Annotated in this window: 109 protein-coding genes and 2 tRNA genes (2 of these 111 running past the window's edge); 57 read left to right on the top strand and 54 right to left on the bottom strand. The window is 67.2% G+C overall.

The window, feature by feature from the left end:
• A protein-coding gene (gene pknB, locus HDC31_RS16925; protein WP_058630932.1) for a Stk1 family PASTA domain-containing Ser/Thr kinase crosses the window boundary here: on the top strand, positions 1-885 show its 3' portion. The gene continues 804 nt to the left of window position 1, outside the view; only the last 885 of its 1,689 coding nucleotides appear in the window; its start codon lies beyond the left edge, outside the window; the stop codon is at positions 883-885.
• Between the two features lie 31 nt (positions 886-916).
• Here the strand turns inward: pknB and HDC31_RS16920 are convergent, their stop codons facing one another.
• The 3 genes from HDC31_RS16920 to HDC31_RS16910 are packed head-to-tail and all read right to left on the bottom strand — an operon-like array spanning position 917 to position 2,524.
• Positions 917-1,549: an aminodeoxychorismate/anthranilate synthase component II gene (locus HDC31_RS16920; protein WP_061016328.1), complete on the bottom strand. Its 633-nt coding sequence runs from the start codon at positions 1,547-1,549 to the stop codon at positions 917-919.
• The gene (locus HDC31_RS16915; protein ID WP_046747986.1) at positions 1,546-1,701 is read right to left on the bottom strand and encodes a membrane protein; all 156 of its coding nucleotides are present in this window, start codon (positions 1,699-1,701) and stop codon (positions 1,546-1,548) included. Before HDC31_RS16915 ends, HDC31_RS16920 begins: the two co-directional genes overlap by 4 nt.
• Before the next feature lie 28 nt (positions 1,702-1,729).
• Complete coding sequence (locus tag HDC31_RS16910; RefSeq protein ID WP_058630934.1) at positions 1,730-2,524, bottom strand: class E sortase; 795 nt, start codon at positions 2,522-2,524, stop codon at positions 1,730-1,732.
• A gap of 103 nt (positions 2,525-2,627) precedes the next feature.
• On the opposite strand from HDC31_RS16910, the gene HDC31_RS16905 reads away from it, so the two are divergent.
• A complete protein-coding gene (locus tag HDC31_RS16905; RefSeq protein WP_045263578.1) occupies positions 2,628-2,867 on the top strand; it encodes a cell division protein CrgA in 240 nt (79 codons plus the stop codon).
• A gap of 323 nt (positions 2,868-3,190) precedes the next feature.
• On the opposite strand, the gene HDC31_RS16900 is transcribed toward HDC31_RS16905, so the two are convergent.
• Both HDC31_RS16900 and HDC31_RS16895 read right to left on the bottom strand, forming a co-directional pair.
• Positions 3,191-4,087, bottom strand: coding sequence for a rhomboid family intramembrane serine protease (locus tag HDC31_RS16900; protein ID WP_113680677.1), 897 nt, complete (start codon positions 4,085-4,087; stop codon positions 3,191-3,193).
• A gap of 21 nt (positions 4,088-4,108) precedes the next feature.
• The gene (locus HDC31_RS16895; RefSeq protein WP_046747983.1) at positions 4,109-4,666 is read right to left on the bottom strand and encodes a peptidylprolyl isomerase; all 558 of its coding nucleotides are present in this window, start codon (positions 4,664-4,666) and stop codon (positions 4,109-4,111) included.
• Between the two features lie 147 nt (positions 4,667-4,813).
• Here HDC31_RS16895 and HDC31_RS16890 point away from each other — a divergent pair, with 147 nt between their 5' ends.
• Both HDC31_RS16890 and HDC31_RS16885 read left to right on the top strand, forming a co-directional pair.
• Positions 4,814-5,320 (top strand): hypothetical protein, encoded by a 507-nt coding sequence (locus tag HDC31_RS16890; protein WP_046747982.1) that lies wholly within the window; start codon positions 4,814-4,816, stop codon positions 5,318-5,320.
• Positions 5,321-5,376: 56 nt separating this feature from the next.
• Positions 5,377-5,832: an aminoacyl-tRNA deacylase gene (locus tag HDC31_RS16885; RefSeq protein WP_171011004.1), complete on the top strand. Its 456-nt coding sequence runs from the start codon at positions 5,377-5,379 to the stop codon at positions 5,830-5,832.
• 22 nt (positions 5,833-5,854) lie between these two features.
• On the opposite strand, the gene HDC31_RS16880 is transcribed toward HDC31_RS16885, so the two are convergent.
• On the bottom strand, positions 5,855-6,277 hold the full coding sequence (locus HDC31_RS16880; protein ID WP_113680676.1) for an NUDIX hydrolase: 423 nt from the start codon (positions 6,275-6,277) through the stop codon (positions 5,855-5,857).
• A gap of 157 nt (positions 6,278-6,434) precedes the next feature.
• On the opposite strand from HDC31_RS16880, the gene HDC31_RS16875 reads away from it, so the two are divergent.
• The 8 genes from HDC31_RS16875 (at position 6,435) to HDC31_RS16840 (ending at position 12,791) form a co-directional block, all read left to right on the top strand.
• Positions 6,435-6,881 (top strand): DUF1801 domain-containing protein, encoded by a 447-nt coding sequence (locus HDC31_RS16875; protein ID WP_113680675.1) that lies wholly within the window; start codon positions 6,435-6,437, stop codon positions 6,879-6,881.
• A 45-nt stretch (positions 6,882-6,926) separates the two neighbouring features.
• The gene (locus tag HDC31_RS16870) at positions 6,927-8,051 is read left to right on the top strand and encodes a Xaa-Pro peptidase family protein (RefSeq protein WP_179516372.1); all 1,125 of its coding nucleotides are present in this window, start codon (positions 6,927-6,929) and stop codon (positions 8,049-8,051) included.
• A gap of 103 nt (positions 8,052-8,154) precedes the next feature.
• Positions 8,155-8,439 (top strand): HNH endonuclease, encoded by a 285-nt coding sequence (locus tag HDC31_RS16865; protein WP_307723489.1) that lies wholly within the window; start codon positions 8,155-8,157, stop codon positions 8,437-8,439.
• A gap of 31 nt (positions 8,440-8,470) precedes the next feature.
• The gene (locus HDC31_RS16860) at positions 8,471-8,917 is read left to right on the top strand and encodes a GNAT family N-acetyltransferase (RefSeq protein WP_061016339.1); all 447 of its coding nucleotides are present in this window, start codon (positions 8,471-8,473) and stop codon (positions 8,915-8,917) included.
• 331 nt (positions 8,918-9,248) lie between these two features.
• Entirely contained in the window at positions 9,249-9,611 is a 363-nt protein-coding gene (locus HDC31_RS16855) for a hypothetical protein (RefSeq protein ID WP_113680673.1), read from the top strand.
• Positions 9,612-9,977: 366 nt separating this feature from the next.
• Positions 9,978-10,319 carry a hypothetical protein gene (locus HDC31_RS16850; protein ID WP_113680672.1) on the top strand — a complete coding sequence of 114 codons (342 nt, stop codon included), beginning with the start codon at positions 9,978-9,980 and terminating at the stop codon, positions 10,317-10,319.
• A 175-nt stretch (positions 10,320-10,494) separates the two neighbouring features.
• Positions 10,495-11,706: a UvrD-helicase domain-containing protein gene (locus HDC31_RS16845; protein ID WP_113680671.1), complete on the top strand. Its 1,212-nt coding sequence runs from the start codon at positions 10,495-10,497 to the stop codon at positions 11,704-11,706.
• Positions 11,703-12,791, top strand: a complete 1,089-nt coding sequence (locus HDC31_RS16840) for a replication initiator (RefSeq protein ID WP_147251221.1) — start codon at positions 11,703-11,705, stop codon at positions 12,789-12,791. Before HDC31_RS16845 ends, HDC31_RS16840 begins: the two co-directional genes overlap by 4 nt.
• A gap of 464 nt (positions 12,792-13,255) precedes the next feature.
• Here HDC31_RS16840 and HDC31_RS16835 read toward each other — a convergent pair whose 3' ends face one another.
• From HDC31_RS16835 to HDC31_RS16810, 6 genes are all read right to left on the bottom strand, one after another.
• Complete coding sequence (locus HDC31_RS16835) at positions 13,256-14,293, bottom strand: site-specific integrase (protein WP_179516370.1); 1,038 nt, start codon at positions 14,291-14,293, stop codon at positions 13,256-13,258.
• A 272-nt stretch (positions 14,294-14,565) separates the two neighbouring features.
• Positions 14,566-14,638 (bottom strand) — tRNA-Ala (locus tag HDC31_RS16830).
• 25 nt (positions 14,639-14,663) lie between these two features.
• Positions 14,664-14,737: transfer RNA gene (locus HDC31_RS16825), tRNA-Ile, on the bottom strand.
• Positions 14,738-14,821: 84 nt separating this feature from the next.
• Positions 14,822-15,739, bottom strand: a complete 918-nt coding sequence (locus HDC31_RS16820; RefSeq protein ID WP_113680668.1) for a hypothetical protein — start codon at positions 15,737-15,739, stop codon at positions 14,822-14,824.
• Positions 15,736-16,425, bottom strand: coding sequence for a response regulator transcription factor (locus HDC31_RS16815; RefSeq protein ID WP_058630950.1), 690 nt, complete (start codon positions 16,423-16,425; stop codon positions 15,736-15,738). The genes HDC31_RS16820 and HDC31_RS16815 overlap by 4 nt, the downstream gene beginning before the upstream one ends.
• Positions 16,413-17,681 (bottom strand): histidine kinase, encoded by a 1,269-nt coding sequence (locus HDC31_RS16810; RefSeq protein ID WP_046747974.1) that lies wholly within the window; start codon positions 17,679-17,681, stop codon positions 16,413-16,415. Before HDC31_RS16810 ends, HDC31_RS16815 begins: the two co-directional genes overlap by 13 nt.
• Positions 17,682-17,807: 126 nt before the next feature.
• On the opposite strand from HDC31_RS16810, the gene HDC31_RS16805 reads away from it, so the two are divergent.
• Positions 17,808-18,518, top strand: coding sequence for a VIT family protein (locus HDC31_RS16805; RefSeq protein ID WP_113680667.1), 711 nt, complete (start codon positions 17,808-17,810; stop codon positions 18,516-18,518).
• 70 nt (positions 18,519-18,588) lie between these two features.
• Here the strand turns inward: HDC31_RS16805 and HDC31_RS16800 are convergent, their stop codons facing one another.
• The 7 genes from HDC31_RS16800 to dnaA all read right to left on the bottom strand — a co-directional run bounded on the left by HDC31_RS16800 (position 18,589) and on the right by dnaA (position 28,626).
• Positions 18,589-18,993, bottom strand: coding sequence for a DUF3566 domain-containing protein (locus HDC31_RS16800; RefSeq protein ID WP_017829919.1), 405 nt, complete (start codon positions 18,991-18,993; stop codon positions 18,589-18,591).
• Positions 18,990-21,545 carry a DNA gyrase subunit A gene (gene gyrA, locus HDC31_RS16795; RefSeq protein WP_046747972.1) on the bottom strand — a complete coding sequence of 852 codons (2,556 nt, stop codon included), beginning with the start codon at positions 21,543-21,545 and terminating at the stop codon, positions 18,990-18,992. The genes HDC31_RS16800 and gyrA overlap by 4 nt, the downstream gene beginning before the upstream one ends.
• Before the next feature lie 43 nt (positions 21,546-21,588).
• Positions 21,589-23,679, bottom strand: coding sequence for a DNA topoisomerase (ATP-hydrolyzing) subunit B (gene gyrB, locus HDC31_RS16790; RefSeq protein WP_082108635.1), 2,091 nt, complete (start codon positions 23,677-23,679; stop codon positions 21,589-21,591).
• 118 nt (positions 23,680-23,797) lie between these two features.
• Positions 23,798-24,316: a DUF721 domain-containing protein gene (locus HDC31_RS16785; RefSeq protein WP_113680666.1), complete on the bottom strand. Its 519-nt coding sequence runs from the start codon at positions 24,314-24,316 to the stop codon at positions 23,798-23,800.
• Positions 24,309-25,499, bottom strand: a complete 1,191-nt coding sequence (recF, locus tag HDC31_RS16780) for a DNA replication/repair protein RecF (protein WP_113680665.1) — start codon at positions 25,497-25,499, stop codon at positions 24,309-24,311. The genes HDC31_RS16785 and recF overlap by 8 nt, the downstream gene beginning before the upstream one ends.
• Before the next feature lie 95 nt (positions 25,500-25,594).
• The gene (dnaN, locus tag HDC31_RS16775) at positions 25,595-26,737 is read right to left on the bottom strand and encodes a DNA polymerase III subunit beta (RefSeq protein ID WP_046747969.1); all 1,143 of its coding nucleotides are present in this window, start codon (positions 26,735-26,737) and stop codon (positions 25,595-25,597) included.
• A 494-nt stretch (positions 26,738-27,231) separates the two neighbouring features.
• A complete protein-coding gene (gene dnaA, locus HDC31_RS16770) occupies positions 27,232-28,626 on the bottom strand; it encodes a chromosomal replication initiator protein DnaA (RefSeq protein WP_046747968.1) in 1,395 nt (464 codons plus the stop codon).
• A gap of 316 nt (positions 28,627-28,942) precedes the next feature.
• On the opposite strand from dnaA, the gene rpmH reads away from it, so the two are divergent.
• The 11 genes from rpmH to HDC31_RS16715 all read left to right on the top strand — a co-directional run bounded on the left by rpmH (position 28,943) and on the right by HDC31_RS16715 (position 38,053).
• Positions 28,943-29,080, top strand: a complete 138-nt coding sequence (gene rpmH / locus HDC31_RS16765) for a 50S ribosomal protein L34 (RefSeq protein WP_013584598.1) — start codon at positions 28,943-28,945, stop codon at positions 29,078-29,080.
• Positions 29,081-29,086: 6 nt separating this feature from the next.
• Positions 29,087-29,443, top strand: a complete 357-nt coding sequence (gene rnpA, locus HDC31_RS16760; RefSeq protein WP_113680664.1) for a ribonuclease P protein component — start codon at positions 29,087-29,089, stop codon at positions 29,441-29,443.
• Entirely contained in the window at positions 29,440-29,790 is a 351-nt protein-coding gene (gene yidD / locus HDC31_RS16755; RefSeq protein WP_046747966.1) for a membrane protein insertion efficiency factor YidD, read from the top strand. The genes rnpA and yidD overlap by 4 nt, the downstream gene beginning before the upstream one ends.
• A 3-nt stretch (positions 29,791-29,793) precedes the next feature.
• On the top strand, positions 29,794-30,864 hold the full coding sequence (gene yidC, locus HDC31_RS16750) for a membrane protein insertase YidC (protein WP_058630955.1): 1,071 nt from the start codon (positions 29,794-29,796) through the stop codon (positions 30,862-30,864).
• Positions 30,861-31,352, top strand: coding sequence for a R3H domain-containing nucleic acid-binding protein (locus HDC31_RS16745; protein WP_113680663.1), 492 nt, complete (start codon positions 30,861-30,863; stop codon positions 31,350-31,352). Before yidC ends, HDC31_RS16745 begins: the two co-directional genes overlap by 4 nt.
• A 36-nt stretch (positions 31,353-31,388) precedes the next feature.
• Positions 31,389-32,012, top strand: coding sequence for a 16S rRNA (guanine(527)-N(7))-methyltransferase RsmG (gene rsmG / locus HDC31_RS16740; protein ID WP_113680662.1), 624 nt, complete (start codon positions 31,389-31,391; stop codon positions 32,010-32,012).
• A gap of 1,808 nt (positions 32,013-33,820) precedes the next feature.
• The gene (locus tag HDC31_RS16735) at positions 33,821-34,696 is read left to right on the top strand and encodes a ParA family protein (RefSeq protein WP_227751222.1); all 876 of its coding nucleotides are present in this window, start codon (positions 33,821-33,823) and stop codon (positions 34,694-34,696) included.
• Positions 34,696-35,667: a ParB/RepB/Spo0J family partition protein gene (locus HDC31_RS16730; protein WP_174799742.1), complete on the top strand. Its 972-nt coding sequence runs from the start codon at positions 34,696-34,698 to the stop codon at positions 35,665-35,667. The genes HDC31_RS16735 and HDC31_RS16730 overlap by 1 nt, the downstream gene beginning before the upstream one ends.
• A gap of 60 nt (positions 35,668-35,727) precedes the next feature.
• Positions 35,728-37,176: a sugar porter family MFS transporter gene (locus HDC31_RS16725; RefSeq protein WP_208644284.1), complete on the top strand. Its 1,449-nt coding sequence runs from the start codon at positions 35,728-35,730 to the stop codon at positions 37,174-37,176.
• 9 nt (positions 37,177-37,185) lie between these two features.
• Positions 37,186-37,521: a hypothetical protein gene (locus HDC31_RS16720; protein WP_046747959.1), complete on the top strand. Its 336-nt coding sequence runs from the start codon at positions 37,186-37,188 to the stop codon at positions 37,519-37,521.
• A gap of 1 nt (position 37,522) precedes the next feature.
• Positions 37,523-38,053 carry a GrpB family protein gene (locus tag HDC31_RS16715; protein ID WP_179516369.1) on the top strand — a complete coding sequence of 177 codons (531 nt, stop codon included), beginning with the start codon at positions 37,523-37,525 and terminating at the stop codon, positions 38,051-38,053.
• Positions 38,054-38,138: 85 nt separating this feature from the next.
• On the opposite strand, the gene trxA is transcribed toward HDC31_RS16715, so the two are convergent.
• The 4 genes from trxA to HDC31_RS16695 form a co-directional block, all read right to left on the bottom strand.
• On the bottom strand, positions 38,139-38,462 hold the full coding sequence (gene trxA, locus HDC31_RS16710) for a thioredoxin (RefSeq protein WP_021201395.1): 324 nt from the start codon (positions 38,460-38,462) through the stop codon (positions 38,139-38,141).
• Positions 38,463-38,527: 65 nt separating this feature from the next.
• Positions 38,528-39,508, bottom strand: coding sequence for a thioredoxin-disulfide reductase (gene trxB / locus HDC31_RS16705; protein ID WP_046747958.1), 981 nt, complete (start codon positions 39,506-39,508; stop codon positions 38,528-38,530).
• 119 nt (positions 39,509-39,627) lie between these two features.
• A complete protein-coding gene (murJ, locus tag HDC31_RS16700) occupies positions 39,628-41,244 on the bottom strand; it encodes a murein biosynthesis integral membrane protein MurJ (protein WP_113680658.1) in 1,617 nt (538 codons plus the stop codon).
• Complete coding sequence (locus tag HDC31_RS16695; protein WP_257022280.1) at positions 41,237-43,459, bottom strand: DUF6049 family protein; 2,223 nt, start codon at positions 43,457-43,459, stop codon at positions 41,237-41,239. Before HDC31_RS16695 ends, murJ begins: the two co-directional genes overlap by 8 nt.
• Before the next feature lie 97 nt (positions 43,460-43,556).
• On the opposite strand from HDC31_RS16695, the gene HDC31_RS16690 reads away from it, so the two are divergent.
• The 5 genes from HDC31_RS16690 to HDC31_RS16670 all read left to right on the top strand — a co-directional run bounded on the left by HDC31_RS16690 (position 43,557) and on the right by HDC31_RS16670 (position 49,369).
• A complete protein-coding gene (locus HDC31_RS16690) occupies positions 43,557-45,068 on the top strand; it encodes a methyltransferase (RefSeq protein WP_174799743.1) in 1,512 nt (503 codons plus the stop codon).
• Between the two features lie 28 nt (positions 45,069-45,096).
• Positions 45,097-46,152: an LLM class flavin-dependent oxidoreductase gene (locus tag HDC31_RS16685; RefSeq protein ID WP_046747955.1), complete on the top strand. Its 1,056-nt coding sequence runs from the start codon at positions 45,097-45,099 to the stop codon at positions 46,150-46,152.
• A gap of 111 nt (positions 46,153-46,263) precedes the next feature.
• Positions 46,264-46,914, top strand: a complete 651-nt coding sequence (locus tag HDC31_RS16680; RefSeq protein ID WP_113680657.1) for a dihydrofolate reductase family protein — start codon at positions 46,264-46,266, stop codon at positions 46,912-46,914.
• 35 nt (positions 46,915-46,949) lie between these two features.
• Positions 46,950-47,372, top strand: a complete 423-nt coding sequence (locus tag HDC31_RS16675; RefSeq protein WP_061015202.1) for a GNAT family acetyltransferase — start codon at positions 46,950-46,952, stop codon at positions 47,370-47,372.
• Positions 47,373-47,422: 50 nt separating this feature from the next.
• Positions 47,423-49,369, top strand: coding sequence for a collagen binding domain-containing protein (locus HDC31_RS16670; protein WP_179516368.1), 1,947 nt, complete (start codon positions 47,423-47,425; stop codon positions 49,367-49,369).
• A 20-nt stretch (positions 49,370-49,389) separates the two neighbouring features.
• Here HDC31_RS16670 and HDC31_RS16665 read toward each other — a convergent pair whose 3' ends face one another.
• From HDC31_RS16665 to HDC31_RS16620, 10 genes are all read right to left on the bottom strand, one after another.
• Complete coding sequence (locus tag HDC31_RS16665) at positions 49,390-51,156, bottom strand: alkaline phosphatase family protein (protein ID WP_113680656.1); 1,767 nt, start codon at positions 51,154-51,156, stop codon at positions 49,390-49,392.
• A 41-nt stretch (positions 51,157-51,197) separates the two neighbouring features.
• Positions 51,198-52,241, bottom strand: a complete 1,044-nt coding sequence (locus tag HDC31_RS16660) for an ABC transporter ATP-binding protein (protein ID WP_141368141.1) — start codon at positions 52,239-52,241, stop codon at positions 51,198-51,200.
• Positions 52,241-53,041 carry an ABC transporter permease gene (locus HDC31_RS16655; RefSeq protein WP_218867878.1) on the bottom strand — a complete coding sequence of 267 codons (801 nt, stop codon included), beginning with the start codon at positions 53,039-53,041 and terminating at the stop codon, positions 52,241-52,243. The genes HDC31_RS16660 and HDC31_RS16655 overlap by 1 nt, the downstream gene beginning before the upstream one ends.
• Positions 53,042-53,043: 2 nt before the next feature.
• On the bottom strand, positions 53,044-53,871 hold the full coding sequence (locus HDC31_RS16650) for an ABC transporter permease (RefSeq protein WP_046748493.1): 828 nt from the start codon (positions 53,869-53,871) through the stop codon (positions 53,044-53,046).
• Positions 53,868-54,950: an ABC transporter substrate-binding protein gene (locus HDC31_RS16645; protein WP_046748494.1), complete on the bottom strand. Its 1,083-nt coding sequence runs from the start codon at positions 54,948-54,950 to the stop codon at positions 53,868-53,870. Before HDC31_RS16645 ends, HDC31_RS16650 begins: the two co-directional genes overlap by 4 nt.
• 41 nt (positions 54,951-54,991) lie before the next feature.
• Positions 54,992-55,462 (bottom strand): DUF3830 family protein, encoded by a 471-nt coding sequence (locus tag HDC31_RS16640; RefSeq protein ID WP_017829890.1) that lies wholly within the window; start codon positions 55,460-55,462, stop codon positions 54,992-54,994.
• Positions 55,459-56,217: a gamma-glutamyl-gamma-aminobutyrate hydrolase family protein gene (locus HDC31_RS16635; RefSeq protein WP_179516367.1), complete on the bottom strand. Its 759-nt coding sequence runs from the start codon at positions 56,215-56,217 to the stop codon at positions 55,459-55,461. The genes HDC31_RS16640 and HDC31_RS16635 overlap by 4 nt, the downstream gene beginning before the upstream one ends.
• Positions 56,214-57,704 (bottom strand): aldehyde dehydrogenase family protein, encoded by a 1,491-nt coding sequence (locus HDC31_RS16630; protein WP_179516366.1) that lies wholly within the window; start codon positions 57,702-57,704, stop codon positions 56,214-56,216. The genes HDC31_RS16635 and HDC31_RS16630 overlap by 4 nt, the downstream gene beginning before the upstream one ends.
• 115 nt (positions 57,705-57,819) lie before the next feature.
• A complete protein-coding gene (locus HDC31_RS16625) occupies positions 57,820-58,845 on the bottom strand; it encodes an Lrp/AsnC family transcriptional regulator (RefSeq protein ID WP_046748496.1) in 1,026 nt (341 codons plus the stop codon).
• A 239-nt stretch (positions 58,846-59,084) separates the two neighbouring features.
• Positions 59,085-61,667: a fibronectin type III domain-containing protein gene (locus HDC31_RS16620; RefSeq protein WP_179516365.1), complete on the bottom strand. Its 2,583-nt coding sequence runs from the start codon at positions 61,665-61,667 to the stop codon at positions 59,085-59,087.
• A gap of 149 nt (positions 61,668-61,816) precedes the next feature.
• On the opposite strand from HDC31_RS16620, the gene HDC31_RS16615 reads away from it, so the two are divergent.
• Together HDC31_RS16615 and HDC31_RS16610 are read left to right on the top strand one after the other, a co-directional pair.
• Positions 61,817-62,152 carry a hypothetical protein gene (locus HDC31_RS16615; protein ID WP_147251226.1) on the top strand — a complete coding sequence of 112 codons (336 nt, stop codon included), beginning with the start codon at positions 61,817-61,819 and terminating at the stop codon, positions 62,150-62,152.
• Positions 62,153-62,354: 202 nt separating this feature from the next.
• The gene (locus HDC31_RS16610; RefSeq protein ID WP_113680724.1) at positions 62,355-63,782 is read left to right on the top strand and encodes a CCA tRNA nucleotidyltransferase; all 1,428 of its coding nucleotides are present in this window, start codon (positions 62,355-62,357) and stop codon (positions 63,780-63,782) included.
• 82 nt (positions 63,783-63,864) lie between these two features.
• Here the strand turns inward: HDC31_RS16610 and treZ are convergent, their stop codons facing one another.
• The 5 genes from treZ to HDC31_RS16585 all read right to left on the bottom strand — a co-directional run bounded on the left by treZ (position 63,865) and on the right by HDC31_RS16585 (position 71,221).
• A complete protein-coding gene (treZ, locus tag HDC31_RS16605; protein WP_179516364.1) occupies positions 63,865-65,616 on the bottom strand; it encodes a malto-oligosyltrehalose trehalohydrolase in 1,752 nt (583 codons plus the stop codon).
• 78 nt (positions 65,617-65,694) lie between these two features.
• Positions 65,695-68,043, bottom strand: a complete 2,349-nt coding sequence (gene treY, locus HDC31_RS16600) for a malto-oligosyltrehalose synthase (protein ID WP_113680726.1) — start codon at positions 68,041-68,043, stop codon at positions 65,695-65,697.
• Positions 68,040-70,214, bottom strand: coding sequence for a glycogen debranching protein GlgX (gene glgX, locus HDC31_RS16595; RefSeq protein WP_113680727.1), 2,175 nt, complete (start codon positions 70,212-70,214; stop codon positions 68,040-68,042). Before glgX ends, treY begins: the two co-directional genes overlap by 4 nt.
• Entirely contained in the window at positions 70,211-70,513 is a 303-nt protein-coding gene (locus HDC31_RS16590) for a hypothetical protein (protein WP_147251227.1), read from the bottom strand. The genes glgX and HDC31_RS16590 overlap by 4 nt, the downstream gene beginning before the upstream one ends.
• Before the next feature lie 135 nt (positions 70,514-70,648).
• Complete coding sequence (locus HDC31_RS16585; RefSeq protein WP_058631916.1) at positions 70,649-71,221, bottom strand: dihydrofolate reductase family protein; 573 nt, start codon at positions 71,219-71,221, stop codon at positions 70,649-70,651.
• A 70-nt stretch (positions 71,222-71,291) separates the two neighbouring features.
• Here HDC31_RS16585 and HDC31_RS16580 point away from each other — a divergent pair, with 70 nt between their 5' ends.
• The 4 genes from HDC31_RS16580 to HDC31_RS16565 all read left to right on the top strand — a co-directional run bounded on the left by HDC31_RS16580 (position 71,292) and on the right by HDC31_RS16565 (position 75,358).
• The gene (locus HDC31_RS16580) at positions 71,292-71,858 is read left to right on the top strand and encodes a TetR/AcrR family transcriptional regulator (protein ID WP_113680729.1); all 567 of its coding nucleotides are present in this window, start codon (positions 71,292-71,294) and stop codon (positions 71,856-71,858) included.
• Between the two features lie 76 nt (positions 71,859-71,934).
• Positions 71,935-73,263: a transcriptional regulator gene (locus HDC31_RS16575; RefSeq protein WP_113680730.1), complete on the top strand. Its 1,329-nt coding sequence runs from the start codon at positions 71,935-71,937 to the stop codon at positions 73,261-73,263.
• A 110-nt stretch (positions 73,264-73,373) separates the two neighbouring features.
• A complete protein-coding gene (locus HDC31_RS16570; RefSeq protein ID WP_046748506.1) occupies positions 73,374-74,939 on the top strand; it encodes an aldehyde dehydrogenase family protein in 1,566 nt (521 codons plus the stop codon).
• A gap of 62 nt (positions 74,940-75,001) precedes the next feature.
• Entirely contained in the window at positions 75,002-75,358 is a 357-nt protein-coding gene (locus HDC31_RS16565; RefSeq protein WP_258546310.1) for a DUF779 domain-containing protein, read from the top strand.
• Between the two features lie 68 nt (positions 75,359-75,426).
• Here HDC31_RS16565 and HDC31_RS16560 read toward each other — a convergent pair whose 3' ends face one another.
• Genes HDC31_RS16560 through HDC31_RS16535 form a run of 6 tightly spaced genes read right to left on the bottom strand, consistent with a single transcriptional unit; the run spans position 75,427 to position 81,065 of the window.
• Positions 75,427-76,182, bottom strand: coding sequence for an ABC transporter ATP-binding protein (locus HDC31_RS16560; RefSeq protein ID WP_113680731.1), 756 nt, complete (start codon positions 76,180-76,182; stop codon positions 75,427-75,429).
• Positions 76,179-76,976, bottom strand: coding sequence for an ABC transporter ATP-binding protein (locus HDC31_RS16555; protein ID WP_113680732.1), 798 nt, complete (start codon positions 76,974-76,976; stop codon positions 76,179-76,181). Before HDC31_RS16555 ends, HDC31_RS16560 begins: the two co-directional genes overlap by 4 nt.
• A complete protein-coding gene (locus HDC31_RS16550) occupies positions 76,973-77,833 on the bottom strand; it encodes an ABC transporter permease (protein WP_179516363.1) in 861 nt (286 codons plus the stop codon). The genes HDC31_RS16555 and HDC31_RS16550 overlap by 4 nt, the downstream gene beginning before the upstream one ends.
• Positions 77,830-78,792, bottom strand: coding sequence for an ABC transporter permease (locus HDC31_RS16545; RefSeq protein WP_061017527.1), 963 nt, complete (start codon positions 78,790-78,792; stop codon positions 77,830-77,832). The genes HDC31_RS16550 and HDC31_RS16545 overlap by 4 nt, the downstream gene beginning before the upstream one ends.
• Positions 78,793-78,844: 52 nt before the next feature.
• Complete coding sequence (locus tag HDC31_RS16540) at positions 78,845-80,341, bottom strand: ABC transporter substrate-binding protein (protein WP_113680733.1); 1,497 nt, start codon at positions 80,339-80,341, stop codon at positions 78,845-78,847.
• A 28-nt stretch (positions 80,342-80,369) separates the two neighbouring features.
• Complete coding sequence (locus HDC31_RS16535) at positions 80,370-81,065, bottom strand: DUF1684 domain-containing protein (protein ID WP_061018294.1); 696 nt, start codon at positions 81,063-81,065, stop codon at positions 80,370-80,372.
• 115 nt (positions 81,066-81,180) lie between these two features.
• Here HDC31_RS16535 and HDC31_RS16530 point away from each other — a divergent pair, with 115 nt between their 5' ends.
• Together HDC31_RS16530 and HDC31_RS16525 are read left to right on the top strand one after the other, a co-directional pair.
• Positions 81,181-81,465 (top strand): DUF1778 domain-containing protein, encoded by a 285-nt coding sequence (locus HDC31_RS16530; protein WP_113680745.1) that lies wholly within the window; start codon positions 81,181-81,183, stop codon positions 81,463-81,465.
• Positions 81,458-81,961 carry a GNAT family N-acetyltransferase gene (locus HDC31_RS16525; RefSeq protein WP_113680734.1) on the top strand — a complete coding sequence of 168 codons (504 nt, stop codon included), beginning with the start codon at positions 81,458-81,460 and terminating at the stop codon, positions 81,959-81,961. Before HDC31_RS16530 ends, HDC31_RS16525 begins: the two co-directional genes overlap by 8 nt.
• A 16-nt stretch (positions 81,962-81,977) precedes the next feature.
• Here the strand turns inward: HDC31_RS16525 and HDC31_RS16520 are convergent, their stop codons facing one another.
• Complete coding sequence (locus tag HDC31_RS16520) at positions 81,978-82,259, bottom strand: DUF1905 domain-containing protein (protein ID WP_046748514.1); 282 nt, start codon at positions 82,257-82,259, stop codon at positions 81,978-81,980.
• A gap of 17 nt (positions 82,260-82,276) precedes the next feature.
• On the bottom strand, positions 82,277-82,657 hold the full coding sequence (locus tag HDC31_RS16515; protein WP_061018298.1) for a DUF1761 family protein: 381 nt from the start codon (positions 82,655-82,657) through the stop codon (positions 82,277-82,279).
• Positions 82,658-82,732: 75 nt separating this feature from the next.
• Here HDC31_RS16515 and HDC31_RS16510 point away from each other — a divergent pair, with 75 nt between their 5' ends.
• On the top strand, positions 82,733-83,350 hold the full coding sequence (locus HDC31_RS16510) for a TetR/AcrR family transcriptional regulator (RefSeq protein ID WP_113680735.1): 618 nt from the start codon (positions 82,733-82,735) through the stop codon (positions 83,348-83,350).
• A 242-nt stretch (positions 83,351-83,592) separates the two neighbouring features.
• On the opposite strand, the gene HDC31_RS16505 is transcribed toward HDC31_RS16510, so the two are convergent.
• Positions 83,593-84,672: a hypothetical protein gene (locus HDC31_RS16505; protein ID WP_179516361.1), complete on the bottom strand. Its 1,080-nt coding sequence runs from the start codon at positions 84,670-84,672 to the stop codon at positions 83,593-83,595.
• A gap of 10 nt (positions 84,673-84,682) precedes the next feature.
• Entirely contained in the window at positions 84,683-85,651 is a 969-nt protein-coding gene (locus tag HDC31_RS16500) for a hypothetical protein (protein WP_113680737.1), read from the bottom strand.
• An 83-nt stretch (positions 85,652-85,734) separates the two neighbouring features.
• Between HDC31_RS16500 and HDC31_RS16495 the strand changes: the two genes are divergently transcribed.
• Genes HDC31_RS16495 through HDC31_RS16485 form a run of 3 tightly spaced genes read left to right on the top strand, consistent with a single transcriptional unit; the run spans position 85,735 to position 87,730 of the window.
• Positions 85,735-86,748 carry a hypothetical protein gene (locus HDC31_RS16495; protein WP_113680738.1) on the top strand — a complete coding sequence of 338 codons (1,014 nt, stop codon included), beginning with the start codon at positions 85,735-85,737 and terminating at the stop codon, positions 86,746-86,748.
• Complete coding sequence (locus HDC31_RS16490; RefSeq protein ID WP_113680739.1) at positions 86,745-87,350, top strand: GNAT family N-acetyltransferase; 606 nt, start codon at positions 86,745-86,747, stop codon at positions 87,348-87,350. Before HDC31_RS16495 ends, HDC31_RS16490 begins: the two co-directional genes overlap by 4 nt.
• Positions 87,351-87,373: 23 nt before the next feature.
• Positions 87,374-87,730, top strand: coding sequence for a hypothetical protein (locus HDC31_RS16485; protein WP_258546311.1), 357 nt, complete (start codon positions 87,374-87,376; stop codon positions 87,728-87,730).
• Between the two features lie 25 nt (positions 87,731-87,755).
• Here the strand turns inward: HDC31_RS16485 and HDC31_RS16480 are convergent, their stop codons facing one another.
• Positions 87,756-88,346, bottom strand: coding sequence for an Lrp/AsnC family transcriptional regulator (locus HDC31_RS16480; RefSeq protein ID WP_257022274.1), 591 nt, complete (start codon positions 88,344-88,346; stop codon positions 87,756-87,758).
• A 150-nt stretch (positions 88,347-88,496) separates the two neighbouring features.
• Between HDC31_RS16480 and HDC31_RS16475 the strand changes: the two genes are divergently transcribed.
• The 5 genes from HDC31_RS16475 to HDC31_RS16455 are packed head-to-tail and all read left to right on the top strand — an operon-like array spanning position 88,497 to position 93,711.
• Positions 88,497-90,080 (top strand): ABC transporter substrate-binding protein, encoded by a 1,584-nt coding sequence (locus tag HDC31_RS16475; RefSeq protein WP_046748521.1) that lies wholly within the window; start codon positions 88,497-88,499, stop codon positions 90,078-90,080.
• An 11-nt stretch (positions 90,081-90,091) separates the two neighbouring features.
• Entirely contained in the window at positions 90,092-91,153 is a 1,062-nt protein-coding gene (locus HDC31_RS16470) for an ABC transporter permease (RefSeq protein WP_058631931.1), read from the top strand.
• Entirely contained in the window at positions 91,150-92,061 is a 912-nt protein-coding gene (locus HDC31_RS16465) for an ABC transporter permease (protein ID WP_017203805.1), read from the top strand. Before HDC31_RS16470 ends, HDC31_RS16465 begins: the two co-directional genes overlap by 4 nt.
• Positions 92,058-92,879 carry an ABC transporter ATP-binding protein gene (locus HDC31_RS16460; RefSeq protein ID WP_046748523.1) on the top strand — a complete coding sequence of 274 codons (822 nt, stop codon included), beginning with the start codon at positions 92,058-92,060 and terminating at the stop codon, positions 92,877-92,879. Before HDC31_RS16465 ends, HDC31_RS16460 begins: the two co-directional genes overlap by 4 nt.
• Positions 92,872-93,711 (top strand): ABC transporter ATP-binding protein, encoded by an 840-nt coding sequence (locus HDC31_RS16455; RefSeq protein ID WP_113680742.1) that lies wholly within the window; start codon positions 92,872-92,874, stop codon positions 93,709-93,711. Before HDC31_RS16460 ends, HDC31_RS16455 begins: the two co-directional genes overlap by 8 nt.
• A 145-nt stretch (positions 93,712-93,856) precedes the next feature.
• Here the strand turns inward: HDC31_RS16455 and HDC31_RS16450 are convergent, their stop codons facing one another.
• Positions 93,857-94,561 (bottom strand): hypothetical protein, encoded by a 705-nt coding sequence (locus HDC31_RS16450; protein ID WP_227751218.1) that lies wholly within the window; start codon positions 94,559-94,561, stop codon positions 93,857-93,859.
• 255 nt (positions 94,562-94,816) lie between these two features.
• Between HDC31_RS16450 and rpsF the strand changes: the two genes are divergently transcribed.
• From rpsF to rplI, 4 genes are all read left to right on the top strand, one after another.
• On the top strand, positions 94,817-95,185 hold the full coding sequence (gene rpsF / locus HDC31_RS16445) for a 30S ribosomal protein S6 (RefSeq protein WP_021201450.1): 369 nt from the start codon (positions 94,817-94,819) through the stop codon (positions 95,183-95,185).
• Positions 95,186-95,190: 5 nt separating this feature from the next.
• Entirely contained in the window at positions 95,191-95,703 is a 513-nt protein-coding gene (locus HDC31_RS16440; RefSeq protein ID WP_045262453.1) for a single-stranded DNA-binding protein, read from the top strand.
• A gap of 77 nt (positions 95,704-95,780) precedes the next feature.
• On the top strand, positions 95,781-96,035 hold the full coding sequence (gene rpsR / locus HDC31_RS16435) for a 30S ribosomal protein S18 (protein WP_017829850.1): 255 nt from the start codon (positions 95,781-95,783) through the stop codon (positions 96,033-96,035).
• A gap of 11 nt (positions 96,036-96,046) precedes the next feature.
• The gene (rplI, locus tag HDC31_RS16430) at positions 96,047-96,499 is read left to right on the top strand and encodes a 50S ribosomal protein L9 (protein WP_045262454.1); all 453 of its coding nucleotides are present in this window, start codon (positions 96,047-96,049) and stop codon (positions 96,497-96,499) included.
• 71 nt (positions 96,500-96,570) lie between these two features.
• Here rplI and HDC31_RS16425 read toward each other — a convergent pair whose 3' ends face one another.
• Positions 96,571-97,269 (bottom strand): YafY family protein, encoded by a 699-nt coding sequence (locus HDC31_RS16425; RefSeq protein ID WP_179516360.1) that lies wholly within the window; start codon positions 97,267-97,269, stop codon positions 96,571-96,573.
• A gap of 73 nt (positions 97,270-97,342) precedes the next feature.
• Between HDC31_RS16425 and HDC31_RS16420 the strand changes: the two genes are divergently transcribed.
• Entirely contained in the window at positions 97,343-98,083 is a 741-nt protein-coding gene (locus HDC31_RS16420; protein ID WP_113681416.1) for an alpha/beta fold hydrolase, read from the top strand.
• A 13-nt stretch (positions 98,084-98,096) separates the two neighbouring features.
• Here the strand turns inward: HDC31_RS16420 and HDC31_RS16415 are convergent, their stop codons facing one another.
• Complete coding sequence (locus HDC31_RS16415) at positions 98,097-101,780, bottom strand: efflux RND transporter permease subunit (RefSeq protein ID WP_113681417.1); 3,684 nt, start codon at positions 101,778-101,780, stop codon at positions 98,097-98,099.
• Between the two features lie 370 nt (positions 101,781-102,150).
• Here HDC31_RS16415 and HDC31_RS16410 point away from each other — a divergent pair, with 370 nt between their 5' ends.
• Both HDC31_RS16410 and HDC31_RS16405 read left to right on the top strand, forming a co-directional pair.
• Positions 102,151-104,286, top strand: a complete 2,136-nt coding sequence (locus HDC31_RS16410) for a CapA family protein (RefSeq protein WP_179516359.1) — start codon at positions 102,151-102,153, stop codon at positions 104,284-104,286.
• A 177-nt stretch (positions 104,287-104,463) separates the two neighbouring features.
• The gene (locus tag HDC31_RS16405) at positions 104,464-104,871 is read left to right on the top strand and encodes a hypothetical protein (protein WP_058631937.1); all 408 of its coding nucleotides are present in this window, start codon (positions 104,464-104,466) and stop codon (positions 104,869-104,871) included.
• Positions 104,872-105,123: 252 nt separating this feature from the next.
• Here the strand turns inward: HDC31_RS16405 and HDC31_RS16400 are convergent, their stop codons facing one another.
• Both HDC31_RS16400 and HDC31_RS16395 read right to left on the bottom strand, forming a co-directional pair.
• Positions 105,124-106,677, bottom strand: a complete 1,554-nt coding sequence (locus HDC31_RS16400; protein ID WP_179516358.1) for a chaplin family protein — start codon at positions 106,675-106,677, stop codon at positions 105,124-105,126.
• 104 nt (positions 106,678-106,781) lie between these two features.
• Positions 106,782-107,798 (bottom strand): hypothetical protein, encoded by a 1,017-nt coding sequence (locus HDC31_RS16395; protein ID WP_061017469.1) that lies wholly within the window; start codon positions 107,796-107,798, stop codon positions 106,782-106,784.
• Between the two features lie 557 nt (positions 107,799-108,355).
• Here HDC31_RS16395 and dnaB point away from each other — a divergent pair.
• The 4 genes from dnaB to HDC31_RS16375 all read left to right on the top strand — a co-directional run.
• Positions 108,356-109,732 (top strand): replicative DNA helicase, encoded by a 1,377-nt coding sequence (dnaB, locus tag HDC31_RS16390; RefSeq protein ID WP_113681421.1) that lies wholly within the window; start codon positions 108,356-108,358, stop codon positions 109,730-109,732.
• A 222-nt stretch (positions 109,733-109,954) separates the two neighbouring features.
• On the top strand, positions 109,955-111,712 hold the full coding sequence (locus HDC31_RS16385; protein ID WP_198553654.1) for a P-loop NTPase fold protein: 1,758 nt from the start codon (positions 109,955-109,957) through the stop codon (positions 111,710-111,712).
• Positions 111,713-112,050: 338 nt separating this feature from the next.
• Positions 112,051-112,479, top strand: coding sequence for a hypothetical protein (locus HDC31_RS16380; RefSeq protein WP_101305222.1), 429 nt, complete (start codon positions 112,051-112,053; stop codon positions 112,477-112,479).
• A protein-coding gene (locus tag HDC31_RS16375; protein WP_101305223.1) for a 7-cyano-7-deazaguanine synthase crosses the window boundary here: on the top strand, positions 112,476-112,737 show its beginning. Its footprint extends 1,028 nt past the window's final position; the window shows 262 of its 1,290 coding nt (coding positions 1-262); the start codon lies at positions 112,476-112,478; its stop codon lies beyond the right edge, outside the window. The genes HDC31_RS16380 and HDC31_RS16375 overlap by 4 nt, the downstream gene beginning before the upstream one ends.

The raw sequence follows: 112,737 nt of genomic DNA, 5'->3' as shown, positions 1-112,737 counted from the left end.
GCCGCTCACTTCCGCGCCGCCCTGGATTCCGCCATGACCGGCAATGCCCCGACGCGCAAGGAACTGGGAGCACTGACCAGCGAGCTGTACGGCGCGAGCCCGCGGCAGGCGCAGGAGACCGCGCGGTCGCTGCGGCAGTTGAGTGCGGACACCACCATGACCCGAACCCAGTCCGGACCACCGGTCGCCTGGATCTGGGCCGGAGTGGCACTGCTCGCGGTGCTGCTGGCATCGGTGCTGTTCTGGGTCGTCACGATCAGCATGCGCCCTCCCGAGGTGTCGAGCACGTCGCGAACGATCCCGAACCTCGTCAACGTGTCATCCGAGCGCGCACAGGACGACCTCGCGAACCTCGACCTCTCGTCGAAGATCGTGATCGAGACGAGCTCCGAGGTCTCCGAGGGAAACGTGATCCGCACCGACCCCGAGGCGGGGGTGTCGGTCGAGGAGGGCTCCACGGTCACGCTGTACGTCTCCAAGGGCGAGGAGACGGTCGTGATGCCCAAGATCGAGGGCATGGCACTCGACGACGCCACGAACGCGCTGAAGGCGGCCGGGCTCGAACTCGGAACGGTCATCCAACGCAACGACAAGGCGTTGGCCGCGAACACGGTCATCTCCGCCAGTGAGAAGGCCGACGCCGAGCTCGATCCGGGTACCGTCGTCAACCTGGTCGTGGCCAGCGGCACGGTGACGCTCACCGACCTCGCCGGCTGGACCGTCGACGCCGCCACGGCCAACCTCACCGATCTCGGCCTGGTGGCCGTGCCGACGGAGACGGCCGAGTGCCCGGCCACGGAGCCGCCGACCGTGCACTCCATGTCGGTCGCACCCGGTGACGTCCCGGTCGGCTCGTCCGTCCAGATCTTCTTCTGCACCGGTTGACGCGCAGGTCCCGGTGAGCCGGACCGTACCTTCAGCGTGACAGGGGGTGCAGCGTCTCGGCGCGCGCGACCGCTCCGTCGTCGCCGCACAGTTCCAGCCAGTTCGCCAGGAGTCGGTAGCCTCCCTCTGTGAGCACGCTCTCCGGGTGGAACTGCACGCCCCACACCGGCAGGTCGCGGTGGGCCAGCGCCATGACCGTCCCCTCCTCTGTCCAGGCCGTCACCATGACCTCGGGTGGCAGGTCGGAGGCCGCGAGCGCGAGCGAGTGATACCGCCCTGCATCGAACGGCGAGGGGATTCCTGCGAACAGGGGAGAAGCGTCGTGCGTGACCGACGAGACCATCCCGTGCATGAGTTCGGGCGCCGCGGTGACGGGAGTCCCGAAGGCCTCTCCGATCGCCTGGTGTCCGAGACACACACCGAGCGTCGGCACCCGCAGCCGCGTGGCGACGCGCACGGCATCGATCGACGCTCCAGCATCGGCAGGTGCACCTGGGCCCGGAGAGAGCATCACCGCGTCGTACGCCGGCACCAGCTTCTCGAGTCGGGCGGCATCCGTCGCATCCGCTTCGATCATGTCGGCGTCTGCGCCGAGCTCCTGCAGGTATCCGACCAGGGTGTGCACGAAGCTGTCGTGGTTGTCGACCACGAGCACTCGCGTCATTCGACGTCGACCTCGCCGGGGGCGATGATCGGGCTCACCCAGGGGAACACGTACCAGAACAGTCCGTAGAGCACGGCGGCGATGACGATCACGAGGATGAGGACCCGCAGCCACCACGGGCCGGGCAGCAGGCGCCAGAGGGCGGCGTACATCAGGCTTCTCCCTTTCGGATGTCCATGATCACACCGAGGGTGCGGCCGGCGGAGGCGGCGGATCGGTCAGAGCGGTCGGCGGACCCTCGGCGCGTGGCTGGAAGCTCTCGAACACCCCGTAGGCGACGATGCGCTCGGCCAAGGAGTACAGCGGAGAGCAGGCCGTGAGCGTGATGTACTGCTCCCCGGTCTGCTGCTCGGGCATCTGCGGCACGTCGGCGAGCACATCGGTCTGGCTGGGCTTCACGTACTCGAGCGTGCGGAACCGGTAGGTGTACCAGCCGTCAGGTGTCTCCACGACGATCGCGTCGTTCAACTGCAGCTTGTCGAGCTGGTTGAACGGCTTTCCCCACGTGGTCCGATGCCCGGCCAGCGAGAAGTTGCCGACCTCGCCCGGCATCTTCGAGTTGGTGTAGACCCCGATCCCCTGCTGGTCGAGCGTGCGGGCACGGCTCGTCCCGCCGAAGATCCCGAAGTTGTAGTCCGCGCCGAAACGCGGGATGTGCATCTGTCCGAACCACTGCGCATCGGCCGGGGCCGCGGGCACGGGGGGCACGTATGCCGTGGTTCCGTCGTCTTCCTCGACGACGGGCGGGAGCGCCGGGGGCTCGGCCTGTGCCAGCGCCTGAGACACGGCTGCACCCTCGTCGTTCTTCTGGGCGCTGATGATGATGTCGCCGATCCACATCTGCCACGCGACGAAGAGCAGGACGATCACGCCGGCGGTGAGGAGCAGCTCTCCGAGCACGCTCGCGAACGTCGCGCGCGAGCGCGGCCGCTGTCGCCGCGGACGCCGCCCCCCAGGCACGACGGATGCAGTCATGCGGTGATCATATCCGGGAACGCTGAGCGCGCGCCGTGGCCTCTCCGTCTGCGGCGGCATCCTGGCCTCGGCGGAGGACAGGTCTCATGGGTACAATGACGGAATGGCACGTGACCGCAAGACTGAAGAACCCGCCGTCGAGCGCGCCGAAGGCGACGCCGCTCCCAACGCCGTGTGGTTCAAGCCGGTGATGATCGGCTTCATGCTCCTGGGGCTCGTGTGGATCCTTGTCTTCTACATCTCCGGCATGCAGTACCCGATCCCGGGGCTGTCGAACTGGAACCTGGCGATCGGCCTCGGCATCGCGCTGATCGGCTTCCTGATGACCACTCGCTGGCGCTGACGCCTCCACTTCTTCCAGAAAGGCCCCCTCGCATCGCGAGGGGGCCTTTCTCATACCCATCCCGGATTCCACTCCGCTCCGGTGTACAGCGGCAACGCCACCGAAGGTCGTAGGCGGGTTCCCGGAGTGAGCATCGGGAGGGACCCGCGAAGCGGGAGGGAGCCCGTTCTGCGAACGAAGGGAATCCGCCTACGACCGTCCCCCGGAGATGCCCGCCCACAAGTCCACCCAGAGCGAAAGTTATCCACAGGTCCATCCACAGCCTGGGGAGAATTACACCGGTGTTATTCACAGGGGTTAACAACCCTGTTAACAACTCGGGATCAGGACAAAAGGATGAGCGGCGGCACGAAGGCGACGACGACGATCAACAGGACGACCAGCGCGGACAGCAGAACGATCTGCAGGGTTCGCTGGTCTCGGCGCTTCGTCTTGACATAGATGAAGGCCACCAGCGCGCCGATGACGACTCCGCCGAGGTGCGCCTGCCAGGAGATCCGTCCACCCCCGAAGACCAGCCCGTAGACGAAGTTGATGCCGAGGATGACGAGAAGCCCGGTGACATTGGCGCCGAGGTGCCGGCCGACGATGAGCAGAGCGGCCATCATGCCGAAGATCGCTCCCGAGGCCCCGACCGTGGAGGTCAGCGGGGCGAGCACCGCCACCATGACCGAGCCGCCAAGACCGCTGATGAGGTAGAGGGCGAGGAACCGGACGCGGCCGAGCATGGGCTCGAGGCTCTGTCCGAGCATCCACAACGCGAGCATGTTGAGGGCGAGGTGGATGAAGCTGCCGTGGGCGAAGACGGCGGTGAGCAGTCGCCAGGGCTCGAATGGCAGCGGCGAGAGGTTCGGGTACAGATACGGGGCCGCGAAGAGCATCTGCCCGGTGATCTGCTCGCCGATGCCGGGGATCAGCTGAACCAGTCCGATGAACGACGTGACGGCGAGGAGAGCGTAGGTGACGACCGGCTTGCCGCTGCGGGCCATCGCCATGGTCGCGCCGCTGCCGCCCCAGCGCCGAGCCGCCTTCTTCTGAGCGGGGGTGCGGTTCTTCTTGTCCGCGTTCATGCACTCGGGACAGATGACGCCGACAGCCGCCTGCGTCTGGCACTCGGGGCAGATGGTGCGCATGCACCGCTGGCAGAGCACGAAGCTCTGCCGATCCGGATGGCGGTAACAGAAGTTGTCGCGATTGCTCGTGAGCTCTGGCGTGGTCATCCGGATCGGCCGCAGCTGTCGTCAGGCCGCGACGATGTCGATCGACTGCAGCACGACAGGCTCGACCGGACGGTCGCCCGGGCCGGTCTGCACGGCGCCGATCGCGTCGACGACTGCGCGGGAAGCGTCATCGGCGACCTCGCCGAAGATCGTGTGCTTGCCCTGCAGCCACGGGGTGGGGTCCGTCGTGATGAAGAACTGCGAACCGTTGGTGCCCTCGGGCTTGCCGGTGATGGCGTTGCGACGCAGGCCGGCGTTGGCCATCGCGAGGATGTACGGCTTGTTGAAGTCGAGCTCCATGTTGATCTCATCGTCGAAGTTGTAGCCGGGGCCGCCGACGCCCTGTCCGAGCGGGTCGCCGCCCTGGATCATGAAGTTCGGGATGATGCGGTGGAAGATGACGTCCTTGTAGAGGGGTCCGTCGCCGGGCTTGCCGGTGGCGGGGTCGGTCCACTCCTGGGTGCCGTCGGCGAGGCCGACGAAGTTCTTGACCGTCTTCGGTGCGTGATCGCCGAAGAGGTTGATGACGATGTCACCGTGGTTGGTGTGCAGGGTTGCGACATGAGAAGCGTGAGCCATGCCTTCATTCTCGCAGAGCTTCCGGTGAGTTGGCCGAGGCCTGTACCCCTGATCAGGCGAAGAAGCAAGGGTCGGGCGATTCCCTCCCGGCTTCCAGCCTGTCGTGGCAAGATGGGGAACCCGTACTCCAATGGACAGGAGAGCATCGTGAGCCTCAGCCGCAAGCGGAAGAAGGAACTGCGTCGTCTTCAGAAGGAAGCGAACCAGCTCTGGGAGAACCAGCAGGTGCTCGTCGGTCACGCCGCCGATGTCGCCCGGGAGGCCGGACGTCAGCTCGGCAGCCTCAATCGTGAGCAGGTCGTCCCGGTCATCCAGGACACGTACAACCGTCGCGTCGCCCCGGTCGTCGACCGTGGCGTCAAGATCGGCAAGCACGTCGTCGACGACAAGGTCGTCCCGATCGTGGGCGGAGTCGTCGGTTCCGCCCTCACCGCGTGGGATGTCGCCAACGCGAAGCGTCACGGTGTGGCCGTCCCGGCACCCCGCGGTGCTTTCGGGAAGAAGCAGAAGTCGGGCCCGGGTCTCGGCTCCGTCATCGCTATCGTCCTCGGCGCGGCCGCGGCCGTCGGCGTTCTCTACGCCGCTTGGCAGGCACTGCGCGCCGACGACGAGCTCTGGGTCGCGGACGACCCGCTCGCCGCACCCGACGCGTGACCCCGTCCGATATCGCCTCCGTCGCCCCGGGTGACGGAGGCGATCGGCATGCGCGGGTGCGTGAAGCGGCCGCAGCCCGCGGTCTCGAGATCGAGATCCGTGAGCGCCCGGCGGCAGGCAGCCTGTTCGAGGCAGCCGAGCTCCTCGGCATCCCGCCGTCGGGCATCGTCAAGACACTCGTCGTGAAGCGCTCCGACGACACGTTCCTGTTCGCGCTGATACCGGGCGGACGCTCGATCTCCTGGCCGAAGCTCCGCGCCCTGGTCGGAGTGAACAAGCTTCGGCTTCCGGAAGCGGAGTTGGCTCTCGCGGCGACAGGCTACGAGCGCGGCACCATCGTCCCGATCGGCAGCACCACCGACTGGCCGATCTACGCCGACGAGTCCATCGTCGGTCAGCGCATCGCCATGGGTGCGGGGGCCCACGGATACAGTCTGTTCGTCGACGCAGACGACCTGATCGCCGCCTACGGGGCGACCGTCGCAGACATCTCCGTTCCCGAAGAGCGTTGACCCCGGCCGGGACTCGGTCGGTTCAGAGGATCCCGGCCATCCGCATGGCGATGTCGACCAGCCGCACCCGCTGCAGCTCGGCCACCGCCTTCATCGGAAACCACTCGGCCATGTCGGTCGAACCGCCGGTCTCGAATCGCAGCTTGCCACCGGTGACCTCGGCTCGGTAGACGATGCGCAGCGTGTGCAGCGGTTCTGCTGCCTTCTGCACTCGACGACCCGCGGGAATCACACGGGAATGGATGCCGAGGAGCTCGCCGACCTTGACCGTGTAGCCGGTCTCCTCGCGGAGCTCTCGACGTACGGCGTCTTCCGGAGATTCACCCGGCTCGAGCCCACCCCCGGGCATCGTCCACGCGACGCGACGACCCTCCGTCCAGCGCGCCAACAGCAGCCGTCCGTCGTCATCGGTGACGACCGCGTACGCCGCGACACGCAGGTCCATGGACACACCCTATCCGTCAGCGAAGGGGGTCGATGACCGTGCGTCACTCTCCGGAAACCGACGGTCCGCTCCGATCGATCAGGAATCGAGAAGCGCTCTGTCCTCCGGCCTCCGTAATGTGATCTCCACAACGGACAGCACCAGGAGAGGACCGATCATGGCCGAGAAAGAGAAGAACTTCAGCGCCGAGGAACGCGAGGCCATGCAGGCTACCGCGAAGGAAGCGCGCACGCGCCGCTCCAGGGCGAAGAAGTCCCCGGAGGAGCTCCGCGCCGCGGGGGAGGCCGACATCAAGGAGGCGATCGAGAAGCTCACACCCGAAGACCAGGCCCTGGCGAAGAAGCTGCATGACCTGGTCTCCGAGGTCGCCCCCGACCTGGTCCCCCGCACCTACTACGGGATGCCGGCGTGGGGTCGCGACGGCAAGGTGCTCTGCTTCTTCCAGCCGGCCAGCAAGTTCAAGGTCCGCTACGGAACGTTCGGGTTCGAACCGATCTCGAACCTCGACGACGGAACCGTGTGGCCGACCGCCTATGCCGTGACCGACCTCACGAAGGCCGACCTCGAGTTCCTGGGCGAACGCATCCGACTGGCGATCAGCTGACGACACCCTGCTGCCCCGAGGCCGCTCGGGCAGTACCGTTGAGCCGTGAGCACTCTGCCCTTCCCCGCATCCGTGTACGCTGCCCGCCTCGCCGACGCCGCAACGCTCGCGGCTGAAGCGGGAATCGATGCCGTCATCGTGGGTCCCGGACCCGACCTGCAGTACCTGCTGGGCGTGGAGGGCGACACCATCGAGCGGCTCACCGCACTCGTTCTCGGTCCCGGAGTCACGCCCACGGTGGTGGTGCCGCGGATGGAACTCGCCAAGCTGCGAACCACGGCCGCCGGTGAGCTCGGCCTCCGCGTCGCGGACTGGGTGGACGGAGAGGATCCCTACGCGCTGGTCGGCGAGGCAGCGGGTGCGGTGGCACGCGTCGGTGTGTCCGACGCCCTCCCCGCCCTGCACGTCATCCCGATCGGTGAGCGCCTGGGTGTGCGCCTCGAGCTCGCCACACCGGTGCTGCGCGAGAGCCGCATGATCAAGGATGCCGAGGAGATCAGAGAGCTGCGCCATGCCGGAGACGCCATCGACGCGGTGCACCGGCGCGTGCCTGAGTGGCTTCGTGCCGGACGCACCGAACGCGAGGTGGCTGCCGACATCGCCGAGGCGATCGTCGCCGAAGGGCACCGCACGGTGGAGTTCGTGATCGTCGGATCGGGCCCGAATGGTGCGGACCCTCACCACGAGGTCTCGGACCGCGTGATCGAAGAAGGCGACGTGGTCGTGGTCGACATCGGTGGGGCTGTCCCGAGCGGCTACAACTCCGATAGCACCAGGACATACGTGGTCGGAACCCCCGACCCCGCCGCAGCTGAGCGCATCGGAGTGCTGGTGCGCGCGCAGCAGGCTGCGGTCGATGCCGTGCGCCCCGGAGCCACCGCCTCCGAAGTGGATGCCGCAGCGCGAACCGTTCTCGACGAGGCGGGCCTCGGGGAGGCGTTCCTGCACCGCACCGGCCACGGAATCGGAGTCTCGGTGCACGAAGAGCCGTACATCGCCCCTGGCAACGGTCTGGTGCTCCGCGAGGGCATGGCCTTCAGCATCGAACCTGGTATCTACTTCGCCGGCGAATGGGGTGCCCGCATCGAGGACATCGTCGTCGTGACGGCCGAGGGTGGCCAGCGACTGAACGTCGCACCGCACGGACTGACTTCGGTCGGCTCCGACTGAGACGCACCCGGATATGCAGCGCCGTCGCAAGGTATCGTCCGCCAATGCGTCGCCGGCGACCCGCGCGCGCTACGCCCGACGTCGACAGAATCGCCTCGCGCGCGTGGACAACGACCTCACCGATGAGCAGTGGTACGCCCTGATGGACGCCTGGGGCGGGTGCGCGTACTGCGGGGGAGACGGCGCCGCTCTGCAGCGCGACTGCATCCAACCCGTGTCCCGCGGCGGCCGCTACACGCTCGAGAACGTGGTTCCGGCGTGCGCCTCCTGCAATGCGAGCAAGCACAATGACGAGGTCACGGGCTGGCTGCGCCGCAAGAAGCTCGACGAAAGGACATTCCTCGTGCGGCACGCCACGATCCTCCGGGGGCTTCGACCCGCCGAATGAAGCCGGTGTGCGCACTCGCTACTCTCGACTCATGACGACGATCGCTGCGATCACTGCCGAGGACCGCCCCGAATGGGAGGTGCTCTGGAAGGGGTACCTGTCCTTCTATGAGACCGACCTCGATGACGCGACCACGGCGGCGACCTTCAGGAGACTCGTCGACCGCGGATCGGGGATCCGTGGTGCGATCGCCCGCGATGACAACGGCGTCGCGGTCGGCATCGTCCACTGGCTGACGCACGCCGGCACCTGGACGATCACGGACTACTGCTATCTGGAAGATCTCTTCGTCGCGCCAGACGTGCGCGGCGGTGGTGTCGGCAGGGCGCTGATCACTCACGTGCGCGCATGGGCGGAGCAGCACGGGTCGTCCAAGCTCTACTGGCTCACGGCGGAGTCGAACACCACGGCGCGGGGCCTCTACGATCGTGTCGCGTCGCGGTCGGGCATGATCCACTACGAGATCGATCTCGACTGAAACGGTGACCGAAGGAAAGAAGCCCCCGGCAGGTGCCAGGGGCTTCTTCATCCTGTGGAGCCTAGGAGCATCGTATCCCTCGTCATTCTCCCGCGTAATCTCGCGGTTTGAGGGGTACAGGACCGTGAAAGTGTAACGAAAAGTGTAACGAGTTCGTCGGTTCACAGAGTCGCGATGTCGTCTGGAGCGATGTCGTCGTCATCGCCCCCCGCGTGCGTTCTATCGACAAAAATGGGTCGATCACCGGTTCGTGACAAAGTCGTTACATTCAATGTTGATATTCCCTGTGTTCCCGTAAATCGCGGGACGAAATACACAGGGAGTAGTCATCATGGCAACTTTTATCGTCAGTTCGGACTCATTCAGCGGTCACGTTTTCGCATCGCAGGTCGGCGTCAAGGCGGAGGATTTGCGCGCACGCACGGACGGTGACGGCGCAAACAAGTTGACGGACGGCAAGGCACAGTGGCGTACCGGTCTGTCGGGGTTGATTCTCGACGAGCAGGGCAACGTCATTCGTGAGGATCAGGGCATCACGGTCGCGATTCTCAGCAAGGTCGACATTCTCCGCAACGTCGATTACAAGCTCGTGGGCACTATTCGCGTCACTCCGTACGTGACGAACAACAACCGTCAGGGTCTTTCGATCATCGCGGATTCCGTCGTGCCGGTGAAGGGCAACGAACAGAAGTAATCGTCATGGGCGGGGGTGGTTGCGTTTCTCGAGGCGTAGTCATCCCCGTTCGCGGTTTCACGGACACAGGGAGCATGAAATGAGATTCATTGACGCAGTGGCGTTGGTATTCAGTCGATCACGTCGCATCGCACACGGTGCATGGGAGTCATGGGCGCGGGAGCAGGTGCAGCGTCACGGCGAAGCACAGCACGGCGATCAGCAGGACGCAGCGCACAAGGGTTTGGGGTTACAAGCAAGCGACGAAGTCGCAACGGCGCAGGGTCACGGCGAAGCACAGCAGGCGCGGACCAGCGCAGAAGCATCGCCATGGGATTTGAACGCGGACTGGCGGGCATTCAAGGACGCGGGGGGAGGTGAACGAGCATGAGACGTTGGTTCGGTTTGGGGTTCATCGCGGTCGCGGTGGCATTGGTCATCGGTGGCACAGTCGTCACGGACGAAGCGCAGGCATCGCCGCCAGCGGCAACGGATGCAATCGATGTCGTGTACCAGTACGCATGGTTGCCACGCGTTCCGGCATGGCAGGAAGCGAAGACCAACGCAGCGGCGTCACACGCGAAGATCGTGGGCGAGTGCAAGGCGTACGTTCCGTACAGTCATCGCAACGACCGTGACGGCTGGATGCGCTTCTGTGATTCATTGCCGGCTCCGGTCATCGGTGAATACGTCGTATTCGATCAAGCAACGGGCGAGGTCGTGCGATGAGAACGCGAGGCACACAGTACGTTCCGCAGGAGCGTGATTGGCCGGTCGTCGGATATTGCGGCGTATGTGGCGTAGCGATCAACGAAGCGTGTTTCCGCGGTGGCGAGCATGATGCACGCGGGATCGTCGCAGGCGATTGGTACAGGTGCGGCGTGTGTGGCGAGCGGTGGCAAGCATGAGAGTCACGGACGAACAGCAGGCAGTCATCGCAGCGAACGAGTCACGCATGTTGGTGAACGCGTACGCAGGCACGGGCAAGACGGAGACGACGGCGCACAGGGTTGCACGGTTACGCAAGGACGGTAAGCGGGTGTTGTTGCTGTGTTTCACACGTGCAGCGCAGCAGCAGTTGTCATCGCGATTGGAGGCGATGGGCGTCAGGGCGACGGTGAAGACGTTGCATTCCTTCGCACACGAGTTCGTTGCACGGTGGCACGAGAAGAACGGCGCAGTCATGCCGTCCTTGGCAACGGATTTCCTGGTGCGTCGGGTCATCATGCGTCACGGGTTCACGCCGACGAGCGCGAACGTCAACGCGATCAGACAGGCATCGACGTTCATCGCAAACGGCATGGGTGGTTTCCCGCAGAGCAGCGAGTTCGACGGCAAAGCAGCGCGAACGATGGTCGAGGCATACGCGGTCGAGAAAGAGCGCACGAACACGGTCGATTTCGATGACCTGATCTCGATGGCAACGGAGATCGTGAGGCCGTGGCAAGGCGAGATTGTGGTTGACGAGGCACAGGATCTCTCAAACCTGCAGTTGCGATTGCTGGACGCGTTGACGAGCGACGACACGAGCATGACATGGGTCGGTGATCGGTGGCAGTCGATCTACGGATTCACGGGTGTGGACGCGGATTTGTTCAGGAAGCGCAGCGAGTGGGCGCAGTACACGTTGAGCAGGTCGTTTCGTTCGACGGTGGACGTTCTGAGGATCGCGAATCAGTTGGTGCCGGATCGGATCGCATCGGATTTCGTCGGCGGTCGCGTAGACGTACGCACACGGGACGAGTTGGAGACGGTCGGGGATTTGCTGCTGTGGAGCCACGGAAACGATGCGATTCTGGCGCGCACGCACGCGGAGTTGGAGGGGATCGGTCGAGCGTTCACACGGGAGGGCAAGGCGTTCTCATGGACAGCATTTGACACGCACGGCGCGATGCCGACGCAGAAGGCACGGCCGACGGTGTTGAGCACGATTCACGCGGCGAAGGGATTGGAGTGGGAAGCGGTCGCGGTCATCGGTCTCAACGGACGTTCATTCGGCACGTTCGATCCATCGCCGGAGGAAGCACGGTTGTTCTACGTCGCGGCGACACGGGCAAAGCAGGAGTTGATGCTGTTCACGCAGGACGGTGATCTGCCGTTCGAGGTTGAATCATGAGCGTTGTCGATATTTCACGCAAGGGCGTTCACGGTGCTCTGGATGTTCGCTCCCTGGCATTCATCGAGAAACACTGTGAACGCCCCTATTTCGTGCGCAGGATCAATCGCTACGTTCGATGCGGGAGCGGCGATCCGTCGGTGTGTCGCAAGTGCGCGTCGATTCGTTCCCTCGACAAGAAACGCATCATCGGGTCAGGATGCAACGCGAGCGAGCTCGACGGGATCACATGGGAGACGTTGCAGGCGTATCGATTCTTCTTCGTGACGTTCACCGCGCCGTCGTTCGGCAGAATCAGGGACGGTGTGCCGGTCGATGCGAAACGGTACGAGTATCGGCAGCAGGTCGCATGGAATCAACGGAGCAGAGACCTGTTTCACGCGACAACGGATGCGCTGGCACGTCGTTTGCCGGATGCGGAGTGGGTGTTCGTACGGGAGTGGCAGAGACGGGGGGCGATTCACTTCCACGGGATCGTTCGTGTGCCGCAGTGGGTGAGTTCATCGGACGCGTGGGGCGAGTTGAAGGCGTTACGGGCGGTGCAGTCGCAGGGGATCGCATGGGGTCGGCAGATGAACATTCAGAGCGTCGGCGGGGATGATCGCGGGAGCGTCGTTCGGTACATGAGCAAGGTCGTCGCATACACAGCGAAGCATCAGAGCGGTGATCGCGGGGCATTGTCGGAGCAGGTCGCAGCGTTCTATGAACGGTTGGACAAACACGCGCAGAATCTCGTGTGCAATCGCAGAGGATGCGCGGGCAAGCGAGTGTGCGACGGACGGATGCACAGGACGCACGGTTACGCAGGGCAGATGCTGACGAAGAGCAAGGGATGGTCGTTCGCGGCGTTGACGTTCGGAGAGTTGCGGGCACAGCGGTCACGGTTCGCGGGCACGGGGTCGAGCACGGTGCAGCAGGCGGAGTTGGAGGAGGCGGCACGGTTGGCACGCATCGGATACGAAGCGGCGTTCGAGGGCATGGAGGCGTCGGCGGTGGTCGCGGGAGCAGATCGGTTGCGGCGAACGCTGAAACGCGCCAGACAGCGGCACGGAGCAGAACACGACGGACATACGTCGGACAGATGAAACGACGCCAGATCGCGAGCAGTGACGATCCACGGGGGTATGGACACGAAGGCGCACGGGCACGAAAGCAGGGCGGCGCGGCGGCGCGGTTTGTGTGACACGTCGCAAGGTTGTGCGTCACGTCGGTGCGCGGACGCGAGCACGTCACGGCAGCGCGGGAGCGTCAGCGGGAGCGCGTCGGGGCGGAGCACAGCGAGACGCGGGAGATGTGACGGCACATTCCGCAGCTATGTGTCAGCGCAATAACGCAAAGGCGCGGAGCGCGAGCGCAGCGAGCGGGTCGCGACTTCTTGACAATATATATGAAGATGGATTGGGAAAAGGGAAAGTCAGATCAGGCGGGGACGGAGAGGTGAAAGTCGGATCGGGCAAAAGGTGCGGTAGAAGCGCATGTTTTCGATCAGCAGAGCGTCAGGAGCGAAACGCGACTTTCGCGGAGACGAAACACGACTTTTTGACGACGATCATTCGCTGACGGGATTTGCCTCGTTGATCTTCGCGAGTCGTCCCCAATCGCCCTTTTCGAGCGCGTCGCCGTACGCGGTGATCGCATCCTTCTTCGCCTGTGCGGAGAAATGCGTGTAGTAGAGCGTCATCGTCGCATCGGAATGGCCGAGGAGTTCCTGCACGTATTGCAAGTTCTGGCCGGCACGGAACATCATCGACGCAGTCAAATGACGGTTGTAGTGCAGACGCCATTTTTCGGGTTTCGTCTCGCGGGCAGCGAAGTACGCATCGAGCACGTCGTCCCAGATTTTCTGCACGTCGGTGTAGTTGATGTGCATGCCATCGTCGCGGCGGAACACAAGGTCATCGCGCCAGTCCCCGATGTCGGGGTACGTGGTCATCTTGTGCCACGTCAAGTCGACCCACCATTCGTGTGGCATGTACACGATGCGGGACTTGTTGTTCTTCGTGCGGGGATCGATGAACCACCCCTGCCCCTTCGCACGCGACAACTGCTGACGCACATGAATACGCGCCCCCACGTCGGTGTCGTCATCATCGATGCAGTTCCACGTCAGGCCCAACAGTTCGGATCGACGCAGGCCGAGGAACATGAACAGGATCAACACGTAGTGCTTGTGCTGTTCGTCCTTCAGCCAACGGAGCAGATCGAGCGCGATGGTCGTTCGTTTGTCGATCAGCTGGATGTCGTCGTCATGCACGGCGGCCTTGTACGTGCGTTGCTTCACGCCGGTGATCGGATTGCGTGCGATGAGGTCGTTGTTCGTCGCCCACGTGAGCATCGTCTTCACGACCTTGTACGTGTTGCGCCACGCGCCGTCCGGCAGCGCAGCGATGTCATGCGACAGGAAGCGTTGCACACGTTCGCGGTCAAGGTCAGCGATCGGCACGTCAGCGAGGAACGGCAGGATGTGCAACTCCCCCTGACGGCGGTGTTTGCGTCGCACTTCGGTGGAAATGTCGTTCGGGCCGTACGAGTCGATCCAGCGGGTGAACACGTCACGCACGGTCAGCGCGGGAGCGGAGTCGCGCACGGGCGGGGAGGCGAGACGTTTGGCGATGTTCTGCTGGCGTCGTCGGATCGCATCACGTTCGGTCATGCCCACGCCACGGATGAATCGACGGCGGCCGTCATCGTCGGTGTACGACACTTGCGCGACGTATCGAGGTTCGCCGTTGTGGGTCGTGAACGAGACAGAGCCGCCGGTCAGATCACGCATGGCGGCAAGTGTAACGGGAAGTGTAACGAGATGTACCGCTCCAGCGAGGTCAGATCGTTGATTTCTCGCGGTTCTTGGTTACTTTGTGGAGCCTAGGAGATTCGAACTCCTGACATCCTGCTTGCAAAGCAGGCGCTCTACCAACTGAGCTAAGGCCCCGTGAGGGATTTCTTGAGTTAAGGAGTGGGGCTACCAGGACTTGAACCTGGGACCTCTTCATTATCAGTGAAGCGCTCTAACCGCCTGAGCTATAGCCCCGTCAACCTCCAAGACTTTACCGGAGAAAGACGGAAAATCCGAATCGAGGGGGAGCGCCCGGGAGTGTCTCCCCCTCGATCGTCTTCAGCGACCCGGTCGGATGGTCGCGGTGCCGGCCGAGAGGGAGACGTCGATCGTCCTCCGCGAGCTCGACGCCTCATCCACTTCGGCGTTCAGCGTGCCCGCGCTGATCTCCTGGGAGATCGCGTACTCGACGTCGGGAACGGTCAGATCGAGGGTGCCGGCACTGACGTCGATGGATGTCAGCGCGGGAGGCGTTCCCGTCAGCTCCACGGTGAGATCACCCGCGGAGACACCGAGGTCGGCCTGGGCGATGCCGTCGAGCAGGATGTCGGCACGACCGGCGCTCATCTGCACGTCGAGCTCTTTCGCGGCTCCTTGGATGTCGAGAGCACCCGCGTTCACACTGACATCGAGGATCCCGAAGTCTCCGGCCACATCGAGGCTGCCCGCATTGAGGTTCAGGTCGGCATCGAGTCCCGCGTCGCGAAGGCTCTCCGGGAGCGTGAGCACAGCGACCTCCTCCTCACCGAACCAGCCGCCGATCCACCATCCGAAGACCCCCTGCGGGCTCCGCACGACCAGCTCGTCGCCGTCACGTTCGAATCTCCACGGGGTACCGCGTCCGTTCGTGATGGCGAGTGTGGCCTCGTCGACGTCGCCGAACTCGACCCGCATGCTGCTGGCGTCGGCGGAGAGGTCGATGCTCTCCAGCCCGGCGACACCCACGCTCTGCACGGAGTCGGCACGGTTCGAAGTGGCGATGGTGCCGACGGCTGCCGCGGCTGCTGTTCCGCCGGCGCCGAGAAGTGCGAGCCCACCGACCACCGCCGTCACGACCATGACCGCGGTCGCACCGGACGAGCGGCCGGCGGGAGGAGGGGTCGGAGCCGCGTGCGGAGCGTCAGACTGCGGAACGGAGGCGGGTGGCGGGGTGAGCGGGGTGTGTCCGCCCTGGTCCCCGTTGTTGTCGGTGGTCATCGTGCCACTCCTGTCTGGCCGGTCGGCGGCGTCGTGCCACCGGTGTTCTCGATGTGGGCGAGGGCGGCGAGCACACGGCGGTTGCCCGACTCGTCCTGTTCGAAGCCCAGTTTCTGGAAGATGGAGGTGATGTGCTTCTCGACGCTGGCTTCGGAGAGGAACAGCAGTCCGGCGATCGCCTGATTCGACTTGCCCTCGGCGATCAGTGCGAGCACGGTGCGCTCGCGCTCGGTGAGCCGCAGCATCCGATCATCACGGTTACGCCGTGTCAGCAGCTGGGCGACGACCTCGGGGTCGAGCACGGTGGCTCCCTCGGATATCCGCTGCACGGAGGCGAGGAACTCCGAGACGTCGGCGACCCGATCCTTCAACAGGTAGCCGAGAGGGCCACCCTGCGCCGCGATCAGGTCGGAGGCGTAACGCTCCTCGACGTACTGGGAGAGCACGAGGATCGCGAGCGACGGGTGGGTCGACCGCAGACCGAGAGCGGCCCGGATCCCCTCGTCTGTGAAGGTCGGAGGGAGACGCACATCCAGGATGCACAGATCGGGTGCCTCCGTGACGACGGCCTGGTCGAGACCCTCGATGTCGGGAAGAGCGGCGACCACCTGGTGACCGGCGTCTTCGAGCAGACGGACCAGGCCCTCGCGCAGCAGGACCGAGTCCTCGCAGATCAGGATGCGCACGGGACGCTCACCTCCAGGCTGGTCGGGCCGCCCTGCGGACTGTCGAGGCGGAAGGTTCCGCCGGCGGCGAGGATGCGGTTCGCGATGCCGTCGAGGCCGCCGCCCGGCTGCACCTGCGCTCCTCCGATGCCGTTGTCCTCGACCCGCGCCCACAGCGTGTTGCCGTCACGCAGCCGCACGACCACACGGGCCTCGCTGGCTCGGGAGTGCTTCGCCGCGTTGGTCAGGGACTCGGCGATCGAGAAGTACACGGCGGCCTCGGCCTCGCGACTGCACCGACCGTCCATCCGCACGTCGAGGTGCACGGGGATGTGGGAGCGTCCCGCGAGTGCCGACAGTGCGGCGTCGAGCCCCCGGTCGTCCAGCACGGAGGCATGTATGCCGCGTGCGAGCTGACGCAGCTCGGTGATGGCCGCCTTCGTCGAGGTGTGAGCCTCGTTGATGAGTTCCTTCGCCGCACCGGGATCGCTGTCGATCTTCTGCTGAGCGAGCCCGAGCGTCATCCCCACGGAGACGAGACGGGGCTGGACTCCGTCGTGCAGATCGCGCTCGATGCGGGTGCGCTCGACATCGGCGGCGCGCACGGCCCCCTCGCGCTGGGCCGTCGAGGTGCGGACACGCTCGGTGAGCTCCGTCTCCCTGCTGCGGATGACGATCGCGAGCGACAGGGTGCGATGCAGCAGTGCGAGGCCGATGATCCCGACGACGCAGGCTGCGATGCCCAGGATCCCGATGAGCGGGGCCCACTCGGCAGGAATGCCCCCGCCGCCGAACGGTCCCATCACGGAGTCGACTCCGGTGAGCGGTGCGAACGAGACGACGATCGACCAGATCAGGCCCCAGAACAGCCGAAGCACGACCCACCCGAGCACGGCGGAGATGGCGAAGTTGGCGACAGCGCGCCACATGCGTCCATCGATCGCCTGCCGGCCCAATGCGCGCAGCCATCCGACGAAGCCGGGGCGGTCGCGTGGCTGCAGCCGCAGGGGGCCGACCGGAGTCCGGTACAGCGACCCGACCCGAGCGATCTCGAACCAGCCGAGACCGTAGAGGGCATAGACCAAGCCGACGAGCAGGACCAGACCGATACCGGCGACGAAGAGGAGTCCGAGTCCGGTACCGAGGAGGCCTCCGAGCGTGCCGAAGATGGCGCCGCCCAGGACGCCGACGCCTGCCAGATGCAGGATCGTGAGGAAGATGCGCAACGGCGGCTTCACCGCTGTTGCGGAAGCCGGGGTCGCAGTCTGAGTGGTCATGGTTCCAAGGTACGGCGGTGGGGGAGGCCACGACAGCGAGCCAACCGGACACTCCGATTCGGGTTTTCCGTAAGAGTTCCCGTGATCGTCGCGGTTCGACCACGACGGTTCTGCTTCACTGGGGGCATGAGTACGCATGAGAGGGAACCGCACGGCACCGGTCTCGGTCAGCGGCTGAACTGGCTGCGCGCAGGAGTGCTCGGCGCGAACGACGGCATCGTCTCGGTCGCCTCACTCGTCGTCGGGGTGGCCGGCGCCACGACCGACAACGCCGCACTTCTCACAGCGGGAATCGCCGGCCTCGTCGGAGGCGCGATCTCGATGGCCCTCGGCGAGTACGTGTCGGTGAGCAGTCAGCGTGACAGTGAGAGGGCACTGATCGCGAAGGAGCGCGAGGAGCTCCGTACGATGCCGGCCGTGGAGCTCGACGAACTCACCCAGCTCTATCGCGACCGCGGGCTCTCGCCGGAGACAGCGCGCCAGGTGGCCGAGGAGCTCACCGCGCACGACGCCCTCTCCGCCCATCTGGAAGTGGAACTGGGCATCGATCAGGATGACCTCGTGAACCCGTGGCACGCGGCGCTCTCCTCCGCGGTGGCGTTCACTCTCGGAGCACTGCTGCCGTTGCTGGCCATCCTCCTTCCCCCTCCGGAATGGCGCGTGCCCGTGACGTTCGTCGCAGTGCTTCTCGCGCTCGCGGTGACGGGAACCCTGTCGGCGAAGATCGGCGGCTCCGCTCCGATGCGCGCATCCATACGGCTGGTCGTCGGCGGCGGACTCGCACTGGCGGCGACCTGGCTCATCGGCACCCTCCTCGGTACGACCGGCGTGGTCTAGCGATCCCGCGCCGAGCAACGACGAAGGGCGGGTGCCGCAGCACCCGCCCTTCGTGGATCCGTACCGAGGATCAGTTCGACATGAAGCCGACCAGCAGTCCGCCGGTCACCTTCACCGCGAGGTTGTAGATTCCGGCGACCACGGCGCCGAGCACCGTGAAGACGATCAGGTTCAGGATCGCCACCACGGCGGCGAAGGCCATCACCTGCGGCAGTCCCACGACCTCGGACAGCACGAACGTGTTGTCGGTGATGCCGAGCAGGAAGCTCTCCGCCGTCGTCATGATCCCCGTCGCCTGGAACACGAGGAAGATGAGGAAGAACGAGACCATCGTGACGACCGCGAGGGCCACGGCTCCGAGGAACGAGAGCTTCACGGCCGACCAGAAGTCCACGTAGACCAGTCGGAGGCGTACCTGCTTTCCGCTGGTCTTGCGGGTCGACTTCTTCGCCAGCTTGTCGGCCACTGTGCTCATGCGTCTGTATCCTCAGGGGTCTGGGTCGTCTCGGGGGCCTGGGTCTCTGCGTCCTCCGCATCGGCCTCTTCTTCGGCGAGGCCGCGCTCACCGTTACGGGCGATGGCGAGGATGCGGTCGGCCTCCGTCGTACGGGCGAACACCACTCCCATGGTGTCTCGACCCTTGGCGGGGACCTCGGCCACGGCAGAGCGTACCACCTTGCCGCTGGACAGAACCACCAAGACCTCGTCGTCCTCGGAGACGATCAGACCACCCGCGAGAGTGCCCCGATCATCGTTGAGTTTGGCGACCTTGATGCCCGTTCCGCCGCGACCCTGAACCCGGTACTCCTCCACCGCGGTGCGCTTCGCATAGCCGCCGTCGGTGACCACGAAGACGAACTTCCCCGGCGCGGCGACGGATGCCGAGAGCAGGCAGTCCTCATCGATCTTGAACTTCATTCCGCGGACACCGGCCGTCGCCCGGCCCATCGGGCGCAGGGCTTCATCTGTCGCCTCGAAGCGCACCGACATGCCTCGACGGCTGATGAGGAGGATGTCGTCCTCGGCGTTCACGAGCAGCGCGCTGACGAGCTCGTCCTCCTCGTTCAGACGGATCGCGATGACACCGCCCTGACGGTTGGTGTCGTAGTTGTCGAGACGGGTCTTCTTGACCAGTCCGTCACGCGTCGCGAGCACCAGATAGTCCGCCACCTGGTAGTCGCGAATGTCGAGCACCTGGGCGATGTTCTCGTCGGGCTGCAGGGCGAGCAGGTTCGCCACGTGCATGCCCTTGGCGTCGCGACCGGCCTCCGGCACCTCGTACGTCTTCGCGCGATAGACGCGACCCTTGTCGGTGAAGAACAGCAGCCAGTGGTGCGTGGTCGTCACGAAGAAGTGCTCGACGATGTCGTTCGCCCGCAGCTGGGCACCCTTGACGCCCTTGCCGCCGCGGTGCTGCGAACGGTAGTTGTCGCTGCGCGTGCGCTTGATGTAGCCCTCGCGCGTGACGGTGACCACCATCTCCTCTTCGGCGATGAGGTCCTCCATCGAGACGTCGCCGTCGAAGCCGTGCAGGATGTGGGTGCGGCGCTCGTCGCCGAAACGCTCGACGATGCCGGTCAGCTCTTCCCGGATGATGGTCCGCTGACGGCCCTCGTCGGCCAGGATCGCCTTGTAGTCGGTGATCTGCGCCTCGAGCTCGTTCGCCTGATCGATGATCTTCTGACGCTCGAGGGCTGCGAGCCGGCGCAGCTGCATCTGCAGGATCGCATCGGCCTGGATCTCGTCGATGTCGAGAAGCTTCTGCAGGCCCTCGTTGGCGTCGGCTGTTGTCTGCGAACGACGGATCAGCGCGATGACCTCGTCGAGCGCATCGAGCGCCTTCAGGTACCCGCGCAGGATGTGCATGCGCTTCTCGGCCTCGCGAAGGCGGAACTCGGTCCGTCGCACGATCACGTCGATCTGGTGGGAGATCCAGTTCGAGATGAACCCGTCGATCGCGAGCGTCCGGGGGACGCCGTCGACGATCGCGAGCATGTTCGCGCCGAAGTTCTCCTGCAGCTGCGTGTGCTTGTACAGGTTGTTCAGCACGACCTTGGCGACCGCGTCGCGCTTGAGCACCACGACCAGGCGCTGACCCGTGCGGTCCGACGACTCGTCACGGATGTCGGCGATGCCGGTGATCTTGCCGTCACGGGCGAGGTCGCCGATCTTCACCGCCACGTTGTCCGGGTTGACCTGGTACGGCAGCTCGGTGATGACGAGGCAGGTACGACCCTGGATCTCCTCCACATTGACGACCGCGCGCATGGTGATCGAGCCGCGGCCGGTGCGGTAAGCCTCGTGGATGCCCTTGGTGCCGAGGATCTGCGCGCCAGTCGGGAAGTCCGGGCCCGGGATGCGTTGGATCAGGCCTTCGAGCAGTTCCTCGCGGGAGATGCCGGGGTTGTCGAGTGCCCAGAGCGCCGCGTCGGACACCTCGCGCAGGTTGTGCGGCGGGATGTTGGTGGCCATTCCGACCGCGATGCCGACCGAGCCGTTGACGAGCAGGTTCGGGAAACGGGCGGGCAGGACCGTCGGCTCCTGCGTCTGGCCGTCGTAGTTGTCGGTGAAGTCGACGGTGTCTTCTTCGATGTCGCGCACCATCTCGAGCGCGAGCGGAGCCATCTTGGTCTCGGTGTATCGCGGAGCCGCGGCACCCATGTTGCCGGGGGAGCCGAAGTTGCCCTGCCCGAGGGCCAGCGGATACCGCAGCGACCACGGCTGCACCAGTCGCACGAGGGCGTCGTAGATCGCCGAGTCACCGTGCGGGTGGTACTGACCCATGACTTCGCCGACCACACGGGCGCACTTCGAGAACGACTTGTCAGGACGGAATCCGCCGTCGTACATGCCGTAGATGACACGCCGGTGCACCGGCTTGAGGCCGTCGCGCACATCGGGGAGCGCACGCCCCACGATGACGGCCATGGCGTAGTCGAGGTAGCTGCGCTGCATCTCCGACTGCAGGTCTACCTGATCGATCTTGCCGTGGTCGTGTTCCGGCTCGGTGCGTTCTTCGTCAGTCATCAATCAATCTCTCTGTCACACATCTGGTCTGAGCCCGCGGGCATCAGATGTCGAGGAAGCGGACGTCCTTGGCGTTGCGCTGGATGAAGCTGCGTCGGGACTCGACGTCTTCGCCCATCAGCACACTGAAGATCTCGTCGGCCGCGGCCGCGTCTTCGATGGTGATCTGCTGCAGGGTGCGAGTGGTGTGATCCATCGTCGTCTCCCACAGCTCCTTCGGGTTCATCTCACCGAGACCCTTGTAGCGCTGGATGCCGGCATCCTTCGGGATGCGCTTGCCGTTCTCGATGCCGTGCTTCAGCAGGGCGTCGCGCTCGGCGTCGCTGAACACGTACTCGTGAGCCGAGTTCGACCACTTGAGCCGGTAGAGCGGCGGCATGGCGAGGTACACGAAACCGGCCTCGATGAGCCCGCGCATGTAGCGGAAGAGGAGCGTCAGCAGCAGGGTGGTGATGTGCTGACCGTCCACGTCGGCATCCGCCATCAGCACGATCTTGTGATAGCGCGCCTTCTCGATGTCGAACTCTTCGCCGATGCCGGTGCCGAAGGCCTGGATCATCGCCTGGACTTCCTTGTTGCCGAGCGCCTTGTCGAGACGCGCGCGCTCCACGTTGAGGATCTTTCCTCGGAGGGCCAGGATCGCCTGGGTGTGAGGGTCTCGACCCTGCACGGCGGAACCACCGGCCGAGTCACCCTCCACGAGGAAGATCTCGCTGATCGACGGATCCTTGCTCGTGCAGTCCTTGAGCTTGTCCGGCATGGCCGCCGACTCGAAGACGCTCTTGCGACGCGCCGTCTCACGGGCCTTCCGCGCGGCGAGACGAGCCGTGGCCGCATCGATCGCCTTGCGGATGATGTTCTTCGCCTGGTTCGGATTGCGCTCCAACCAGTCGCCGAGCTGATCGCCGACCACTTTCTGCACGAACGCCTTCGCCTCGGTGTTGCCGAGCTTCGTCTTGGTCTGCCCCTCGAACTGGGGCTCGCCGAGCTTGATCGAGATGACTGCGGTCAGTCCCTCGCGCACGTCGTCGCCGGAGAGGTTGTCGTCCTTCTCCTTGAGGAGGTTGTTCGCTCGCGCGTATTTGTTGACCAGGGTCGTCAGTGCCGCACGGAAGCCTTCCTCGTGCGTTCCACCCTCGTGGGTGTTGATGGTGTTGGCATAGGTGAACACGTTCTCGGTGTACGAGGTCGTCCACTGCATCGCGACCTCGAGCGAGATCTTGCGCTCGGTGTCCTCCGACTCGAAGGCGATGATCTCGTCGTTGACCACTTCGGCGTGGCGCACCTTGTTGAGGTACTCGACGTAGTCCACCAGACCGCGCTCGTAGAAGAACACATCGCCGGGCTGCTTGGTGACGGTCGCGCCGTCCTCCTCGACCTCGTAGGCCGACGACTCGCGCTCGTCGCGCAGCTCGATGCGCAGCCCCTTGTTGAGGAACGCCATCTGCTGGAACCGCGTGCGGAGGGTGTCGTAGTCGAACTCGGTCGTCTCCTGGAAGATCTCCGCGTCTGGCCAGAACGTGATGCTCGTCCCGGTCTCGTCGGTCGCCTCGCCCTTCTCGAGCTTCTGCTGGGGGACACCGCCGTCGGCGAAGCTGTGCCGCCAGACGAAGCCCTTCTGCTTGACCTCCACGTCGAACCGCGTCGAAAGGGCGTTCACGACGGAGGAGCCGACGCCGTGCAGTCCACCGGAGACGGCGTACGCGCCGCCGCCGAACTTTCCGCCGGCGTGCAGGATCGTGAGGACGACCTCGACCGTCGACTTGTTCGGGTCCGACGAGTGCGGGTCGACCGGGATTCCTCGGCCGTTGTCGACGACGCGCACGCCGCCGTCAGCGAGCATCGTCACCAGGATCGTGTCGGCGTAGCCGGCCAGCGCCTCATCGACCGAGTTGTCGACGATCTCGTAGACCAGGTGGTGCAGGCCTCGGGGACCGGTCGACCCGATGTACATGCCGGGGCGCTTGCGCACAGCCTCGAGGCCCTCGAGGATCTGGATCGAATCCGCGCCGTACTCTCCGGGCTGCTTCGCCTTGGGTGCGGGCTGTGGAGTCTGGGTCCCTGAGCCAGTCGAAGGGGCGGGGGTTCCCCCGGTGTTCGATTCCGTCTCGTCAGCAGGGGATTCAGGCGTCATCAGAGGGCATTCTCCACATCGATATCACGAACTCCCATTCTAGCGGAGTTTCGTCGAGAAATGCCGCTCAACGGCCGTGTGTGGGCCTCTGAGCGTTTCGACCCCCTCGGATGGTGCCCTACCCGTAGGTATCGCGTGGGCCCCGTCCTGGAACGGCTCTGGGACCCCATTTCCACGAGGGGACGTCCGGTCCGATGAACCGAAGGTTCTCCACGCCCGCATCCGGATACCGTCGACCGATCTCCGTGAGGATCGTCGCCCGCATGAACTGCAGGTTCTTCGCCCACGCCGTCGAATCGCACTTGACGGTGAGCAGACCGCGCTCCAGAGACACCGGCTCCGAGTGCTTCGCGGTGTCGGCCCCAGCGAGGTCGGCCCACTGCCGAACGAGGTCTTCCCGGGCGAGGGTGATCTGCCATCCCGAGTCCCGACTCAGCTTGTCGAGCACGGCGCCGAGCGGGCCGGGATCACGCCCCGGCGTGAACGGAGCGTTGTCGTCGTCCGTGGTGATGCGCCGTTTGCGCTTCCAGCTCTTCGAGCTCGGCTGCAGGCCGCGCAGTCGCAGGTACGTGCCGATCGTCTCCGGGACGTCAGCCGGCGGAGTGGAGACCGGGGGAGTCGATGCCGCGTCAGTCATCCTTCCCCCTCTCGTCGCTGATCGTTCCAGCGCTGATCCGCACCACGTGCGCGTGCAGCACCTCGGGGATATCCTCCTCCACCGCTGCCGTCACCACCACCTGTTCGTATCCTGCCGTCAGGGCGGCGAGGCGCTGTCGACGATCGGCATCGAGTTCCGCGAAGACGTCGTCGAGGATGAGGACGGGATCTCCGGCCGGGGACTCGCTGCGCAAAAGCTCGGCCGAGGCCAGCCTCAGCGCGAGGGCCACAGACCACGACTCGCCATGCGATGCATAGCCCTTCACAGGGAGGTCGCGAACACGCAGCACGAGGTCATCGCGATGCGGACCGGTGAGGGTGAGTCCGCGGTCGAGTTCGTTCGACCGCTTCGCCGCGAGCGAGGCGCGGAACAACTCGGCGATGTGCCCGGGATCTCCGAGCCGGTCGACCGATGATCCGGCGTTTCCTCCGTCCGCGGCATCTTCGCCCTCTTCGGGATCTCCTCCGCCGACCGAGAGGGCCCATTCCAGCTGCGGGCGGTGGTCGGCCCCGGCGATCGCCTCGTACGCATCGGCGACCGGCTGCTGCAGATCCACGGCCAGCCGCTGTCGAGCGGTGATGATCTCCGAACCGAGGGAGACGAGCTTGTCGTCCCACACATCGAGAGTGCTCAGCGCCTCGCCGCGGATTCCCCTGGCCCTGGCCGACTTCAGGAGCGCGTTCCGTTGCTTGAGCACACGGTCGTAGTCGGCGAGGACGGCGGCGAGTCTCGGAGTGCGCTGGATGAGGAGCTGATCGGTGAACCGACGACGAGCCGAGGGATCGCCTCTCACGATCTGCAGGTCCTCCGGAGCGAACAGCACGACGTGTGCATACCGGGGGAGCTCGTTCGGCTTCGACGGCGACCCGTTGATGCGCGCCTTGTTCGATCCCTGCCGGTTGACCTGCACCTCGGCGAGGACACGGCGCTCCCCGTGAGAGAGGCGAGCCCTGATGACGGCGAACTCCTGTCCGTCGCGGACCATCGGTGCGTCCGAGGAGACACGATGGGACCCCAGAGTCGCCAGGAACACGACCGCTTCGGCGAGGTTCGTCTTGCCCTGGCCGTTCCTGCCCACGAGGACGTTCGGACCGCGGTGGAGAGCGAGTTCGGCGGTCGCGTAATTGCGGAAATCGACCAGACTCAGGTGCTCCACAATCACGGAGTCAGCCTACCTTCGGTGTCCGACACCTGATTCAGTGTCGGTGAATCTCGGGGATGGGGAGGCGTTAAGCTCCCTGCTCTCGCCGAGCGGGGTCAGCGCAGGAGGAGGTTGGGCTGCAGCAGGTACTTGAACGAGTCGAGGCCGGCCTGATCGACCGAGGTCTGACTCGTGATGAGGACCGGGCTGAGCTTGTTGGCGTTGTCGCTCGATGTGAAGGTGACGCGCACGAACTCGCTCTTCACGGCGCCGAGAGCCTCGATCAGGTACTGCGGATTCAGTCCGAGCGTGACCTCGTCACCGCCGGAGAGGATCGCGTCGACCGACTCGGAAGCGCGCGCATGGTCTCCGCCGGAGGCGTCCATGGTGACGCTGTCGTTCGAGAACGTGAAACGCAGCGGAGCGGCGCGATCGAGGACGAGCGATACGCGGCGGACCGCTTCGACCAGGTCGGCGGTGTTCACGACCGCGTAGTGGTCCGTCTGCTCGGGGAACAGACGACGCACCGGCGGGAAGTTGCCCTTGATCAGGAGCGAGGTGACGGTCTTGTTTCCTGCGGTGAACGCGATGATCTCGCGGTCGCCGGCTCCGGAGAACGCGACCTGGATCGTTCCGGCGTGTCCGAAGGTCTTCCCGACCTCCAGCAGCGTGCGCGCGGGAACCAGCGCGGTGGCCTCGACCGCTTCACCGTCCCACGGCACGTCTCGGAGCGAGACGCGGTAGCGGTCGGTGGCGACAAGACTCAGGGTCTGGCCGGAGACCTCGAGCTGCACACCCGTGAGCACCGGCGTGACGTCATCGCGTGAAGCCGCGAATCCGACCTGCGCGATGGCGGTGCCGAAGTCGTCGGCGGGAACGACTCCCGACGAGCCGGTGACCTCGGGGATGGACGGGTATTCCTCAACCGGCATGGCGGCGAGGGTGAACCGCGCGGAGCCACAGGTCACCGCGATGCCGCCGTCTTCCTCGACCGCGATCTCGATCGGAGCGTTCGGGAGGCGGCTGGCGATGTCCGAGAGAAGTCGACCGTGGACCAGGATCGTGCCCGGGGTCTCCACCGTGGCCTCGATGGTGGTTCGAGCGGAGGCCTCGTAGTCGAATGCCGAGAGCGTGAGGCCGGAACCGTCCGCCTCGATCAGCACTCCCGCGAGGATCGGCTGTGGGTTGCGCTGCGGCAGGAGCTTGACGACGAACGAGACAGCCTCGCTGAAGACATCGCGGTTGACCTGAAACCTCACGGGTGCTCCCTTGTCGTCGAACTGTGACGCGTTGTCGTCGGCCCTGCCGGTGCAGGGCTTCCCATGCTAGCCCCACAGTCCGGCGTATCCCTACGCCGAGGTTCCTGTCATTCGACGGTCGGCTCTCCACACCGTCTGGTGATCGGATCGCGCCCTGAATGACTTAACTCCTTAACGGTGTTAACAGCTGTGGATACTGTGGATAAGTCGGTGGATAGCAAGAGCGAGTAGGGAACTACACAGTTGTCAGTTGTGGAAACCCTGAGGAATCCGCGGGTTGGCGGGGGTGAGGTGCTCGAAGCCCCTCCCGGAGTTATCCACAGGTTTGGGTGATCGACCCACATTCGTCCCGATCGAATCCACGGTCATCCACAAGTTATCCACATGTGCATAGAGGTATCAATCGAGAGATCAGAACCCCAGTCCGGGTGACAAAAAGGGGAGGTCCGCACCCGATCAGGTGCGGACCTCCCCTTTTTCCGAGACGCGGCGTGTCAGCGCCGTCCCAGCTGGGTCGTGATCTCGGTGACCTGGTTGTAGATGGAGCGACGCTCCTTCATGAGCTCGCTGATCTTCTTGTACGCGTACATGACGGTCGTATGGTCGCGGTTGCCGAACAGCTGCCCGATCTTGGGGAGGGAGAGGTTCGTTCGTTCCCGGCACAGGTACATGGCGATCTGTCGAGCGGTGGCGATCTGCTGCGAGCGGCTGGACCCGTACAGGTCGTCGACGGTGAGCTTGAAGTACTGCGCGGTCGCCGTGATGATGTCGGTCGGCGAGATGATGTTGTCCTCTGCCGTGTCGATGATGTCGCGCAGCACGGTCTGGGCGAGCGCGATGTCGAGAGGCGATCGATTGAGGCTCGCGAACGCGGAGACGCGGATCAGTGCCCCCTCCAGCTCGCGGATGTTGGATGACACCACCGTGGCGATGTACTCGAGCACCTCGTCGGGGATGTGCAGAGACTCGCTCTGGGCCTTCTTGCGGAGAATGGCGATGCGGGTCTCCAGGTCGGGCGCCTGGACGTCGGTGATGAGACCCCACTCGAAGCGGCTGCGCATCCTGTCCTCGAAGCCGGTGAGGAGCTTGGGAGCCACGTCACTGGTGATGACCACCTGCTTGTTGTGGTCGTGCAGGGTGTTGAACGTGTGGAAGAAGGCTTCCTGGGTCTCGGCCCGCCCCTGCAGGAACTGGATGTCGTCGATGAGGAGGATGTCGACTTCCCGGTATCGCGCCTGGAAGGCAGCACCCCGGTTGTTGGCGATGGAGTTGATGAAGTCGTTCGTGAACTCCTCGCTGGAGACGTATCTGACCTTCACCCCCGCGTAGAGGGACTGCGCGTAATCGCCGATGGCGTGGAGGAGGTGGGTCTTGCCCAGTCCGGAGTCGCCGTAGATGAAGAGGGGGTTGTACGCCTTGGCCGGTGCTTCGGCGACCGCGACGGCGGCTGCGTGGGCGAAGCGGTTGGATTGTCCGATCACGAAGTTGTCGAAGGTGTACTTCGGGTTGAGGCGCGACTCATGGCGCATCGGGGTGGGCGCAGGCTCCATGGGGGATTCGCTGCGCGTCTGCTCCTGACGACCGAAGTCGCCGACGGCGATCGGCGCGGTCTGCTGCTCGGCGAGCTCGTGGTTGACCACGACGCGGTAGGAGGTGACCTCCTCGCCGATGTGCGAGAGGGCCTCCATGATCGGGAGACGCAGACGCTTGTTGATCTGCGCGGCCGTGAGATCGTTCGGAACCTCGAGATAGAGCGTGGCCGACATCACTCCGGCCGGAACGGCCAGGCTGAGGAAGCCCTGCAGTTGGGGTGTCACCCGGTCGTCGTCGACCAGAAGCTCCTGCACCGTGGTCCAGATGGGGACATCGGGCTGGGCAGGTGAGGACATGACGCTCCGGACGGGTGATCGAGGCGGGGTCTACGTGCCGTGTCCCCTGTGGATAACTTAGGATGCCACGGTAGTCATCCCGGCTGTGAACGGCAACCTGCCCTTGGAATCACGCGGGCGTGTTGCGTCGACGCGAGGTCCGGAGGTTGTGGATAATGGCTGTGCACCCGGTACCGCGCGACGGCTCTGTGAGAGCCCAGATTTGCTCTGTGCGCCGGTAAGACGTACCCTTACTTGGTTGACTTATGCCATTTTTGGCAGTACCCCATGTCTCCGGTCGAAGTGAACCCGGTGGCAGCATTCCCGGAGTGATTCCATGAGCAAGCGCACCTTCCAGCCCAACAACCGTCGTCGCGCCAAGAAGCACGGCTTCCGCGCCCGCATGCGTACGCGTGCCGGCCGTGGCATCCTCGCCGCCCGCCGCGCGAAGGGCCGCACCGAGCTCTCTGCGTAGTCCGCTGTGCTCGCCCGCCCGTATCGGCTGACTCGCGGGAGCGACTATCGTCTGGTCGTTCGTCGCGGATCCCGTTGTGGCGGGGCGCGTGTCATCACCTCGGTGTTGACCACGGGCGAGAACAGAGCCGCGAGGTTCGGATTCATCATCAGCAAGCAGGTGGGCACCGCAGTGGTGCGCAACTCCGTGCGTCGTCGGCTCAAGGCCGTGTGCGCGGAGGCGCTTCCACGGGTTCCTGAGGGCACGGATGTCGTCATCCGTGCCCTTCCTGCGTCTGCGACCGCCTCTTACGCGGAGCTCCGAGCCGATGTCGATCGGTGCCTCCTCCGCCTGGATCCGGCGGCTTCCGCGGTGTCGGCATGACCGCCCTTCCGGCGTCGTCCGTCGGGACCGCACATCTGCATGCGCAGGACCTGGTGCGGAGCATTCCGGTGATCCCGCGGAATCTCGTGCTGGGGTTCCTCACCGCCTACCGCAAGGTCATCTCGCCGATGTATGGAGATGTCTGTGCGTACTACCCCAGCTGTTCCGCCTACGCTGTAGGTGCGGTGCAGCAGCACGGCGCAGTGAAGGGGGCGGCGCTCTCCGCATGGCGCATCCTCCGCTGCAACCCCTGGACCACCGGCGGCGTCGATGACGTCCGTCCGCACGAACACTTCCGTTACGACCTGACCGCACACGGTTTCGTCGTCCCTTCCCGAAAGGACTGATCGGTGGGTCTTGACCTTCTGCTCGCCAGCGCGACTCCCAGCCCTCAACCGGCGGGGGGTGGCTTCGATCTGATCGGCACCATCCTGTGGCCGCTCAAGTGGGTGGTCGAGCTGATCCTCGTTGCCTGGCACTGGCTGCTGACGGCTGTCGGTCTGCCCGCGGCCTCCGGCATCACCTGGGTGCTGTCGATCGTCGGGCTCGTGATCGTCGTCCGTGCTGCTCTCATTCCGCTGTTCGTCAAGCAGATCAAGAGCCAGCGCAAGATGATGGAAATCGCTCCTGAACTGCGAAAAGTTCAGGAGAAGTACCGCGGCAAGAAGGATCAACTCTCTCGTGAGGCCATGAGCCGCGAGACCATGGCGCTGTACAAGAAGCACGGTACGACACCGATGTCGAGCTGTCTGCCGCTTCTGGTGCAGATGCCGATCTTCTTCTCGCTCTACAGCGTGCTGAGCGATGTCAGCAAGCACGCTCGAGACAACATCGGTGGTGTCGGTCTCCTCAGCCCGGAGCTGACGAAGGAGTTCTACGACGCGAAGCTGTTCGGTGTGGCGTCGCTGCACGAGACGCTGGGTAACGCGATCGATGCGCAGAACACGACGGCCATCATCATCCTGGTCACGCTCGTGGTGCTCATGATCGGGTCGCAGTTCTTCACGCAGCTGCAGATCATCTCCAAGAACCTGTCGCCCGAGGCCAAGACCGGCCAGGCGTACCAGATGCAGAAGATCATGCTGTACGTGTTGCCGCTGGGCTTCATCTTCTCGGGTGTCTTCTTCCCGCTCGGCGTCGTCGTGTACTGGTTCATCTCGAACCTCTGGACCATGGGTCAGCAGTTCCTCGTCATCCGCGAGATGCCCACTCCCGGTTCCGAAGCTGCCAAGGCACGCGAGGAGCGTCTTGCACGCAAGGGCAAGGCGATCGATTCCTCCGGCAAGGTCGTTCCGATGGCTGCCTACGAGGCTGAGCAGCAGCGTCTGCTCGAAGAGGCCGAGAAGGCGAAGGCAGAAGCACCGAAGCGTCAGCAGCCGGTCGGAAAGAAGCGTGCGAAGAAGAAGGGGAGCGGTTCATGAGCGAGACCATGACCGACAACACCGAGCCGACTGTGGCCCAGCTCGAGAACGAGGGAGACGTCGCGGCGGACTACCTCGAGGAGCTTCTCGACATCGCGGACATCGATGGTGATCTGAACCTGGATGTGCGGCAGGGTCGGGCATACGTCTCCGTCGAGGCTGAGGGCGATGCGCTGGCGTTGCTCTCCGCTCCGGACACCGTACAGGCTCTGCAGGAGCTGACTCGTCTCGCGGTGCAGAGCAAGACCGGTTCCTTCTCAAGACTGATCCTCGACATCGCAGGCTCGCGCGACACGCGTCGTCGCCAGCTGGAGACCCTGGTCGACGCCGCGGCTGCCAAACTCGACGAGGGTTCCTCCCAGGCATCTCTGCCCTCGATGTCGAGCTATGAGCGCAAGCTCGTCCATGACATCGCCGCCGAGCGGGGCCTGGTCTCCGAGTCCTACGGCGAGGGTGCTGACCGTCACACGGTCCTGCGCCGACGCTGACGTTTCACGTGAAACATCGGTCGAACGGGGACGCTCATGAGTGATCTCGAGCAGGAGCCCTCCTCCGCTGCCAGCCTCTTCGGGGATCGTATCGACGTGGCGCGTGCCTTCACGGCTGCTCTTTCCCGCGAGGGGGAGGAGCGCGGCCTCATCGGTCCCCTCGAGCTCCCGCGCCTGTGGACGAGACACATCCTCAACAGTGCGATCGCCGCTCCGCTGTTCCACGGTTCGGTGGCGGATATCGGTTCGGGGGCGGGCCTACCGGGGCTCGTGCTCGCGATCGCGCGTCCTGATGTGCAGTGGACGCTGATCGAGCCGATGGAACGACGGGTCATCTGGCTCAACGAGCAGGTGGAGGCGCTGGATCTGTCCAACGTCGTGGTGCTGCGAGCTCGCGCGGAGGACGTACGTCCTCCGGAGGGCTTCGATGTGGTCACTGCTCGTGCGGTGAGTGCGCTCCGTACCTTGATTCCGCTGACCGCACCGCTGGTTCGTGACGGTGGCGAGCTCACTCTGCTCAAAGGCATGAATGCAGCGAACGAGATCGATGCCGCACAGAAGCAGATCAAGAAGTTCCGCCTCTCGGACGTTCGCGTCGAGGTGCTGGGTGAGGGAGTCATCCCCGAGACGACTCGGGTGATTCGCGCGCGCGTCCGCTAGTCACGTCTTCATCGAAGGCGGATGTTTCACGTGAAACATCCGCCTTCGTGTTCATCGGCAGGGTCTCATCGCTCGGGCATCCACCGTCTCCGTGCGTTGGCGCCCGTAATGCCTCGCTCCGCGCGCGACCAACCAGGGCTATCACGATCTCGACGAGACCTACTGCCCATCTGAAAGCGGAGTCGCGCGCCGCACGCAGCGCGATGTTCGCCGGGAGGGGAGGCCCTATCGCCGCAGCTCCCCAGTTAGGACACATCGCCATCGCCATCGCCATCGCCATCGGCATCATGTCGCTCGAATGGTTGCGCACTACGTCTCGTGAGCACCACTAGCCAGGCATGCTCGTGCGCTGCGTCGTGATGGCTCTGGTGCCGTCCGCGTACGCGGTGTTTCACGTGAAACGGGTACGCCAAAGAGGGGGAGTTCCGGGCGCGCGGCGTCCTGGGAGGAGAGTTGTCGACTCGGACATTTGGCGTGTAGCCCCGTGACATCCGCGGCGCGACATTCGAGGCACAACACCCCTGACGTGAAGCCCTGGCATAGACCCGGGGCGTTCGGGTTGCGCTAACCCCGCATGATGGGGCGGTCCACGTGAGAGCTCGGTGGCCGGGAATCGTCCGGACTAGGTTCAAGTGAATCCCGACATCGAAGGGTGGCGGCTTCATAATGTTGCTCTTCTACCGTGTTTCACGTGAAACATGCAGATCGGACCGCTGATGAAGCCCTCTCCGTCGAAGAGGGGGCTTGCTCTGCGCGGTAGAGAACAGATCTGTCGCGCGCCCAAGTCCCTGAGACTAGACGGAGTGTCGCAGGCAGCCGGCGGTGAGAAGCTCCTGGTGGCTGCTCGGTGGATGGCCTACGACGGCTTCATGGTCTTGCCTCTCGACGGTGTTTCACGTGAAACATGCAGACCGGACCACCTATGCCGGCCCTCTGGTCGAGGAGAGTGGGCTGAGTCATCCTCTGTCGCGCGTCCGGTCCCTGACAACAGACGGAGTGTCGCAGGCAGCCGGCGGTGAGAAGCTCCTGGTTGCTGCCCGGCGGATGGCATACGACGGCTTCGTGGTTTCGCCGGTCGACGGTGTTTCACGTGAAACATCCAGACCAGACCGCGTGTGACGGCCCTTTGGTCGAAGAGAGTGGGCTGAGTCATCCTCTGTGCAGTAGAGAACAGATCTCGACGTGCGCCGGAAGCGCCTGAGGATAGACGGAGTGTCACAGGCACCCGGGGGATAGAAGTTGTTGGTGCTGCGAGTCGGACGGCGCCCGCCGGCTCTGCCGACACAGGGACGTCTGAAACCACATGCGTGGCGCAGCGCAGGGGGGAGTTCCTCGCCGTGGCCGGCCAGAGGCGTGAGGACCACCCCCGTCTGGGTCAGTGGGTGGTGACACCGAAACATGACCGGCGTGGCGGTGCCGAGCGCAGCGAAGCTCGTCACTCTGTCGGCGATTCCATCTGACGGCCCCGGCACACTCCGTCTACTGTGGAGACTCCTGCAAGTGGGGTGCGCTGTACCCGCCAGCACCGGGAGAGGGCAGCCCGGCAGGCTAGCTGTCGTCATCATCGCCACAGTGCGCACTGTTTCACGTGAAACATCCGCCAAGCGATGCGGGGAGCGGAGCGCGAGAAGCCGGTCTGGCGGAGACTGGCCGCGGGAACGAGGACCCCGACGTGCTTCGCTCGAGCTGCGACAGTGCTCTCGTCATCGAACGTCTCTGCTTGCGATTAGAGTGGAACGCGGCCCCGAAAGGAGTGGATGTTTCACGTGAAACCATCCGAGAAGACATCCTCGAGCGAATCGTTCGGGATGGACACGCCGCTTGCGCGGGAACTCGCTGACCTCTCCGCCCGCAGGCGCGCACTCGAAGGGGTTGCCGTGGAGTTCACCGGCGAAACCCGCGTTCTCACGGTGTCGAACCAGAAGGGTGGCGTGGGAAAGACCACCACCGCCGTGAACATCGCTTCCGCACTGGCGGGGATGGGCGGGAAGGTGCTGGTCATCGACCTCGACCCGCAGGGAAACGCATCCACAGCCCTGGGAGTACCCCACAGTGCTGAGGTCTCCAGTGTCTACGACGTGCTGATCGACGAGCTTCCGCTGGCAGACATCGTGCAGCAGAGCCCGGAGGATCCCAACCTCTTCTGCGCACCGAGCACGATCCACCTCGCGGGGGCGGAGATCGAGCTGGTCGCGCAGGTCGCTCGAGAGCATCGTCTTCGTCGCGCGCTCGACGTGTACCTCGCAGAGCACCCGATGGACTTCGTCATCATCGACTGCCCACCCTCCCTGGGCCTGCTCACGATCAACGCCTTCACCGCCGCGACAGAGGTTTTCATCCCCATCCAGTGCGAGTACTACGCACTGGAAGGATTGAGCCAACTGCTCGGCAGCATTCAGATGATCCAGAAGCACCTGAACCCGGTGCTCCACCTCTCGACGATCCTGCTGACGATGTTTGATGGGCGTACCCGTCTGGCACAACAGGTCGCGGAGGAAGTGCGGACGCATTTCCCCGAGCAGGTGCTGGAGACCGTGATCCCTCGATCCGTACGGGTATCCGAGGCCCCGAGTTTCGGCCAGACCGTGATCGCCTACGACGCCCAATCCGCCGGCGCGATCGCATACCGTGAGGCCGCTGTTGAGATCGCGTCGCGCAGAGCGACGCAGAGCAAGGAGAAATGATGGCGAAGCGCACTGGACTGGGCCGGGGCATCGGTGCCCTCATCCCCACGGCGGATCAGTCGGAACGTCCCGTCGATGTCTTCTTCCCGGGCGCGAGCCTGCGACAGACGAGCACCGAGGCGGCTCCCGTGGCCGATGCCGAGGCGCCGGAGCTCGAGAATGTCCCCGGCATTCATCTGGTCCAGGTCGACCCGAACAGCATCGTCGCGAATCCGCGTCAGCCTCGGACGCACTTCGACCCCGAGGATCTCGCAGAGCTGGTGCACAGCGTCCGCGAGTTCGGGGTGCTGCAGCCCGTCGTGGTTCGAAAGAACGCCGATGGCGAGTACGAGCTCATCATGGGGGAGCGCCGCACGCGCGCCGCGCGCGAGGCCGGCCTCGACGTCATCCCCGCGATCGTCCGTGACACCGCAGACGAGGATCTGCTGCGCGACGCCCTGCTGGAGAACCTCCACCGTTCAGAGCTGAACCCGCTCGAAGAGGCCTCTGCATACCAGCAGCTGCTCGACGACTTCGGAATCACCCAGGAGGAACTGGCCACGCGCATCGGCCGTTCCCGCCCGCAGATCAGCAACACGATTCGACTGCTGAAGCTCCCCGTCCCGGTGCAGCAGCGGGTGGCTGCCGGAGTGCTCACTGCCGGGCACGCGCGAGCGATCCTGAGTCTCGAGACACCGGAGTCGATGCAGCGCCTTGCGGACAAGGTCGTGAATGAAGACCTCTCGGTGCGCGCGACGGAGGAAGCGGCGAAGGCACAGCCCCGTGCCGGGTCGTCCGCGAAGCCGACCCCGGGTGCGCGACGCGCGTATCTGGATGAGGTGGCCGGCAAGCTCGGCGACCGTCTCAACACGCGTGTGAAGATCGCACTGGGAGCGCGAAAAGGGCAGGTCACTATCGATTTCGCTTCCATCCAGGATCTCAATCGGATTCTCGAGGAGCTCGGAGAAGGCGGTTACGGCTCGTCGAAGTGAGGTCCCGCCAGCGGCAGCGCTAGCCTAGACTCGCGTCATCGTGACGACGAGGGGGATGTCATGTCAAGAACAGCCGGTCCAGCAGCCATCAAACGCCGTGTGATCGCGGTCAGCATCGCCGCCGCGTTAGGTGGATTCCTCTTCGGATTCGACACGGCTGTGATCAACGGCGCGGTCGACGCGCTCGCGGGCGATGTGTCCGGATTCGACCTCGGTACTGCGCTCAAGGGCTTCGCCGTGTCGTCAGCCCTCATCGGATGTGCCGTGGGCGCCTGGTTCGCCGGCCCCGTCTCCAACAAGTACGGACGCATCCCCGTGATGGTGGTCGCAGCCACCATGTTCTTCATCTCGGCGATCGGATCCGGTCTCGCCTTCAGCGTCGTCGACCTCATCATCTGGCGGGTGATCGGGGGACTGGGTGTCGGAGCCGCCTCCGTGATCGCGCCGGCGTACATCGCCGAGGTGTCACCCGCAGCGATCAGAGGTCGCCTGGGCTCGCTGCAGCAGCTGGCGATCGTCACCGGTATCTTCGCCGCGCTGCTCTCCGATGCGCTGCTCGCAGGCATCGCCGGCGCGGCGGACCAGCCGCTGTGGGGACTCACCGCCTGGCGCTGGATGTTCATGGTCGCCGCGATCCCTGCGCTGGTCTACGGACTGGTCTCGCTGCGACTCCCGGAATCTCCGCGCTATCTGGTGCGCAAGGGCGAGCTGAAACGGGCGGCAGACGTGCTGGAGACCGTCACCGGCACGGTCGATGTCCAGGGCAAGATCGAGGAGATCACCGGCACGATCAACACGGAGCGCTCGGAATCGTTGCGTGATCTGCGTGGTAATCGCCTGGGGCTGAAGCCCATCGTCTGGATCGGCATCCTGCTGTCCGTTTTCCAGCAGTTCGTCGGTATCAACGTCATCTTCTACTACTCGACGACGCTCTGGCAGTCGGTGGGCTTCGATGAGTCCAGTGCTCTCCTGACCTCCGTCATCACCTCGGTCACGAACATCGTGGTCACGATCGTGGCGATCCTGCTCGTCGACAAGGTCGGTCGCCGGATCATGCTGCTGGTGGGCTCGGTCGGCATGACCGTGACGCTCGGCCTCATGGCAGTGGCCTTCTCGTTCGGCACACTGGATGCGCAGGGGACGGCGACGCTCCCCGACCCGTGGGCCACGATCGCCCTGGTCTGTGCGAACGGATTCGTGGTGTTCTTCGGTGCGAGCTGGGGGCCGCTGGTCTGGGTTCTGCTCGGCGAGATCTTCCCGAACTCCATCAGAGCCGGAGCCCTCGCGGTGGCCGCAGCGGCACAGTGGGTCGCCAACTTCTTCATCTCCACCACCTTCCCGGCCTTCGCCGAGATCGGCCTCACGTTCGCCTACGGGTTCTACGCGTTCTTCGCGCTCCTGTCGTTCTTCTTCGTGTTCTTCAAGGTGCCGGAGACCAAGGGCAAGGAGCTCGAGGACATGACGGAGAACATGAAGGTGGAGCGCCGGCGGGGTCCGCAGCCGACGTAGGCTGGGAGTATGACCGAGTCCGTACAGCGCCGCGCCAGCCTGGAGGTGTTGCGCGCCGAAGCGTCGGACGAACTCGCGGTCCTCATCCAGGAGCGGCTTCTCGGCGGAGAGGATCCGTGGGAGTTCATGGAGGAGCTCCCGAGCGTCGACGAACTCGTCGTCTACCTGCTGCGCGCCGACAACATCAATGCGAACGACGGTGTGCGCCCCAATGCGGCCAGGCACTACCGGGTGCTGCGGCAGATCGCCCTGGAGTACCCGGAGCTCACATCGGCCGTCTGGGGCCTCCTCGACGAGAAGCAGCGCCATCGCCGCTGGGACCCGACCGTCGCCGACGCCTCCTGACGTGGAGGTCGTGCTCGTTCCGCACGACCCGACGTGGTCGGAGACCTTCGTACATGTCGCGGCGGAACTGCGCAGGCATGGGAATCCGGACTGGCTCGTCGAACACGTCGGATCCACGGCGATCCCCGGGATGAGCGCGAAGCCGATCATCGACGTCGCGGTGCGCATCGCCGATGACGAAGACCTCGAGCTGCATCGACCTGGGCTCGAGGCCGCAGGATGGGCGGTCGGGAGCAGTGTGCGAAGCCATCGGGTGATGATCATCGAAGAGAACGGTGTACGCACGCGAATCGCCCACTTCTTCGAAGCCGCCGATTGGGATCAGGTGAACCAGCGCATCCTTCGCGACTGGCTGTTGCAGAATCCGGAGGATGCCCGGCTCTACGAGCGGGCGAAGCACGCTGCGGTTGACGCCTCGCGCAGGGGAGACGAGTCGTACAACGCGGGGAAGACCGCGGTGGTTCAGCTCCTCGTCGACCGTGCACGTGCTGCTCGCGGGCTGCCGTCGGTCTCCGTGTACGACAAAGACTGACCAGAGCGGTCCGCGGGACGACTCGGGGCGGACACGAGAAAGGGCCGTACCTCCCCGGGAGGTGCGGCCCTTCGTCTCGGGGGACTCAGCCGATGAACGCGGCCAGGTCCTTCTCCAGCGCGAACTTGGGCTTCGCGCCGATGATGGTCGTCTTGACCTCACCGCCGTGGAAGACCTTCATCGCCGGGATCGACGTGATCTGGTACTTCATCGCCAGCTCAGGGTTCTCGTCGACGTTGAGCTTGAGGATGGTGATCTTGTCGGGGTTGTCCGCCTGGATCTCGTCCAGGACCGGTGCGACCATACGACACGGACCACACCACTCGGCCCAGAAGTCCACCAGCACGGGACCGTCGGCCTGCAGAACGTCCTGCTCCCAGGTCGCCTGGCTCGTAGCCTTTGCACTCATCAGAGTTCTCCTTGATTCGAGGTTCGCCTGCTACAACAGCGGGCGAGGGAAAAGTGTTCCCGCCCCTACGCGGTGGCGGTGAGGATCTCCGCGGCCTCGGCGGCCGGAACCTCCACGGAAGGGTCTTCGAGGTCGGCCAGGAAGTGCTCCGCGTCGAGAGCAGCGACCGTGCCGGAGCCGGCCGCCGTGATGGCCTGACGGTAGGTGGGGTCGATCACGTCACCGGCAGCGAAGACTCCCGGAACCGACGTCTTCGACGAGCGGCCGTCGACCCAGATGGTGCCTTCCGGCGTGAGCTCGAGCTTGTCGTGCACGAGGTGCGTGCGCGGGTCGTTGCCGATCGCGATGAAGAGCCCGTCGAGCGGGAGGTCGCTGAGCGTGCCGTCGACCGTGGAACGCAGCTGCACACCGGTCACGGAGTCGCCTCCGAGGACCTCGGCGACCTCGCTGTTCCACACGAACTCGATCTTCTCGTTCGCGAAGGCGCGCTCCTGCATGATCTTCGAGGCCCGCAGGGTGTCCTTGCGGTGGATCACGTAGACCTTGTCTGCGAAGCGGGTGAGGAACGTGGCCTCTTCCATGGCGGAGTCGCCACCGCCGACGACGGCGATCGTCTTCTCGCGGAAGAAGAATCCGTCGCACGTGGCGCACCAGGAGACGCCGTAGCCGGAGAGGCGCTCTTCGCCGGCGATGTCGAGCTTGCGGTACGCCGAGCCGGTCGCGTAGATGAGGGACTGCGTCTCGTGCTCCGCACCGCTGCCGAGGATGACCTTCTTGACGGGCCCCTCGAGCTGGAGTTCGGTGACATCGTCGTAGACGACCTCGGTGCCGAACTTCTCCGCCTGCTCCTGGAACTTGGCCATGAGCTCAGGTCCCTGGATCCCTTCGGGGAAGCCGGGGTAGTTCTCGACCTCGGTGGTGTTCATCAGCTCTCCGCCGACCTCGACGGAGCTCGCGATGAGCAGCGGCTTGAGGTTCGCCCTGGCCGCGTAGATGGCAGCCGTGAATCCGGCGGGGCCGGAGCCGATGATGATGACCTGACGCATGTGATCTCCGTCTTAGAAACTGCAGTCGAATGACCTTCGAATGCTTCAACCCATGGTAACTGCGAGGCATTCCCTGCGCAGGGTGGGGCGCAGGCCGCGGAGCGGTCTGGGTGGGTGGATCAGCGCCCGGGGAGGAACCGGCGGACGAGAGCAGTGCCGGCCTTGAGCTCGGGGGCGCGCATCACGGCGAGGATCGCGACGTAGACGACCACCACGACGAGGCCGATGATCGCGGTTGCGAGAGTTCCTGAGATGACGCTCGACGTGGCCCAGCCCGTCGTTCCTCCGAGGAGCAGGAAGGTGCCCCATCCCGCGAGGCCTGCGGGGACGCCGGCGACCGAGAACCGCAGGATGGAGAGCACCCACGATCCGACGTGGAGTCCGCCGATCTTCTTGTGAAGCAACCACGTGGCGACGATCGTCTGCAGAGTGCTGGCGATCGATTGCCCGAGCGCCACAGCCGCGGCGAGCTCGGTGAGCTGCAGGGCGCCCGCCTGCAGGAAGGCCCATGCGGCGAGGGCGGTCCCGACGATGAGGGCGCACTGGAAGATGGTGAACCAGAACGGCGTACGTGTGTCGTCGTACGCGTAGAACGTCCGCTGGACGATGAAGAGGATCGTGAGCGGGATGAGCCCGATCAGATAGCACAACAGCACGAGGGCAGCAGCCTGTGCATCGCCGGCGGTCTTCGTGAACACGCGGGACGCGGGGATCGCTGCGGCAGCCACCGCCGCGACCGCAGCGACGATGAAGAAGAGCAGCGTGCGGATGCTGCGGGAGATGTCAGCGCGCACCTCGTCATGGCGCGCTGCGGCTGCGTGCTCGCTGATCTGCGTGAAGTACGGCGTACCGATGGACAGGACGATGATGGAGTACGGGAGCATGAAGATCAGCCACGCGTTCCCCGTCACGGCCGCGGAAGAGCCTACGCCAGATGCCGCGGCCACGATCCGCCCTTGCACGATCCCCGCTGCGAGGCTCGCGAAGGCCATGAGGAACGTCCATCCAGCCAGACGCCCGACGTTGCCGAGGCCGACACCGCGCCACTGGAAATCCGGCTTGAGTGAGAGGCCCGTTCGTCGCCAGAACAGCAGCAGCACAACGGCCTGGAGCACGATTCCACCGGTGGCGATTCCACCGAGCGCGTTGATCATCTCGGGCGTCCAGTCCGCCGCCCTGGTCGGAACGGGCGCGAAGAGAGCGCCGATGAGAACGAACCCGATGATCGAGACGATGTTGTTGATGACGGGGGCCCACGTGAACGGACCGAAGATGCGACGGGCATTGAGTGCCTCGCCGAGAAGTGCGTACAGGCCGTAGAAGAGGATCTGCGGGAGACACCAGTACGCGAGCGCTGTCGCCATCGCCTGGACGGAAGGGGGCGCCGTGCCGGCCACGATCGCCACCAGCCACGGTGCCGCGGCCGTCGCGATGGCTGTCACCGCGACGAGGACGACCGTGCCCAGGGTGAAGAGCTTCGAGATGAAGGCGTTCCCGCCATCCGCATCCGCCGTGGCTTTGACGATCTGCGGGACGATGACCGCCGTGAGGATCCCGACGGAGATGAGGGAGAACACGCTGTTCGGAAGTGTGTTCGCGAAAGCGAAGGCGTCGGCCGGACCCGAGCCGACAGCGCCAATGACCGCGACGAGGACGATGCTGCGCAGGAGCCCGGTGACGCGTGAGACGAGGGTGCCGGCGCCGATGATGGCGCTCGCCCGGCCGAGGCTACTCATTCGTATCCGGGGTCGAGGACGTGTCGTGGGCCGATGACGTGCCGTTGCTCGGTGTCCCATCCGGTCGGGCGTTCACGGCGTCCTCTTCCAATGACTCGATCTCTGCTTCCACAGCCGCCTCCTCGGCGGCCTCGCGGCGCTTGCGGCGGACGGTGCGGATCACGCCGAGCACGATGAGGAGTGCGGCGAGGCCCCCGAAGACGATGAGGCCGATGGTCTCCCACTCCGCTCGTACAGCTACCCTGATCTTCTGCTGATCCTGGATCTGCACGCCGGTGGGGCTGTAGAGGCTGAGGCGCAGGTCGACCTCGCCGCTGCCGACCCGTGCGGACACCGGGACCTTGACGCGCTTGGTGGAGTTCGCCTCGACGACCGTCTCCGTCACCGGCTTCACCTCGAGTCGAGGGTCGGTGGGGGAGACGAACAACTGCACCGTCACCGGCCACGGCAGGTCGTTGCGCACGGCGATCGGCAGATCAGCGTTTGCGGTGAGCAGTTGGATCGTGCTCGACGGGGGGATGCTCACGGCGGCGAGCGTCTCCGAGGTGCGCTTCTGGTGCTCTTCGACCTTCTTCGCGAAAGCCTTCGCCGACGATCCGACGGACAGCGTCCGGAGGATCCTGATGCGTTCAGGGCTCAGCAGTACCTGCGGGTCAGCGAGGATCGACGAGAAGGCGGTGAGCGTTCCCTCGTCGGCCAAGAGGGTCGTCACCGCTGCCGCACGCGCGGGATCGGCTTCCGATGTGAGCGCGGCCGATGCGGGCGGGGTGGCGCGCAGTGCCGAGAGTTCGAATCCGATCGAATCGGCCGTGGAGATCGCGTCGCGCAGCGCGTCCGCATTGCGGTTCTCGTCGCGGTCGAGCCCGATCAGCAACGGGGCACCCGCGACGCGGCTCTCAGCCAGTGTCAGGAGCGCGGCGGCTTCGGCCAGGAGCCGTTGACGATCGACGGAGTCGGCCTCCGCGGCGACCTGGGAAAGAGTCTGCGACAGGCCGCTGTCGGTGACCAGGAGGTCGTGCCCGCCGACGGTGGCGTGCGCGGCGCTCTGTCCGCCCAGCGCTGCGGAGGAGACGATCGTGCTCGTCCCCTCACCCAGGTAGCTCGCGAAGGTGTCGAGATCCTCTTCTCGCAGCTCGTCGTCCGGCCACAGGATCTGAGGGAGCGCGCCATCGATCGCCGTGAGCTCCGCGTCGTCGGGCAGCTGAGGAGTGCCGGTCGGGCTGGGTGTCGGGCCCGGTGTCGCGGTCGAGTCCGCCGTCGGCGACGACGTGGCAGGCGTCTGCGGAAAGTCGGCGGGGTTCAGGAACGTCGCCAACGTCGTCGGCTGCAGCAATGCGGGTAGACCCGCCTGCGCTTGCGCCGTCGCATCCGCATCACCGAACTGCAGTGCGAACCGCGTGTTCGGCAGAGCTTCCAGTCGGTCGAGCCAGTCCCGCGCGGTCTCCGGAGCCGCGGAACCCAGAGCGCGGATTGCGGCGAGAATAGCGGGATCGATGGCGAGCACCGCAGTGGTGCCGGCCACACCGTCGAGCTGAGCGGTCAGGGCACCCTCGGGTCCGGTGAGAGTACTGAGTTCCTCCGCGCTCAACAGCACGCCGTTGTCGGGGGTCGCCGTGAGCGGGACCATCACGCCGACCTGAGCGGTCTGGGAATCGGCGACGACGAGCACGCTGGTCGCCGTGGCCTCGACCGTCGCCGAACGATCCTCAGGCGTGTTCACCGTCTTGGCACCCGTGAGCTCCGCCCGCAGCGGGTAGACACCGGGGGCGAGGGCGCCGAGGGTCTCGGCAGGGACGAAGACCGTGGTCATGCCGGAGGCACCGGCATCGAGCGCGGCCGTCGTGTCGGAGCCGATCGTGTCGAAATCGCCCGGTGCCTCGCCCTCATCGAGCCAGTTCGTGACCGAGGCTTCGTCCGTCAGGGGAGTTCTGCTGAGCTCCACCTGCACCTGACCACTCGACAGCTTCGATTCCGTCTCGTTCTGCACCGTGAGCATCGCCGTGGTGGAGGAGCCGGGGGCGACGAGGCCGCGCAGACCTGCGGAGACATGGAAGGCGACGCTCGCTTCCTCGTCGGAAGCGGACCCGCCGGCGGCGACGGCCGTGCTCGGTGCGACGGCCGCGCAGGCGCCCAGCACGATAGCGAGGACGGCGGTCCCGCCTGCGAGCCTTCGCAGGCGCGCACGGAGGCCGTGCTCGGGGGTGATGGCGGTCATGAGGGTCTTCCTCGAACGCCCGGAACGGGGCTGCTCGTGAGTACTGACCTCCTGATTCTAGGAGGCACAGGGAAGGAGAACCCTGAAGACGCGTAGAGTGACGGCCGTGTCCGACACCCCCACACCTCACCCAGACCCTCTTCGCACCTCCGCGCTGGCCGCTGATCTCGATGCCGCCGACTTCCGGTCCGCACCTCTCCGTCGCCTGTGGGGCGAGGAGGCGGACGACGCCCTCGCCAGGGGGATGCGCGAGCCGATCCTGCGGGCCATCGCCGAGGACTCCGGAGTCCTGGCCACCCTCGGCCGTCTGCTGGTACTCGGCATGAGTCAGCCGCGTGCGGCGGTCGCCGCCGCGCTGCCGAACCTCGGAGTGGACGGACTCCAAGCGCTCGGACTCGCCACCGCGGATGCCGAGGTGGTGACCCCGACGGCCCTGTTGCGTCCGCAGTCCTTCGTGGATGCCGAGGGTGTCGGCGAGTGGTGGATCGCCAGCGACCTCGACGAGGTCGCCCTCGACGGCCCTCTCCCCGCCGATCATGTGCTCGGCGTCGGTGGAGCCTCGCGCACCCTCGCCGAGACGATCGTGCCCATCCAGGTCGATCGCGCTCTCGACCTCGGCACCGGGTGCGGGATCCAGGCGCTCCTCGTCGCCCGTCGTGCCGGCACGGTGGTCGCGACCGACATCTCGGTCAGGGCACTGGCGTTCGCCGAGCTCAACGCGCGGGTCAACGGGGTGACCAACATCGAGTTCCGTCACGGCAGCATGTTCGACCCCGTCGCGGGCGAAGCGTTCGATCTGATCGTCTCCAATCCGCCGTTCGTCATCACACCGCGGGTGGAGGGCGTCCCCGCGTATGAGTACCGCGACGGCGGACTGGTGGGCGATGCCCTCGTCGAGCAGTTCGTGCGGAGCGCTCCGGCGCATCTGACGCGGAACGGAATCGCGCAGCTGCTCGGCAACTGGGAGTCGCGGGCAGGGGTCACCGGTCTCGCCCGTCTGGAGGCCTGGGTGCCGAGCGAGCTCGACCTCTGGGTCGTCGAACGGGAGGAGCTGTCGCCGTTGGGGTATGCCGAGCTGTGGATCCGCGACGGGGGCACCACCCCGCGTGACCCGGCATTCACTCCGTTGCTGACCGCCTGGCTCGATGATTTCGCCGCCCGCGGCGTGACCTCGATCGGCTTCGGTTACGTGCTGATGCGTCGAGGTCTGTCGTCCCCTCCACTCCGGCGCACGGAGCGGATCTCCCAGCAGGTGTCGAACGTCGGTGCCGCGCTCGGAACCGGGCTTGTCGCGCATGACGCGCTCGCCGAGGGGATCCCCTCGACACTGCTGACGGCGCCCGATGTCACCGAGGCCCGCCACCTGCTGCCGGGCAACGACGACCCCAGCGTCATCGAACTGCGACAGGGTGGCGGTTTCGCGCGCACCGTGAACGTGGACCCTGCGCTCGCCGGGTTCGTCGGGGCCTGCGACGGCGACCTCACCGTGGTGCAGATCGTCTCGGCCCTGGCCGACCTCTTCGAGGTTCCCCTCGCAGACCTGTGGGCCGAACTCGAGCCCCGCATCAGATCGCTCGTGCTGGACGGCATCCTCGTACCGGGGGAATAGCTGAGGGATACATGCGTTGGAATAGATCATGAAGGCTTTCGGATTCCTCTCCTTCGGGCACTATGCAGACGTGCCCGGCTCAGCCACCCGCACCGCGGGCGACATGCTGAAGCAGACCATCGAGATCGCCGAGGGCGCAGACGAGATCGGTGTGAACGGCGCCTACGTGCGCGTGCACCACTGGGCGCGTCAGGCCGCCTCGCCGATGCCCCTGCTGAGCGCCATGGCCGCGCGCACGAAGCGCATCGAGGTCGGGACGGGCGTGATCGACATGCGCTACGAGAACCCGTTCCAGTTCGCCGAGGAGGCCGCCGCTCTCGACCTGATCTCCGACGGCCGCATCGCCCTGGGCGTGAGCCGCGGTTCACCCGAGACGGCTCTGCGCGGCTATGAGACCTTCGGATACGTCGACGAGGAGGACACCGAGCGGGGCAGCGTGATCGCTCGGGAGAAGTTCGACCTGTTCCTCCGTGCGATCGACGGCGAAGGTATCGCCCCCGGAGATCCCCGCATGGTGGGTGCCGGCCGCTACCTCGCGATCGAGCCGCAATCCCCGACCCTGCGCGACCACATCTGGTGGGGATCAGGTTCACGCCCGACGGCGATCGAGACCGGCCGCAAGGGACTCAACATGATGAGTTCGACCCTGGTGACCGAGGCCACAGGGCAGCCTTTCCACGAGTTGCAGCGCGAGCAGATCGACCTCTTCCGCTCGGCCTACAAGGAAGCAGGGCACACGGGCACGCCGCGCGTCTCCGTCAGCCGCAGCGTGTTCCCCCTGGTGTCCGACATGGACCGCGCCTACTTCGGACTTCGCAGCGAGGAGAACGCCGATCAGATCGGCATCATCGACGGATTCCGTTCCACGTTCGGCAAGACCTACGCGGCAGAACCCGACGTGCTGATCGAGCAGCTCCGACAGGACGAGGCGGTGATGGCGGCCGACACGCTGATGCTGACCATCCCGAACCAGCTCGGACCCGAGTACAACCTGCACGTGCTGGAGTCGTTCGCGAAGCATGTGGCTCCGGCGCTCGGGTGGAAGCCGAACACGGAGGGTCCCGTCCAGGGCGATCCGGTCTGAGCGGGATCGCCGACCTTGACACGAGTCGCTTGACACGGAGCGTTGGAGCACTGACGCTGGGGAGGCTGCGCCGATCGACGCAGCCTCCCTTCATGCCTTCGGAGGCAAACCATGACCCGTGTTCGCGTCGATCTCAACATCTCGCTCGACGGCTTCGCCACGACGACGGACCAGACCCCCGAGAACCCCTTCGGTGAGGACTGGGGCCGGCTGACGGCGGCGTACACGGCCACGCGCACGTTCCACGAGCGTGTCTTCCTCGACACCAGCGGGACGGGAACGACAGGCGTCGACGAGAAGTACGCCGCGCACTACTTCGAGAACATCGGCGCCGAGATCATGGGCGCCGGGATGTTCGGGCTCCACGCCAACCCGGACGACCCGGACTGGCGCGGCTGGTGGGGCGAGGAGCCGCCGTTCCGCGCCCCGGTGTTCGTGCTGACCCACACCCCGCGGCCTTCGATCGAGTTCGCCAACGGCACGAGCTTCCACTTCCTCTCTGCTTCTCCCGAGGAGGCGCTGCAGAAAGCGGTCGAGGCGGCCGCCGGAGCGGACGTGCGGATCGGTGGAGGACCCACGACCGTGCGCGAGTATCTGCGCGCGGGGCTGGTCGACGACCTGCACGTCGGCATCACCCCGATCCTCATCGGCGACGGGCTCCGACTCTGGGACGACCTGCGCGGACTCGAGTCCGGTTACCGCGTCACCTCGGAGGTCGCGGAGTCGGGCGTCACGCACATCACCTTCTCCCGAGAGGATTGACGCGCGCGGCAGGGCGGATCTGGGAGGCTGGACCGGTGCGCATCCGACCCTTCCACCCTGAAGACACCGATGCCGTCGTCGCCCTGTGGGAGGCGGCGGGGCTCACGCGGCCGTGGAACGATCCTCGGAAGGACATCGCCCGGAAGCTGACGGTGCAGCCCGAGCTGTTCGTCGTGGCGGAGGACGAGACGGGGCGCATCCTCGGCTCGGTCATGGCGGGCTACGACGGGCATCGCGGGTGGATGAACTACCTCGCCACGCAGCTCGACGCGCGAGGACTCGGAGTGGGCAGGGAGCTCGTGGCCCACGTTGAGGCCCGTCTGCGCGACCTGGGATGCCCGAAGGTGAACCTGCAGGTGCGTTCCGGCAACGCGCAGGTGGTCGACTTCTACCGCAGGCTCGGCTACGAGATCGATGACACGGTCGACCTGGGCAAGAGGCTCATCCCCGACGTGTGATCGCGGAGAATTCCCTTCTCGACGATCCGGTATACCAGTACTCTGACCGCATGCGTCTGCGTCGTAGGGGGATCATCGCCGGAGTCATCGGGCTCGTCGCCGTGCTCGTCGGCGCCATCCCCGCTGTTGCCGCCACCACGTCATGGGCCACTTGGCAACCGCTCGCGGGCACTGGAGGTGCCTTCACGACAACAGTCCAGGTGGCACCCCACCCTGCACTCACCGCCACCATGACCAGCGATTCGCGCGCAGGCCAGGTCGGCGTGATCACCGGTGCATCCACGTGGCTGGCCGAAGGGACCCCCATCGGAGCCGAGTACGGATCCAGCAGGGATCAGCCGTACCTGAACTTGCGGCCCAGGGCCGACAACGCCACGAGCCCGTCGACGACGACCTATTCGTTCGCCGCGCCGACCCCGACGTCGGGCTGGGCCTTCGCGTTGGGTGACATCGACTCCGACAGCGTGCGGATCCATGCCGTCGCTCCTGACGGGCACGTGCTCACAGCGGCGGAGATCGGCCTCAGGGACCTCTTCAACTACTGCGCTCCCGGGGTCGTGGGAAAGCCCGCGTGCACCGGCGCGGTCGGCGACGTGCCGACATGGGATGCCGCGACCCTCACCCTCACCGGGAACGCGGCAGCTGCCGACACCAACGGATCCGCGGCGTGGTTCGAGCCGTCGACTCCGATCCGCTCCCTCAGCTTCATCTTCACCCGGCGATCCGGTCTTCCCGTCTACCAGACGTGGTTCGTCTCGGCTGCGAATGACATCCGAGGATCGGTCGTCGACGTGGACACCGGGGCGCTGGGCGGTGTCGCCCTCGCACTCACCGACGGCAACGGCACGATTGTGGGCAGGACGACCACCGCGCCGGACGGCACCTACTCGTTCCCCGGGTTCATCGCCACGGACGGCTACCGGGTGAGTGTGACGGCACCGCAGGGCAAGATCGCGGTCGGTGAGACGACGACGTCGGTGAACCTCAGCAGCGGCAATGCGGAAGATGTCGACTTCACGGTGCGCGACATCGTGCCGTCCCCCGTCACCGGGCGCGTGGTGGACACGGAGGGAAACCCCATCGCCGGCGTCGTCGTGACGATCGACGCACAGACCAGGACCACCGACGCCGACGGCAGATATTTGTTCGACATGGTCCTCGATGGGCTGCAGGAGGTGACCATCACCGTTCCAGCCGGGTACGCCGTCGACACGGCGCCGCCGGGCTTCGTGGTCCCGGCGGACAACGAGGATCTGATCACACTCACCGACTTCGTCATCGAGGCGAACCCGAGCCTGAGCGGGGTCGTCCGATGGAACGGCGGCGGTGTGCCAGGCGTCACAGTCACGGCCGTGCAGCAAGGGGGCGGCACCCTCACCACGGTGACAGGCGCGGATGGAGGCTACACGTTCCCCCGCCTTCCGGCCGGCAACTACACGGTCACGATGACGACGCCCGATGGCTACGCCGCGACATCTCCGCTCAGCCGCACAGCACCGGTCGCGGAGATGGACGTCACAGGCGTGGACTTCGACCTCGCCCGGCTGGGGGCGCTCGACGGCACGGTGCGCACCGACGGCGGTGAACCCGTCGGAGGTGTGGTGATCGATGTCTCCGGTCCCGTCCCGGCACAGCTCACGACGGGTGCCGACGGCACCTACAGTCTCGGCAGCCTCCCTCCGGGCAACTATGAGCTGATCGTGCGCGCGCCCGAGGGCACCACGATCGTCGGGGCGGGAACCCGCAGCGTCATGATCTCCGATGTCGGCGAGTCCGTCGAAGGACAGGACTTCACCCTCGCCGCGGCCGTCGTCCCACCGTCACCGTCGCCGTCACCCGAGCCGTCGACCGGGAGCTCGAACAGCAACGGCAGTGGTCGCATTCCGGCGACCGGCCTCGGTGCCGAAACGTTCGCCTGGGCGGCAGGTGGTGCCGCGGTGATCCTGCTCGGGGCGACTCTTCTGGTCGTCGCCCGCCGTCGCGCCGGCCGGAAGTAACGCGGCGCCCGCTTTCGTGGTCAGCTGCCCTCGGGCGGTCCGAACAGCTCTTCGCCGTGCTCGTGGAGGAGCTTGTAGGCGTCGGCGAAGGTCTCCGGTTCCGGCTCCCCAGGTTTCCCGTAGCGCGCGAGGAGCAGGCCGAGCAGTCCGCGTGCGGGCGGAGTGAGCGGCTTCAGCTGATCCTTCTCACCGGGCTGGGGTGCCGTGTCCTCCGGATTCGGAGGCGTGTACGCGGGCGTGGTCACCGGCCAGTCGGACGGGTGCCGGGGTTTGTCGAGATTCACCACGTTCAGGAGAGTGTTCGCCGACGCGTCCCGGTCGTTGAGCGGCTTGAGTCCGTGCAGGCGCGAGAGGGTGGCGGTCACCGAGCCGTGATGCATCTCGTCGTGGATGATGCTGCCCCGCTTCGTGTAGGCCGACACCGCGATGGCCGGGACACGGCAGCCCAGTCGATCGAACGTGAAGCCCATCTCGCCCGGCCCGGTATCGGGGGTGGGCTTCGTCACGGCGGGCGGCGGCACGTGGTCGTAGCAGCCGCCGTGCTCGTCGAACGTGATGAGCAGCAGAGTGTTGACGGCGTTCGACCCCTTCGGGGAGGCACTCGTGCGCACCGCCTCGTAGATGTCGTGGATGAGCCTGTCGCCCGCCCGCACATCCGAGATCGCGCTGTCGAACACGGGCTCGCCGTCGACCTCGCTCTCACGCGGCGACCCGAAGGGCGGATGGAAGTCGTTGTGGTCGTAGACCATCCGCGGCTCGATGAAGGCGTAGGCGGGGAGGGTGCCGGCCTTCGCCTCGGCGTAGAAGTCCTCCATCGTGCCGAAATGGTCGGTACGCCAGTACTTCTCCAGCACCGCGGCATGCAGCATCCCCGTGAACGAGACGAGCTGGAGCTTGTCGATGTAGATCTTCCAGCTCACCTTCTCGTCCTCGAGCCGATTGAACACCGTCGGCGCGGCCGGCGCATCCAGCCATTTCCGGTAGCCGCCGCCGGCCTGATTGGTCACGAAGCCGTGAGACGTGGAGGCGTGGAAGAACGAGCGGTTGCAGAAGGTCTGGGAGGGAACGCCGGCATACCAATGGTCGAACACCGCGAACTCCGAGGCAAGCGTGGACAGGACGGGCAGCATCTCGGGCGAGAACGAGCCCATGATGTGCGCCGCCTCTTCGGGCTTCGGGTCGACGCCCTTGCGTAGTCGCCGGAAGTTGATGATGTAGTCCTCGAGAAACCCCGACATCGTCGCCTTCTCGCCGTGGGTTGGGGCGTTGAAGGGGGCGGTCATCTCGTCGACGAAGAGGTCGGCGTTGGTCTTCGGGTCGACCGTGCCGAAGATCTGCGTGTTGACGTGCGGATACTCCTCGCCCGGATCCGGGTCGGGGAGGCTCATGATCCGGTCGGTGTCACCGGTGTACACGTGTGCATCGACGACCGTGCCATGGGACGAGGTGTTGCTGTACGAGCCGAAGTCGAGCCCCTCGAACGTCTCACCCTGCGGCAGGGTCTGCTTCGAGTAGAGGTAGCCGAGCAGGTTGTCGAACGAGCGGTTCTCGCCCATCACGACCACGAGATGGTCGAACCCCGGCTCGCTGCGCGGAGTGAGGGCGGCGAAGGGGTCGGCGTCGGCCACGAAGCCGTCACGTGCATTGCCGGCGATCGACGCGCCGATCGCTGCCCCACCCGCGCCGCCGACGACCGCGCCCGCGAGAGCTGCTCCGCCGACCTTGAAGAATCCCCGGCGGGAAGCATCGCGGGGAGCATCGGGGGAGGGGGACTCTTCTTCGGCCATGTCGCGATCCTACGACCGCGGGACGGTTGCCGTAGGGAGGACTAGGCGGCGGCGATCCAGAGCACGGCGCCGTCGCGCCAGCCCAGACCGGCCCTACCCTCAGGGATCGGCTCCTCGTGCCGCGGGCGGACGACGCGCATCCGCTTACCCGCAAGCTCCACGATGTAGACGATGTCGGCGCCGCGGTAGACGTGCGCGACGACCTCGACGCTCACCGGGGCATCCGCACCCACGACGGGGGAGAGGCGCAGGTCCTCCTGGCGGAGCACCACTTCTCCCGCTCCATCGGGACCGGCGCCGGTCATCGGCACCTGGATCGTGGTGCCGTCGAGGGTGGCCACCGCTCCGGAACGGGTCGCCGGAAGCAGGTTCGCCGCGCCGATGAAGTCCGCGGCGAAGGGGGTGCGGGGAGCACCGTAGAGCTCGGCGGGTGCGCCCTCCTGCTCGATCACGCCCGCGTTCATGAGCACGATGCGGTCGGAGAGGCTCATCGCCTCCTCCTGGTCGTGCGTGACGAACACGGTCGTGAGCCCGAGCGTGCGGTGCAGTTCCTTCAGCTCGACCTGCATGTCCTCACGCAGACGGGCGTCGAGGTTCGACAGCGGCTCGTCGAGCAGCAGTACGCGGGGCTCGAACGCGATGGCACGGGCCAGAGCCACGCGCTGCTGCTGTCCGCCCGAGAGCTGCGCAGGCATCCGATCGGCGAGGTGGCCCATCTGCACGCGCTCCAGCGCCCGCACGGCGAGCTCCTTCTGCTCGGCCTTCGACTTCTCGCCGGACATCCGCAGGCCGAAGCGCACGTTCTCGGCGACGCTCATGTGCGGGAAGAGCGCATAGCTCTGGAACATCATGCCGAGGTGCCGCTTCTCGGGCGGGAGCTTGGTCACATCCTGCCCCGCGATCTCGATCGTTCCGCTCGTCGGCGACTCGAGGCCCGCGATGCAACGCAGCAGCGTCGTCTTCCCGCACCCCGAGGGGCCGAGCAGGGAAACGAACTCTCCGGACTGCATGGAGAGATCGATGCCCTTGAGCACCGAGGTCCCCTTGAAGTCCTTGGTGAGTGAGGTGATGGTGAGTGTTGTCATCAGACGAACAACCTTCCCAGGCCGATGATGCGTTCGAGCACGATCATGAGGACGACGGTGAGCAGGACCATCAGGGTCGAGACGGCCGCCACGGTGGGCGACGTGCTGAACTCCAGCTGGCCGTAGATGGCGATGGGCAGCGTCTCCAGCTGCGGGGTGCGCAGGAAGAGGGCGATGACCGCATCGTCGAACGAGATGTTGAAGGCGAAGAAGGCGCCGGCCGCGATACCGGGACGGGCGATGGGGAGCACGACCAGGCGATAGCGATTCCAGGTGCTGGCGCCGAGGGTGCGCGCCGCCTCTTCCGTGAAGTGGTCGGCGCGGGTCATCACCCCGGTCACGGTGCGCATGACGTAGGGGATGGCGATCACCACATGGATCGCGATCAGCACACCCACGTTCGGCGCCCCGATCGTGAGGGACGAGATGGACAGCGCCCCGATCGCGAGGATGATCGTGGGGATCGTCAGCGGCGACATCAGCAGACCCTGGATGGCGGCACCGCCGGGAACCTTGAAGCGCGTGAGCGCGAGCGCCGCCGCGGTGCCGATGGAGGCGGCGACGATCGCGACCGTGACGCCGACCAGCAGGCTCAACCGGAACGGCTCGAGGTAGGTGTCGGAGGTGAGCGCCTCGACGTACCAGTCGAGGGTGAAGCCCTGACCGGGGAATGTCAGGAAGCGGTTCTCTCCGATGGAGGCACCGGCGACCACCATGAGCGGCACGAGCATGTAGAGCGTCACGACGACGCCGAGGATGATGGCGAGGACCCTGCCGAGGATAGGAACGGAACGGACCATGGTCACACCTTCTGCTTCCCGAGTCGGGACGTGGCCGCGAGCACGAGCATGACCCCGGCGAACAGCAGCACGGCCTGCGCGGCCGCGAACGACCAGTCGAGGTTGGTGGTCGCATCGATGTAGATCGTCTGGGCGAACACCGGGATCTGCGCTCCGCCGATGAAGCGCGGGGTGATGAACGAGCTCACCGAGAGGACGAACACGAGTGAGGCGCCGGCCACGATGCCGGGGATCGCGAGGGGGAGGACGACGTGCCACAGCGTGCGCCAGAACCCGGCGCCGAGGGTGCGTGCGGCTTCTTCGAGCTGCGGGCGGATACCCGAGATCACGCCAAGGATGCTGAGCACCGCGAACGGCAGGAGCACCTGGACCATCGCGATCACGACGCCGGTCTCGGTGCCGAGGAAGCCCTGTGTGCCCCCCACGAGGAACTCGGCCCCGGGGATCTTCATCAGCAGCCCTGACGGGCCCATCAGGACCACCCAGCCGAACGTGCGGACCACGACGCTGGTCATGAGGGGCAGGATGACGACGATCAGCAGGAAGGAGCGCACCTTCGAGCCGGCGCGTGCCATGACGTAGGAGAGCGGGATGGCGATGATCAGCGTGATCACCGTCTGGATCACCCCCAGGCGGAGCGAACGGAGCGCCGCCTGGAGGTGATATTCACTCGTGAACAACCGGGTGAAGTTGTCGAGGGTGAACCCGCCTGCCGACGACTGCACGCTCATGAGGAGCATGCCGGCCACCGGGGTGACGAAGGCGAGCGCGAGCAGCACGATCGCCGGCAGGAGCAGGAGCCAGGGCTCCCTACGGGTTCGCACACTCATTTGGTGATCAGCGCATTCCACTCATCGGTCCAGGCCGGTCGCGAAGCCGCGACGTCGCCGGGAGCGTAGACGACGACCGTCTCGAGCTCGTCGCCCGTCAGCACGTTGTCAGCGGCTTCGTCGGAGAGCTCGGTCTTGGTGTTGACCGGCGAGTACCGCATGTTCTCCGCGAAGACGGCCTGCGCTTCGGGGCGCAGTTCGAAATCGATGAAGAGCTTCGCGAGGTCGGGGTTGTCCCGGCCTTCGACCACGTTCGCCGTGATCAGAGAGGCGGTGACGCCCTCTTCCGGGACGATGAACTCCACCGGAAGGCCCGCGTCCTGCAGCGTGCCGGCGTAGTCCATCGCGTACGGTGCGAGCCACGTGTCGCGCTGTGCGAACGCGGTCTGCAGATCGGGCGAGGTCGGGACGACGATCGCGTCACCCGACGACGCCAGCGCACCCAGGTCGGTGATCGCCTGCGAGGTGTCGTCGATCCCGCCGCCGAGGGCGTCCGCGACACGGAGCATCGAGAGCACGCCGTACGTGTTCGAGAAGTCCGTGAGTGCGACGTGACCGGCGTAGGCCTCGTCGAACAGGTCGAGCCACGAGGTGGGCGCAGGAGCGTCGGCCTCGGTGTTGTAGACGAGTCCGATCGGTGCGAGCTGGATGACCGGGCCTTCACCGCGCTCGAGCCCGGCGGTCGCCAGGTCGATCAGGTCGCCGGTCTCGGAGAGGTCATCCGCGGCGATCGGGGCGATGAGCCCCTGCTCCGCAGCGGTGAATTCCTGCCCGCCGGAGAAGTGCACGACATCGATCTGCGGGCTCGCCTTCTGGGCGGTGACCTGCGCGAGGGCGTCGGCGCTGTACAGCGTGATCAGCTCGACCTTGGCGCCGGTCTCCTCCTCGAAGGGATCGACGACGGCCTCGATGAAGGCCTTCTCCCAGTCGCCGCCGAACGACGTGACCACGATGGTCTCGCCGGCGAACTCCTTGTCGCCGCCTGACGCTGCGGTGTCGTCACCGGTCGAGCATCCGGCGAGGACGAGGGCACCGGTGGCGACGAGCGCTCCGGCGGTGAGGATTCTTCGGGTATTCATGCACTGCTCCTTCGGGATGGGTCCAGCACTGAGTGAACGCCTTAGACCAGGCGTCCGATGGTGAGCTGCTTCGCTCCGTCGATGCGGATGGCCGCGCTCTCCTTGGCGAACTCGGCGAGTCCTTCGGTGATGCCGCCCCAGATGTTGACGGGTGTCCATCCGAGCGGGCCGAGAGTACGGGCACCACGATCGTAGAAGACGCCGATCTCGTACCACTCGAACGGCAGGCCGCCCATCTGCATCGGACGCTGCCAGTACCACTGCAGGTCACCCGGCGCCGGCACGACCTGCTGGTTCTCGAACGGTACCTTCTCGGGGTCGAAGTTCTGCGCCTCCTCGGGAAGGCCGACCATGACCTCGGGGCCCGCGTACATGGCGTGCATCGCCTGCATGGTGACCGGCTTCTCCAGCGCACCCCACATGGCCTCGCACGTGCGAGGGGCGAGGTCCTCGAACAGGGTGGCGACGGCGCGGACGCCGTTCTCGTACTCGAGGAAGACCTGCTTGGTCATCGTGTTCCTTTCTCTGCCGCGGGGTGTTCCGCTGCTCTTTCACGGGCGGCCGAGACGAACGCCGCGAACAGCGGCATCTCCTCTGCGGCCTCATCGGGGGCGATCATCTTCTCGGGGTGCCACTGCACAGCCCAGAACGGCCAGTCGCCGTCGGCCTCCACTGCTTCGACGATCCCGTCCGGTGCCCAGGCGACCGGGCGGAGGCCGGGTGCGGGGGCGTCGATCGACTGGTGGTGGATGGTGTTCACGGTCCGCTGTCGGGTGCCGTAGAGCGAGGCGAGGCGACTGTCCTCCGCGAGGAGGACCGGGTGCCGCGCCGCGAGCTGCTGGTCGGCGCCGCGCACCGGCTCGTGGTGCTCGGTGGCCGGGATGTCGACGAGGAGTGTGCCCCCGAAGGCGATGTTGCTCACCTGGAGCCCGCGGCAGATCGCCAGGACGGGGATCCCCCGGCGCCGAGCACCGAGTGCGAGCGCGATCTCATAGCCGTCGCGGGAGGGGTCGTAGTTCTTCCCCTCCTGCGGCTCGGCACCGTAGCGGGAGGGGTGCACGTCCTCGCCGCCGGAGAGCACGAGCCCGTCGATGCGGTCGAGCACCTCGTCGACCCCCGCCGTGGGAGGCAGCAGCACGACCGCACCGCCGGCCGCCTCGACGGGAGAGGCGTACTCGGTGCCGAGGGTGTGCGCCGGGCGACCGCTGCCCAGGTCGGTGTCGATGGAACGGCGCCAGGTGGTGATGCCGATGAACGGGCGGGTCACGAGAGCTCGATCCACGTGGTCTTCAGGTCGGTGAACTTCTCGAGGGCGTGCAGGCTCTTATCCCGTCCGAAGCCCGACCCCTTGACGCCGCCGAAGGGGATCGTCATGTCGCCCTCCTCGAAGCAGTTGACCCAGACCACGCCAGCCCGGAGCCGCCGAGAGAGGGTGTGGACGGCGTTCAGATCGTTGCTCCAGAGCGCCGCGGCGAGGCCGTACTCGGTGCCGTTGGCGATGGCGAGCGCGTCTTCCACGTCGTCGTAGGCGATGACCGAGAGCACGGGTCCGAAGACCTCGCGCCGGGCCACCTCGTGCGCGGGCGTGACGCCGAGCACGACGGGGGCGAAGTAGCTGCCGCCGTCGACGGCCTGGAATCGCTCGGCGCTGCCGGCGGCCAGCTCCGCGCCCTCGGCCTGGGCGCGCTCGACGAAGCCCGCGATGCCCGCGAGCTGCTTCTCGCTCACGATCGCCCCCATCGAGGTGGACACGTCGAACGGGTCGGCGGGAAGGCTCGTGCGGGCGACCTCGGCGGCGATCTCCAGGGCGAGGTCGCGCTGGGAACGCGGTACGAGCAGCCGAGAGGATGCCGTGCACATCTGGCCCTGGTTGTAGAAGCAGCCGTCCGCGGTGGCGCGGACAGCACGCTCGAGATCGGCGTCCGGCAGCACCAGGCTCGCGGTCTTGCCGCCGAGCTCGGGCCAGACGCGCTTGCCGTTCGACGCGGCCGAGTAGCCGAGGAACATGCGGCCGACCTCGGGTGAGCCGGTGAAGGTGACGACGTCGACGTCGTGGTGCTCGCCGAGTGCGCGACCGGCGACCTGCCCGGTGCCCGGTGTGACGTTGAGCACACCGGCGGGGATGCCGGCCTCGTGGGCGAGCTCGGCCAACCGGAGTGCGGAGAAGGTCGTGTGCTCCGCAGGCTTGAGCACCACGCTGTTGCCGACCGCGAGTGCCGGGGCGAGCTTCCAGGCGGTCATGGTCAGGGGGAAGTTCCACGGCACGACGGCCGCGACGACGCCGGCCGGTTCGCGGGTGACGAGCGCGAGGCTGTTCGGGGCGGTGACGGGCAGCTCGTCGAGCACCTTGTCTGCCGCCTCGCCGTACCAGCGGAAGCAGTTGACGACGGCGCGGAGCTCGGTCTGCAGCGCCTCGCGCACGGGCTTGCCCATCTCGAGGGAGATCGTGAGGGCGAGTTCTTCGGCGTTGTCGTGGATCTTCTGCGCGAAGGCGATCAGCAGCTGGCCACGCTCCCTGGGGGCGATGCGCGACCAGGCGCCCGAGTCGAAGGCCGTGCGAGCCGACCGGACGGCGCGGTCGACGTCGGCGACGGATGCGGTGCTGATCGGCGGAAGGGCACGACCGTCACGGGGGCTCACCGGGATGAGGGGTGCAGCCGAGCCCTCCTCCCACACGCCGTCGATGAACATGCGCGTGCGCAGGGGCAGGGTCGCGACGCGATCCGCCCAATCGTCTCCAGTAGCCGTGAACACGGTGGTCCTCTCCAGGGGTGATGGCCCTGGAGAGGATACTTGCTCTATTTCGCCACTAGGTCAAGCTGTTAAGAACGATCTCGCCATTTTGTTACATGTCAGTAACAGAATCAGACTACAAGCGGATCGCGCCGGTGGGCATATCGTTGGCCAGCGCCTCGGGTGCCTCATCGACGATCAGCGATCCGCGCAGCACCGGAGTGATGACCACCAGCGACTCCACGACTTCGAGGCCCTCGTGACCGGCCACCGCCGGGCCCGTGAGGAAGTCGTAGAACTCATCGGCGTCCTTCACGAGCACGTTCGCGAGCAGCTGTGAAGTGCCCGTGGTGGCGGCGATGAACTTGACCTCGGGCGCGGCCGCCAGAGCCGTGCCGACCTTCTCGAGGCGCGCCATCGGCACCCGAAGCCACACGAGCGCCTCGAGGCCCAGTCCGAACAGACTCGGCACGACCTCGGTGCGCGGATGCATGAGACCTCGACGGCTCAAGGACTCCATGCGACGCCGCGTGGTCGTCACGTTCAGCCCCAGGGAGCGGGCGAGCTGAGCCACCGGCATCCGACCGTCCTTGAGCAGCAGTCGGATGAGGGCCTCCTCGTCCTCACTCAGGGAGTCGGCGGGATCGACCTCGGAGCCGGAGGACTCGTCGAGCATTCGGGCCTGCTCGTCGCTGAGAACCCCTGCACGCCAGTCGTGCCCCGACCGGAAGAACTTCAGCACCGTCGTGACATTGATCGAGTCGATGCCCTCGAGCTCGGGGAAGTCGGTGAACAGCAGCTCGCGGATCGAGGCGTCATCGTGAGGGAGCAGCATCCCGGCGATGTCGCTGCTGCCCTCGAGCACCGAGACCGAGGAGGCATCCGCGCGCCGGGCCAGGGTGCGCGCGACCTGCCACAGCGCGTGGGGTTCCGTCGTGATGCGGAAGAGCACTGCGCGGGCATGCAGCACTCGGGCGGGGTCGACGTATGTGGAGACCCGCACCAGTCCGCGGTCGAGCAGCCGTTGCCCTCGACGGGCGACCGTGCGCTCGGGCAGGTCGACCACGCGGGCGATCTCACCCCACGACGCGCGGCCGTTCACCTGCAGAGCCGCGGCGACGATCCGATCGGTCTCGTCGGCCATCACATCGTTCGCGGGCACGTGCTCTCCTTCACCGGGGACTCGGTGGAAGGTTATCTCAGTCGGCGGTGCCGTCGCGTGGCGGGGAGGGCTGGGTGGCTGGGGCGGCTGGGGCGGAAACGGAGACGATCCGAGCAGCGCAGGGCGTGTCGCGGAGCGACGCGCCGGGTGCAAGCCCATGGATCTGGGTTTTCGCCGGCTTCAGCGGCTGGTAGAGGGGCGCCGCCCGGGGTCGAGGCCCGGGCGACGCCCCTCTCGGATTACTCCGCCTCGGTCGTGTCCACCGTGGCATGCCGGCGACGGCGGCGCATCGCGAACAGGCCGAGGCCCGCCGCGAGGAGCACGACGGCAGCGGCGATGTAGGGAAGGCTGTCGGCTCCCGTGGTGGCGAGGTCGCCGCCTGCGGAGCCGCCGTTGCCCGCGGAACCGCCGTTACCTGCGGAGCCGCCGTTGCCCGGTGTCGTCGCTCCGCCACCGGACGCGGCCGTGACGCTCAGAGCTGCAGTGACCTCGGTGCCGTCGGGCTGGATCACGGCGAGCGTGTGCGCACCGGCCGGAGTGTTCGCCGGGACGGTCACCGTGCGCTGGAACGAGCCGTCCGCATCGGCGGTGGCCGTGCCCAGCTGCACCGGGTCGGAACGCAGCTCGAGCCGCAGCTGAGCGCCCTCTGCGAAGCCGCTGCCCGTCACCGTGACCGTGCCACCGGCCTGCACGGATGCCGCGCCGAGTTCGACCTTCGCCGGAGCCTCGGGCTCGGGGGTGACCGGAGGTGTGACGCCGGCCTCGGTCACCCACTTCTCGCCCGCATCCGACTTGGTCACCGTGAACGTGTCGTAGACGGCACCGACGGGGAGGTCCGTCGTGGCGTCCGGCTGCTTCTCGGCCAGGTACGACCGGTAGACCAGCTGATTCTTCGAGACGTCGATCACCTGGTAGGTCGTCACGCCCTGACCGCGCAGCACCTGGGTGGCGCCGTTGTTGGTCCAGACGTTCTTCTCCGGCGTCTCCAGGTCGTAGTGCTTCGCGCCCGAGTTCGAGACGACGTAGACCGGGCCCGTGGTGAGGCCGGGGGTCTCGGTCGCGTCGGTGTTCACGTATCCGCGGGCGTACGTGTGGTCGTGTCCCATGAGAACCAGGTCGATGTCGTTGCGCTGGAAGACCGGCAGCCACTCGGCGCGGAGGATGGGCTCATCGCGCCCGGCCGAGGCCGAGAACACGGGCTGGTGGAACGTGACGACGTTCCACTTCGACGGGCTGTTCTGCAGCAGCAGGTCGAGCCATGCACCCTGGAAGCGCGTCCACAGGGTGCCGATCTGCGACGAGGGGCACTCCGCCCCCGCGCACGACGGGAGGCCGGCCGGGGTGAGGAACGTCGTGTCGCGAGTGGCGTTCAGGGTGATGAAACGCACGCCCTGGTAGTCGGTGTAGTACGCGGTCTCTGCGGCGAACGAGCTCCAGTGGTCGAAGAACGCGCGGTACTGCTGCGCGACCTCGGAGTCGCCCTTCGCCAGGTTCGCCAGTTCGCCGATGGAGCTGGTCGACGGGTTGTTGCGCGGGTACTCGAACGCCGCCTTCCACGCCGTGAGCAGCTTGTCGCCGGAGTACTCGTGGTTGCCGGGGGCGGCCATCACGTTCGTACGGACGGCCGAATCCTTCATGCCCTTGAACCAGTTGACCCACTCGTTCTCGTTGCTCGACGTGTTGATCAGGTCACCCGCGTGCACGGAGCCGATCGAGCGGGGAGCCTGCGCCTCGGCCTGCTTCACGACGCTCGGCCACGTGGTGTCCAGACCGATCTGGGCGTCGCCGTAGTAGATGAACTGGAAGTCGGTCGCGGACGGATCCGCGGTGCGGAAGGTGAACCAGTCGCTCCAGCTTCCGGGCAGGCCGACGCGGTAGCGGTACTCGGTGGCAGCGGTGAGACCCGTCACCGTCGCCGAGAAGTGCTTGTTCGGGTTGCCGTTCACGACACCAGCGTCGTACGCGTCGACCGTGCGGGTCTCTCCGCCGGCGGACGGGGCGATCTCGACCTGTCCGACCGTGTGTGAGGCGTCGCCTGCGAGCCAGGAGAACGACTGCGAGACGGCCGGCTGTTCGGTCGGGGTGAGGATGACGCGCGTCGGCGGCGCGACGACGGGGGTGCCCGGTGCGGAGGCCTTCACGAGGGTCAACGCGGACATGTCGAAGAAGATGTCGGAGCTGGTCGCGCGGTCCTGGAACAGCGACACCGCGATCGTGTTGGTGCCGTCGTGCAGCAGGGTTCCCTCGGCGCTGAACGTGCTCGTGAGCGGGTCGCCGTTGCCATCGCCCGCGTACTCGACGCTGGTGGTGTCGGTGATCCTGCCGTCGACGTAGCGGGCCACCTCCTGGCCGTTGATCCAAACGATGATGGCGTCGTCGTAGGTGATGGTGCTCTGCAGGGCGGCGACCTGCTCGGCGACGCCTGCCTCGAGCTCGAACGTCGTGCGGAAGAAGTAGGTCGGCACGGTCGGGGCCGCCGTGCCGTCGAGGTAGTGGTTGAGCAGGGTCTTGGGCGTCTGCGGGCCGACCGGTGCGAGCTTCCCGCCCTTGGCGCCGAACGAGCCCGGAGCCGTCTTCCACGCGCTGTCGTCGTAGGCAGGCAAGGTCCAGTCGCGGAGGGCTGCGGGTGCGGGAGACGGGTCGGATCCGTCGTCGAGGTAGTGCCAGGCGGTGTCGCCGGTGATCAGCGAGCTCGTCGGCACTTCGGGGTCGGGGGCGGCAAGAGCCGCGGGGGCGACGACGGCGCCGCCGAGCAGGGCGAGGAGCGCGACGGACGTCAGTCCGCGACGCCGCCACCGCACCGCAGGGGTGAGGGAGGTCATGTCAGTCCTTCGAGGTGGGGTTTCCGTGCTCAGCCGCACGGGGCGCCTCCACCCCATCGAAGCGGGATGACCGGGCGCTGACCTCCTGGCGACAGCAAGGTGAACTCCGCGACCGACGCTCGTGTAACGATGCTCACTACGATGTGCACATGTCCGATCCCGCGAAGCCGCGACGCTGGCGACTCGACCCGTCCTCACCTCCGGCAGCGGTACTGGAAGATCGAACGAAATGGCCGGCGTGGCAGCGGTTGTGGCGCCGGATCATGGTGAGGTGGGCGCTGTTCTCGCTCGCGTTCTTGCTTCCGTGGGGCGCGATGATGCTTCTCGCGTTCAATGAGCAAGCTGTCCCCGAAGGCATCGCGATCCCGATCCTCGCACTGCTCATGACTGTCTTCGTCAGCATGATGTTCCCCATGCGCCGTTGGACCAGACGGGAACTCGATGACTTCGCGCGGCAGGAACTCGATCTTGACGCGTGGCCCTGAGCCTTTCAGTATCTGCGCCGACGTACCGCTCGTTGATGTGTCGTTCTCCGAAGGCCCCGTCGCCCGGCCGAAACGGAGACCAACTGTGCGCGGAGCGGCGTGTCGAGGGGCGGCGCGCCGGCGCGCGGGCGGTTGGTCTGGGTTTTGGCCGGGGCGGTTGGCAGCCCCGGCACGGACGGCTCGCCCCGGTACGCTGGAACCCATGCTCAACATGGCTGACGGCCTCGCTCGTCTCGGTGCGCTCGCCGAGAACCCGGTCGTCCGCACCCTGGCGACGGCGTTCGAGGAGGCGGGCTTCGACCTCGCGGTCGTCGGCGGTCCGGTGCGTGATGCCCTGCTCGGCCGTGACACGCACGATCTCGATTTCACGACGAACGCGTCCCCCGACGACATCCTGGCCATCGTCACGCCCATCTCCACCGCGCAGTGGGACATCGGTCGCGCGTTCGGCACGATCGGCGCGCGCGTGCAGCGTGAACAGGTCGAGATCACGACCTATCGCGCGGACAGCTACGACGGTGTGACCCGCAAGCCCACCGTGGAGTTCGGCGACACCATCGACGGCGACCTCGTGCGCCGCGACTTCACCGTGAACGCCATGGCGCTGCAGGTGCCGTCCGTGAAGCTCGTCGACCCGACCGGCGGGGTAGAAGACCTCATCGCCGGCGTCCTGCGCACGCCGGCGGATCCTCGGGTGTCGTTCGGCGACGACCCGCTCCGGATGCTGCGCGCCGCTCGCTTCAGCGCCCAGCTCGGCTTCCAGGTCGAGGAGGCGACGGCCGCGGCGATCACCGAGCTGCGCGAGACGCTGAAGATCGTCAGCCCCGAGCGCGTCCAGTCCGAGCTGGTGCGCCTCATGCAGACCGACGACCCGGTGCGCGGCATCCGCGTGCTGGTGGACACCGGGCTGATCGACGAGTTCCTCCCCGAAGTGACCGAGCTGCGCCTCGAAGTCGACGAGCACCACCACCACAAGGATGTCTACGAGCACTCGCTGACCGTGCTCGCCCAGGCCATCGAGCTCGAGCACTCCCGTCATCCCGGAGCCGTACCGGATGTGCCGCTGCGCATCGCTGCGCTGCTGCACGACATCGGCAAGCCGCGCACGCGCAAGCTCGAGGCCGGGGGCGTCGTCACGTTCCACCACCACGACGTCGTGGGTGCGCGGATGGCGCGCAAGCGGCTGCAGGCGCTGCGTTTCGACACCGAGACCACGAACGCCGTCGCCACGCTCATCGAGCTGCACCTGCGCTTCTTCGGCTACGCCGAGGGGGCGTGGACGGACGCAGCCGTGCGCCGCTACGTGCGCGACGCCGGCGACCTGCTGGAACGCCTGCACATCCTCACCCGTGCCGACGTGACCACACGGAACAAGCGCAAGGCCGGCCGTCTCGCGAGCGCGTACGACGACATCGAGTCGCGCATCGCCGCGCTCCGCGAGCAGGAGGAGCTCGACGCCATCCGCCCGGAGCTCGACGGCAACCGCATCCAGCAGGTGCTCGGGATCGGACCGGGCCGCGAGGTCGGTGAGGCCTATCGGTTCCTGCTCGACCTGCGCCTGGACGAGGGTGTGCTCGGTGCGGACGTCGCCGAGCAGCGACTGCGCGAGTGGTGGGCTGCGCGCGACTGACCGCGCACAGTGACCGCGCACAGTGACCGCGCTCGGTGGCCGCACTGTGGTGGCCGCACTGTGGTGGCCGCACTGTGGCGGCTCAGACCAGGGGCGAGGTCACGATCGCTGCACTGTCGGGCGGCAGCGTCACGAGCGAGTCCTCCCGACGGAACCCCGACGTGGAAAGCAGCACCCTGGTGCGGGCTCCCACGTCGAACGCCTGCGACGTCGATGCGAGGTTGACCACCACGGAGAGGTCTCCGCGGTCGATGCGGTAGACCCGCCGTTCGGGCGTGCCGTCGGTCTCTCGGACCTCCACCGCGGTGTGCGTGGAGTCGGGGTCGGTGAGGGCGGGCCACTCCCTTCGCAGCGTCACGAGGTCGCGGTACAGGGCGAGCATCCGCGCGTGCTCCGGATCGTCGAGCTCGCTCCAGTCGAGGTGGGAGCGGGCGAACGTGTCGGGGTCCTGTGGGTCGGGCACCGCATCCGGATCCCACCCCATGCGGGCGAACTCGGCGGTCCGCCCCTCGGCGACGGCGCGGCCGAGCTCGGGTTCGGGGTGCGAGGTGAAGAACTGCCAGGGGGTGGACGCACCCCACTCCTCGCCCATGAAGAGCATCGGAGTGCCGGGGGCGGTGAGGGTCAGGACCGCAGCGACGGCCAGGCGATCCGGAGAGAGGGTGGCGGAGAGGCGGTCGCCTGCCGCGCGGTTGCCCACCTGATCGTGGTCCTGCGCGAAGGTCACGAGTCGCCACGTCGGCACTTCGGGTGGGATCGGCGCGCCGTGGGGACGTCCGCGGAAGGACGAGAACGTGCCGTCATGGAAGAACCCGTGCTCGGTCACCTTCGCCAGGGCATTCTCCGCGGCGAAGTCGGCGTAGTAGCCGCCGGTCTCCCCCGTGAGGGCCACATGGACGGCGTGGTGCCAGTCGTCTGACCACTGCGCGGTCAGGCCGTAGCCACCGGCCTCACGGGGCAGGATGAGCGTCGGATCGTTGAGGTCGGACTCGGCGATCAGGGCGAGCGGACGATCGAGCTGCACCGACAGCGCGTCGACGCGTTCGGCGAGTTCGCGGAGGATGTGCACAGGGCTCTGATCGTGCAGAGTATGCACCGCATCGAGACGCAGCCCGTCGACATGGAAGTCCTGCAACCACATCAGGGCGTTGTCGATGATGTAGTCGCGCACGGCCGGTTCGTCGAGGTTGACCGAGTCGCCCCACGCCGTGCTCTCGCCCTCGCGCAGGTAGGGGCCGAACAGGGGCAGGTAGTTGCCGCTCGGACCGAGGTGGTTGTAGACCACGTCCTGCACCACGGCGAGCCCGTGCCCGTGCGCGGCATCCACGAACCGCTGGTACGCGGCAGGGCCCCCGTACGCCTCGTGCACCGCGTACCAGAGCACTCCGTCGTAGCCCCAGTTCCAGCGCCCGTTGAAGGCGTTGACCGGAAGCAGCTCGACGTGCGTCACCCCCAGCTGCACCAGGTGAGGCAGGCGCGTGATCGCGGCGTCGAGCGTCCCCTCCGGCGTGAACGTGCCGAGGTGAAGTTCGTAGACCAGGCCTCCGGCGAGCTGCCGTCCCGCCCATCCCGCATCGCTCCAGGCGAAGTCGCCGACGTCGAACGCCGCGGATGCCGCGTGCACACCGTCGGGCTGTCGGCGAGAGCGCGGATCCGGCCGCAGCTCGGGATCGTCGTCGAAGACGAACCCGTAGCGTTCGCCGGTTTCGAGCTCGTCGCCGGCTCGCCACCATCCGCCTGACGTCGGATCGAGATCGGTCTGCGTCGTGCTGCCGTGTCGAGAGGTTCGTCTCAGCCGCACCCTGCTCGCCTTCGGTGCCCAGACCTCGATCATCGATACCCCGCCGTCATCGACACCCCGCCGTCATCGATACCCGCCGACACCGTCGTGCCGTCATCGAGCACACGGATTTCATCGGGCGAGCTCGAGCAGAGCCACCGGATACGTGTCCAGCAGCTCGGCCAGCCGGACCGGCCCCGGTCCGATGCGTCGGCCGGTCAGCAGGTCGGTGGCGGGGAGGCCGGGGCGCATCATGACAGTGTCGCCCCATCCTCCGCGGCGCGCCAGCCCCATCGGAAGACGGGTGGCCACGACGGTGATCCCTCCGCGATGAGCCGCGACAGCGTGGTCGGCTGCCGCGCCCTCGACGACAGCGGGACGGTAGAACCGGAACAGCTCGGGGTTGTCTCGACGGGCGCGCAGTGCTCGCGACGTGACGAGCAGCTTCGCCCGCGCAGAGTCGTCGACGGCGGGGAGGATGCCCCGCGCGACCTCCGCGTCGAGCTCCGCGAGCATCCGCCTCCGCAGCTCGAAGTCGACCGGTCGACGGTTGTCGGGGTCGACGAGGGAGAGGTCCCACAGCTCCGTGCCCTGATACACGTCGGGGACGCCGGGCGCGGTGAGCTGCAGCAGCTTCGCGGAGAGCGAGTTGGAGCGGCCGGCCGCCAGGATCTCGTCCACGAAGCGTTCCAGGATCGGGGCGGCTTTGCCCTCGAGCGCCTGCGCGATCGTCGCGAGGCCCTCCTCGAACCGCGCATCCGGATGCTGCCAGGTCGTGGCCTCCGCGGCCTCGCGTGCCGCCTTGGTCGCATAGGCGAGGAAACGCTCGGAGGAGAGGGGCCACGCACCGACCGCCGCCTGCCAGAGCAGGGCATCCAGCGGACCGTGGCCGGTGGTCGCGATGGTGCGGAGCTCACCCAGCACCTCGGCCCAGCGCTCGGGGATCTCGGAGAGGACCGACAGTCGGGCGCGCACATCCTCCGAGCGCTTCGTGTCGTGCGTCGACAGCGTGGTCATCGAGTGGGGCCAGGCGCCGAGCCTGGCGTTCTGCCGCCGATGGAAGTCGTCGACCGTCACGGCGGGGATCGCGGGGTCGGCGCCCACCTCGGTGAGCGTTCCCAGTCGGGTCAAGCGGTAGAACGCGGTGTCCTCGACGCCCTTCGCCATCACCGCTCCAGTTACCTGAGGAAAGCGCTGCGCGACCTCGAGTCGGGGGTCGGACAGCAGCGGCTCGAGCTCGGCGAAGGCCGCCGAGAGGTCGGGGCGGCGTCGACGGGCCTCGGTGAACGCGACGCGCAGATGCTCGCGCCCCTCGGGGAGGTACGAGCGATAGACCGGGAAGCACGCCACGAGTTCAGCCAGGGCGTCATCGGCGTGCACGATCCCGTGGGGCAGAGTGCGCACGAGCCGGCGCACCTCCGCCTGCAGCAGCCCGTCGGCGATCATGCGCTTGGAGTCGTGGATCAGGTCAGGCCACGCGGGGGCGGCCGGGAGCCCGGTCTCCGCACGCAGCCTCTCGTCGAGAGTGTCGAGAGCGTCGACTCCCGCACGGTCGACGAAGAGCCGATCGATGTCGGCGAGAGCGTCGTATCCGGTCGTTCCATCGGTGCGCCACCACGCGGGCAGGGCTTCGCCCGGTTCGAGGATCTTCTCGACCAGCGTGTACGCCCGCCCCGTCGCGTCAGCCAGGCGCTCCAGATATCCGGTCGGATCGACGAGCCCGTCGGGGTGATCGACACGTAGTCCGTCCGCGAGCCCGCTGCGGATCCATCGGATGATCTCGCGATGCGACTCCGCGAAGACGTCCGGCAGCTCGACTCGGAGGCCGGCGAGCTCGGAGACGGCGAAGAACCGTCTGTAGTTGAGATCGGTGTTCTGCTCCTCCCAGTAGCGGAGGTCGTAATGCTGGGCGGCGAGCAGTGCGGGAAGGTCGTCGGCCAGCTGCGCCGTGCCGGGGGCGAGCGGCAGCACGTGCTCGAAGTACGTCAGCACGCCGTCGGGCGCGTCGGGTGCCGGGGTCGTGTCGACGGCGAAGAGGCGCTCGGTGATCGCCCGATCCGGTGATGAGCCCAGGATCGGCAGGATCAGACGCCCACCGCCGGCCGCCCAGTCGATGTCGAAGGCCGCCGCGACACGGGTCTCCCTCCCCAGACGCAGCACCTCCCACCACCAGGCGTTCTGGCGTGGGGCACCGACTCCCATGTGGTTGGGCACGATGTCGGCGAGGATCCCGAGCCCTGCGGCCCGAGCGGCGGCGGCGAAGCGCTCGAGTCCTTCCTCGCCTCCGCGCTCGGGGTCGACGCGTCCGTGGTCGACCACGTCGTAACCGTGGTTCGAGCCGCTGACCGCCGCGAGCACGGGGGAGAGGTACGCCCAGGAGACGCCGAGGTCGGCGAGGTAATCGGTCACCCCTGCCGCGGAGTCGAGGGGGAAATCGGCGGTGATCTGCAATCGGTAGGTGGAGAGCGGACGCAGGGTCACGACGCCGCCTGCCCGCTCTGGGCGCGGAGGGAGGCGTCGACCGAGTCGTCGGCGGCCTCCGGCACTCCGTCGATCTCCTGCAGCACCAGGGTCGCCTTGCCGTCGAGCGGGATGCCGTTCCCGGGCTCCAGCGCGCGATCCGCGGCCAGTTCGCCTGCGGTGTCGACGACGATCCGCCATTGCGCACCGTGGCGCTCGTCGGGGATGACGAGGTCGATCGGCTCGTCGCCGCTGTTGAAGTAGACGAGGAAGTTCACGTCGGTGACGGGGCGCCCTCGCGAATCGTTCTCGCGGATGCCCTGTCCGTTGAGGAACATCCCCACGGAGCGCCCGAATCCGGAATCCCAGTCCTCCGGGGCCATCGGTCGGCCATCGGGGCGCAGCCAGACGACGTCGGGGATGCGGTCGTCGTCGGAGCGGCCGGGGCGACCGTCGAAGAAGCGGCTGCGGCGGAAGGTGGGATGCTCACGGCGGAGTCGGGCCACAGCGGCGGTGAACTCGACGAGGGGCAGGTCGGCCGCCTCCCAGTCGATCCAGGTGAGCTCGTTGTCCTGCGCGTAGCCGTTGTTGTTGCCGTGCTGCGTGCGGCCGAGCTCGTCGCCGTGGGAGATCATCGGCACGCCCTGCGAGAGCAGCAGCGTGGCGAGGAAGTTCCGCTGCTGACGCGCGCGGCGCCGGTTGATGTCGATGTCGTCGGTCGGTCCCTCCGCGCCCATGTTGTCGGAGCGGTTGTGGGATTCGCCGTCGTTGTTGTCCTCGCCGTTCGCCTCGTTGTGCTTCTCGTTGTACGAGACGAGGTCGCGCAGGGTGAAGCCGTCGTGCGCAGTGACGAAGTTGATCGAGGCGACGGGTCGTCGGCCGGAGTGCTCGTACAGGTCGGCGGACCCGGTGAGGCGGGAGGCGAACTCGCCGAGTGCCTGCGGCTCACCGCGCCAGAAATCGCGCACGGTGTCTCGGTACTTGCCGTTCCACTCTGTCCACTGCGGCGGGAAGTTGCCCACCTGGTAGCCCCCGGGGCCGATGTCCCACGGCTCGGCGATGAGCTTCACCTGCGAGACGATCGGGTCCTGCTGCACGAGCTCGAAGAACGCCGCGAGGCGGTCGACGTCGTAGAACTCGCGGGCGAGGGTCGCCGCGAGGTCGAAGCGGAACCCGTCGACGTGCATCTCGGTCACCCAATAGCGCAGCGAGTCCATGAGCAGCTGCAGGGCATGCGGATTGCCCGCGTTCAGACTGTTGCCCGTGCCGGTGTAGTCCGTGTAGTAGCGCTTGTCCTCTTCGAGTCGGTAGTACGCCTCGTTGTCGATACCGCGCATCGAGAGCGTCGGGCCGAGGTGGTTGCCCTCCGCGGTGTGGTTGTAGACCACGTCGAGGATGACCTCGATCCCGGCCTCGTGCAGGGTGCGCACCATCGCCCGGAACTCCTGCACCTGCTGGCCGTGCTCGCCCGTCGCGGAGTAGGTGTTGTGCGGGGCGAAGAACCCCAGGGTGTTGTAGCCCCAGTAGTTCGACAGCCCCTTCTCCTCGAGCACGGAGTCGTCGACGAACTGGTGCACGGGCATGAGCTCCAGCGCCGTGATGCCGAGGCGCTGGAGGTGCTCGACGACGGCGGGGTGGGCGATGCCGGCGTAGGTGCCTCGGAGCTCTTCGGGGATGTCGGGATGCCGCTGGGTGAGCCCCTTCACGTGCGCCTCGTAGATCACGGTCTCGGCATATGGGGTCTTCAGCGGTCGATCACCCGCCCATTCGAAGAAGGGATTGACCACGACGCTCTTGACCATCGCGGCCGCGGAGTCGTCGTCGTTGCGCGAGTCGGGATCGCCGAAGTCGTAGCCGAAGAGGGGCTGGCCCCAGTCCATCCGCCCGGCGACGGCCTTGGCGTACGGGTCGAGCAGCAGCTTGTTCGCGTTGAAGCGCTGCCCCTGGGCGGGGTCGTACGGTCCGTGCACGCGGTAGCCGTAGAGCTGCCCCGGCTGCACCGTGGGAAGGTAGCCGTGCCAGACGAACGCGTCCACCTCGGTGAGGGGCACGCGGGTCTCCGTGCCGTCCTCATCGAACAGGCACAGCTCGACGCGCTCGGCGCCTTCGCTGAAGAGGGCGAAGTTCGTCCCCTGACCGTCGAAGGTCGCCCCGAGCGGATATGCGGTTCCGGGCCAGATCTCGCCGCTCATCCGGCGACGGTGTGGTTGCGGGTGCCGGCTGCCATGGCATCGACGATACTCACTGCACGCTCGAAATCGTAGACCTGCGCGACCTCCACCGAGCGGGGATACGGGTGGCCCAGATAGCAGACGAAAAGCGGTGGCACGACGTCGATGTAGCCGACGGGACGATCGTGGCTGACGACGTAGCGGTCGAAGCCGACGCGCTCGCACACGGCTTCGACCGCGGGCCGGTGAGCCGGTCTGTCGGCGGGGTGCGCGGAGGCGTGGCGGGCAGAGCCAGTGGGGGTGGGGGTTCGGACGTTCATGGCGCCTCCTGACTCGTGGGGTGCTCCCACGCTAGGAACCAGACCGCCCTTCGGGAACACCGTTGCCAGGGCGGCGAGGAGGAGGTATGGCGCGTCCTTCTCCTCGCCGTCCGGGCGTCAGGTCTCGTCGGGATATCAGCTCTCGTGGGGGCGGCGTTGCAGTTCCGTGACGACGACGCCCGAGTCGTAGGCGACCGTCTGCACCGCATCGAACCGCTCGGGACGGTAAGAGCGCTCACGGAAGAGCGGGATGCCCGCCCCGAAGAGCAGCGGCTGCCGCTTCAGCACGAGTCGATCGATCTCGTCTGCGAGGGTTGCCGCGAGTGCGCCGCCGCCGCACAGCCAGATCGCTGCTCCCTCCTCCTGCTTCAGGCGTCGCACCACCGACACGGGGTGCTCCGCTGTCACTTCGAGGTTCTCGCCGTCCGCTGTCCTCGTGCTGCTGAACACGATCTGGCGGAGGTGTCGATAGGGACTCGACAGCCCGCCCACGGCGTAGGTGTTCCACCCCATGAGGACGGTGTCGAACATCTCGCGCCGCTGCGGAACCCCGAGGGCTTCGGCGGCGACGGTCGGCAGCGTGTCGGCGAAGCGGGCATTGATGCCGTCCATGTGGTCGCCCTCGATGAGGAACGCGTCGAATTCACCGTTCGGACCAGCGATGTACCCGTCGAGGCTGACGGCGGCGTAGTACACGAGCTCTCGCATGGTTCTCCAATCACAACATCTGTAGCGGTTACAGTACAACAGGCGTAGTGATTGCGCTAGGGTTCCTTCCATGGTGAAGAACGACTCGCGACGACGGACCATCGCGGATGCGGGACTCGCCGTGCTCGCACGCGAAGGATCACGGGGGCTCACGCACCGAGCCGTCGACGTCGCCGCTCAGGTCCCGATCGGCACGACGTCGAACTACTTCCGCAGCAGGGACGCCCTGATCGAAGGACTGGTCGAGCGGATCGGGGAGCGTCTCGCACCGAGCGCCGATGATCTCGAACGCCGGTCGAAGGCCGCCCCGGGACCCGCGCTCTTCGCCGACTACCTCCGCGACATCGTGCGACGCCTGACCGACGATCGGGACGTGACGCTCGCGCTGTTCGAGCTGCGGCTCGAGGGCGGTCGGCGGCCCGAGGTCGCAGCCGTCCTCGGTGCGTGGCAGCGCGCCGGGTTCGACGCCGACGTGGCTTTCAACACCGCGGCGGGACTCCCGGGTGGACGCCGCGAGATCGCCCTGTTCCACTATGCGATCGATGGACTCCTGCTCGACAGGCTCACGACGCCCATCGATCAGGAGACCTCCACCGACGACGTCATCGACGACCTGGTCGCCGGGCTCATCCGCTGACCCGGCGGGGTGTTCCCTCGGGGGCGCGCTGCTCGTACACTGAGGCAACGCACGCTCTCGACGATCGGAGACCGCTGTGTCTGCGCCGTGGCAGGTATCCCGCGAGTCGCTTCCCCCGACATCGCGACTTCTCATCGAGCGTGCGCACGAGGAGCTGCTCGCCGGGAACCTCGAAGACCGGCGTCTGCAGGAGGTGCGGCCACTCGTCCGGGAGTCGTGGGAGCGGGCGTGGCGCAGTCGCGTCGGCCCCGAGGGCGCTCCTCCGCTCGATCTCGTGAGCGACGAGCTGGACGCCTATCGGCTGGCGCATCCGCTCGCCTCCGTCATGGACATGATCCGTGCCCTCCTGCTGCCCGGCGAGGCCCAGGATGCCGGTGTCGTCATCGCCGTCGGCGACCAGGCGGGCCGTCTGCTGTGGATCGAGGGCGACAGGCAGCTGCGGTCGCTCACCGACGACATGGGCTTCGTCGCGGGAGCGAACTGGTCGGAGGATGCCGTCGGCACCAGCGCACCCGGAACCGCTCTGGTGCTCGGACAGTCCGTGCAGATCCGCGGCGCGGAGCACTACAACCGTCTCGTGCACCCCTGGTCCTGCACCGCGGCTCCCGTCCGCGACCCGGAGACGCACCGCGTGCTCGGGGTCATCGACATCACCGGGGGAGCGGAGGTCGTCTCGCTGCAGGCACGGCTGCTCGTGGATGCGACAGCCCGCGCCGTGGAGTCGGAGCTGATGGTGGCGCGTCTGCGGGCGCGCAGCGAGGCGCACCGGCCTCGTGCGTCGGCTGCGAAGTCCCGGGTGCCGGCAACGGCGCGGGCGACACTTCACGTGCTCGGACGCGATCGTGCCCGATTGGAGACGGAGTCGGACCACGAAGAGTCCGTGATCGAGCTCAGCGCCCGTCATGCCGCGATCCTGCTGATGCTCGGCGTGCACCGACAGGGACTCTCGGCCGAGCGCCTGTGCGAGCTCGTGTACGGACCGGGCGTCTCGCCCGACACGCTCCGCCCCGAGATGGTCCGGCTGCGGAAGGTGCTCGAGCGCACGGCTCCCGACCTCGTGCCGGAGTCGCGACCGTACCGCCTTCCCGTCACCCTCGACACCGATGCGCACGACGTTCTGTCGCTGCTGGACCGAGGTGCCCACAGGGTGGCGCTCACCGCCTACCGAGGACCGGTGCTGCCCGAGTCGACGTCGCCGGGTGTGGAGGAATTCCGCGAGTCGGTGCGCGCGGCGCTGCGGGAGGCGATGCTGTCCGAGGCGAGTCTCGACGTGCTGCTCTCCTATGCGGAGATCCCCGAGGGCCAGGGTGACGCCGAAGCCCTCCGCCTCGCCCTGGAGATGCTCCCCGCCCGGTCGCCGAAGCGCGCGGGACTGGTCGCGCGGATCGAGCGTCTCGAGGCCTGAGCCTCTGCAACCGGTCGCAACGTTGCGCATCGGGTCGCAACGTCGGTCGACCTAGCTTCGGGGAAGAGCCGCAGCACCGAAGCGCGGCGCACCCGTCGAAGGAGACCCCCATGACCATCGTCGAAGAAGACGTGTCCGTCGCCCCATCGTCCACCGCATACGCCGCCCCCGGGCAGCCCGGAGCCGTCGCGAACTATCGGGCGCGCTACGGCCACTACATCGGTGGCGAGTTCGTGGAACCCGTCAAGGGCCAGTACTTCGAGAACGTCAGCCCCGTCAACGGCAAGCCCTTCACCGAGGTCGGGCGCGGCACCAGCGAAGACATCGACCGGGCGGTCGAGGTCGCCTGGCAGGCATTCGCCGGCTGGGGCAAGACGAGCCCAGCCGAGCGGTCGGTGATCCTCAACCGCATCGCCGACCGCATCGAGCAGCACCTGGAGGAGATCGCGGTCGCCGAGACGTGGGAGAACGGCAAGCCCGTGCGGGAGACGCTCGCGGCCGACATCCCTCTCGCGGTCGATCACTTCCGCTACTTCGCCGGAGTGCTTCGGGCTCAGGAGGGCGGCATCAGCCAGCTCGACGAGAACACCGTGGCGTACCACTTCCATGAGCCGCTCGGCGTGGTCGGGCAGATCATCCCGTGGAACTTCCCGATCCTGATGGCGGTGTGGAAGCTGGCGCCCGCGCTCGCCGCAGGCAACTGCGTGGTGATCAAGCCGGCCGAACAGACCCCGGCCTCACTGCTGTTCCTGTTCGACATCATCGGCGACCTTCTGCCCGCCGGCGTCGTCAACATCGTCAACGGCTTCGGCATCGAGGCGGGTGCTCCGCTCGCACAGCACAAGCGCATCCGCAAGGTCGCCTTCACCGGAGAGACCACGACCGGGCGACTGATCATGCAGTACGCATCGCAGAACCTCATCCCGGTGACGCTCGAACTCGGAGGCAAGAGCCCGAACGTGTTCTTCGAAGATGTCGCCCGCTCGACGAACGACCCCTTCTACGACAAGGCGCTCGAGGGGTTCACGATGTTCGCGCTCAATCAGGGCGAGGTCTGCACCTGCCCGTCTCGCGCCCTCATCCAGCGCTCGATCTACGACGGCTTCCTCGCCGACGGCCTGGAGCGGGTGGGCAAGGTCGTGCAGGGCAACCCGCTCGACCCCGCCACCATGATCGGAGCTCAGGCGTCGAACGACCAGCTGGAGAAGATCCTCAGCTACATCGACATCGGGAAGCAGGGCGGTGCGCGGCTGCTGACCGGTGGCGAGCGCGTCGACCTCGGCGGCGATCTCAGCGAGGGCTACTACGTGGCTCCGACCGTGTTCGAGGGCACGAACGACATGCGCATCTTCCAGGAGGAGATCTTCGGCCCGGTGCTGTCGGTCACCTCGTTCGACGGCTTCGACGACGCGATCTCGATCGCCAACGACACCCTGTACGGACTGGGCGCCGGGGTGTGGAGCCGCAGCGGCGACACGGCCTACCGCGCGGGACGGGCGATCGAGGCCGGACGGGTGTGGACCAACACGTATCACCAGTACCCGGCGCATGCGGCATTCGGCGGATACAAGCAGTCCGGCGTCGGACGGGAGAACCACAAGATGATGCTCGACCACTACCAGCAGACGAAGAACCTCCTGGTCTCGTACGCCGAAGGCCCGATGGGCTTCTTCTGAGTCACCTCTCCGGGCGGGCGCACGAGCGTCCGCCCGGACATATTCTCTGAAGGGAATGAACCGTGATCGGCGACGAGACCGTGGAACGCGTGGCCGTGACGGAAGCAGCGGCATCGCTCGTGCGCGACCTCACGGCCCAGCACGGACCCCTCATGTTCCACCAGTCCGGCGGCTGCTGCGACGGCTCATCACCCATGTGCTACCCGGTCGGCATGTTCATCACCGGGCAGGGCGACATACTTCTCGGGGCGCTCGACGTCGGCCTGGACCGGCCCGTCGAGGTGTACATGTCGGAATCGCAGTTCGAGTACTGGAAGTACACGCACCTGACGATCGACGTCGTGCCCGGCCGCGGTGCGGGTTTCAGCGTCGAGGGCCCCACCGGCATGCGATTCCTGATCCGCTCCCGGATGCTCTGACCTACTCCGGTCGCGATATGACAGCCGAATCGGCGAATCCAGCTGTCATATCGCGACGGGAGCGGCACTCAGCGCGGCAGCCGCGGAACAGCGTCGACGAGCGCCCGCGTGTAAGGGTCCTGTGGAGCGTGCAGCACGTCGGACGTGGCGCCCTGCTCCACCACGCGGCCGTCCTTCAAGACCACCGTTCGGTCGCAGGCCGAGGCGATCGCGGTGAGGTCGTGCGACACCATCACGAGCGAGAGGCCGTTCTCGCGGCGCAGTCGATCGAGCAGTTCGAGCACCTGCACGCGAGTGGTCACATCGAGCGCGCTGACCGGTTCGTCGGCGAGCAATACCCGGGGGCGGGAGACCACGGCTCGGGCGATCGCGATGCGCTGACGCTGGCCTCCCGAGAACTCGTGCGGGTAGCGGCGTGCGGTGTCGGCAGGAAGCCCGACCGCGTCGAGGGCCTCAGAGATGCGGCGCTGGGCATCCGCACCGGACGCCAGCCCCAGCGACCGCAGCGGTTCGCCGACGATGCGGTCGATGCGCTGTCGGGGGTCGAGCGAGGAGTACGGGTCCTGGAAGATCGGTTGCACGCTCGCGCGGAAGCGACGCATCTGGGCGCGGTCGCGCGGGTTCAGGGCGGTGCCCTCGAACAGCACCTGCCCGCCGAGCGGGGTGGCGAGCCCGAGCAGCAGTCGTAGGATCGTGGACTTTCCCGCACCCGACTCACCGACCAGGCCGAGCGAGTCGCCTTCATCGATGCTCAGAGAGACGTCGTCGAGCACGCGACGGGATCCGTAGGCGAAGCCGGCGCCGTGCAGTTCGAGGAGCGTCATCGTCCGCCCTCCTTGGCGTCGAGGAATGCGTCCAGAGCCCGGGCGCTGTCGACCAGCATCCGCGTGTACGGCTCGGCCGGCTCGTGCAGCACCTGCGCGACCGTACCCGATTCGACCACGAGGCCGTCGCGCAGCACGACGATGCGTTCGACCATGCGAGACACCACGGCCAGATCGTGGCTGATGAACAGCAGCGCCATGCCGCGCTCGTCGACGAGGCGTTCGAGCAGCGTGAGCACGCCGTCCTGCACGGTCACATCCAGCGCGGTGGTCGGCTCGTCGGCGATGAGCAGCTGCGGGCGCGCGGCCAGGGCGATGGCGATGGCCACACGCTGACGCTGACCGCCGGAGAGCTCGTGCGGGTAGGAGCGGGCGATGCGGGTGTCGGTCAGGGCGACCTCGCCGAGCGCGGTGGCGACGGCCTTCGCGAGCTCACCGCCACGCAGCCCGAGATGGCGTCGCAGGGGCTCCGCGATCTGACGCCCCACCCGCATCAGCGGATCGAGCGCGGTGAGGGGCTCCTGGAACACGATCTGAGCGACGGGACCGCGCAGCGGTCGCAGCTCCGCATCCCGCGCGCCGACGACCTGGTGCCCGCCGAGCAGCACCGAGCCCGATGCGCTGAGGGCGTCAGGGAGCAGGCCGGTCACCGCGAGCGAGGTCAGCGACTTGCCCGAGCCGGACTCGCCGATCAGCCCCAGGCGCTCACCCGCCGCGAGGGAGAACGAGACATCGCGCACCAGCGGCCCGGAAGCAGCGCGGACTGTGAGGCCCGTGACGTCGAGAATACTCATCGACTCCTCCGGCGGGTCGGGTCGGCGATGTCGCGCAGACCGTCGGCGAGGAAGTTCACACCGAGCACCAGCGCGATGATCGCGATACCGGGAGCGATGGCACCCACCGGGGCGACGAGGACGGTGCCCTGCGCTTCTTGCAGCATCCGTCCCCACGATGCGTTGGGCGGCGGTGCGCCGAGACCCAGGTACGACAGGCTCGCCTCGGCGAGCACCGCGGCGCCGAACTGCAGCGCGAGGCTCACGGCGAGGGTGGGGGCGATGTTCGGCAGCACGTGCTGGAACACGATGCCGAGCACCCCGGTACCGCTCGTGCGCGCGGCGGTGATGTACTGCTCCTGCAGCACGCGGCGCGCCAGGATGCGGGTGAGGCGGGCCACGACCGCCGACATCGCGAGTCCGATCGCGAGCACCGCCGACCACAGCGACGCGCCCTGCACGGCGACGACCAGCATCGCGAGCAGCAGCACGGGGAAGGCGATCACGACGTCGAGTCCCGCCGAGAGCGTGTCGTCGACCCAGGGGCGGGCGAAGGCGGCGATCAGCCCGATGATCGTGCCGAGGAGTGCGGCGATCGCGACGGCACAGGTGCCGACGATGAGGGCGATGCGTGCGCCCCACATCAGCTGCGAGAACAGGTCGCGTCCGAGCCGGTCGGTGCCGAGCAGGTGCAGCGCGCTGGGCCCTTCGAGGCGGCCGCCACTGGTGTCGGCGAGCGGATAGGGCAGCCAGAACAGCGACACCAGAGCGATCAGCACGATGAGACCCGTGAGCACGATGCCGATCAGCAGCGTCGCCTTCGGACGTCGCCGCACGGGTACGGATGCGGTGACCAGCTGTTCGGCGACGCGGCTCATCGGTTCCCCGAGACGCTCGTGCGCAGGCGCGGATCGATCAGGCGCTGCACGATGTCGGCGGCGAACCCGACCAGCAGCACGAAGAGGGTGCTGACGACGAGGACACCCTGGATCACCTGGAAGTCATGCTGCTCGATGGCCGACAGCAGCAGGCTTCCGAGTCCGGGCAGCGTGAAGACGCTCTCGACGACCACCGCGCCCAGCAGGGTGGTCGACAGCTCGATGCCGAGCACCGCGACGACCGGCACCGCGCCGTTGCGCACGCCGTGACGCAGCAGCGCCTCGCCCATGCCGGAACCTCCGGCTCGGGCGGTGCGCAGGTAGTCGCTGCCGAGCACATCGAGGGTGGCCGAGCGCACGTAGCGGCTGAGGGAGGCGCTCATGACGATCACGATCGTGATCACGGGCAGCGCGAGTGAGCGCAACGCGTCGGCCGGATCCTCCCAGTCCTTGCGGGGGAAGCCGCCGGAGGGCAGCACGCCCAGTCCGAGCGCGAACACCCAGACCAGCACCACGCCGACCCAGAACACCGGAACCGCGACGCCGAGCTGCGCGAACCCCGACAGCACGATGCCGTACCAGCGGTCGGACTTCACCGCGGCGGTGATGCCGATCACGAGCGAGACGAGCAGTGCGATCGCGAAGGCGATGAGCGTGAGCGGAAGGGTCACGGCAAGGCGATCGGCGATGTCCGGTCCGACCGGACGCGAGCTGAGGAAGGACTCGCCGAGATCGAAGCGCAGCAGTTGGCCCGCCCACGTCGTGAACTGCTGGAGCAGCGGCTGGTCGGAGCCGACCTGGGCTCGCGCGGCCGCGATCTGTTCGGGGGTCGCATTGACCGAGAGCAGGGCATTCGCAGGGTCACCGGGGAGCAGGCGCAGCAACACGAAGATCGCGATCATCGCGACGACGAGCGAGATCGCGAGGAACGCGAGGCGGCGCAGCAGATAGGCGAGCATGGCTTCTCAGGATGACGTGGGGGATGCCGACGCGCGGCATCCCCCACGCACGTCAGGACTTGACGATGTCGTAGGCGAAGAACTGCGAGTTCAGGCCGTTGACGGGGTAGCCGCTGAGGTCGCTGGAGGCGACCACGATCTGCGGGTACAGGTACAACCATACGCTCGCGGCATCAGCGGCGATCTTCTCGTTGACCTGCTTGAGCAGGGCGGTCTGCTCATCCGTCGTGGCTGCCTGCTCGGCGTCGGCGACCCACTTCTGCACGTCGGCGTCGTTGTAGCCCCAGTAGAAGTCGGGGTTGCCGTACCAGACCACATCGCGGTCGTTCACGTGCTCCTGCAGCGTCGCCTGGAAGTCCTGCTCCTTGAAGACCTTCGTGTACCACTCGTCGGCGCTGATCGTGTTGATCTCGACCGTGATGCCGACCTCGGCGAGCTGCGACTGCAGGAACTCCGCGACGGCGGGGTGCGGGTCGTAGCTCGGGGTGTCGAGGGTGAAGGTGAACCCGTCGGCGTAGCCCGCCTCCGCGAGGAGCTTCTTCGAGAGCTCGACGTCGTACGGGTTGACCTGCGTGAGGTCCTCGTACCAGGGGTCGGTGGGCGGCACCATCGAGCCAATCAACGTGCCGTAGTCGCCCCAGATCGACTCGAGGAGCTTCTTCGTGTCGATCGCGGAGTAGATGGCCTTGCGCACGAGAGTGTTGTCGAAGGGGGCGACGCGGTCGTTGAAGGCGAGCAGCTCCTTCGTCGTGGAGGTGCCCTCGCTGACGACGTAGTCGTCGGAGTCGAACTGCGTGAGCGAATCGGGACTCTGCACGCTGGTGATGACGTCGATCTCGCCGGTGACGAGGGCGTTGTTCTCGGCCGTCGCGTCGGTGAAGTACGTGTAGACGACCTCCGCGTTCTTGGCCGGGTCGCCCCAGTAGTCGTCCCAGCGCTCGAGCGTGAGGGTCGAGCCCTTCTTCCACTCGTCGAGCGTGTAGGGGCCGGTGCCGTCTTCGGTGCTCGTGATGTCGCCGGCCTCGTCGTTCACGATCCAGACGTAGCTGAGGTTGTACAGGAACGAGATCGATCGCTGCGAGAGCGTGAACACGACCGTCTTGTCATCGGGGGTCGCGATGTCGGAGATCGTCTTGAAGCTCGACTTGCGGGCGGAGACCGAGTCCTCGGCGGTGACGGCCTCGATGCTCGACTTCACGTCGGCGGAGGTGAGCGGGTCGCCGGAGTGGAAGGTCACGTCGTCGCGCAGGGTGATCGTGTACGTCAGGCCGTCGTCGGACACCTGGGCATCTTCGGCGAGGAGCGGCTCGACCTCGCCGTCGTCGGTCAGCCGGTACAGGCCTTCGTAGACGTTTCCGGTCAGCGCTTCGGTCACGCCCTGGCCGCCGCCCTGGGTGTTGCTGAGGTTGGTGGGCTCGTACAGCGAACCGATGAAGATCGTGGCGTCTTCGCTCGCGGTGCCGTCGTCGTTCGCGCCGGACGCGCAGCCGGCCACGAGGGCGAGCGTGGCGACGGCGCCGAGCGCGCCGAGGATGCGGGTTCTTCTCATGAGTACTCCAGGGTGAGCGGGTGCGGCGTCACGCCGCGTAGATGTCGAAGCCGTCGCGGAAAACGACGTTCTTCTCGCCTGCTCGGATAGGCAGGGGGAAGCGGTTGGATGCCGGCGGGAGCGGGCAGTTGTACTGGGCGCTGAAGCCGCAGGGAGGCACGAAAGCGCGGTTGAAGTCGAGGACGACGGAGCCTTCGTCGTCACGCAGCTCGACGAACAGGAAGCGCCCGGATCCGTAGGTCTCCGATCCGTTGGTCTGGTCGCCGAACACGAGCAGCAGCGTGCCGCCGTCGTCGAAGGCGGCGAGGGTGTACTCGTGGCCGTCGAGCTCGAGGCGGATGTCGCCGGGGACGACCAGGTCGCGCGTGCCGCCGTTGTCGCGGATGTGCTCGAACGACACCCTGCGTTCGCCGGAGACCGGGGTGAAGTGTCCTTCGAGCACCCATGCCGGGTCGTACTCGTAGGTGTCGATGCGGTCGAAGGCGCGGATGGCGGGGGAGTCGGCGTCCCAGACGCGCAGTCCGTGCTCGGCCACGCCGGTCTCGATGTTCGTGCGCTCGATCGGCGTCACGGTGACCGTGTCGGCCGCGGCGCGCTGTTCGGCGTCGAGGTCGGGGCGCTCCCCGGTCCAACGGGTCTCGACCAGGGCGAGGTTGCCGGTCGCGGACGTGACGGCGGTGCGGCGCTCGGCCTGCCAGTGGGTGTGATCTTCGCGTTCAGACATCACTTTCAATTCTCTTGCATGCAGAACGCGGTGGGGTCGGGCACGTCACTCGGGGTAACGCGGGTGTGGTCGCGGGAGATGCCCAGTGTACGGAGATCTGCCGTACACTGATCCCATGACCGCATCTGCATCTCCGCTCAAGAGCGCCCGGCTGGAATTCCGCGTCACGGCGGATCAGAAAGCGGCGATCGAGGAAGCGGCCGCGATCGAGGGTCGCACGGTGACGGACTTCTCCGCGTCTGCGCTCGTGGAGCGCGCGCAGGAGGTCATCGAGCGCGAACGCCGATCGCAGGTCGACGCTGTACGGTTCGAGGCCTTCATCGAAGTCATGGAGCGTCCTGCGCGTTCCATCGATGGTCTGCGCGAACTGCTGCGACGCGAAACCGTCTTCGTTGACTGACTTCCTGACTCCGCGACCGCTCGCTGCCGGTGACCGGCTGTCGGAATTCCGTTGCGGCGAGGAGAGCCTCGATATCTGGCTGCGGGGCCGGGCGCGCTCGAACGAGAAGCGCGGGGCATCGCGCACAATGGTCTCCGCCACGCGGGAAGGGGGAGTGGCTGGCTACTACTGCCTGTCTTCCAGTGCCATCGACCGCGCAGACGGACCGCCGCCACTCGCCGCAGGTATGCCCGCGTCGATCCCCATCGTGCTGCTCGGGCGTCTGGCGGTAGACCTCGAGTATGCGGGCCGCGGGCTCGGCTCCTCGCTTCTGCAACACGCGACCATGCGGGCGCTCGAGGCCGCGGAGGCGATCGGCGTCCGGGCGATCCTCGTGCACGCGATCAACGACGAGATCGTGCCGTTCTACGAGAGGTTCGGCTTCACGACATTCCCGGAGGCCCGGCGCACGCTCTTCCTCCTTGTCAAGGACGCGCGCGCGACCCTCGCCATCTGAGGCGAGTGGAGAGACCTCACCCGTTGAGGCGCTCGGTGAGATGCACCGTCACCTCGTCGCCGTCGCTCTTGCCGATGCGCTTGCGGATCGCGGCCGCGATCGGGAGCTTGTGCGTCCCGTCGCCGAGCGCCATGAAAGCTCCCCGGAAAGGCTCGCCGTCGACGGTGCCGGCGACCTTCACGAGTCCGCGCGTGCCGAAGATCGTCGCGGAGTCGCCGAGTTGCACGCAGGTCCAGGTATCGCCTTCGCGCACCTTTCCGAGGGTGGCGGTGAACGTGATGTCGAGTGGCGTGGGCATGGCAGTCTCCTTCTGGATCAGAGGAACGATCCGACGATCGCCCCGATGATGACGAGTTTGAGGGTCCAATCGAGCAGGTGGATGCCCGCCGCAGAGGGTGCGGTGCCCTCGTGTACGACACCGCCCATGAGCAGGGTGAGGGGGAGCGCGCTCAAAGCCAGCCCGAGGAGGGCCCCGGTGCCGATGCCGTGCCACCCGGCCGCGAGCATCAGACCGGCCACGAGGCACGAGGCGATGAGGCTGCGAAGCACGACGGATGCCATCTGCGCGACGACCGGAAGGCCCGGTCGGGGTGTGCTCGTCCGTGAGATGGCGGCCGAGACCGGGGGCAGGGCGTACAGCGCGGCGCTGGCGATGAACGATGCCAGCGTGGCGAGGGCGACGGCCAGAATGATCATGTCGACTCCTTTAGTACTTGCTGGTACTCAAAGTAGATCCGCAGCGCGGAACTGTCAAGTACTAAACTCTCAGGCGTGACTACGACGCCTCGAACCCCAGGGCGCCCTGCCGGTCTCACCGGTGATGCCCTGCTCGACACCGCCCGCGATGTCTTCCTCGAATTCGGGTACGCCGGGGCGTCCATGGACGAGGTGGCGAGGCGAGCGCGCATCTCGAAGGCGTCGCTGTACCGGGAGCACGACTCGAAGTCCGCTCTGTACGCGGCTGTCGTACGACACTGGGCGCTCGCGGGGCGAGACGCCATGCGACCCGCTCTCGAAGCGCTGAAGGCGAACCCCGACATCCGGGCGGGGCTCGTGACGCTCGGTGAGACCATGCGCGCCGGAATGCTGAGCGCTCCGGTCATGGCGATGCGTCGCCTCGTGATCGCTGAGGCCCCCGCTCATCCCGAGGTCGCGCGAGATTACCTGGCGCAGAGCTGGGACACCAACATCCGCAAGCTCGCTGAGGCGATGACCGAACTCTCCGATACGCACGGACTGGTCGTCGACGATGCGGAAGCCCTCGCGAGCGAGTTCACCTGGCTGGTCGTCGGTGCGCCGCTGAACGCCGGGCTTCTCGGTGGGGAGGGCGCTGCGCAGCCGGTGACCAGGGCCGTCGACCTGTTCTTGACCGCCTACGATCGTCGCTAGCTCGGAGCCAGGTACGTCGAGTCTCAGTCGCAACATATTGCAACCTCTGCCGGTATACCATTTGGGCATACGCCCAGCAGCGTCAGTCCCCAGCTGACCGTGGGCGGGGCGGCTCAGCCGTCATGCGGAGGGAGAGCGGATCTCTTTTCGATCCCGAGGGGGGATGGGGTGGGAGCTCGGTCCCCAGCCGGCACCCACCCCCACACTCGGGCTCTCCGCCACCGCCGCTCCGGCGCGATAGCTCAGTTCAGTCTGCTCAGGATCCAGAACCCGACGATCGCGACCAGGACGATGAAGGGTATCCACGTCCCTCCCCGCTTCAGGCGACGGCCCTGCGGTGCGACGCCCGGTGGTGGGGTGAGCATGCCCGCAGGCGGGGCGAACGGGAGTGCGGGCGTCGACGGCAGCGCCGTGGCCGCTGTCTCGGCCGCGAGGCGTTCGTCGCGCCACCGCGCCCACTGATCGAACTTCGTCAGCAGTGCTCCGACGGTGCCGAACAACCAGGCCCAGGTGGCGGGGTCGAGGGTCGCGACCTTGCGCTGCGTGTACAGGAACAGCCAGTCGTCGACGATCTCCACGTCGAGCTCTGCGGCGTTGTCGATGAACCGCGCCATGATGTCGGGCGTGAACAGGTACAGCGCATCGCGTTCGTATCCGCGGGGGCAGTAGAGCGTGAAGTGCTCGTCGAAGTCGCCTTCGAGCGACAGCCGTTGGCTCTTTTGGAACGACGCTGGCAGATTCGATCCGAATCCGTTGTTGCCCTTGGCGTCGAGCACGATGTTGGGCAGCGGCACATCGAGCTTCACGGCCACGTACCCCCAGCGATAGGTCGTGGAGTTCTTCCCCGACTGCACCGTGTACTGGTAGTTGCCGAACTCGACGAATCGCGGCCTGGCGCTCCTGATCAGATCAGTCGCCTGCCGTGCGCGCCCCAGGTGGAAGATCATGCCGGGCAGTGGCGGGTCGGCGACCTTCGGCTCATAGGTCATGCCGTTCGCCTCGGCGAAGCCGTGCAGCCGGTACCGCCGCACCCGCGCGTTGCGGACGCTCATCCAGATCATCACCCCGACCGCGGCCAGGAGCAGCGCGATCAGCACGAGGGGGATCGCCGCGGCGGCGGGAGACTCGCCGAACGACGCCAGGCTCAGCACCACGCCGACGAGGGTCGGGATCAGGACGACCGCGGCGATCGCGATGGCGACGATCCCGATGATCGTGGAGGCCGAAGGTCCCCCGGTGGGTCGGGAACGGAGCTCGGCCGCGAAGGCACGCACCTTCGCGGGATCGACGGGGTCGGTGAGGGGGCGGGCGTCGAAGCTCATCGGCGGGCGCTCAGCTGTTCACCGTGTCGGCGCCCCAGGTGAGGTCGGCGCCTTCCGGGATGGGGAGGGCTTCCAGCCGCTCGTCTGCGCAGAGCGCCTCGACCAGTGCGGGGGAGCCGGCCACGATCGTGGAGTCGAAGTCGACCTCGCTGACCATGACCCAGGAGCGGTCCTCCGGCCACAGCAGGCTCGGGCTCTGCGCCGAGGGCGGGAACCCGTGCTCCTCGGCAGGGCGATCACGCCACGGCACGTGCAGCACCCACTCGGGGTCGGCGAAAGCGCGCGGAGGCGCGGAGAACAGCACGTGATCGCGACCGGGCAGCTCGAACCGCGGACCTTCGGAGATCTCCCTCGACAGGATGCCCTCCTGCCAGGTGGGTCTGCGGAAGACGTTGTTGAACGGGTCGCGTGCGCTGCGATCGAGCATCGCCTGGTGGTTCGGGTCGTCCGTGAAGGTCAGGAACGACCGAGACGGGGTGATGCCGAAGAAGCCGAGCAGTCCCCCTCGTCCTTCCCACAGCGCGGCGAAACCGGAGTCGGGGGTCTGCGTGTGGTCCGCGAGGTGCGCGGCGATGGCTGCCAGGTGCGCGGGTTCCAGCTCGCCCTCCATCGGGGCGGTGAACTCGCGACCGTCGGGGGCCATCCTCGTGCGCCAGTCGCTGTCGGGCGGGGTGCGCACCAGCCGCTGCCACTGCGCGAGCGGATGCAGGATCGTGCCGAACGCCGCTGCCGTCTCAGCCCACGAGATCTGCTCATCGACGAATTCGGCCATGAGAGCGTGCTGCTCCGACTCGGGCGTGCGCACCAGCTCTTCGGCCGTCGGAACCGCTCGTCCGGGCAGCGATCTGACGATGGCGGGATGGAAGATGCGCGCATATGCCGGATACCCGCGAGGCACCACGCCGTGCATGGTCGCGTAACCCGCATCGAGCCGCTCACGCAGCCATGACCCCGCCGAGGGATCGGCTATCCACTCCATGCCACCACGCTACCTGGCGTACTGCTGCCCACTACGGTAGGAGTCGCGCCAGGCGGGGTGACCGCCGTGGGGGAGGGTTCGAAATGCTGAATCAGGTTGAAGCGGTGTCTGGTGAACGGGTGTTCCGCCGGGACCCGCTGCGCTCAGCCGTCGGGGCGATCCTGCTCTCCGCTGCACTGTCGGCGGCGACGCTCTTCGTGCTGCCGAAGTTCCTGCCGGGCACCATGAGCATCTCCACCCGTGGCGTGGTGGTGCTCGTGGTGGCGATCGCCCTGACGGTCGCGGTGTTCGCCGGGTTCTTCTGGTTCCGCAACATCCGGATCGTCGTGCGCCCCGATGCGGTCGAGATCGGGAAAGCCGGCAGCCGCGAGACGTTCGCGCGCGCGTCGACGCAGTTCCGTTCCAAGATCACCGAGCATCGGACCAACGGACTCCCGAGCGGTACGACGCGCGCCCTGATCGTGCAGACGGGCGGCCGTGAGATCACGATCGAGCTGCCGGGGTACTCGCGGACGATGTTCAACGAGCTCATGGCGACACTGAATCCGATCGCGTTGCCCGTCTTCGACGATCCGGTCGCTGCGGCGCGGGCGGTTTCGCAGCTGCCGACGCAGTTCACCGTCGACGGCACCGGTGAGCGGCGCCTCGCTACGCGGATCACGATCGCCGCGGTCGTCTTCCTCGTGGTCGCGGTCGGTGTGGGCCTGCTCGCCGCCGTTCCCGGATTCCTCGACGGCGAGCTCTCCGCCCTCATCCTGCTCGCGCCGTTCGCCGCGCTCGCCGCCGTCGGGTTCGGCATCGCAGCGCTGCAGCGCCGACGTGTGGTGCGTTCGATCCCCACACAGGTCTCGGTCGGTGTCCAGGGCATCCGGATCGACCACGTCGACACCCCGTACGCGCAACTCGAGCGCGTCTGGCTCACTCCGCCCGCCTATCCGGTGAGAAGGCTCCGACTGCAGCGAACGGGCGGCGGCACCACCACCCACCTGCTGGCGTCCTCTCGCGTGGAGATGGTGCCGGAGTACGACGACCTGCTGTTCGTGGTGCGTGCCAGGACCGCCCAGGTGCCCGGTCTACTCTCCTTGGACCTCGAATGACGACCGGATCGACCGTGCCGCTGGTGGGGAACGACCCCGGGTACCCGATCGTCACCGAGCGCTTGATCCTCCGCCCGATCACACCCGGGGATGCGGTCGCGATGCACGCGTACAAGTCGGATCCGGACGCCGTGCGCTACGTGCCCTACCCGCCGCTGCAGTTCGCCGACGTCGAGGAGCGCATCGCCACCATTTGGGCGAACACGCGATTCGCGGCCGAGGGCGATGCCGTGTGTCTCGCGGTCGAGGAGCGTGACACAGGATCGCTCATCGGAGACGTCGTGCTGTTCTGGCGCAGCGAGGCCGACCGAGCCGGCGAGGTCGGGTACATCTTCGACCCGCGCGCTGCGGGGCGCGGCTACGCGACCGAAGCAGTCAGCGCCCTGCTCGCCCTCGGCTTCGACGGGCTCGGCCTGCACCGTATCGTCGCGCGGATGGACGAGCGCAACCTCTCATCCGCGCGAGTGGCCGAAAGGCTCGGATTCCGCCGCGAGGCACGGCTGGTGGAGAGCGAGTGGTTCAAGGGCGAATGGACCACACTGCTCGTCTACGCGCTGCTCGAGCACGAGTGGCGCGGGCGCTCCGCGGCGGCCGACGACTGACGGCATCCTCCATAATCGAGGATGTGACTGCGACTGCAACCCTCCCATCCCTCGACGGCCGCCGATTCCGGATGGTGTCGTCCACGACCTCTGCGGTCGATCCCGAATCCCCGAGCATCTTCGAGTACTTCGAGCGCGACGGTGCGATCTGGGGCGGGTACGAGGGTGACACGGTCACCTTCGGCAAGTTCGTCGGCACCCGCACCGGCGACACGATCTGGGTGTCGTTCGTCCATGTGCTCAAGAGCGACGGCACGGTCGTGACTGGCGACGGCGAGAGTGAACTGGAACTGACAGACGGCGGTGGCATCCGTCTCGTGGAGCACTATGAGATGCACGGACTCCCGCAGCTCAGCGTGTGCGAGGAGCTCTCCGCCTGAGGAGATCCGGCGACCGATACGAAGCTCAGCGCGGCGGTAGTGCGTCGCGACCAGGGGAAGCCGGCGTCCACCGTGTCATCCCGAGCGGTGCGGTGACGCTGCTCCGTTCCGGAAGGTCGCCCGGCAGCAGGTAGGGGCGGCGGATCACCTCGTCGAGCACGACGACGCTGACCACCGTACGCACCTCGGGCAGCTGGGCGATCACCCCGGTGGAGAACTCGTGCACGCCGCTGACATCGACGGCCCGGATGAGGAGCATCGCATCGTGCTCGCCCGTCGTGATGGCGCACCATTCGACGTCCGGCATCTCCGTCACGCGTTCGCGGAACGACGCCCACGCCTGCGGCATCACCGTGACGAACACGAGCGCCCCGATCGACAGCCCGGCCTTCGCCTGATCCACGCGGGCACTGAAGCCGGTGATCACCCCGTCGTGCACGAGCGACTCGACGCGGGTGTAGGCGTTCGCGCGAGAGATGCCGACCTTGTCGGCGAGGGCGGCGATCGAGACACGACCGTTATCACGGAGCACTTCGAGGATTCTGTACGCCGTCTCGTCCAAGGGCGCGGCACTTCGTCCAGAATGCTTCGACTCTTCCGCATTCTTGCTGGACATATTGTTACCCACAATCGAGGTTCTGGACAGAGCGTGCCGAGGTGACCCGCTCTTGCTGGACACATCGTCGCATATGATGCGAATCTGATCCACGGTCGTCCACATCGGTGGCGGCTCACCCGAATGTACTCCTCGCCCTTGGAGGCCCTCATGTCGTCACGCCGTATCACGCCGGTCATCGCGCTCGGAGCCGTCGCGCTCCTCGCGCTCGCAGGTTGCTCGGGAGGGAACTCGGCGAACAACGGCGGGTCTTCCGGGAGCTCCGACTCCCTCGTCATCGACACCGCGTTCTCGATCGAGACCACCGACCCGGGTCACACCTACGACCCGACCGGCAACATGATCGCCAAGGCGCTCTACGAGACCCTCGTCGACTTCGAGGGCTCCGACGTCTCCACCCCGGTTCCGGGCCTCGCGTCGTGGGAGCAGAACGACGAGGCGACCGAGTTCACCTTCACCCTCGAAGGTGACCGCGTCTTCTCCGACGGCTCGCCCATCGAGGCGAAGGACGTCGTGTTCTCGCTGCAGCGCATCCAGGGCATGGAAGACGCCAAGCCCAACTTCCTCCTCGGCGGCCTGACCATCACCGAGGTCGACGACAAGACGATCCAGTTCACGTCCGAGACCCCGCTGCTGCAGCTGCCCGCGATCCTCGCGAACCCGGCACTCGGCATCGTCAACTCCGATGTCGTGATCGAGAACGGCGGCGCGACCGACGGCACCGACTCGGCGCAGAAGTTCCTCGACGGCGCATCCGCCGGCTCCGGACCGTTCGTGCTCGACACCCTCGACCTCAGCTCGCAGGTCGTGCTCACCAAGAACGACGAGTACAACGGCGACGAGGCGACGGACTACAAGCGCGTCGTCGTGCGCAACGTCTCCGAGAGCGCGACGCAGCTCGCCAACCTCAAGGGCGGCGACTCGATGGTCGCGATGGACCTGAACGGCGACCAGGTCGCCGGTCTCGGCGACGACATCACCGTCGACTCCGTTCCTTCCGGTCAGACCATCTTCCTGCTGCTGAACCAGGGTGCCGCCGGCGGCGACCTGGCGAACGTCAAGATCGCCGAGGCGATCCGCTACGCACTCGACTACGACGCACTGCTGGAGCTGGCAGGTGCCGGCTCCGTCCAGGCGACCGGCGTCATCCCTCCCGGGTTCGAGGGCGCGCTCGACAGCGGTGTGAAGCAGGACCTCACCAAGGCCAAGGCCGCACTCGCCGAGGCCGGATACACGGGGCAGACGCTCAAGCTGCAGTTCCCGAACGACTACCCGGTCGGCGGCGTGGAGTTCACCCCCCTCGCCGAGCGCGTGCAGGCCCAGCTCGAAGACGCCGGCATCACGGTCGACCTCGCCCCCGCGCCGTTCGCGACCGAGCTCGACGCCTACGTCAACGGCACCGAGGGCTTCGGCCTGTGGTTCTGGGGGCCGGACTACGCCGACTCGGCGAACTTCCTGCCCTTCGCTCCGGGTCTGAAGGTCGGCCTCCGTGCCGGCTGGGCGGCCGAGGCCAACCCGGAGATCGCGGGCATCGCCGCCGGTGCTGCCGCAGCGACCGACTCCGAGCAGCGCACGTCCGCGTTCACCGCGTTCGCCGAGGCGATGCAGGCCGAGGGTCCCTTCGTCCCGCTCATCGTCCCCGGTCGCAACATCTCGTCTGCCGACAGCGTGAAGGGCGCCGTGTACAACTCCGTGTGGGAGATGGACATCGCCGAGATCACGCCCGCCGGCTGATCGGACGACTCATGACGACAGTGGCCGTGCAGAGGCAGGCGCAGCGGCGCCGCTCGCCTCTCGTCGGGTACCTGCTGCGGCGGGCCGGCACCTCCCTGCTCCTGCTGGTGGGCGTGACGATCGTCACCTTCGCGCTCACCAACCTGGTGCCGGGAGACCCGGTCTCGGCAGCGCTCGGTGAGGGCGCGTCGCAGAACCCCGCGACGCGCGAGGCGTTCATCAAGGCGAACGGACTCGACCAGCCACTGTTCGTGCAGTACTTCATCTACATGGGGAACCTGCTTCGCGGGGACCTCGGCACGTCGCTGGTGACCGGACGCCCGGTCACCAGCGACCTCGCCACCGCCGTTCCCGCGACGATCGAGATCGCGATCGGGGCGATCATCGTCAGCCTCGCGGTCAGCATCGTGCTCGGCACGCTTGCGGCCTACCGCCGCGGACTCGTCACCGACCAGGTCATCCGCGTCGTGACGCTCGTCGGCCTGAGCGTGCCGACCTTCTGGCTGGCACTGGTCAGCTTCTATGTGTTCTTCCTCGAGCTGCGCATCGCGCCGGGCTCCGGCCGCATCTCGCCGTCGATCACGCCACCCCCGCGCGTGACCGGGCTCTACACCGTCGACTACCTCTTGAACGGCGACGCGGTCGGCTTCTTCGATGCCCTTGCGCACCTCGCCCTCCCGGTCATGGTGCTCTCGCTCGTGACCATCGGCCTGCTGACCCGCTTCATCCGCACCTCGGTGCTCGAGGTGCTCGGCAGCGACTACGTGCGAGCCGCCCGCGCCAAGGGACTCCCGGCCATGCGCGTCATCCTCGACTATGTGCTGCGCGGAGCCTCGCTGCCGATCCTCACGGTTGTCGGCGTCGCATTCGGTGCCCTGCTCTCCGGCACGGTGCTCGTCGAGTCGGTCTTCGCGTGGCCGGGCCTGGGAACCTACGCCTACAACTCCGCCGCGAACCTCGACCTGCCCGGCATCATGGGCGTCGGTCTCGTGGTCGGCGTCATCTACCTCCTCATCAACTTCATCGTCGACCTGCTCTACGGCGTGCTCGACCCGAGAGTGAGGATCGCATGAGCCGCATCGCTGCAGCGACCCCTGCCGGACGCTTCCGTTTCCGCTGGCCGCGTGCCTGGCGCACCCCGCTCGGCATCATCGGCACCGTGATCGCCGGTGCGTGGATCATCGTCGCCTTCACCGCGCAGTGGTGGGTGCCGTACCCGCCGAACGCGCAGGTGCTCCCTCGACTGCAGGCGCCGGGCATCGACACGCTTCTCGGCACCGACGGCAACGGCCGCGACATCTTCTCGCGTCTGATGACCGGTGCGACCGTGAGCCTGCCGCTCGCGCTCATGCTCGTGATCGCGGCCATGATCATCGGCACGCTCATCGGTGCGCTCGCCGGATACTTCGGCGGCTGGGTCGACGAGACCCTCATGCGCATCACCGATCTGTTCATGGCGTTCCCGACCGTGATCCTCGCGATGGTGGTGGCCGCCTCCCTCGGGCCGTCGCTGTTCAACGCCGTGATCGCGGCGATCGTGGTGTCGTGGCCGCAGTACTCCCGCGTCACCCGCAGCATCGTGCTGGGCCTGCGCGGGCAGAACTACGTGATCGCCGGTCGCCTGCTCGGCCACTCGCCGGCTCGCACGCTGTTCGTCGACATCCTCCCGAACATCGCCGGTCCGGTTCTCGTGCTCGCGACGCTCGACATCGGTGCGGCGATCCTGCTCCTCTCGGGACTCTCCTTCCTGGGCCTCGGCGCCCAACCGCCGACGGCCGAGTGGGGGTCGATGATCTCCGGAGCGATGCAGAACTTCGACGCCTGGTGGCTCGGAGTCTTCCCCGGCCTCGCGATCCTCACGGTGGTGCTGGCGTTCAACTTCCTCGGAGATGCGATGCGCGACGTGCTCGACCCGACCGCCGAGATCACGCACGAGAAGGCGGCGGAGCACAAGGCGTCGGCGACGGGAGTGGCCGCATGACCTCGGCGCAGGGAAACTCGTCCCTCAGCATCCGTGACCTGACCATCGACATCGGGCGCCCGCTCGTGAAGGGCGTCTCGCTCGAGCTCGAGGCCGGCCGCATCCACGGCCTCGCCGGGGAGTCCGGTTCCGGCAAGACCCTCACCTCGCTCGCCGTGCTCGGGCTGCTGCCGCGTCAGGCGCGCGTCGGGGGATCGATCCTGCTCGCGGGGGAGGAGCTGGTGGGCCTGAAGCGCCGCTCCCTCAACACGGTGCGTGGTAAGCGGATCGCCATGGTGTTTCAGGATCCGTCGGCGTCGCTGCACCCGCAGCTGCCCGTCGGTCGTCAACTCACCGACCACATGCGCGTGCACCTCGGGCTCAAGGGTGCTGCGGCGCGGGCACGCGCCGTCGAACTGCTCGAGACCGTGCAGGTGCCCAATCCGACGGAGGCGCTGAAACGGTATCCGCACCAGTTCTCCGGCGGCCAGCGTCAGCGCATCGCGATCGCCTGCGCCCTCGCCTGTGACCCCGAGGTGCTGCTGGCGGATGAGCCCACCACCGCGCTCGACGTGACCGTGCAGGCGGGGATCCTCCAGCTGCTGCGAGACCTCGCCGTGGAGCGGAACCTGGCAGTGCTCCTCGTGACGCACGACCTCGGCGTGATGAGCGCGATCGCCGACACGGTGGCCGTGATGAAGGACGGCCGGATCGTGGAGCTCGCCGATCGCGAGACCCTGTTCCGCGATCCGCAGCACGAGTACACGCGCATGCTGCTCGCGGCCCTCCCGGGTTCGCGCATCGATGAGGCACCGGAAGGGCAGGCCGCAGATGAGTGAGGTCGCAGTCCTCGACGCGCAGGACGTGGTCGTGCGCTACCCGGGCAACCCGCCGGTGATCGCCGTGAACGGCGTGTCGATCCGTGTGGCTGCGGGGGAGACCGTCGCCCTCGTCGGTGAGTCCGGCAGCGGCAAGTCCAGCCTCGCCCGTGCCGTGGTCGGCATCGAGAAGATCGCCGCGGGGACCGTGCTCTTCCGGGATGCTCCGGTCGCCCCGCTCGGCATCCGGCGGCGGGGGCTCGCGCTCACCGGCATCCAGATGGTGTTCCAGGACCCGGCGACCTCGCTGAACCCCCGGCGCCGGGTCGGTGACCAGATCGCCGACGGGATCGCCACCGCCAAGGCGCGGGGTGCCGAAGGGTCCACGGTCGAGGAGTGGCTCGAGCGCGTCGGGCTGCCGACGAATGTGAGCACCCGCTTCCCGCACCAGTTCTCGGGCGGGCAGAAGCAGCGCATCGCGATCGCGAGGGCGCTGGCGGCTCGGCCTTCGCTGCTCGTGGCCGATGAGCCGATCTCGGCGCTCGACGCGTCGACCCAGACGAGTGTCGCCGGCCTGATGCGCGACCTGGTGGCCGAGTCCGGCGCGGGCATGCTGTTCATCTCGCACGACCTCGCCGTGGTGCGCCGCATCGCCGACCGCACGTTCGTGATGTTCGGCGGTCGCGTGCTCGAGTCGGGTCCGACGGATCAGCTCTGGGCCGCGCCGAGGCATCCTTATACGCAGGCGCTCCTGGCGGCGATCCCCGAGCCCGACGGCGCCGGGCGCATCCCCGCCGCCCCCACGGTCGACGACCGCACCGTGTGGGTGGAGGTTCCCCCGGTCGCGTACTGACCCGCGGTGCCTCCTGCGAAAACGGAGACGACCCCTCCCTTGGGCGGAGTGTCGAGGTGCGACACTCCGCGCTGAGAAGGGATCGTCTCCGTTTTCGCCTGCGGCCCTGCGGATGCAGCTCCTGCGGAAGCAGAGCGCGCGGATGTCAGAGTGGTGCGACGATGTCCTGCTTCACGTCCCACTCGGTGACTTCCTGGATGCTCTCGATCTTCTGGCCCTCGACCTCGGTGGAGGCGTTGGCGGCGAGCACCGCGTAATCGCTCGTGACCTCGAAGACCATCGCGACGCTGGTGCCCTGCGCCTCCGAGGTGCCGGTGAGGAGGAACACGTCCTGGCCCAGACGCGTGCCTTTACCGGTGACGGTGTACTCGCCGGACAGCGTGTCGGCCACGCCCATCGGGTCGGACGCGTCGACGGCCTTCGCGGCCGTGCTGAGCGTGCTGATCTCCTGGTCGGTCGAGTTCTCGTCGGCGACCTGCCACTCGCCCGTCGCGGACTTGACCCACGCGTCATCGCCGATCACGATGACCGACCCGAACGTGGTGGTGGTCTCGACCGCGTCGTCGGCCGGGTTGTAGCGCGTGGTCGACTCCATGCCCAGGGTCGTCATCTTCGCGGAGAAGCCGGCGGTGTCGGTCATGGCGGCCGTGACGCACTCCGCGAGGGTGGCACCGTCGATGGTCGTGCCCTCCTTCAACTCGGGGCAGTCCGCCTGCGGTGCTTCCGCCTCCTGCGAGGCTCCGGCACTGGGCTTCTTCTCGGCGGTCGAGTCCGATCCGCTTCCGGTGCATCCGGTGAGCAGCACGGCGGCGGCGAGCACGACGCCGACCCCCCATTTGTTGACGCGCATCGCGTCCCCCCTCTGGTCGAACGCCCGATGACCGTCATCGGGCACTCTTTCCAGCATGCCAAACACCCCAGGAGTTCCCGTCACCACCGACCGCTGTGTCGGGGTCTTGTTCGCGCCCGCACCGCTCTTCCGCTAGACTGTCGAGGTTGTCTGCCTTGCGGCGTCCATTCGGGATTCCAGAGGCGGGCACGTGCACACACCCTCCTGCTCCCGGGAAATTCCCGAGAGCCGTTCTAGTCCGAAGGAGGTGGGTAAGTGACGCACCAGTACGAACTCATGGTCATTCTGACCCCCGAGATCGACGAGCGCCAGGTCGCACCTACGCTCGACAAGTTCCTGAAGGTCATCACCAACGATGGTGGCTCTATCGAGAACGTCGACATCTGGGGCAAGCGCCGTCTCGCCTACGAGATCCAGAAGAAGACCGAGGGCATCTACGCCGTCGTCAACTTCACCGCGACCAGCGCCGCCACGCAGGAGCTCGACCGTCAGCTGAAGCTGAACGAGCAGATCATGCGCACCAAGGTTCTCCGCGCTGAAGAGGCTCAGGCGATGATCGCTTCCGAGGCCAAGCGCTCCGAAGAGAAGGCTGCCCGCAAGGCCGCCAAGGCTGCGAAGGCCTAAGTCTCATGGCCGGCGAAACCGTCATCACCGTGGTGGGAAACCTCACGGCCGACCCCGAGCTGCGCTACACGCAGAACGGGCTGCCGGTGGCGAACTTCACCATCGCATCGACGCCTCGGAACTTCGACCGTGCCGCGAATGAGTGGAAGGACGGCGACGCGCTGTTCCTCCGTGCATCCGTCTGGCGCGAGTTCGCCGAGCACGTGGCAGGTTCGCTGACGAAGGGCATGCGCGTCATCGCGCAGGGCCGTCTGCGTCAGCGCTCCTACCAGGACCGCGAGGGCAACCAGCGCACCGCGATCGAGCTGGAGGTCGACGAGATCGGCCCCTCGCTGCGGTACGCGACCGCGCAGGTCACCCGTGCGGCCTCGACCGGCGGTGCCGGCGGCGGTGGCGGTGGACAGTCTCGCCCCGCGCAGCAGCAGGTGTCGGAGGAGCCGTGGTCCACGCCCGGCTCGTCGACCAGTGCCGATGCCTGGAGCACTCCGGGCAGCTTCGGCGACGACACCCCGTTCTGAAAACACTTCTCTGGCCCTGAGCTGGACCCCTGGGTCCCTGAGCTCGTCGAAGGGCCGCTCATCACTAAGGAAAAACTATGGCTGGAAAGTCGAGCGGCGACCGCCGCAAGCCGCGGAAGGGTGGCAAGCCCACCGCTCCCGCGAAGTCCATCCGGGTCGGTGTCATCGATTACAAGGATGTCGCCACCCTCCGCAAGTTCGTCTCGGAGCGCGGCAAGATCCGCGCCCGTCGTATCACCGGTGTCTCGGTGCAGGAGCAGCGTCTGATCGCCACGGCGATCAAGAACGCGCGCGAAATGGCGCTCCTGCCCTACGCTGGCGCCGGCCGGTAAGGGGTATCGAGATGGCAAAGCTGATTCTCACGAACGAGGTCGCCGGGCTCGGTAGCGCCGGTGACGTGGTCGAGGTCAAGAACGGGTACGCCCGTAACTTCCTCATCCCGCAGGGCTTCGCTACGGCGTGGACCCGCGGTGGCGAAAAGCAGGTCGCTTCGATCCAGGCCGCGCGTCAGGCACGCGCGATCCACGATCGTGACGACGCTGTCGCACTGAAGAACGCTCTCGAGGGCACCAAGGTGCGCCTCACGGTCAAGGCCGGCAAGGAGGGTCGTCTCTTCGGCTCCGTCAAGACCGACCACGTCGCGGATGCTGTCGCAGCCGCGGGCCTGGGTTCGATCGACAAGCGCAAGGTGCACATCCCGTCGCCCATCAAGGTGACCGGTGAGCACGAGGCGACCGTGCGTCTGCACGACGATGTCACCGCAGTCATCACGCTGCAGGTCATCGCCGCCAAGTAAGCACACGCGGCAAAGCCCCCTGTTCTTCGGGACGGGGGGCTTTCTGCATCCTCGGATGAGGGAACGTCGCCTCAGAGGTCGCGGCCGTGCACGGGTCTGGCGTTCGCCGGGGGATCTCCGACCTCGTCGACGGTGTGGCCGGTGCAGGCCGCCGCTGTCACGCTGGCTCGTTCGACGCGCGAGACGGCGAACCACCGGATGGCATCGCGCAGTCGACACCAGCCGACCAGGTACCACTGCCCACCTGTGGAGGCGAACAACACGGGTTCGACGTCTCGGGTGGTCGCGACGCCGTCTCCCGAGGTGTAGCGGATGCGCACGACGCGCTGCTCCGACATAGCCTCCTCCAGCGCCGACCGGACCGCGCGCGACGGCGACGGGGGTGCGTCGACCCAGACGCGGCGGGCGAGCTCGTCCGCACCGGCGCGGGTGCGCGGGTCGAGGACGTCGATGATCTTGCTCACGGCGGCTGCGGCCAGATCGCCGTACGGGGCATCCGGGCTCGCCGATACGGCCGCCATCAGGGCTACGGCCTGCGCGGGCGAGAGCGTCACGGGTGGCAGGGATGCGCCCGCCGCCAGCCCGTAGCCCCCACCCGGGCCGGGGCGTGACCACAGCGGCGCGCCGCTGCGCCCGAGAGCGGCCAGGTCGCGCTTGACGGTGCGCACGGAGACCTCGAACTCGCGCGCCAGACGCTCGGCCGACACGCCCCGCGAACCGCTGCGGCGCAGCATCTCCGACAGGGCATGCAGTCGCTCCGCACGTTTCACGGGCGGACCATCACGGAATTCATGACATAGATAGTGACACACACCTGTCTGCCGTGCAGCGCAGGCTGGTGGCATGACACACACGAAGAGCAGCCCGACCATCCTTCTCATCGCCGGACATTGGCTGGGGGCGTGGGCGTGGGACGAGGTCCTCCCGCACCTGGACGATGACGGCACTCGCGCGTCCGCGATGACGCTGCCCGGCCTCGACGCGGACGACCCCGACCGCGCCGCGAGGACCCTCGACGACCAGACGGAGGGTATCCGCGAAGAGCTCGTCCGACTCGGGGCTTCGGCGGAACGGCGCGCAGTGATCGTCGCGCACAGCGGTGCGAATGCTCCGGTCAGCCTGATCCTCGATCGGCACCCTGAGCTGGTGGCACGCGTCGTCTGGGTCGATTCGGGACCGGTCGCATCCGGGAGTGTGTTCGCGCCCGACCTGCCGCACGACGTGGACGAGCTTCCCCTTCTGCCCTTCGACGTGCTCGGGCAGCAGGCGAGCCTGGAAGGCCTGAGCCCAGAGATGCTCGCCCGCTTCCGTGAACAGGCCGTCCCCGAGCCGGGCCCCGTGCTGCGCCAGTCCGTCGAGCTCGTGAACGACGACCGTCGTGCCGTACCCACCACCCTGGTGTGCTGCTCGATCCGGAGCGGGCAGGTGCGGGAGCTGGCGCAAGCGGGTCATCCGATGTTCGCGGAGGTCGCCCATCTGATGGACGTCGACATGATCGACCTCCCCACGGGGCACTGGCCCATGTGGAGCCGGCCGGGCGACCTCGCCGAGCTGGTCCGGGCGGCGGCCGCCCGGACCAGCTGATCGAGTCGGAGCGCTACTCGCGCTCGCCTGCGACCTCGAAGATGTCGGTCGGAGTCTCGGCTGCCGCGGCACGACGTTCCTCGCGCCGTGCGCGTCGCTCCGCGCGCTTCGCGATGCGGCGGTCCCGCCGGCGCTCCACCAGTGTGTAGAGGATCGGCACGAGCACGAGCGTGAGCAGCGTCGAGGACACGAGCCCGCCTATCACCACGATCGCGAGGGGCTTCGAGATGAACACGCCGCCACCGGTCAGCCCGAGGGACATCGGGATCAGGGCGAACACCGTGGCGGCCGCCGTCATCAGGATCGGACGGAGTCGCAGACGCGTGCCGTGCTCCACGGCGTCGTCGAGACTCGCGCCCGCCTCGCGGAGGCGGTTCACCAGGTCCATGAGCACGATCGCGTTCGTCACGACGATGCCGATCAGCATCAGCAGTCCGATCAGCGCGGGCAGGCCCATCGGAGTACCGGTGAGGAGCAGCCCGAGGATCGCCCCGGTCGCCGCGAACGGGATCGAGATGAGCAGCACGAGCGGACCACGGAAGTTGCGGAACGTCGCCACCATCACCAGCAGCACGAGCACGATGGCGCCGAGCATCGCCAGACCGAGCTGGCTGAACGCCTCGTCCTGCTGCGCCGACGCGCCGCCCTGTTCGAAGGTGACCCCTGCCGGCAGGTCGGTCTCGGCGATGGCCTTGTCGATGGCCAGTCCGGCGGCGGACAGCCCGCCCTTCTCCGGCGTCACCGTGAGCGTGACCTGGCGCTCACCATCGGCGCGTGTGATGGTCGGAGCAGTGAGCTCCTCCTCGACCGTGGCGATCGCGGCGAGCGGGATCGCGGTGCCGGTGACCTCGGCGGCCGCCTTCTGCTCGGCCTCGGCTGCCTCGGCCTCGGCCTGCTGGGCGGCGGCGTCGGAGCGGCTCTGACGCAGGGCCTTGATCTGCTCGTCGGCGGCCGTGATCCCGGACTGCGCGCCGTCGATCGCACTCTGGAGTGCGGCGAGCTGTTCTGCGCGCTCCGTCTGGGCCTTGAACATGGCCTCGTCGTCGGGGCTCAGCGGGTCCGCCGGAACGATGGGTGCTGCCGACAGCTCGGCCAGTTGACGGTTGAGGGCACCGATCTGGCCGGCCATCTCCGCGCGCTGCTTCGTGGCCGTGTTGATCTGCGAATTGAGTTCGTTCTCCGCCTTGACCTTGGCCTCGTTCGCCTTCGCATCGGCCTTGGCCTGGAGGGCGTCCGCTGCCGCCTTCTGCGCTTCGGCGGTCTGCTGGGGCGTGACCGGAAGCATGATCTCACCGAGCTTGTCGGCGGTGCGTGCCGATCCCGGCGTGCGCACGACGATGTCGCGCTCCTGGCCCTCGTACATGAGGGTGCCGACCGTGGTTCCGGACAGCGCCTCCTGAACGGCCTTGGCGATCATGGAGCGGTCGAATCCGAGGCGCGTGGCCAGAGGCTCGTCGACCTTCACGCGCAGCACCGGCTGTTCACCGGACAGCTCGCTCTTCACGGAGCGCACTCCGTCGGCGTCGGCCAGCTGCTTCTCGAGCAGGTCGCTCGCCGTCCGCAGCGCGGTGGGGTCGTTGCCCTGGATCTGGAGGGCGATGCCGTCACTCGCCCCCGCCAGGGAGGCGTCCTGCGCGGCGAGCTCGATTTCTCCGCTGTCGGGCAGCCCGTCGAGGGCCTTCTGCACCTGTGCTTCGACATCCGCGACCTCGGCGCCGTCCTCCACGCGGAGGTCGTACGTGATCGAGGTGGGTGTGCCGGGGGTCGGCACCGGGATCGACGTGGTGATGTCGGCGATCCCGTCGATCTTCCCGAGCGTCTTCTCGACGGGTTCCGCCGCGGCGACCAGATCGGCCGTGGCCTCCTTCGGCGGGGTCTGCACGACTTGGAGGCTCGCCTGGCCGGACGACCCCAGGAAGTCCGTCTGGATGAACGGGGTCATGCCGAGGGTCACGACCAGCAGCAGCGCGGAGGCCACGAGTGTGATCACCGGGTGCCGACGGGTCGCGTTGAGGGCCGGCATGAACGTGCGCTGCAGGCGGTCCGGAGCGGAGTGGATCTCGTCGAGCTCCGACGGGATGTCGCTCTCGCGGGCGGGTTCGGCGGAGGAGGAGGCCGTCCCGAGCGCTGCCGTCACCGCTGTCGTCGTCGCCGCGGCGGCAGTACTGCCGTCCTCGACCGACTCCGCCGACGAGGGCTGCGCCCCCTCGGGGGTCGACGTCCGGTGTCGGGGTGCCTTGTTCAAGAACCACGAGGCGAGCACGGGCACGATGGTGAGCGACACCACGAGCGACGCGAGCAGGGCGATCGAGACGGTCACAGCGAACGGGCGGAACAGCTGACCGGCGATACCCGAGACGAACGCGATCGGAAGGAACACCGCGACGGTGGTGAGCGTCGATGCGGTGATGGCGCCGGCGACCTGCCGCACGGATGCGACGATGCCGTCGATCGTGAGCGGACCATCGCCGCGTCGCCGCGAGATGTTCTCGATCACGACGATCGAGTCGTCGACCACGCGTCCGATCGCGATCGTGAGCGCGCCGAGGGTCAGGATGTTGAGAGTGTTGCCGCTCCACCACAGGCCCACGAGAGTGATGAGCAGCGACAGCGGGATCGAGACCGCCGCGATGATCGTCGAGCGCCATGAGCGCAGGAAGGCCAGGATCACGAGCACCGCGAACAGCAGGCCGAGACCGCCTTCCACGGAGAGGTCGTGGATCGACTGCTCGATGTAGGGCGCCTGGTCGAAGATGGTGACGAACTCGGCGTCCAGGATCGGTGCGAGCCGGTCGAGCTCGGCGTTCACGCCGTGCGAGATGTCGACGACGTTGGCGCCCTGAGAGGGGATGACCTGGAGCGTGAGGGAGGGCTTGCCGTTGACGCGCGAGATGGTCTGCGCCGGAACCGTCTCGATCGAGACGTCGGCGAAGTCGGCCACCGCGACCGCGCCGTCGGGGGTGGGGACGGAGAGGGTCTGGATGTCCTCCAGGGTCGCCAGCCGGGATCCGACCGTGATCGAGAGCGGGCCCTCGGCCGAATCCGCCTGGCCGGCGGGGAGCGCCGCTCCGTGGGCCTCCAGGAGCGGTCCGAGTGTGGAGGGCTCGACCTTGAGGCGGGTGACGTCTGCGGAGCGGAGGTCGATCGTGATGCGCTGCGTCTCCTGACCGGCGAGCGTGATGTCGCGAACACCTGAGACGGTCTTCAGCGCCGGGACGACGGTCTGCTGCAGGGCGTCCCCGAAGGCCTCCTGGTCGCCGCTGGTCCCCGCGCTCAGCACCATCGCGGGCAGGTCTCCCGCGCCCCCCGAGGCCACGTTCACCTCGGTGCCGGAGGGGAAGCCGGGCTTCAGGGACTCCGCCGCGCTGCGGATGGTGCGCAACGTCTCCTCGTCGTCTTCGCCGAAGGTCCACTCGACGAGGACCTGCGCGTCGCCGGTCGCCGTCGTCGAGGTGACGCTGGTCACGCCGGGTACGGCGCGGACCGCCTGCTCCAGCGGCTCGGTGATGGTGCTCGCCATCTCCTCGGGGGCAAGACCCTGCGACTGCGCCGAGATGAAAGCCATGGGCGCCTGCAGCGACGGCATCAGCTCCTGCTTGAGCGAGTTCATCGATATCAGCCCGAGGGCGACGATCGCGAGCGTCGCGAGCGAGAGGATGAGGCGGTTCTTGAGACTGCTGCGGGTGAGGAACGACATGGCGCGGTGGCGTGCTTTCGTGTGAGGCGCGACGGACGGACAGGCGGACGCGCGGCGGGTGCGGCCGGCGGGCAGCCGCCAGTCGTCGGGCCGTACCGGTTCCCGCCCGGTTCCTGCACAGATCGATGAGAGGCGACTGCGCAGCGGCGACACGGTCGATGCTTCGAGCCTGCCGGTTCGGCCGCACCGGGACATCCCCCCGAGGGCTGATACCGGTCATCCCGCGGGACGATGATCGGCCGGGAAGAGCACGGTTGCGGGAACGTATGCGGTTCTGCATACACTCCCGCAACATCGGCTGCGCTTGGCTCGAAGGCATGAGTGCTCTCCTGGTGAACCCCACGTCTCGTCGCCGAACCGGCCTCCGCGCGTGACCGTGGTCTCGTCGCCACCGCGGGCGGCGTGGGGAGATGCCGCGAAGGGGCTGCTGATCGTCCTGGTGGTCTTCTGGCACGTCGTGCTGAAGACGTACCTGCAGGTCGATTGGCGCATCGGCATCCCGATCCCCGGTGTCTGGGGACTCGCCAGCGATCTCATCTGGCCGTTCCTGATGCCGTTGTTCCTGCTCGTCTCCGGCTACTTCGCCGCCGGTGCACTGGCGCGGCCATGGGCTGCCGTGTGGCGACCTCGGGTCGTGCGCTTCGTCTACCTCTATCTGGTGTGGACCCTCATCCACATGCTCGCGATGTGGGCGTTCCCCGACTTCCCCACGTTCGTTCCCCGCAGCGTGTCCGAGTTCGTCGAAGGGGTGACGATCAGCCCGCCGAACACCTGGTACCTCTACGCGCTCGCGCTGTACTTCCTCGTGGCCAAGGGGCTGCAGCGTCTTCCGCACTGGACGCTCCTGGTCGCCGCATCGGCGCTGTCTGTCACAGTCGCCGCCGGCGTGGTCGACGTGGTGAGCAATCGAGGCTCGCTCCTCTACAACCTGCTGTTCTTCCTGGTCGGGGCCTATCTCGCGCCGCGGATCGGTCGTTTCACGGCACGGCCGCGGCGTCTCGCGGCAGGGGTGCTCCTGCTCGCCTACCTTGCCGCCTACGCCGTGATGCGAGTGACGGGCGCGGAGCAGGTGCCCGGCGTCTGGCCGATCGTGTCGTTCGTCGGAGTGACAATGGGTCTCGCCGTCGCGACCCTGCTCCCGGGGGTGCCGTTGCTGGGGAGAGGGCTGACATGGCTGGGGGCACGCACCCTGCCGGTCTACCTCCTCCACATGCCGCTCCTGGTGCTCGCGGATGCCGCACTGGTGGGTCCCCTGTCCGACGCGGGGAGCGCCGCACAGCTCGTGGGCGCGCTGGTGCTCCCGCCGTTGCTGACGGGTGCACTCGTGGCGGCCTGCGTCTTCCTCGCGCGGCTCACGGAGCGCGATGGGCTGTCCTGGCTCTGGGATCTTCCCCGGTTGCGGGCCGACCGGAAGAGTGGTGCCGCTCGCCCGCGCATCCCCTGGCGCACTCCGGTGGCGGTGCTGGTGCTGGTCGCCATCGCCGTCGGGCTGAGCGCGGCGGCGGCGTTCCCGGCGCGCACGTCAGAGGCGCGCGCTTCGTCTGCGACGCGCTCGGGGGAGGTGAGCATCGGAGCGGTCGGGGACGTCCTCCTCTACGACGTGCAGCACGCCGTGCCGGATGATCGCGGCCGGGCATACTTCGACGATGTCCGGCCGTGGTTCACGGAGGACATCGTCACGGGGAACCTCGAACAGGCGATCAGCGCGGAGACCGGGTACGACAAGTGCGGCCGCAGCGCGAGCTGCCTGGCGTTCCGGAGCGATCCCGATGCCGCCGCCCACCTGCAGGGCTTCGACCTGCTCAACCAGGCCAACAACCACAGCCACGACTACGGGAGGACGGGTTTCGACGAGACGAGGACGCTCCTGCGTGCGGTGGGGATCGACGCCGTGGGGGAGCGCGACGAGATCGTCGTCACCCGCGTCGGGAGCACCTCGGTGGCGATGGTCGGATTCGCGCCCTACAGCGGCTTCAACCGCATCACCGACCTGCGGCACGTGCGGCAGCTGGTGCGCGCTGCTGCGGCGCAGGCCGACATCGTGGTCGTGCATGCGCACATGGGGGCGGAGGGCCCCGGCGCCGACGCGGTGACACCGAGCACCGAGTTCATGTACGGCGAGAACAGGGGAGACCCGATCGCGTTCGCGCACGCAGCGGTCGACGCGGGCGCCGATCTGGTGATCGGACATGGCCCGCATGTGCTCCGCGGGGCGGAGTTCTACCGCGGGTGTCTGATCGCCTACAGCCTGGGCAACTTCGGGGGCGGGGGAGTGTTCGGCGCCGAGGAGGAGACACGCTACGGCGCCTATCTCTCCGTCCGGCTGCGAGCGGACGGCAGCCTCGTGGCCGGGCGGGTGCGACCCGTGCGGTTCGAGTTCGACGGTGGCGCGCCGCATCCCGACTCGACCGGTCGGGTGACCGACCTGATGAACGAGCGGAGTCGGCGTGACTTCCCCGACACGGCGGCGCTCATCGACGAGGGCGGTGTGCTCCAGGTGCCATAGCGCGCGTCGGGGCTGGTCGAAGGTCGTCGAAGACTGGACGAAAGTCTCCCCGGTTCGGCGTAATGATCCGACCTCCCGTTCCATCTCTCAGGTGTGAGGGTTGCTCGGTCGAAAGGGGGCCGGGCATTGCGAGGGGTGAGGGAAATCGTGAGTGGTCGAAGCCCAGCGGATCGGCTTATGGATGAGTTGGAGGTCGAGTGCGGGGCGAGCGTGCAATGCGTCACGGATCGGGTCTCCGCCATGATGGGGATCGATATCGAAGTGCAGGTTCTCGGTGAGGCGGAATGGCAGGCGACGCCCAGGCACGTGTTGGTGGAGGGTGATCGCGCCAGGATCCCCGTCCGGGCTTCCGACCCGCGCTGGTACCGGTTGCATGTGGTCGTCCACGAACTCGCGCATCTGCTGAGCGGAGACTCCCGCTGCACCGCCCTTCCGATGTCGTTCGATCAGCTCCGGCGCCCCGCCCAGGCGCGAGTGCTCATGCATGCGGGTATCAGCGGCTTCGAGCCGGACGAACCGGGTGCAGACGAGATCGCCGAGCAGCAGGCCGATGTCCTCGCTCGTCGCCTGGGCGCCTTGCTCTGAACCATCGCGCGGGAGCGCATGAACCGCCCGGGCATCCGTCCGCACTCCCGGCCGGCACGCCGATAACCAGCTTCCGGGCGCGACGGATGCCCCGTGGGTGGGGATTCCACGGGGCATCCGCCCTTCTGCGCCGGCGTCGAACGACGGTGTGAGCTGGGGGCTACGACTCCGTCGACGTATGGGGTGGACGCAGCGGCGCACCGGCGGTGCGGGTCTCCTCCCCCGAGGACGAGCGCACCGCCGGCGTCATCGCTACGCCGTCAGCCGGCGGCGTCGCAGCAGTCCAGCGCCTCCGAGGAGAAGCAGGATCGCGGCGAGGGCGATCAGTCCTTCAGCGGGCGCTCCACCCGTCATCGCGAGTCCGTGGGCCTGGCCGGTGGTCGCTGCGCCCGAGGCGAAAGCGGCTCCGGACGTGCCGGGGGTCGAGCTGGCGGGGTTCGTGCCCGGGATGGTGCCGGGGTCGGTGCCCGGGTTGGTGCCGGGATCCGTTCCGGGGTCCGTTCCGGGATCCGTGCCTGGGTCCGTTCCTGGGTCCGTACCGGGGTCGGTTCCCGTGCCGGGATCGGTCACCGTGGCCCCGCCGATCACGGAGATGGCGTTGCCGCCGAGCGTGATCGGCACGTTGACCGGCAGCGCCACCTGGGTGCCGCCGAGGATGCCGTCGGTTCCGGTGGTGGTGTTGCCTCCGGTGGCCCGGGCGGGAGTGGTGGTCCCGCCGGTTCCGGTGCGGGTGACGGTGGCGTCATCGAGGACGGAGATCGCGTTGCCGGTCACGCCGATCGGGGCGGTGACGGGTGCGGTGATCTGGGTGCCGCCGAGGACGCTGTCGGTTCCGGTGGTGGTGTTGCCTCCGGTCGCGGGAGCGGGGGATGCGGTCGCAGCCGCTCCGCTGCCCGTGGACGAGGTGTCGCCGAGCAGGGAGATCGCGTTGCCCGACACCGTGACGGGTGCCGTGACGGACGCGGTCGCCTGCGTGCCGCCGAGGATCGCGTCGTCGCCCGAGGTGCCCGCCGACGTGGCCGGAGCGGACGAGCCAGACGGACCGGCGGTGCCGGCGCCCGTCGAGCTCGTGTCGCCGAGCAGGGAGATCGCGTTGCCCGACACCGTGACGGGTGCCGTGACGGGCGCGATGACCTGTGTGCCACTGCCGACGCCGTCCTCACCGGACGTCGTCGATCCGGTCGGGGTGGAGGGCGCCGGTGCTGCGGCTCCCTGCCCGGTCGGAGCCGTGCTCTCGGTGTCGCCGAGAACCGACACGGCATTGCCCGTCACGGTGATCGGCGCGTTGATCGCGAGCAGTGCCTGGGTGCCCGAGAGCACTCCGTCCACGCCGTTCGTGGTCACGAGAGGCGCCCCGGCCGATGTGTCGGTCTGGGGAGCCGAGCTCTGGGGAGCCCCGGCCGGGGCGCTGGTCGTCGACGTGTCGGTCACGCTCACGGCGTTGTTCGACACGGTCACGGGAAGGTTGACGGTGACGGCGGCCTGAGTACCGGACGCCGTCCCCGACTCGCCGCTCGTCTCGGCAGGTGCCGGAGCGGGTGCAGGTGCAGGTGCCGGAGCGGGTGCAAGCGCCGGGGCGGGCGCCGGCGCAGGGGCTGGCGGGCTCGACACGACGGCGTCGCTCACCACGGAGATGGCGTTGTTCACGACGGAGACCGGGGCGGTGATCGCCGTCTCCGCCTGGGTTCCGGAGAGCAGTCCGTCGTCTCCGGTCGTTTCGGCCGCGTTCGCGACCGTCGCGCCGAAGAGCGTGATGCCCCCGGCGATGAGCGTGCCCCAGAGGGCCCGCTTCAAGGAAGTACGCATGATGGTTCTCCTGACTGGGTGGATCGTCTGATGGGTGCACGCGATCGGAGTGCGCGTGCAGCACGGCATCTGTCGTTCCTCGGAAGGAACGACGTGACGATCCGTCAGTCAGGAGAGACGTCGGTGTCGGCGACCGGCGAGGAGGGTACCTCGTCGTCGGAAGCGCCGGAGGTCCGCTCGCCAGCACGGAGCGGAGAAGCGTTCGCGTCGCTGAGACGCGCGGGGGACGTGCCGCTTCCGCCGCCGGAACCGGCAGAGGAAGACGCGGGAACCGCGGTGCCGAGTGGGCCTCCGGGCGGAGACCCCGCGGGCACAGGAGTGGTGTGGTCGAGGGCAGCGGTGGTGCTCTCGATCGCTGAGCGCAGGGTCGATGGAGGTGCCACGGGGGCGGACCCCGAGGTCGGTGTCCCTGATGGTGTCGCTGCGGCAGGCTGCGTCGCGAGGACGGCGGCCGCCACGACCGCGGGTTCGGCGATGACGCCGGAGACCTCTCCTGGTTCCTGGATCGGTTCCTGGGTCGTCGGAGGATTCGTCGGGTCGATGGCTTCCAGTACGGGAGGGACGATCTCGTTCGTCACGTTCCCGAGGAGGGCCGTGGTGTCGTCGACGACATCGACCACGTCGCCGACCGCCGAGATCAGGCCGAGGTCGGAGGCGAGTCCGCCGACGACGGGGATGCCGGACACGGCCTCGAGAACCGGGTCGGTGATCTGCGAGACCGGTGCTCCGGTGAGGGTATCGGTGACCGGGGCGACGACGGTGGCCGCCGTCTCGGTCACGGCGTTCACGACGGGTGCCACTGTCGGCCCGACGACCGGTGCACTCGTGACCGGCTGCGTGACGGCGGCGACCACGGCGGGGGCGGCCTGCTGCACGGGGGCGACCACCTGAGTGACCACGGGAGCGACCACCTGCGTGACCACCGGAGCCACGGGGGTCGTGACGGTGGACACCGTCTCGCTGACCAGTGTGGTGAGTCCGTCGAGGGGGCCGTCTTCCTGTTCGTCCGCGTGCGCGGACCCGCCCGCGAAGAGCACGGCGAGCGTCGTCAACGCGAGCACGCCGATGCCACCCCAGAAGACGCCGGCAGATATGCCGCGTCGGGTGGCTCGAGCGTCCACGTAAACCTCCCCCTCAGAAGGCCAAGCACGTGTGCCTCCCCCTCAGAAGGCAACGCCTGTCGACGCAGGTGCGTCGATTGCGGGTGACGATACTCGCGCGAAGGTGATCTGTCTAGGGGGTTATCCGCGAGTTTCTGCGGATGTCAGCGCGTGACGCGCCCGAGGAAATCCCGGCTTGACTTTCCCCAGGTTCTACACATCCCGAACGCGCAGAGGGCAACCTTCAACGCCCGATTTAAACTGATTTTCATCCACAGCCTGGGGAATCGATAAAAGCCTGTTCAAAGGCGATAAAAAAGTTTGGATACGCGCTCCTCCACGGGGTTATCCACACCCGTTGTGCACAGACACTCCAGGCTTGTTCGCACGCTCTCCACAGAGTTATCCACAGGCCGTCTTGCATGGGGAAACAGTCGCTCGTAGCGTGGGCGAGCGACCGAATGTCGGAAGCCTCTGTTCTGCTGTTCAGGACGGCGTGAGCGCCGAGACCCGAGGGGCCCGCCCCCGGACGTCGCACCACGACATCGCATCGGAAACGTCGCATCGAAGGGAAGACTGTGTCGATCGCCGACATCTCAGAGGAGCGCATGGGCGCGAAGCGCGCGCCGGAGCGCACGCCTCCCCACGATCTCCTCGCCGAGCAGAGCGCCCTGGGCGGAATGCTCCTGTCGAAGGACGCGGTCGCGGATGTCATCGAGACCCTCAAGGGCGCCGACTTCTACATCCCGAAGCACGAGCTGATCTTCGAAGCGATCCTGTCGCTGTATTCGCACGGCGAGCCCACCGACGTCGTCGCCGTCACCGATGAGCTCATCAAGACCGGCGAGCTCGGTCGCGCCGGCGGCGCCGACTACCTGCACACGCTGACGTCGATCGTCCCCACGGCCGCGAACGCCGGCTACTACGCCGGTATCGTCTCGGAGCGCGCCATCCTGCGCCGCCTCGTCGACGCCGGCACCCGCATCGTGCAGCTCGGCTACGCCGGTGAGGGCGATGCGACCGACATCGTCAACAACGCGCAGGCCGAGATCTACTCGATCACCGGATCCGAGACAGCCGAAGACTACGTGCCGCTGCAGATCGCCGTCGATGCCGCGCTCGAAGAGATCGAGGCTGCCAGCGGTCGCGACGGGTCGATGACCGGGGTGCCGACCGGCTTCAAGGAGCTCGACGAGCTCACCAACGGCCTGCACGGTGGTCAGATGATCGTCGTCGCCGCTCGACCCGCCATGGGTAAGTCCACGCTCGCGCTCGACTTCGCGCGGGCGGCGTCCATCGGTCACAACCTCCCCTCCGTCTTCTTCTCGCTCGAGATGGGCAAGAGCGAGATCGCCATGCGTCTGCTCAGCGCCGAAGGTGCCATCCCCTTGCAGAACATGCGAAAGGGAAATCTCGACCCGCGCGACTGGACCACGGTCGCCGCCACGCGAGGACGCATCAACGACGCTCCGCTCTACATCGACGACAGCCCCAACATGACGCTCGTCGAGATCCGCGCCAAGTGCCGTCGCCTCAAGCAGCGCGAGGGCCTGCGCATGGTCATCATCGATTATCTGCAGCTCATGACCTCGGGCAAGCGCGTCGAGTCGCGTCAGCAGGAGGTCTCGGAGTTCTCGCGAAGCCTCAAGCTCATCGCCAAGGAGCTGCAGGTTCCGGTCATCGCCCTGTCTCAACTGAACCGTGGTCCGGAGCAGCGCACCGACAAGAAGCCCGCCATCAGCGACCTGCGAGAGTCCGGCTCGATCGAGCAGGACGCCGACATGGTCATCCTGCTGCACCGCGACTCGGTCTACGACAAGGACGTGCGTCCCGGTGAAGCCGACCTGATCGTCGCCAAGCACCGTAACGGTCCGACCGCGACGATCACGGTCGCGTTCCAGGGGCACTACTCGCGCTTCGCCGACATGGCTCCCGGCGGCGACTTCAACTTGTAGGTTCCACGCCGAAATGACATATTCCACGGGTAGTTGGCAGGCACTTGGCATCTCTGCCAAGTGCCGTGGACACGCGCTTGTGGCTGAGGCGTGTGGTTCTGGGGAGGGAGTCGGTTCCAGTCCGTAGGGTCGGAACGCTGGCCTGGGTTGAGTTGCGAAGCACTGGGGGTTGTTGTGGGGTCAGATTTTCGGTTGTGGTCGGATGAGCCATCGGCGACAGACTTGCTGTCGTTCGATGCGATCGCGGACACCGTGGTCGATGCGCTATTCGACGGTGAGCTGGATCCAGTTGCTCTCGGTCTTGAGGGCGCTTGGGGTAGCGGCAAGACGACGGTGCTGCATCTGATTGAAAATCGGATCGCCACGGAGAACGTGGATGGTCAAGTGGTTGTCGTGGTTCGGTCGAACCCTTGGCAGTACGACCCGGCAGTGGGCGCCAAAGAGAGTTTGATAGCCGAGATCCTCGGTGCGTTGAGTGCTGAGTTTGACGCGTCCGACCCTGTGGGATCGGCGGGTCTGACTGCACTGAAGGCGCTGGTGAAGCGTGTCAACTGGTCCAAGGCTGTGAAGATGGCGGCCCGAACGGCTTTGACCTTGCAGCTTCCGTCGTTGGACGACGTCTTCGACTTGGTCAGCGACGACCCTGAGTCACTCGATTCGCCCAAGGGCATGGCGTCTTTCAAGGAGGAGTTCCAGAAGCTGCTGGCCGACCCGGCGTTGGCGCATGTGTCGCGAGTCGTCGTGTTGGTCGACGACCTCGATCGATGTCTACCGCCGACTGTGGTCGAGACTCTCGAGACGATCCGCTTGTTCCTGTCGGTCCCGGGGATGTGCTTCGTCGTGGCTGCGGATGAGGCGCGGGTCGCGGAGGCGATTCGGATGCATCTTGGAACACCGCTTGTCGGGGACGGGCGAGAGAGTGTTGCGAGCTTGTATCTCCACAAGATCGTGCAGACGACGGTGCCAGTTCCGGCATTGAGCGCGTTCGACACGCGGGCATACTTGTTCCTACTTCTGGCGAAGCAGGAGTGCGGCAGTGATGATGCGTTCGCAGAGCTGGTGCGGGCGTGTGGTGAGCTGCGCGTCGCTGCCGGGAGCCTCGATGACCTGGAGCTGCCGGCGGATGGTTCGTTGCGGTCTGCGATGCAGAGCGCGGCGAGGTTGACCCCGATTCTGTATGAGAAGTTGCAGGCGAACCCGCGTCGAATCAAGCGGTTCATGAATGACTTGAACGTCCGGCAGTCGATCGCGGATCGGCGAGGGATTGCATTGTCGCCGGATGCGGTCGCGAAACTCATGGTGCTGGAGCGCACGTTGCCGACCGACTTCGACACTCTGCTCGGTTGGCTGAGCGCGGGGGTGCTGCGTCCCCGGCTGGAGCGTTTGTCCGAGGTCGCAGAGTCCGGCGCCGCCGCCGATCGCGGGGACGCAGATGATGGGGAAGGTGTCGACGAAGAGTCGTTCTCGGCAACCATGATCCGGTGGGCCAAGCTTCCGCCTGCCCTCGACGCGGCTGCGGCTGGCGGGTACTTGACGCTTGCGGCGGCGTTCCATGGTCGGCTGCTCGTCGACGAGGGGCTTCCGGAACAGTTGCGGGATATCGCTGCGGCATTGGCGTCAAGGTCGCAGATCGAACGTGAGGCGGTATCTCAGGACGAGCTACAGGCCTTGCCTCTGGGAGATGTGTCGGTGCTGCTCGATCATCTCGGCCGACGCCTCCAGGACGAGCCGGGCGTGCAGTTCGCGGCGGTGAACGCGATCATCACACTGGCGCGACTGCATCCGGCGGTACAGCAGGAGGCGCTCGTCGCCCTGGCTCGGCTGCGCGCGACCGATGTGAATGCCTCGACGGTGATGCTGTTCCGTTCCATCGAAGCTCAGTACGTCGATGTCCTTGAGGGGTGGCGCGTGGTGGGTGCCGACGATACCGACACCTCGAAGGCGCTGACATCGCTGCTCGGGCCGGTGGTGGCGTCCTGATGGGAACTAGTGGTGTGTACAAGGGAGGCGGCGGTGCAGCGGCTGCCGGACTGAGGGATGCGCTGAGCGACTGGCTTGACAGCGCATCCGCGCCATCGGCTCCCGCAGCTGGCGGCCCGACGATCGACGGGCGCCTGGATCCGAAGCGTGTGGGCGGGGCGTTGCGGTTGTGGTCCGGCCCGTCGGGTGGTGGCCGATCGGGTCGCGCTGGAGGATCCGGGAGCTCCGGTGGCGGCCGTTCTAGCGGCGGCGCGCAGCGCTCGGCCGCACGCGTAGCCGGCCCAGCCGGCAGCGCTGCGACTCTGTCGACCGCGTACTTGCGGGGTGAGCGCGCACCGTTGGAGGCGGCCGGGCTCGACCTCGATGAGCTTCGCGCCCTTGATGATCCGCTCGAGGTGCGCCGGCGCATCGTCGAGGCCGCGTTCGAGTCGGAACCTGACAGTACAATCGCCGATGGCGAGGCGCGACTGATCGTCGCAGACCTCGTGACGTGGACGCTGGAGACTCCGCGGGATCCGGCGCAGATCGTGCGCCACACGGTCGAGTTGATGATCGCTCGTTCCATCCTGACGGAGGTCGGCGACCGGATTCGACAAGAACCGAGGGCTGCGCTTCGGCGTTCCGCAGAGGATGAGATCCGACTCGCCGCGAAGGCATGGGCGATGCGATTCGATGTCGCCGCGGTGACTCTGGATGGCCCGTCCATTAGCGCGGCGGTCCAAACAGGCGTGACGGATCTTCTTGCTATCTATGGGGATGAGTCATGACGAGCATCGCTCTGTGTCTGTCCCGGGAGGATGCTGCCAAGAGCGGGGCGGACGAGGTGTTTTTGTGGGATGGCACGCCGGGCGATTCCTTCAATACGGGGTTACGACCGGACCTGCGCCAGCTCGGGACAGTTCCTTCGATCAATGCCGACTTCGTTCGTGTGGCCCTCACCGTCTATGTCGCAGACCATTCGGTGAGACGTGAACGGGGTGGATCGAACTGGAATCAGCGCGACCTAGTCTTGACCGTGCCGGTGA

Origin of the sequence: Microbacterium sp. JAI119 (assembly GCF_013410135.1) — a bacterium.
GTDB classification, from domain to species: domain Bacteria; phylum Actinomycetota; class Actinomycetes; order Actinomycetales; family Microbacteriaceae; genus Microbacterium; species Microbacterium oxydans.
This window is presented reverse-complemented; position numbering and strand designations above follow the sequence as displayed.

Excerpts from the sequence above, each read along its gene's own strand:
- HDC31_RS16420 (WP_113681416.1), top strand. The coding sequence starts at position 97,343 with ATGACACACACGAAGAGCAGCCCGACCATCCTTCTCATCGCCGGACAT.
- HDC31_RS16475 (WP_046748521.1), top strand. The coding sequence starts at position 88,497 with ATGTCGTCACGCCGTATCACGCCGGTCATCGCGCTCGGAGCCGTCGCG.
- yidD (WP_046747966.1), top strand. The coding sequence starts at position 29,440 with ATGACCGCCCTTCCGGCGTCGTCCGTCGGGACCGCACATCTGCATGCG.
- HDC31_RS16590 (WP_147251227.1), bottom strand. The coding sequence starts at position 70,513 with ATGAACGTCCGAACCCCCACCCCCACTGGCTCTGCCCGCCACGCCTCC.
- HDC31_RS16720 (WP_046747959.1), top strand. The coding sequence starts at position 37,186 with ATGACCGAGTCCGTACAGCGCCGCGCCAGCCTGGAGGTGTTGCGCGCC.
- HDC31_RS16730 (WP_174799742.1), top strand. The coding sequence starts at position 34,696 with ATGGCGAAGCGCACTGGACTGGGCCGGGGCATCGGTGCCCTCATCCCC.
- HDC31_RS16655 (WP_218867878.1), bottom strand. The coding sequence starts at position 53,041 with ATGGTCCGTTCCGTTCCTATCCTCGGCAGGGTCCTCGCCATCATCCTC.
- HDC31_RS16620 (WP_179516365.1), bottom strand. The coding sequence starts at position 61,667 with ATGACCTCCCTCACCCCTGCGGTGCGGTGGCGGCGTCGCGGACTGACG.
- HDC31_RS16895 (WP_046747983.1), bottom strand. The coding sequence starts at position 4,666 with ATGGCTCACGCTTCTCATGTCGCAACCCTGCACACCAACCACGGTGAC.
- rplI (WP_045262454.1), top strand. The coding sequence starts at position 96,047 with ATGGCAAAGCTGATTCTCACGAACGAGGTCGCCGGGCTCGGTAGCGCC.
- HDC31_RS16695 (WP_257022280.1), bottom strand. The coding sequence starts at position 43,459 with ATGACCGCCATCACCCCCGAGCACGGCCTCCGTGCGCGCCTGCGAAGG.
- HDC31_RS16880 (WP_113680676.1), bottom strand. The coding sequence starts at position 6,277 with ATGGACCTGCGTGTCGCGGCGTACGCGGTCGTCACCGATGACGACGGA.
- HDC31_RS16455 (WP_113680742.1), top strand. The coding sequence starts at position 92,872 with ATGAGTGAGGTCGCAGTCCTCGACGCGCAGGACGTGGTCGTGCGCTAC.
- HDC31_RS16850 (WP_113680672.1), top strand. The coding sequence starts at position 9,978 with ATGAGACGTTGGTTCGGTTTGGGGTTCATCGCGGTCGCGGTGGCATTG.
- HDC31_RS16905 (WP_045263578.1), top strand. The coding sequence starts at position 2,628 with ATGGCACGTGACCGCAAGACTGAAGAACCCGCCGTCGAGCGCGCCGAA.
- HDC31_RS16405 (WP_058631937.1), top strand. The coding sequence starts at position 104,464 with ATGGATGAGTTGGAGGTCGAGTGCGGGGCGAGCGTGCAATGCGTCACG.
- HDC31_RS16745 (WP_113680663.1), top strand. The coding sequence starts at position 30,861 with ATGAGCGAGACCATGACCGACAACACCGAGCCGACTGTGGCCCAGCTC.
- HDC31_RS16670 (WP_179516368.1), top strand. The coding sequence starts at position 47,423 with ATGCGTCTGCGTCGTAGGGGGATCATCGCCGGAGTCATCGGGCTCGTC.
- HDC31_RS16470 (WP_058631931.1), top strand. The coding sequence starts at position 90,092 with ATGACGACAGTGGCCGTGCAGAGGCAGGCGCAGCGGCGCCGCTCGCCT.
- trxB (WP_046747958.1), bottom strand. The coding sequence starts at position 39,508 with ATGCGTCAGGTCATCATCATCGGCTCCGGCCCCGCCGGATTCACGGCT.
- HDC31_RS16660 (WP_141368141.1), bottom strand. The coding sequence starts at position 52,241 with ATGACAACACTCACCATCACCTCACTCACCAAGGACTTCAAGGGGACC.
- HDC31_RS16810 (WP_046747974.1), bottom strand. The coding sequence starts at position 17,681 with ATGACCACTCAGACTGCGACCCCGGCTTCCGCAACAGCGGTGAAGCCG.
- HDC31_RS16805 (WP_113680667.1), top strand. The coding sequence starts at position 17,808 with ATGAGTACGCATGAGAGGGAACCGCACGGCACCGGTCTCGGTCAGCGG.
- HDC31_RS16520 (WP_046748514.1), bottom strand. The coding sequence starts at position 82,259 with ATGCCCACGCCACTCGACATCACGTTCACCGCCACCCTCGGAAAGGTG.
- rpmH (WP_013584598.1), top strand. The coding sequence starts at position 28,943 with ATGAGCAAGCGCACCTTCCAGCCCAACAACCGTCGTCGCGCCAAGAAG.
- HDC31_RS16640 (WP_017829890.1), bottom strand. The coding sequence starts at position 55,462 with ATGACCAAGCAGGTCTTCCTCGAGTACGAGAACGGCGTCCGCGCCGTC.
- HDC31_RS16920 (WP_061016328.1), bottom strand. The coding sequence starts at position 1,549 with ATGACGCGAGTGCTCGTGGTCGACAACCACGACAGCTTCGTGCACACC.
- HDC31_RS16400 (WP_179516358.1), bottom strand. The coding sequence starts at position 106,677 with ATGCGTACTTCCTTGAAGCGGGCCCTCTGGGGCACGCTCATCGCCGGG.
- HDC31_RS16560 (WP_113680731.1), bottom strand. The coding sequence starts at position 76,182 with ATGACGCTCCTCGAACTGCACGGCGCCGGCTTCGCCTACGGATCCCGT.
- HDC31_RS16725 (WP_208644284.1), top strand. The coding sequence starts at position 35,728 with ATGTCAAGAACAGCCGGTCCAGCAGCCATCAAACGCCGTGTGATCGCG.
- HDC31_RS16440 (WP_045262453.1), top strand. The coding sequence starts at position 95,191 with ATGGCCGGCGAAACCGTCATCACCGTGGTGGGAAACCTCACGGCCGAC.
- HDC31_RS16530 (WP_113680745.1), top strand. The coding sequence starts at position 81,181 with ATGACCGCATCTGCATCTCCGCTCAAGAGCGCCCGGCTGGAATTCCGC.
- HDC31_RS16665 (WP_113680656.1), bottom strand. The coding sequence starts at position 51,156 with ATGGCCGAAGAAGAGTCCCCCTCCCCCGATGCTCCCCGCGATGCTTCC.
- HDC31_RS16680 (WP_113680657.1), top strand. The coding sequence starts at position 46,264 with ATGACCCGTGTTCGCGTCGATCTCAACATCTCGCTCGACGGCTTCGCC.
- HDC31_RS16800 (WP_017829919.1), bottom strand. The coding sequence starts at position 18,993 with ATGAGCACAGTGGCCGACAAGCTGGCGAAGAAGTCGACCCGCAAGACC.
- HDC31_RS16490 (WP_113680739.1), top strand. The coding sequence starts at position 86,745 with ATGACGACCGGATCGACCGTGCCGCTGGTGGGGAACGACCCCGGGTAC.
- HDC31_RS16910 (WP_058630934.1), bottom strand. The coding sequence starts at position 2,524 with ATGACTGCATCCGTCGTGCCTGGGGGGCGGCGTCCGCGGCGACAGCGG.
- trxA (WP_021201395.1), bottom strand. The coding sequence starts at position 38,462 with ATGAGTGCAAAGGCTACGAGCCAGGCGACCTGGGAGCAGGACGTTCTG.
- HDC31_RS16460 (WP_046748523.1), top strand. The coding sequence starts at position 92,058 with ATGACCTCGGCGCAGGGAAACTCGTCCCTCAGCATCCGTGACCTGACC.
- HDC31_RS16570 (WP_046748506.1), top strand. The coding sequence starts at position 73,374 with ATGACCATCGTCGAAGAAGACGTGTCCGTCGCCCCATCGTCCACCGCA.
- HDC31_RS16500 (WP_113680737.1), bottom strand. The coding sequence starts at position 85,651 with ATGGAGTGGATAGCCGATCCCTCGGCGGGGTCATGGCTGCGTGAGCGG.
- treZ (WP_179516364.1), bottom strand. The coding sequence starts at position 65,616 with ATGATCGAGGTCTGGGCACCGAAGGCGAGCAGGGTGCGGCTGAGACGA.
- HDC31_RS16615 (WP_147251226.1), top strand. The coding sequence starts at position 61,817 with ATGTCCGATCCCGCGAAGCCGCGACGCTGGCGACTCGACCCGTCCTCA.
- HDC31_RS16900 (WP_113680677.1), bottom strand. The coding sequence starts at position 4,087 with ATGACCACGCCAGAGCTCACGAGCAATCGCGACAACTTCTGTTACCGC.
- HDC31_RS16450 (WP_227751218.1), bottom strand. The coding sequence starts at position 94,561 with ATGCGCGTCAACAAATGGGGGGTCGGCGTCGTGCTCGCCGCCGCCGTG.
- HDC31_RS16820 (WP_113680668.1), bottom strand. The coding sequence starts at position 15,739 with ATGACCACCGACAACAACGGGGACCAGGGCGGACACACCCCGCTCACC.
- HDC31_RS16735 (WP_227751222.1), top strand. The coding sequence starts at position 33,821 with ATGGACACGCCGCTTGCGCGGGAACTCGCTGACCTCTCCGCCCGCAGG.
- HDC31_RS16495 (WP_113680738.1), top strand. The coding sequence starts at position 85,735 with ATGCTGAATCAGGTTGAAGCGGTGTCTGGTGAACGGGTGTTCCGCCGG.
- HDC31_RS16585 (WP_058631916.1), bottom strand. The coding sequence starts at position 71,221 with ATGCGAGAGCTCGTGTACTACGCCGCCGTCAGCCTCGACGGGTACATC.
- HDC31_RS16505 (WP_179516361.1), bottom strand. The coding sequence starts at position 84,672 with ATGAGCTTCGACGCCCGCCCCCTCACCGACCCCGTCGATCCCGCGAAG.
- HDC31_RS16550 (WP_179516363.1), bottom strand. The coding sequence starts at position 77,833 with ATGAGCCGCGTCGCCGAACAGCTGGTCACCGCATCCGTACCCGTGCGG.
- rsmG (WP_113680662.1), top strand. The coding sequence starts at position 31,389 with ATGAGTGATCTCGAGCAGGAGCCCTCCTCCGCTGCCAGCCTCTTCGGG.
- HDC31_RS16415 (WP_113681417.1), bottom strand. The coding sequence starts at position 101,780 with ATGTCGTTCCTCACCCGCAGCAGTCTCAAGAACCGCCTCATCCTCTCG.
- HDC31_RS16875 (WP_113680675.1), top strand. The coding sequence starts at position 6,435 with ATGGCCGAGAAAGAGAAGAACTTCAGCGCCGAGGAACGCGAGGCCATG.
- gyrB (WP_082108635.1), bottom strand. The coding sequence starts at position 23,679 with ATGACGCCTGAATCCCCTGCTGACGAGACGGAATCGAACACCGGGGGA.
- HDC31_RS16465 (WP_017203805.1), top strand. The coding sequence starts at position 91,150 with ATGAGCCGCATCGCTGCAGCGACCCCTGCCGGACGCTTCCGTTTCCGC.
- HDC31_RS16685 (WP_046747955.1), top strand. The coding sequence starts at position 45,097 with ATGAAGGCTTTCGGATTCCTCTCCTTCGGGCACTATGCAGACGTGCCC.
- HDC31_RS16785 (WP_113680666.1), bottom strand. The coding sequence starts at position 24,316 with ATGACTGACGCGGCATCGACTCCCCCGGTCTCCACTCCGCCGGCTGAC.
- HDC31_RS16860 (WP_061016339.1), top strand. The coding sequence starts at position 8,471 with ATGACGACGATCGCTGCGATCACTGCCGAGGACCGCCCCGAATGGGAG.
- HDC31_RS16540 (WP_113680733.1), bottom strand. The coding sequence starts at position 80,341 with ATGAGAAGAACCCGCATCCTCGGCGCGCTCGGCGCCGTCGCCACGCTC.
- HDC31_RS16855 (WP_113680673.1), top strand. The coding sequence starts at position 9,249 with ATGGCAACTTTTATCGTCAGTTCGGACTCATTCAGCGGTCACGTTTTC.
- HDC31_RS16555 (WP_113680732.1), bottom strand. The coding sequence starts at position 76,976 with ATGAGTATTCTCGACGTCACGGGCCTCACAGTCCGCGCTGCTTCCGGG.
- HDC31_RS16840 (WP_147251221.1), top strand. The coding sequence starts at position 11,703 with ATGAGCGTTGTCGATATTTCACGCAAGGGCGTTCACGGTGCTCTGGAT.
- HDC31_RS16645 (WP_046748494.1), bottom strand. The coding sequence starts at position 54,950 with ATGAATACCCGAAGAATCCTCACCGCCGGAGCGCTCGTCGCCACCGGT.
- HDC31_RS16610 (WP_113680724.1), top strand. The coding sequence starts at position 62,355 with ATGCTCAACATGGCTGACGGCCTCGCTCGTCTCGGTGCGCTCGCCGAG.
- HDC31_RS16535 (WP_061018294.1), bottom strand. The coding sequence starts at position 81,065 with ATGTCTGAACGCGAAGATCACACCCACTGGCAGGCCGAGCGCCGCACC.
- dnaA (WP_046747968.1), bottom strand. The coding sequence starts at position 28,626 with ATGTCCTCACCTGCCCAGCCCGATGTCCCCATCTGGACCACGGTGCAG.
- HDC31_RS16545 (WP_061017527.1), bottom strand. The coding sequence starts at position 78,792 with ATGCTCGCCTATCTGCTGCGCCGCCTCGCGTTCCTCGCGATCTCGCTC.
- murJ (WP_113680658.1), bottom strand. The coding sequence starts at position 41,244 with ATGAGTAGCCTCGGCCGGGCGAGCGCCATCATCGGCGCCGGCACCCTC.
- rpsR (WP_017829850.1), top strand. The coding sequence starts at position 95,781 with ATGGCTGGAAAGTCGAGCGGCGACCGCCGCAAGCCGCGGAAGGGTGGC.
- HDC31_RS16845 (WP_113680671.1), top strand. The coding sequence starts at position 10,495 with ATGAGAGTCACGGACGAACAGCAGGCAGTCATCGCAGCGAACGAGTCA.
- HDC31_RS16480 (WP_257022274.1), bottom strand. The coding sequence starts at position 88,346 with ATGTCCAGCAAGAATGCGGAAGAGTCGAAGCATTCTGGACGAAGTGCC.
- HDC31_RS16515 (WP_061018298.1), bottom strand. The coding sequence starts at position 82,657 with ATGATCATTCTGGCCGTCGCCCTCGCCACGCTGGCATCGTTCATCGCC.
- HDC31_RS16915 (WP_046747986.1), bottom strand. The coding sequence starts at position 1,701 with ATGTACGCCGCCCTCTGGCGCCTGCTGCCCGGCCCGTGGTGGCTGCGG.
- gyrA (WP_046747972.1), bottom strand. The coding sequence starts at position 21,545 with ATGACTGACGAAGAACGCACCGAGCCGGAACACGACCACGGCAAGATC.
- HDC31_RS16650 (WP_046748493.1), bottom strand. The coding sequence starts at position 53,871 with ATGAGTGTGCGAACCCGTAGGGAGCCCTGGCTCCTGCTCCTGCCGGCG.
- glgX (WP_113680727.1), bottom strand. The coding sequence starts at position 70,214 with ATGAGCGGCGAGATCTGGCCCGGAACCGCATATCCGCTCGGGGCGACC.
- HDC31_RS16580 (WP_113680729.1), top strand. The coding sequence starts at position 71,292 with ATGGTGAAGAACGACTCGCGACGACGGACCATCGCGGATGCGGGACTC.